Below are 115,343 nucleotides of genomic sequence, written 5' to 3'. Positions count from 1 at the left end.
TCCCATTTCAAAACTGACTCCCGCCCAGGCGGCATACCACTTTATTTCCGGATATACGGCAAAAGTAGCTGGAACAGAAGCTGGGGTGGTTGAACCACAACCTTCATTCTCCGCCTGTTTTGGGGCTCCTTTTATGCCTTTACACCCTGCGGTTTATGCGGAAATGTTGAGCAAGAAAATGCAGGAATCTGGAGTAGACGTTTGGCTTATCAATACTGGATGGACCGGAGGTCCTTACGGGGTGGGCAAACGAATGGAGCTGAAATATACCCGAGCCATGATCAGTGCAGCTCTAAGTGGGGAGTTGGGTCTTTATAGCTATGATAAATACCACATTCATTCTGTTTTTGGTGTTGCACAACCCAGGGAATGCCCTGGCGTGCCTACCAGCGTACTAAGTCCGCGGGCAACCTGGAACGATGATGAGGCTTACTATAAAACAGCATTCAAGCTGACCAATGCTTTTCGGGAAAACTTTAAGAAGTTTGAGGCCTATGCCAGCGAAGAGATAAGACGAGGAGGGCCGCAGCGATATGCCTTCTAAAAGAAAAAGCCCCGATTTATCGGGGCTTTTTTTTATGCTAAGAATGTAGTATTCTTTTATTTGTTCACACTGGTGATATACTTCTGAAGAGCCATGGTCATGGATGGCGTTTCAGGAGTAGGTGCCTGAATGTCTATTCGAAGACCAGCGTCAGTAGCTGCCTTTACTGTGCTATTTCCAAATACAGCAATGCGTGTATCGTTCTGTTCGAAATCCGGGAAGTTTTTCAATAGGGATTCAATACCCGATGGGCTAAAGAATACCAAAACATCATAATAAACATCCCTAAGATCGGAAAGGTCGCTGATAACCGTTTTGTAGAAAATTCCTCTTTTCCAATCCACTCCCAATTCATCAAGGGCTTGTGGAACAATCGCTTTTAAGGTGTCCGATGAAGGTAAAAGGAACTTTTCGTCCTTGTATTTTTTGATAAGTGGAACCAATTCAGGAAAGGTTCGCTTACCAACATAAATTTTCCGCTTGCGATAGACCACATACTTTTGAAGGTAGTAGGCCACAGCTTCGGACTGACAAAAATATTTCATGGTATCCGGCACCTTGAATCGCATTTCCTCAGCTATTCTAAAGAAATGGTCCACAGAATTTCTGCTGGTCAAGATGATGGCGGTAAAATTGTTGAGATCAATTTTCTGCTGCCTCACGGTCTTTGCCTGAACTCCCTCAACATGAATAAAAGGTCTGAAATCTACCTTTACTTTTTCTTTTTCGATGAGTCGTGAATAGGGGGAATTTTCTATTTTGGGTTCTGGTTGGGAAACCAAAATTGTCTTTACTTTCATAAGCTTTCAATCTTTTAGATAGCTTCCAACTATTACTAGGGGCGCAATTTCGAGTGTGCAAAGGTACAAAATAAAATAGAAAAAGTGGGAAATTATGACTTTTTGATGGTTCTTCATCAGCTTGAAGATTCCTATGGCATTAATGGAAATAATTAAGATTAATGCCGCATAAATAGCAATCTGGGAGTCCTTATATATGTATACCAAGGCAATATTGGCAACAAACATGACCAAACTGCTATGGTTGAGGTAGGAAGTTTTGTTGAACAGTAAATCTATGATCATTCCCTGGGTATTAAAAACAATCCCTTTCCCTAGTTGCAGCAACATTTTTAGTAACTGAAACAACAACACAGCGCCAAATATGATGAAGAAACTGTACAGATAATCTTCGGTCGCAATTGGGTAAAAGGTTTTTTGTATCAAAAAAAGGAACAAGGATAAATTGATCAATTGAAAAATCGTCAATAAAATATGGAACCAGTTCAAAAGCCTTCCCTTTTTATTATACAGGACCACGTACTTGTTGTTGAACGGGAGTATCATAAAATTCAGGAACTTATTTTGGAACAGATATTTTCCCAAGGCAAGCACCATCATGCTAAAAAATAGCACCATGGTCATCCAATCCAATGATTCAACCGTTTTGCTAATGGGTTCCATCTTCAATCTTTATGGGAGTTCCATTCAGTCCGGGGATTAGGCTTCCGTACCCCAAACCAATCCTAAAATAGCCCGCATTTTCCAATTTTTCGGACTTTGGGAATTGAAATTTATAGTAAGCCGTATCCTTCGACTTAAGGATTGTTTGTTGTGGGTTTACAGGTTCTACCTTAAGTGGTAGGCTACCCCTGACCTTCTTGTAAGCATCCGTGTAGGCAACAGCATATTTTAAACTGTCCAGTGCAACATCAAAGGGATAGGGATTATAAACCTTTAGATTCCATTCCCCGTTGTCCGTGTTCTTTTCCGAAATGCAGGCCAATTTGCGAAGGGAATAAAAATCGTCCATAAAAACCCCAAAAAATTGCGTTCCCTTAGCGTTGGTGTAGGAGATATCACCACTCTTTCGGTACATGGATATCATGGCAATATTCTTACCTCTCATTCTTTCTTCGGAACCGTCAATGGAATACTGATTTTTTCTGTAGAAGGCATTGTTCAAGGAAAAAGAAGGTTTTCCAGCATAAAACTCATACATGGGAGCCCTGCGATAGGAATTCTCAAACACTACGGTGGCTTCCCCTAATTTGGAATCCAGATTGTTCACCCAAGCCTTGTTTCCATGGGCTTCATAAACCAAGGGTAAAAGGGGTTGATGGATTAGCCAGGCCCTGGCATAGAACATCAAAATGGCACTGGCAATGCCCATTCTAAACATCCATTTCCGACTTTGGGCATTTTCAATCAAATGCTTAAAGGCAATCATGGCCAAGGGGATGGAAATGATGATTACCCATTGGGTCTGTACCCTTCGGTTAAAACTGGATACAAAAAAGAACAGGATAACCCCATATGTAAGAAAGCGAAGCGCCTTTGAAAATTTATCAGATTCTTTGTCCTTGATCAAGGCAAAGTATACCCAATAGAACAAGAGACCAAAAATAGCCACGAGATTAAGGATGTATCCCAAGGTGAATTTTTCAAAAGAATAGGCTTGATTGGGCCTTTCAAAAAGATGGTATTTAATGGAAACAAAGTCATTCTCAAACAACCACATAAAATGCGGAACGTAGCACAATAGAGCCACCACCACGGCCAACCACGCTTTTCCGTTGAACACCAGTTTTATATTCGACAGAAAAACAAAGAGGATGACCAAAACGGCATGGTATTTACTGTACATCAAAGCAGCCATGACCAAGCCTAATGCAATGGTTGTCCAATAGGTGGGGTTTTCCAGAAACTTTTTATACAGCAGCAGAAACAAGGCTGTAAAGAAGAGCAACGGAGTGTCCGGCAGCGTAAAGAAACCGTAGGCGTTCATCAAAGTCATGGAGAACAGCAGCAGGAAGAAGTGCCATACATACTCCTTTTTCTTGGGATGATCAATTGCTGACCATAACACCACATAGGTGCCAACCGACAGGAGGCAACTCATGAAACGAACCCCCAATTCACCATCAAAGAACCAACTGCTAATCTCAATCAGGAAGGCCACCATGGGCGGATGGTCGAAATACCCCCAATCCAAATTTTGGGCATAATACCAATAATAAGCCTCGTCAAAAATGAGTTCCGTGAAGGATGCCTGAATGAGATTGAGAACAAAAAGAGCGGCCAGAAGAAGATAAAACAACCTGGGAAACTTTTGGGTCATCAATTGGAGTTTAGATGGCCCAAAGGTACAAATAAAGGTAAATACCTTAATTGGAACAGTGCTAAAACTGTAGCCTTCCGCTAAGCAGAAAAGCTTATTTTTGCACTCTAATTGTGCGCTAATGGTAGATGGCATTGTGATCATACCCACCTTCAATGAAATTGAGAACATTGAGGCTATCATAAAAACGGTTTTTGATCTTAAAAAGAACTTCCATGTTTTGGTGGTTGACGATAATTCCCCTGATGGCACTGCACAAAACGTACGCACACTGCAAGAGCAATTTCCTGAGCGCCTGTTTCTGGAAGTCCGAAAAGAGAAGTCTGGACTGGGAACAGCCTATATTCATGGTTTTAAATGGGCTTTGCAAAGGGATTACGATTACATTTTTGAAATGGATGCGGATTTCTCCCATCGCCCTGCCGATCTTTCCCGATTGCACAGAGCCTGCTTAAATGGGGCAGACGTTGCGATTGGGTCCAGATACAAAAAAGGCGTCAATGTGGTGAATTGGCCCTTGTTCCGAATATTACTCAGTTATGGGGCCTCCTTCTATGTAAAGATCATCACAGGAATGAAGGTGCATGACCCCACAGCCGGTTTTGTTTGCTATCACAGAAAAGTGTTGGAAACCATTGATTTGGACAAGGTGCGATTTATTGGCTACGCCTTCCAAATTGAAATGAAATACCGAGCATATCTCAAAAAATTCAAGATTGAGGAAGTCTCTATCATATTCACCGATCGTGTCAATGGTAAATCCAAGATGAATTCTTCCATTGTCAGGGAGGCCATTTTTGGTGTGATTGCCATGAAGTTCAGAAGTATATTTTTCAAAAAGAGTTTTTAGCATGTCAAAGACCTTATTAAAGAATGCCAAAGTTGTCAATGAAAACCGGATTTTTGAGACAGACATACTTTTGGATGGAGAATTGATTTCCCGGATCGATCCAGATATCTCTGACGAACATGCCCGGGTCATAGATTTAAAGGGCGACCTTTTGCTTCCAGGAATCATAGATGATCAGGTGCACTTTAGAGAGCCTGGTCTTACCCATAAAGGTTCCATTGCCACAGAAAGTAGGGCAGCCGTTGCGGGCGGGATTACCACCTTCATGGAGCAACCCAATACCAATCCCCAGACCACAACAATTGAGAAACTGGAAGAAAAATTTGCCGTAGCGGCTAAGGATTCCTTTGCCAATTATTCCTTTCTTTTTGGGGGCACCAACGACAATCTGGAGGAATTGAAGCGTCTGGACAAAAATGCTTGCACGGGAGTGAAACTGTTTTTAGGTTCCTCTACAGGTAACATGTTGGTGGATAATGAAGAGGTTTTGGAAAAAATCTTTTCCAACACGGAAATGGTGATTTCCGCTCATTGCGAGGATGAAGGAACCATACGCGCAAACATGGCGCATTACACCCAGCAATATGGGGATGACATCCCTATAAAACTACACCCTGTTATCCGAAGTAGTGAAGCCTGCTATCTTTCATCTTCCAAGGCTATTGCTTTGGCCAAAAAAACAGGGGCAAGACTTCATGTTTTCCATGTTTCAACAGGCGTGGAGACCGATTTGTTTACCAATACCATTCCCTTGGAAGACAAGAGAATCACGGCTGAGGTCTGCATTCACCATTTGTGGTTTTCAGATGAGGATTACGATGAAAAGGGAACCTTGATCAAATGGAATCCTGCGGTCAAGACGGCAGCAGACAGGGAAAAACTCTGGGAAGCACTATTGGATGACCGAATTGATATTGTGGCCACAGACCATGCCCCTCATACCTTGGAGGAAAAAAACAACCCGTACACCAAAGCACCATCAGGAGGGCCACTGGTACAGCATGCACTTTTGGCCATGTTGCAAAAGGAAGAGGAAGGCAAAATAGGTTTGGGAAAAATGGTGGAAAAAATGTGCCACAATCCTGCAAAGCTTTTTGATTTGGACCGAAGAGGTTTTATTCGGGAAGGATACTATGGCGATTTGGTACAAGTGAACCGAAATTCACAAAATCCGGTTAAAAAATCCAATATTCTTTACAAATGTGGCTGGTCTCCGTTTGAAGGTGTTACTTTTGGTTCTGAAATAGTACGGACCTTTGTCAATGGTCATTTGGCATTTGACCAAGGTAATTTTAGCGCCGAACGCAAGGCTAAAAGGTTAACTTTCAATAGATGATAATGAAGCGTATGTTTCTTTGCTGCTTAGGGCTTCTACTGTTGGCATGTGGGGAAGCAGTGATTGAAAAACCGGATAACCTGATTCCCAAGGAAAAAATGGTTGAAATCTTCCATGATTTGGCATTGCTCAAAGCAGGAGGCGACAATTTGGAACCTATATTGGAATACAAGGGAATCACCATTATGGAATACCTGTTCGACAAACACGGAATAGATAGTGTCCAGTTTGTGGAAAGTGATCTATACTACGCTTCCGTACCCTTGGAATACCAGGCCATTTACGAAGAGGTGGATGCCATATTGGAGCGAAGAAAAAATGCTATGGAAGGGGTTACCAAGAAAAAGAACGACAGTGTGCGAAAAGCTCGAAAGCAAAAACGGGATTCCACCAACCTTTCAAAAACCTCCAAAAAGGAGCAAGAAGTGAACTAGGATTTAAATTTCTCGCAACAAAAATCCAAGGTTTCATCTAGATTGTCATACGTAAAATCCAAGGCCCTTTTTATTTTGGTGTTGTTGTAGATTTCCCTCCTGTACATGCCCTTAACCATATTTTTCGTGAGTCGTCGCCTTTTCCCTCTAAGTTTGCTCCGCAATCCGTCCCAACGCCAAAAGAGTTCCAGCATCCAAAAAGGGATGGGCTTATCTGGAGGGGTTACACCCAAACGATTACATATTCTTTTAAAAATTTCGGAGTAGGTCAGGTTCTCGTTTACTAAAATGAATCGTTCATTGTTGAAGTTTGAATCCATCAATAGGGTCATGGCCCTGGTGACATCATTGACCGAGACAAATCCAGTTCCTCCGGGAATAAAATGTCTTTTGCCTTTTTGCGCGTAAGTGAAAAAGGAACCGCTACCTGATTTCCAAAAACCCGGACCCAGAACCACTCCAGGGTTCACGACTACCACTGCCAAACCTTCCTGGCTTCCCCGCCAAACCTCCAATTCGGCATCGTGCTTTGTAAGGCCATAGACGGAAACGTTGGCTTCGTTCCATTCATTTTCTTCGGTGGCCATCTTTCCCTTTACACTCGGGCCAATGGTAGCAATGGAACTCACATAACAGAGTTTTTTCACCCCGTTCGCAATGCAAAGATTTACCATGTTGGCAGTGGCCTCGGAATTGGCTTGTATGAGTTGATCCAATTGCCTGGGGTCAAAAGAGATCAATGCGGCACAGTGGTAGACATGGGTCACATCCTTAAAAGCCTTTTCCAATGAGCCTACATCGGTAATATCAGCTTGAACCCAAGTAATTTTGTCTAAAAGCGATTTTGGTTGGTCTGTGTAGTAATCAAATATCTTGGAGACTTTTTCCAAAGATTTTTGGGTACGATAGGTGGCTTTTACCGACTTTCCGTCTTGCACCAATTGGAATAGCAAATGGGAGCCTATTAAACCCGTACCTCCTGTAACCAAAATCATGGGATAAAAATACCTATTTGCATTGGATTTATTGAAGTAAGTAAGATCTTCATTTTATATTTGCAGCTATGCTAAAGCAATGGTAATGGAAAAGAATTTTGTGCAGGAACTGCAGTGGAGGGGAATGGTTCATGATATAATGCCCGGAGCCGAGGAGCATTTATTGGAAGATATGCAGGTCGCCTATGTAGGGATAGACCCAACCGCGGATTCCTTGCATATTGGCCATTTGGTCAGTGTAATGATGCTGCGCCATTTTCAGTTGGCCGGGCATAAACCTTTTGCTTTGGTTGGGGGAGCTACCGGTATGATCGGTGATCCATCCGGAAAGTCTGCAGAGCGCAATCTTTTGGACGAAGCTACGCTTAGGCACAACCAAGAAGCCATCAAATCCCAATTGGGGAGATTCTTGGATTTTGATAGTGATGCTCCGAATGCTGCTGTCTTGGTAAACAACTATGACTGGATGAAGGATTTCTCATTCCTGAATTTCATCCGGGATGTGGGCAAGCACATCACAGTCAATTATATGATGGCCAAGGATTCTGTAAAAAAGAGACTTTCTTCCGATGCCAAGGAAGGGATGTCCTTTACGGAATTTACCTATCAATTGGTTCAAGGATATGACTTTTTATACTTGTACCAGCACCATAATTGCACCCTGCAGATGGGGGGCAGTGACCAATGGGGGAATATTACCACGGGAACCGAGCTGATCAGAAGGATTGGCGGAGGAAAAGGTTTTGCTTTGACCTGTCCTTTGATCACCAAGGCCGACGGCACCAAATTTGGAAAGACTGAAGGAGGAAATGTCTGGCTGGATGCCGAACGCACTTCTCCTTATAAGTTTTATCAGTATTGGTTGAACACCTCGGATGAAGATGCTGAGAAATACATTAAAATTTTCACCTTTTTGACCCAAAAGGAAATTGAAACACTTGTGGAAAACCATAAGCAAGAACCTCACTTGAGGGCCTTGCAAAAGAAATTGGCAGAGGAGATAACCACCATGGTCCACTCCAAAGAGGACTTGGAAAATGCTATCAAGGCCAGCAACATTCTTTTTGGAAAATCCACTTCGGAGGACCTCAAAACCTTGGATGAAAAAACATTCTTGGATGTGTTTGATGGAGTTCCCCAAGCCACCGTTTCCAAAAGCGAGCTGACATCTGGCTTGGATATGATTGGAGCCTTGGCGGCCAAGACGGGATTTTTGGGATCCAACGGGGAGGCACGCAGGGAATTGAAGCAGAATTCCATCTCCGTGAACAAACAAAAAGTAAAGGAGGATTACCTGATTTCCAATGAAGACCTAATCAACAACAAGTTTGTATTGCTTCAACGAGGGAAGAAGAACTACTTTGTTCTTGTAGCAGAATAAATCGCGCAACGTTCCACAATTTTTTCATCTTTAAAGGGAAAATCGCTTTAATGATGAAGAAAGTCATATTCTTATTTCTAATCCTTATGGTCTCGGGATGTACTTCGGATGATGATATCAATCCAAGTGATGACAAGTGGGTTTTGGACAATGTGGTTTGTTTTTGCTTTTTTGGGGAGGATTTCGATTTTAGTGTGCATTCCATCCGCTTTGATAAAGATTCTGGGATGGTGACTATTGAAAATTCTGGGGATTCCCAATTTATAGCCCCTGCCGGAACCTATCCGTTTACGGATAATGGATCAGTCATAGGCATTGAAGGGAGGGAGTACACTTATGAAGAAGATGGGGATTCCTTGATTTTAACCTATGTGGACAATCCCCAGATTGCTGACGATGAGATTACCTACTATTATTCCAAAGACTAAAGGGCCATTAGGTTGCAGCCCCGAACATCAGAGTGGTCAAAACGGCCCAAAACCTCGAAAGATCCATCAGCATAAGTTTTACCCAAATCCTGGGTCGCGATAAAGGAGCAGGAATTTATATTGGCCAAATCAATCACGTTTATTCCGCCAGTTTTTTGATGGGATTGTAAGCTCAAGGGATCTTCAGTATCCCGAGTCAAAATTTTCATCCATGCTGGGGTTTGGAAAATACCATTGCCTTTGGAATAGGCCTGGGATAGTAATTCGGTCATCCCGTATTCGGAATGGATCGTTTGCACCTTAAAGGCGTCTTTTAATATTCCATGTAGTTCTTGCCGAATTAGTTCCTTTCTTCGTCCTTTCATTCCCCCCGTTTCCATAATGGTGGTGTGTTTTAAATCCATCGGGAATTGTTCGGCCAAATCCCACAGGGCAAAGGATACACCAATAAGCAACGTCTGGGTTCCTGAAGCTTCCAGTGCCAGCAATTTTTCTTTTAGCGTTGAAAGTTCATCAAGATAAAAACCACTATCAGGATGCTCCGATCTTGAAACCAAATCGTTGACCATATATACCAAGGAAGAACCTTCTCGCTCTAAATAAGATGGTAACAAAGCAAGAATACAATAGGATTTTATACCGCCATAGAAAGCCTGAAATGCAGTGCTAAAACTTTGCTGATAAAGACTTAGGTCGCTGATATAATGTTTGCTGGTAGAGCCAGCGGTGGTTCCGCTGCTTTCAAAAATGGCTTCAATGGGATTATTGGAAGATGTGATGCTAAATGACTTAAAGAACTCGATGGGCAGGAAGGGGATGGCCGTGATGGAGTGCACCTTGTTCGGCGATTTGCCCAAATGTTCGCAATACGTTCTGTAGACTTTGTTGTTTTGGTATTGAAATCCAAAAATTTCCAAGGTCAATGCCTCAAATTCCGCATCGGTAGCAATAGAAAAAATACGTTGGGATAGCGAACTGTTCATTGGGCCATAAAAGTACCCAAAAAAAATGCCCTTCTAAAGAAGGGCGGTATAAGTTGCGGCTATTTTATGACCAGTTTTCGTGTCATGGTTTTTTTGTCTTCCGTCACTTGCAGTACATAAACACCTGGAACCAATCGGGATACGTTTAGTGTATTGGTAGAGATTCTGTCCGTTAGTACAACTTCGCCAAACACATCATAAATCTTAATCTGCTTGGTACCGTTGGTTGCAGTGGTAACGTAGACCTCGTCCCCATAAACGGGATTGGGATACATTTTAAATCCCTGAAGCTCCTGTACCTGTTCAGTGTTTACACTGACCAATTCCTGCCCGAAAGAGAAAAGTGGTAAAGCCATAATGAGAATAAAGTAGATTTTCTTCATACATGCTGATTTGGGTATAAGCAGTATAAAAGTAGATAAACACAGCAATAATGGCTATAAAATGTTGTGAAACAAGGAAATGTGTTGGGAAAGTGGGTTATTTTGATGTGTGTCCGATGAAATGCAACCTAAAATAGGGGAAACTACTTGATAATGAGCTTTCTGGTGGCCACTTTATTATGTTCAAACACTCTTAGGATATACACTCCTTTATCCAGATTGGACAGGTTGAGTTCCTTTCCTAAAATTGTGGTTTGAAGTACTTGGGTACCCAAAACGTCAAAAATGAGAATTTTCTTGGGCGCATTTTGTGTGGTCTCAATATAGACCTTGCCATAGGTAACTGGATTGGGGTACAACTTAAACCCGTCAATATCTGAACCTGCTTGGGAACTCTGGGCGAATCCAAGGGAACAAACAAAAAAGAAAAAGACGAGGTAAAGGTGCTTCATAAAGTATTGGTTACAAAGGCTATGCCACAAATATAAATAAATTGGTTTCCGAATGGGAATTGGCTAAGGAAAAAACCCACACTTTTCGATGAAGTGCAAAAAGAAGCCCCCGTAAGGGGGCTTTTTTAGTAAAAACAAACTTTTGTTAAGTCTTAAAAACCTGTGGTCCAGCCATCTGCCCAAGTGGGTTGATCGGCACCGTTTCCAGCTCCTGTATTATCACCTTCCACAATGAAATCTTGATTGGCACCAGTATAATCTGTCTGTTCAAAACCGGTAGCAGGGTTGGCAAACTGCATTGGGTTTATAGATAGGGCATCCGCCTCAATTCTAACGGCCGCTTCTGTGTCAGTATCCTTTACCGTGACTCCAAGATCCACTCCGCTGGTGTAGAAGTTGGTAATTGTAAAGTTTCCGCCTCCTTCTTTGAAGAAGAGGGCACCTTCGGTCACAGGACCTACAACCGTAATGTTGCTCAAAGTGGTTGTGGTCACAGGAGTGGCATCTCCGTTGTCCCCATTGTTGGAGCCTTCAATACCAGCTTTGGCACCGCCGGCAATATACCAGTTGCTACCGTTTCCGGTCCAACCATCTGCAAAATCAACGGAATCATCTCCACTGCCAATGGAAACCAAGTAGTTACCGTTTACGGTACCACCGAAGAACTCAATACCATCATCACCACCGTTATAGGACTGTACATATTCGAATGTCGTTCCGTTACCAACTCCAAACAAGGAAACTCCGTTAAATTCCTTATCGTTGGAGAAAGTAGCACCTGTGTATTCAACACGTAAATAGGTTACGGATCCCGAATCGTCATCAGCAGCATCACCACCATAAGTAAGGTCACCCACCTCCGTAGTGATATCGTTTCCTTTATTGGTAGGAGCATTTCCAGCAATTACCAAACCACCCCAATCCCCAGGAGCAGGAGTGTCACTGGAAGAAGTCATTACCACAGGGTTGTTGGCTTCTCCATTGATAAAGATTTGAGCTCCTCTTTCAACTCCAATAAAGGCAGCAGTACCGCCAGCAGCCTTAATGGTTGTTCCAGCAGGAATGGTCAAAGACCCACCTGATTTAACGATGAATCCGCTGGTCAAGAAGTACTCAACAGCTGCGTCAAGGGTAACGTCCCCTGAAATTTCACCAGCCAAGTTTTCCGTACCAGCTCCACTATTGTCCAATCCTGTTGTCCATCCTGCAGCCCAATTTGGAGAAGCAGCCCCGTTGCCAGCACCAGTAGCGACACCTTCTGTATAGAAGTCGTTGGCGCCAGTATAAGTTGTTGCTTCAAAATCCGCTGGGGTATCAGAAAATTGGATGTTGGTAATGGTAAGATCACCGTTGTCAATTCGGGCAATAGCCTGGGCATCTGTATCATTAACACTTATCCCGATTTTGGCGTTGCTTACATAGAAGTTGTCGATAGTAAAGTTACCACCACCTTCTTTGAAGAACAAGGCACCTTCATCGTTGGTAGGACCAACAACGGTGATATTGCTCAACATAGTTGTGGTAACAGGAGTAGCGTCACCATTATCTCCATTATTGGAACCTTCAATACCAGCTTTGGCACCACCGGAAATGTACCAGTTGCTACCATTTCCAGTCCATCCATCAGCAAAATCAATGGAATCATCACCACTACCGATGGACACCAAGAAATCACCATCAACGGAACCACCAAAGAATTCAATACCATCGTCACCTCCGTTAAAGGACTGTACATATCTGAAAACAGTTCCAGAACCTACTCCAAACAAGGATACTCCGTTAAACTCCTTGTCATTGGAGAAAGTTGCACCGGTATACTCAACTCTCAGGTATTGGATAGATCCTGAATTGTCATCAGCAGAGCTACCACCATAGATCAAGTCACCCACTTCAGTAGTAATGTCGGTTCCTTTGTTGGTTGGAGCATCTCCAGCAATAACCAATCCACCCCAATCACCTGGAGCAGGATTAGCAGCACCGGAAGTCATAACCACTGGATTGGAAGACGTACCGTTAATAAATATTTGGGCTCCTCTTTCTACACCGATAAAGGCAGCTGTACCACCAGCAGCTTTGATCGTTGTACCTGCAGGAATGGTCAAAGAAGACCCGGATTTAACAATGTAGGCATCGGTCAGGTTGTATTCCAAAGATGCATCCAAGGTAGTATCCGTGTTAACATCACCAGAAAGTTCTACGGCATTTACCGGGCATTCGTTGCAAGATGAACCTCCACAGTCCACTCCTGTTTCATCGCCATTTTGGATGTTGTCATTGCAAGTAGCCAAAATAGTGCTACTTCCTCCATCATCACTACTACAAGAGACCACGAAAGTCAGGGTAGAAAGGCCAAAAATGAATTTTAAAAGCGTTTTTTTCATTGTTTTAGTTTTTTAAGAAGTAAGTAATTGAGAATTTATATTTGGTCATTAATAAATTACACTTGGTCTTAGAATCTATAGGTCATGGATAACCTCAAATCGATTCCTTTTTTATACGTAAGGATGTCTACCTCTTCCTCCAACACACCACGTTCTACGAAAATGGGATCTATGTTGCTACTGGCATTGTCTTGGTAACGTTCCACGGATGGATCTAAAAGGTTCTTGGCGTTCAGGCCAAAGGTCAAATGCTTGTTCAACTGAAATTTGGTCACCAAATCCAAAGTGGGAACACCTCTATCAATAAGGTTACCCCTACCTTCTGAACCAAGGGCAAATACTCGCTCCGAAAAGTAATTGAACGCCATGGTGGCCTGGAAATTTCTATCCTCCCGCAATTCGGCAAAGTAGCTTACATCGGCATTTACTATAAAGTCAGATGCTCCACTTAACTTGGTTTCGGTAAAAGTGGGTCTTACCGTAAATGTGGTTTCTTCCGCAATTTTATCGGGATCCAATTTTTGGTTGGTGTTCAAATAGGAGAAATTGGCACCAACTGTAAGGCTTTCCGAAAGGATGTTGTCCGCGGTTTCTTTTTCTATTTCGAAAAGTTGCTTTCGCACTTCAAGTTCAGCTCCGATGGCAGTTGCATTGTCCCCAGTATTGGCCCAACTGATATCATTGGCAGCGGATGCTACCGTGATTTGGTTGATGGGGTCCTGGATGAAACGACCAAAAGCCGTTAAAGAAACCACCTCACTGGCGGATGGGAACAATTCCCATCGAACATCAAAATTGTAGTTGGTGGAACTTTGCAAATCTGGATTACCAAAGGAATCCTGGTTGACCTCTTCTTGAAATAAGAAAGGCGCTCTTTCCTTAAATTGAGGCAACGTGTAGGTCTTACTTGCAGCCAATCTCAAGTTTTGTTTCTCGTTTAGGGCATATTTAAAGGAAACAGAAGGCAGTACCTCAAAGTTGTCCAATTCATTGCTGCCTTCCCCCTGGATTACCGTGCTCCAATTGATGGATTGGTTAATCTGTTCTCCACGAATCCCAGCAAGCATGGTGATTTTATCACTCACCTTATATTCGAAATTGAAATAACCGGCATGGATGTCTTGACTACCATTATAGAACTGGGGTTCCAATGCACCTGCAAAGGAAAGAGGCCCTCTAAATGTTCTTATTTGATACAGCCCATTGACAAGGTTTTCCTGATTGAAGTAGGCATCAATGTTTCTGGGATCCACCAAAGGTTGATCTATAGGGTTGTTATTGGAATCCCGAAGTAAAATCTGGAAGTTGAACTGCTCTGCCTCAAAATCCACATCCTTGAACCTACCACTATAACCCAAAGTTAACTTACCGTCAAAATCATCGTCTTCGTTGGCCTTGAACTTATAGGTAAGGGCCAGATTCCCAGAAATCTCCTCCTCGTCCAAATCTTGGAAAAAACGGTGATTACTGGAGGCTGCGGAAACCAAACGGAAGGATTTTGGTCCATCAGGTTCACTATTATTGTCTGGAAGAACGGTATTTTGTCTTCTGTCCGGCACTTTGTTGGCCAAGAAGTTATAGGCTGCTCCCCAGTTTACATCAAAACGATTTCCCAGTCCATGTTCGCCCAATAATTGGTGGACAAACAACGTATTTCTTTCAAATGTGGCACGCTGAACAAAACCACCTCCTTGGGGTGCGTCATCTTCACGGTCTATGATTCCCTCAAACTCGTCCTGTCTTTGGGTTGAGGTGTTAAGGAACAAATAGTTGTACTTAATGGAGTGGTCTTTGTGTCTTAATCCCACATTACCCATTGCTGTGGTATTGGTGGAATATCGATAACCCACGTAATCGTACTCGGAGTTGGGCAGTGCTGTACCAATGTTTACGCCCCCATTGTTAATCCCTTCCCTGTATTGGAATCTATTGCTGAATGAACCGGTTGCGAAGAAATTGATACGTGTATTTTCACCTAAATTAAAGCTGTTTCCACCTCTTATAGAACCGCCAATATTTGCGGGAGTTCCGCCATCTTCACGATCCCAGCTTGTAGTAAAGTTGTAATTGTTCAATGGAAACTCTGGCGAATTTGTATTGTAGAACCCAGAGTAATTTGGACCTTCGTTTAAGTAGAAATCCTCTCCGGCAGCAACGGTGTTAATTCCAGATTGCAATCCTACTTCCAAGAAACCAGATCCGTTATAGTCTTTAGAAACAATATCTATGTTCGCACCAGCAAAATCTCCATAGTTATTTATACTATAGGTCTTATCAATACCGATGGATTGAACAATGCTTGTACCAAAAATGCCCAAATCAATGTTCTTTCTGGAAGGATCGTTGGAAGGAAGTGGCAGACCATTCAAAGTGGTTACATTATATCGGTCGCCCAAACCTCTAACAAAAACGTTTCCAGAACCTTCTTGTTTGGAAACCCCTGTAACTTTGGAAACGGCTGTGGCCACATCACCAACACCTTTTCTTGCCAATTCTTGGGCCCCGATGGAAGTTTTTATTTCTACCGCTCTTTTCTGATCTAAAAGCAATGCGGCTTCAGAATCCTGACGCGCAACTGTGGTTACCACCACTTCATCCAAGGCAAGGCCAGCGGATGCACTCATAGGGACATCAATATTGGTTACTTTGTCCGCTATAATTTCAACATTGGGGATTTCAACCGTTTCGTACCCCAGATAACTGAATACTACCGTGTAAGTTCCTGGCTCGATTCCAGAAATCTCATAAAGCCCATCAAAATCGGATGTGGTACCTTGAGTTGTACCTTTAATTAGCACATTTGCAAAGGCAAGTGGCTCGTTATTTAATTCTTTGTCTGTTAATTTACCCACGACGCTTCCCGTGGTCTCTTGCGCACTAATTTGTAATCCTACAAACAGTGTGAAAATCAATAAAATATATTTCATTAGGTATTAAATCTAGATGGCGCAAAGAAAGACCTGTGCTGTAAAAGCGATGTTACCCGCGTGTTAAGTGTTTTTTTGAAAATTGTTACAATAATGTTACCACATTAAATGAACGTTAAGCATTTATGCGGTTATAGTATTATCTTTACATTTGGATGAATAACATATTAAATACCATCCCATGAAAACCAAGGACATTAAGATATTACTCGTTGATGATGAGCCAGATATCCTGGAAATTGTGAGCTATAATCTTGCTGCTGAAGGGTACGAAGTCTTTACCGCCAAAAACGGTGTGGAAGGGGTGGCCAAGGCTAAAAAGAAGAACCCACACCTTATCATTTTGGATGTAATGATGCCTGAGATGGATGGTATTGAAGCCTGTGAGATCATCCGTAATACCCCAGGTCTTGAAAATACTATCATCACCTTTTTGACCGCTCGTGGGGAAGACTACTCCCAAGTGGCCGGTTTTGATGCAGGTGCTGACGACTACATTACCAAACCCATCAAGCCAAAAGTCTTGGTAAGTAAGGTGAAAGCACTTCTAAGAAGGTTGAAAGAAGAGAAAGCCGAAACCGAGGACATTGTCAAGGTGGGCAACATCATCATTAATCGGGAGGAATACAAGATCATCAATAAAGGGGAAGAGATCATTCTCCCAAGAAAGGAATTTGAACTACTGTCGCTTTTAACCTCCAAACCAAGTAAGGTGTTCAAAAGGGAAGTGATTTTGGATAAGGTCTGGGGCAATGAAGTGGTTGTTGGCGGTAGAACCATAGATGTACATATAAGAAAGCTACGTGGAAAAATTGGGGATGAGCACTTTAAAACCGTTAAGGGCGTAGGGTATAAGTTTGTCCTATAATGGCCGTACAACTCAGGAAATCATTCACTTTTGCCATAAAATCCTCCTTACTGATTACCCCAGTACTCACATTGCTGTTTGTGGGAATTCTCTATTATTCAAATCAATTTAGCTGGTTACCCACTATTCTCTTTGCGCTATTGTGTTTTGTGGTTTGCTTTTCCATCATACAGATAAGGGTAGAGCGATTTATTTACCGAAGGATCAAGAAAATCTACGATGATGTGTCTTTATTGGAGTCCACATCCTTCTCCTCCAAACCCGTGACCACCAGCATGAAAACCCTTACCCAAGAGATTGAAAAGTTTGCCCAGGACAAGAAAATCGAGATTGACACCTTAAAAATTAGGGAAGAATATCGCAAAGATTTCTTGGGGAATGTCTCCCACGAATTGAAAACACCACTGTTCACGGTACAGGGTTACATCCTTACCCTTTTGGACGGTGCCATGAACGATAAAAAAATCAGGGAAAAATACTTGACCCGTGCCAACAAGGGGGTGGAAAGACTGATTTACATTGTTAAGGATTTGGATCTTATTACCAAGCTGGAGGTGGGAGATTTAAAACTGGAACGGGAGGATTTTGATATTATCGAACTCATTCAAAATGTGTTTGATCTTCTGGAAATGAAGGCGGCCCAAAAAGAGATAGCACTCACTTTTGATATGGAATATACCGAGCCCATTTTTGTGAATGCGGATAAGGAGAAAATCCAGCAAGTGGTGAGCAATTTATTGGTCAATTCCATTAAATATGGCCATCCAAACGGAACCACGGAGGTGAGCGTGGAGAACTTGATCAAAAACAAGGTTATCATCAGAGTCACGGATAACGGTGAAGGAATCCCCAAACAGCATATTCCCAGACTATTTGAACGGTTTTATCGAGTAGACCAGAGTGGAAGTCGGAGCGAGGGTGGTTCAGGACTAGGCCTCTCCATTGTAAAGCACATCATTGAGGCACATGACGAAAAAATTTATGTGGAAAGTGAAGTGGAAGTAGGTTCTGAGTTTTCCTTTACTTTGGAAAAAACGCTAAAGAGTTCGGAATAATTCACTGAAGTCTCAAATCGATTCAACCCTTCAAAATCTTCGATTTGATTGAGCATTTCCAATCTAAACTCATCCTGGGTGCAGCTTGGGGCCAATTGCTGTTTTTGCAATCGTTTGGCTAAATAAACCTGCTCGTATTGCCCGGGAGTGGGGATAAAGAAGGCCTTCTTTTCCAGCTTGGCCAAATCCATCACGGTGGTATAACCTGACCTACATAACACTTTTTCACTTTGGTTGAGCGCGACTTGCAATTCGTTGCTCTGCATAAAATTGAACTGGGTAATCACTCCTTTTTGGGTATGGATTTCCTCCCTGGTCTGGTCAGATTCAATTTTACCCTTGACAAACAATACCCTGCCTTCAAAACCTTGGAGTTCATTCAAGATTTTTTCCTCCAAAAATGAGCGTTGGGGTTCCGGGCCGGAGAGAAGAACCATAAGATCATACTTCATTTCGGTTTCCATTTTCTCAAACCGACTCAAAGGACCCAGATAAGCAATGTTGAACTTCTCCTTTTTTAAATGTCCCAACTTTCCAGTAAGATTCGGTTTGCCCATTACATCGGGAACCCAGCATGCATCAAACTTTTTAATGACTTTCTGATGGGCTTTGGTACTCATCCAGGTAGTATTCCCGGACAGCACGTTAAGCTGATGGGTAATAAAAATACTAGGCACCTTTTTAAAGTAGGCTCCCATTCGATTGTCCGAAATAATTCCATCCAAACCGTGTTCTTTTACCAATTTTTTCACGGCTTTTTTCTCCTTTGCCATAGCCTTGATGACCTTGGGGGAATCCCATATCATTTTAATTTTGAAATTCTTCCCTTTTTCGGCATAGGTAATGTTGTAGGAGGGCAGGGCAAAAACGGGTAAATTTGGGAACTCCTTTTGTAACAAAGCCAGCGCTACACCGTCTGAAGCTATATAAGGTTGATGTCCTTCAGCCAATAACGCATTGATTATGGGAATGCATCTTGTGGCATGACCAAGTCCCCAATTGAGTGGGGCCACCAAAATACGTTTGGAACTTTGCATGAATACAAAAAAATGAAACTTAATTTGCCTTTGGATTTCCTTAGTTTTGCCAAAACATTAAATTTTACCCAAACGTACCGTGGGAAGTAAGAACAAACTGAAACGATTTAGGGAAAACGAGACTTTTTCCAATGTAATCCAACCCACTAGGGATGAGATTTTGGAGGGATTCGGATGGAAGGGAAAATGGACGTCCTTTTTTCAAAATAACAATCCAATTGTGCTGGAATTGGGCTGTGGAAAAGGAGAATACACTGTTGAACTGGCTAGGCGAAATCCCAACAAAAACTTTATTGGGATTGATATAAAAGGGGCGCGTTTTTGGAGGGGAGCCAAAACAGCGATTCAAGAAGAAATACAAAATGTGGCCTTTCTACGCACCCAAATTGAATTGGTGGATCAACTATTTGGAGCCCATGAAGTGGACGAAATTTGGATTACATTTCCAGACCCGCAAATCAAATACAAGCGAACCAAGCACCGCATGACCAACCCGGAATTTTTAAAGAAATATGAACAAATTTTGAGACCTGGAGGACTATTGAACCTAAAGACGGACAGCGAATTTATGCATGGTTATACCTTAGGCCTTTTACAAGGTCTTGGGCATGAAATTGTATATTCCAACCACGATGTTTATAAAAATGCGGGGAGTCCCGCAGAGGTAACTGAAATTCAAACATTCTATGAAAATCAGTATCTTGAAAAAGGAAAGCCAATAACCTACATCCAATTTAGGATCAACTAACCAATGACGCATATACTTATTCTTTTCTTTGCCACTTTTTCGGCGGCATTCATGGCAACGGTACCTCCTGGTTTGCTCAATATGAACGCGGCCAAGACCAGTGTTGAAAAAGGAAAGTTGAACGGAGTTATTTTTAGTCTGGGCGTTTCTTCCATGATTATGGTTCAGGCGTATATAGCCGTATTGATTTCCAAGTTTTTATATCGAAATCCCGAGGTAATAGACATACTTTTAAAGATTGCCATTCTTGTCTTTGCCTTTTTTGCGATTTACTTTTTTGTAGTGGCCAAAAGAAAAAAAGAGCAACAGCTCACGGATGTCAACCTGAGCAAAAAAAACAGCTTTTTTAAAGGGATACTATTGGCTGCACTTAATCTGTTGACCATCCCCTACTATAGTGGCCTTAATGCCATGTGGAACGAGGCAGGCTGGATCAAGTTTGAAGCCGCCGATATTGTGACTTTTGTGTTGGCAGCAGGGACAGGAACCTTTTCCGTACTCTATTTGTATACCTTCTATTTTAATAAATTGGAACGCAAAACCAACCGTTTTTCAAGGAACTCCAACTATATTCTCAGTGCCTTAATGTTGGTTTTGTTAGTGATTACCTTGTTTAGGATTTTTTACAAGTAGCACTATATTTCCCTTAGGCGGGTGCATTGGACCCTCTAAACCATTGTCAAGGTTTGTGAAATTCGTGTCAAACCATTTGAATATTGATCATAATAATGATGGAAGAGAAAAACTTTTTTGACAAAGTATATGAAGTGGCCAGGCTGATTCCTTACGGAAGGGTAACATCCTACGGAGCTATCGCCAAATACTTGGGAGCTGCCCGTAGTGCTCGAATGGTGGGTTGGGCAATGAACAACTCTGGAGCCAAAGATGTTCCTGCGCATAGAGTGGTAAACCGAGCTGGGGTACTTACAGGAAAACAGCATTTTGATGGAACCAATCTTATGCAACAACTTTTGGAAAATGAAGGCGTGGAGGTCAGGGACAACCAAATTGTGGACTTTCAAAAGCATTTTTGGGATCCGGCCAAGGAACTGCTCTGATTCAATTAGCAATTTACAGTTAACAGTAAACATCGAAAACACGGACATTACCCTTCACCATTTTGCCCTTTTTATAAATCAAGTTCAAACACAAAATCCAAATGTTGGTTTTTAACCGCTTAATTTGGATTTCACCCATCACCCATCACGCATTTTCCACTTTCCATTTTCCATTTCCCATTTCCCATTTCCCATTTTCCACTTTCCACTTTCCATTTTCCATTTCCCATTTTCCACTTTCAATTTTCCATTTCCCATCAGCCATTAATCCTACCTATTCCACCATCTTTAATTTCAATGCGCAAACTTCTTAGTCTAAGCACCATGGCGTATCTTTGTAATTTAGAATCAGTTTAAGCGACTGCAATCAAAATAAGAGCAATGAAGTTGAAAAAAGCGGACATACTTAAGGCTTTGGAACTGATATCTGCTCCTGGAGAGGGACAGAATCTGGTGGAGAGCGGTGCCGTTACCAATGTGCAGGTTTTTGGTGATGAGGTAGAGGTAGATGTCACCATAAAGAACCCAAGTCTTCAGGCGAGAAAGAAAACGGAGGTTGAGATATTGAAGATTATTCATAAAGAGGTGTATGAAAAGGCCAAAATAAAAATCAACCTTAAGGTTGATGCTCCAGCTAAACCCAAGGTTAATCAAATTAAGGGGAATCCCATTCCCGGAATCCAAAACATAATTGCGGTGGCCTCTGGTAAAGGAGGTGTTGGAAAATCTACTGTTACCGCTAATTTGGCCGTGACATTGGCCAAAATGGGATTCAAGGTGGGACTGTTGGATACGGATATTTATGGGCCTTCCATGCCTATTATGTTCGATGTGGCCACGGAAAAACCACTTTCCATAAATGTTGATGGCAAGAATAAGATGAAACCCATAGAAAATTATGGGGTCAAGCTTTTGTCAATTGGCTTTTTTACCCAGCCCAACCAAGCGGTGATATGGCGTGGTCCCATGGCGTCCAAGGCGTTGAACCAGATGATTTTTGATGCCCACTGGGGCGAGTTGGATTTTCTGCTCTTGGACCTTCCCCCCGGAACTGGGGATATACATTTAAGTATCATGCAATCGCTTCCAGTCACTGGTGCGGTTGTGGTGAGTACGCCGCAAGAAATTGCACTTGCGGATGCTAGAAAAGGTGTGGCGATGTTCCAACAAGAGGCCATCAATGTGCCAGTGCTAGGGATTGTAGAAAACATGGCCTACTTTACCCCAGCCGAGCTCCCTAATAACAAATATCATATCTTTGGTAAGAATGGTGCCAAGAATTTGGCAGAAGATTTGGATGTCAAGTTTTTAGGGGAGATTCCACTGGTACAAAGTATTAGGGAAGCAGGTGATGTTGGAAGACCCGCGGCAATGCAGACGGCTACCCCAATTGAGGAAGCCTTTGAGGAACTGACAAAAAATGTGGTTCGGGAATTAGTGAGTAGGAACACCGCTCTTCCACCCACAGAAGCAATCAAGATTACAACAATGGCGGGTTGTGCTGCCGTTAAAAAGAAATGAGCATGACATCGGAAGAAATAAAAAATAACGTTGAAAAAGCTTTGGACGAGATAAGACCGTTTCTGCAAAGTGATGGAGGTGATATTTCGTTGATTTCCATAGACAATAATAGTTTGGTGAAGGTGAAGCTTGAAGGAAATTGCATAGGTTGCAGTGTCAACCAAATGACCTTGAAAAGTGGTGTGGAAATGACCATAAAAAAGTACGCCCCACAGATTGAGGAAGTCATTAATGTAGGCTAATCTGATAGAAGTCATGTTTCTTCTCTTCCCTAAACCCTAAGTTGCACGGATATCCAAATACCATTACTGCATGATTAAAACCGATATATTGATTATTGGGGCGGGACCTACGGGTCTTTTTACTGTTTTTGAAGCAGGCTTGTTACAACTTAAATGCCATTTGATTGATGCGCTTCCGCAGCCAGGGGGGCAATGTGCCGAAATTTATCCGAAAAAACCCATTTATGATATTCCAGGCTTTCCAGAGGTGTTGGCCGGAGAATTGGTGGATAACCTTATGGATCAAATCGCGCCATTTCAACCTGGATTTACCCTAGGTGAACGGGCGGACAAAATTGAGAAACTGGATGACGGCACATTTGTGGTCACTACCAATAAAGGAACCCAGCATAATGCCCCTGTGGTAGCCATAGCTGGTGGATTGGGGAGCTTTGAACCCCGAAAACCCCTATTGGAAAATCTTTCAAAATTTGAGGATAAGGGCGTTGCCTATATGATCAAGGAACCGGAGGTTTATCGGGACAAAAAGGTACTGATTGCAGGAGGTGGTGATTCGGCCTTGGATTGGTCCATTTTCTTGGCAGATGTGGCATCCGAAGTTACCTTAGTCCATAGACGTAACGAATTTAGAGGCGCTTTGGATTCCGTGGAAAAAGTACAGCAATTAAAAAATCAGGGAAAAATCAATTTAATAACCCCGGCTGAAGTGATTGAACTACGAGGTGATGATAAGTTGAACGGTTTAGTTGTTAGAAAAACTGATAATTCAGAAGAAATTGAGCTAGAGGTGGATAATTTTATTCCCCTTTTTGGACTTTCCCCTAAATTGGGCCCTATTTCGGAATGGGGATTGGAAATTGAGAAAAATGCCATCAAAGTGGACAATACCTTGGATTACCAGACCAACATTCCTGGAATCTATGCTATCGGGGACATCAATACCTATCCGGGAAAGCTAAAATTGATTTTATGTGGATTTCACGAGGCTACCCTAATGTGTCAGAGTGCTTATCAGAGGATTTATCCAGATAAAAAGTATGTAATGAAATATACCACGGTGGGTGGCGTTACCGGTTTTGATGGAAGTAAAAAAGAAGCGCCAAAAGCGGTTGTCAAAGCTATTGAATAAGAATGTCAGATATTAAGATTAAGGTTACTGATCGAGATGGAGTACTGCACGAGGTAGACGCTCCAACGGATATGAACATGAATCTTATGGAAGTGGTTCGCTCCTACGAACTTGCTCCAGAAGGAACCATTGGTATTTGCGGGGGAATGGCCATGTGTGCCTCATGCCAATGCTATGTAAAATCGAATCACGATTTACCTGAAAAATCAGATGACGAAGATGCCATGTTGGCGGAGGCCTTCTTTGTAGAGGACAACAGCCGATTAGGATGTCAAATCCATATTACCCCTGAACTTGAAGGTTTGGAGGTGGAACTCGCCCCTGAGGAACAATAATCTGCGCATTTTGTCATTCTGAGCACGGCGAAGAATCATCAAATGCCAGGTTCAAAAGCTCCATCAAATCCTTGCTTGATAAGTAAAGAGGTTGTAATACCTTCCTTCAGCGGCAATAAGTTCTTCGTGGGTGCCTTGTTCCATGATATGCCCACTCTCTATCACTAAAATCTGATCCGCTTTTCGAATAGTGCTCAAACGGTGGGCAATCACAAAAGTGGTTCTTCCTTTGGTAAGCTCTGCCAAACTTTTTTGGATTAAGGCTTCGGATTCGGTGTCCAAGCTGGAAGTGGCTTCATCCAAAATCAAGATTTTGGGATCGGCCAACACGGCTCGGGCAATGGCAATTCGTTGCCGCTGCCCTCCGGAAAGTTTTACACCGCGTTCCCCAATGAGGGTATCCAAGCCTTCATCAAAACGATCGGTGAATTCGTCCACATAGGCTGCTTTAATGGCATTTTGCAAATCAGATTCAGCAGCATTGGGTCTTGGAAAAAGGATGTTTTCCCGAATGGTGCCTTCAAACAAAAAATCGTCTTGAAGAACAACCCCTAAGTGTTGCCTAAAACTTTTAAGGTCCACTTTGGATAGATCTTTTCCATCTATGGTGATTGTTCCAGAGTCTGGATTAAGAAAACTTGCTGCCAAACCGGCTATGGTCGACTTACCTGAACCAGAACTCCCCACTAAGGCAATTACCTGTCCGGGCTTAACTTCAAAGCTTATGTTGTGCAAAACTTCCTTCTCCTCTTCATAGGAAAACGACACATTCTTAAAATTCATGTGGCCAACTATTGAATCCAGTTGAATCACCCTTTGTCCAAGCTGGGATTCTTCGTCGGTATTCATGAGCTCTTCGGTACGATCTAATCCTGCCAAGGCCTCGGTCAATTGACTTCCAATATTGCTCATTTGAACAATGGGCGCGATCATCAATCCCAAAAGCACCGTAAATTCTACAAATTGGCCTATTGTAAGGGTGCCTTCAATAATTTTATACCCGCCAAAACCCATTACGCTGGTGGTGGCCACTCCTAACAAAAAGGTTGAGGAACTGGTCATAAAGGCCGTGGTGGTCAAACTCTTTTTCACATTTTGATACAAGCGATCTACCCCGACTTCAAAAACTTCATGCTCTTGATTTTCTGCATTAAATCCCTTAATGACTCTAATACCACCCAAGGTTTCTGTGAGTCGACCTTTTACTTCGGCATTTATTTTTCCTCGGTCCCTAAAAATGGGTCGGATGATTTTAAATGCCTTTAAGGCAATCACCGCAAAAATGATGAGTGGAATAAAAGTGAACAAGGTCATATAGACATCGATATCCAATAAGAGAATCAAAGAAACAACAGCTGTGATCACGCCGCCTACCAATTGTACCAACCCTGTACCAACCAGGTTTCGTACCCCCTCAACGTCGGACATGATACGAGAGACCAATGCCCCTGATTTGGTATTATCAAAAAATCGGATGGGAAGCGCCAAGACCTTTTTTTGCACTTGAGCTCTCAACTCACTGATCAAATATTGCGCCTGCACGCTTAAGATGCGCGTCAAAAGAAATGAGGTTACAGATTGCACAAAAATGGCCAACATTACCCCTGCAACAAGGTACTTGAGCATATCAATGTCTTTATTGACAATGACATCATCTATCAAATACTTGGAAGCAATGGGCGCAACAAAACTAGCCGCTTTGCTGAGTGCAATCAAAAGCAATCCAATGAAAACCAGATTCCGCTTGGGCCAAATTATGGTTTTGAAAGCGGTGAGGATACTTACTTTTTTATCTGACATTTTGAGAATTAAAGTCAATGCAAGTTAACTGAATTTATACCAGCATTTTAAAGCATTAAAAAAGAATTAACGCTGAGGCTCTTAACCGCTGAACATATAGTATATTTAAATAACTCAAGTACGTATATATGGCATTGAAACACGCAATGATAGGGCTATTTTTCTTTGTTTCCCTATGTTGTTCTGCCCAGCAAAATTATCTGGAACTCAATCAGATTGTTACGGATAGTGCAAGAATTTTCACAATCCAAGAAATTGAGGGGCTAAAGACAAAGCTCACCAACTTTGAATCGGAGACAAGTAATCAATTGGTGGTATTAACCATTGAAGAATTGGGATACGGAACCATTGAGGAATACGCCTACGGAACTTTCAATCAGAACAAACTGGGCCAAAAAGATAAGGACAATGGCATTCTGATCGTCTTTGCTAAAAATGACCGCCAGGTTAGAATTGAAGTGGGTTATGGATTGGAGCCTTACATTACGGATGCTGTTGCCTCAAGGATTATTCGAAATACCATGATACCCGAGTTTAAGGTGGAGAACTATTTTACTGGGATAGATCTTGCAACTGATCAAATCATCACCTTTTTAAATGAACCGGATGCTTTGGAGGAATTTAAGCAGGAAATAGCTTCGGAAGGAGATATTAATGGATGGGTAAAGCTCTTCATGGGTCTGTTTTTGTCCATATTTGTTGCTGTAGGAGGTTTTCTTTTTTACAAATCCTATGCTGGGATTGTGGAAATGTTTCGGGGCATGATGATTGGAAAATTGGGCCTGTTACAAGGGATTTTTATGGTACTTTTTGGGATGATTCCCATGTTGTTTGCCTCGGTTTTTGTTGGAATGCCTTTGTTTTTTGCCACTATGATTTTCGATATGGGAATCCATTGGGAGGAACACGAAAATTTGTTGGATGATTTATCTTGGGTGTATTGGATTATCGGAGGCTTTTTTCTTCTTACATTGGCACTGGCGTTGCTCAAGATACTGCTCAAGGGCAAGGAGGAGTTTAAACTTTCCTTGTTAAAGAACGACCCAACCTATATGAGGAAGACATTTTCGTCATCCGGGTCCCATTCCTTTGGATCCAGTTCAGGGTCTTCCTTTGGAAGTTCCAGTAGCTTTTCAGGGGGAGGGGGTAGCTCAGGGGGCGGTGGCGCCAGTGGAAGTTGGTAACAGCAAGTCAATTTTGACACAACAACAAATTATGAGAACACTTCTTTTAGGAACTTTGGTTTTATTGCTGTCCTGTGGGCAGGAACAATCCCCAGAGATTAAAAAATGGAAAACCCAGGCGGAAAACGTCACCATAATTCGGGATGATTTTGGAGTGCCCCACATTTATGGCAAAACGGATGCGGATGCTGTTTTTGGACTGCTGTATGCGCAATGTGAAGATGACTTTAACCGCGTAGAGCAAAATTATATCTGGGCCACGGGAAGACTAGCGGAAGTTGAGGGTGAGATAGGACTGTACAGCGACCTGCGCGCCCGATTATTTATGACCAAGGAAGAAGCAATCCAAAACTATGAACAAAGTCCAGAATGGCTCAAGGAATTGTGCAATGCCTTTGCAGATGGCATCAACTATTATCTGCATACCCACCCAGAAGTAAAACCTCGAGTGATTTCCCATTTTGAACCCTGGATGCCCATGTATTTCAGTGAGGGATCTATTGGGGGCGATATAGAACGGATTTCCATCAAAAAAATAAAAGCCTTTTACGAAAGCGGAATGGAATTGCCAAAGATGGAGCAATTGGAGATTCAGGAGAAAGAAGAAATGGCAGAACCCCAAGGATCTAATGGAATTGCTATTTCTGGAGATCTAACGGAGTCAGGGAATGCCTTACTGTTGATCAACCCCCATACTTCATTTTATTTTAGAGGCGAAGTGCATGTGGTAAGTGAGGAAGGACTCAATGCCTATGGCGCTGTAACTTGGGGGCAATTCTTTGTGTACCAGGGATTCAATGAAAAAACGGGTTGGATGCATACCTCTACCTACACTGATGTGATGGATGAGTTCAAGGAAACGATTGTTCAGAACGATGGGAATTTGTTCTATCAATACGGGGAAGAATTACGACCGGTTGCAAAAACGGATGTCGTTCTAAAATACAAGGAAGGGAATCGGATGAGAGAAAAGACCTTTCCCATGTATCGTACCCACCACGGGCCCATTACACACGCGGTGGATGGTCAATGGACGGCTTCGGCCATGATGTGGGAACCTGTAAAGGCTTTGGAACAGTCCTACATTCGCACCAAGCAAAATGGCTATGATGGATTTAGAAAGATGATGGACATCAGAACCAACTCCAGCAACAATACCGTTTATGCCGATGCTGAGGGGAATATTGCGTATTTCCACGGAAATTTTATCCCAAAAAGGGATACCATTTATGATTTTACCAAACCTGTGGACGGTAGCAACCCCAAGACCGATTGGAAGGGCTTACATACTGTGGATGAAAACATTTTGGTGCTGAATCCGGACAACGGCTGGATTCAAAACTGTAATTCCACGCCGTATACGGCAGCTTTGGAAAACAGTCCCCAAAGAAGTGATTACCCCAAATATATGTCTCGGGACCAGGAAAACTTTAGAGGCGTCCATGCCATTGATTTATTAACGGATAGAAGTGGATTTACCTTGGATAATTTAATTGAACTGGCCCATGATCCGCATTTGCCAGCTTTTGAAGCATTGATTCCTGGCTTGATCAAGGCCTATGATACCAACCCAAATCCGGCATTGAAGGAGCCGATTGAAGTTTTAAGAAATTGGGATTTCAGAACTTCCGAGACTTCTGTGGGGATGACTTTGTCCCATTATTATGGAACCTTGTGTTATCAGAAAGCAAAACGACCGAAAGGACTATATGCCATGCAACTGGTGCAATATTGGGGGTCGGAATCTCCAGATGAGGAAAAGTTGAAGCTGTTTCAAGAAACTGTGGAACGATTGAATAGTGATTTTGGCACTTGGAATACCCCATGGGGCGAGGTAAATAGATATCAGCGCCTGAATGAAGATATCAGACAGGCTTTTGATGATGCCAAAGCCAGTATCCCAATCGGATTTGCCAGTGGGAGATGGGGCGCCCTGGCGGCATACGGTGCTAGATATGATAACAATACCAAGAAAATCTACGGGACACGAGGCAATAGCTTTGTGGCGGTGGTGGAATTTGGGGATAAGGTGAAAGCCAAGACTATGTTGGCAGGTGGACAGAGTGGAGATCCCGACTCACCTCATTTTGATGATCAGGCACAACGCTATGCTGATATGGATTTTAAGGATGCGGCCTATTACAAGGAGGATGTACTGCAAAGAGCCGTAAGCACATATAAGCCAGGAGAAAAACCTTAGGGTTGGTAAGACACGAGATAAAAGAAGCAAGAATCAAGACAAGTATTTGAACTTGAACTTGAATTTTGAGCTTGAGTTTGAATTTTGAACTTAGAGGTTACTCTTCCTCTTTGATCACAATAAGACTGGCAGTAGATCCTGTGGATAGGTTCCAACGATTGTTGTGAATGACCTCCCCTTTTTCATCTGCAACGACTACTTGAGCCGTGTTGGGCCCGGAAGACCCCTGATTGAGGGCCACAAAATCCAACCTATTAAATCCTTCAATTAAATCTATGTTGACCCCCTTGAAGGAACCGGAAAGCAGCATATTGTATTCAACGATTTCACCGTTCAACAGAATTTTGATGCGATCGCCATCTACATACTCATGATCACGGCATACTATGCCCACGAATCTGGCCTTGGTCTTTATATCTCCTAAATATTGGTCGCCAAAATGTTCCTTGGAACCCTTTTTTTCCTTTTCTCCGATGTTGGGACTAAGTTTAAGGTCATGACCTGCCTGCACCAGTTCGCGATCTGGGAGCATTTTAACTCCGGGTTTATCATTTTTGGATGTTAAACTCTCATCCAAAACGGAAGGAATCCTGAGGGAGGTACCTTGATTACTAGGTAAAATATCCAAATTGTTGCGTTCGCCAATTTTGAGAGGTTTGGTCGTGGGAATATCCCCTTGGGCACTGACCATGAGGAACCCAAAGACAAAAAAGGAACAGAAAAAAACCAATTTTTTCATAGCAACTTGGTCGATAACTTTTCTTAAAGTTAACAAATACCCTGCCAAATAGTTGGTAAATCGCTGTTAAATGTGGGGATATTTCGATGTATGTCAACTTCAACCCATAATTATGAAATGAGGTTGACCTCTTAGGTTTATTTTAAAGGTTAAAAATCGTAAATTGATTCATTAGCAAGGTGTTATACATTCCTTTCAACCCTTAAGTGATGAAAAAAAGACAATTTTTAAAGCGTTTGGGTCAGGCGGCCATGGCTGTTCCTTTAGTGCCTATGACTGCTAATGGTCAAAAAATGACCTCTGAATTACCACCATATCCTGGTGGTAGTAGTGAGGACTTTTGGAAACGCATTCGGCAGGATTTTGACTTAAAACCGGACTATATCAATTTGGAAAACGGGTATTACTGCATTACCCCAAAACCCATTATGGAACAGCTGCACCAGTACACACAAATGGTAAACTACGAAGGGTCGTACTATATGCGCACCGTGCAATGGGAAAACAAGGAAAAGGTTACCGCGCGATTGGCAAAGTTCGTGGGATGCAGTCCAGAAACCTTGGTCATTACCAGAAATGCAACCGAATCCTTGGATTTGATCATAGGGGGATTTCCTTGGAAAGAAGGAGACGAGGCCATTTTTGCGGTTCAAGATTATGGATCCATGCGCGATCACTTTTATATGATCCGAGACCGATACGGAGTGGTATGCAAAGAGGTTTCCGTACCCAACCATCCCAAATCGGATGAGGAGCTTGTAACATTGTATGAATCCCAGATCACGCCAAGAACCAGACTGCTCATGGTTTGTCATATGATCAATATTACAGGGCATGTCCTGCCTATAAAAAAGATTTGCGAAATGGCACATCGTCATGGGGTAGAAGTGATGGTGGATGGTGCCCATGCCGTGGGACATATTGAGGTCAACATTTCGGAATTGGGCTGCGATTATTATGGTTCCAGCCTGCACAAATGGTTGAACGCGCCCTTGGGGGTTGGATTATTGCACGTAGCGCCAAAAAGAATCTCCAAAATATGGCCGCTTTTGGCTGAGCATAATACGGAACCCCAAGATATCCTTCGACTAAACCACACGGGAACCAACCCTGTACATATTTACCTGGCGATCAACGCGGCTTTGGACTATATCAATGTTATCGGAGTCCAACGTAAGGAAAACCGACTTCGCTACCTGCAAAAGTATTGGAGTGATGCATTAAGGGACGTTCCCAATATTATTGTCAACACACCTGTGGAGGACAAAAGGTGCTGTGGCATTGGTAATGTTGGAATTGCCCACTTCCCTCCAAAGGAATTGGCAACAATCTTACTGGAGGAGTTTGGGGTTTGGACTGTGGCCATTGATGAATCCAATGTGCATGGTTGCCGAATAACCCCAAATATTTATACCACAACAAGGGAACTGGATACTTTTATAGCTGCTATGAAGACCTTGGCCAATCGAACTTGATGCAGTTATTTGGGTTTTACTGTACTTCTTTTCAACCCAAACAGTGGATGCAAGGGTGGAATTTTTAGGATAATGAAATCATAAATCAGCCAACTTAGTCCAAAAGTTCCCAGCACCAAGACTGAAGTTTTGGCAAAGAACCCCCAGTTTAAATGCATGATGTAATAGCCCAAAGCCACAGTTATGGTCTGATGTAAAATATAGAATGGGTATACAGCTCTGTTGGCATAAGCGAGTTGATTGCTGGGGCGGTTCAAAAATTTGGCAGCGTAGGCAAACAACACCAAAATCCAGGACCAAATGTTGGTCACCTTTAGAAAAGCCTCCACAATATGAACAATCAAACCATCTTCTAAAAACAACCAAATAAAAACCTGTCCGGAGAATGCCAAAATGCCCAGAGTCAATGCTTTTGATTTTGTTTGATCCAACACCTTCCAAAATACCTCTCCAGTTGAAATTAGAAGAAATCCATAAAAAAATAAGATGATACTAAAGGTGAAGTTGAACCAATCATCCACTAAGGCATGAGTGACATCAAAAAAGGGCTCTATCAAAACCTCAACAAAATATAGAGGGATAACAAAGACATAAAAACCCCAAGTCTTCTGAATTGTTTTGGTGACCCAGGCCACAAACTTTGTTCGATGCTTCCTCAGATAAACAAATAAGGGAGAGAGCAAAAGAGAGAAAATAAAAAGATAGGGCAAAAACCAAAGGTGATGCCAACTCAGGTTACCGTCCGGATAGATTCCTTCAAACGCAACTGTGGTAAAATATGTCCAATAGGAACCTTCAAATTGCCCATTGGCCAGCCGTTCAAAATAGACCTGTGGCGGAACAATTAGCAACATACCCACAGCTAACGGGATTCCTAAACGTAGATATCGTTCCAGATTGAATTGCCAGATGTTTCGCTTACCCAGGGCATAGTAGGTTCCCATACCGGAAATAACGAACAGGATGGGTAGTCGCCATTGGTTCAGGAAGAGCATGGGCCATCTGAGCCAATCATATATGACATTGTTTTTGACATGCCATCCCCAGGGAACAAAAAACATCCCCACGTGATAAAAGATCAATAACCCAAATACAGTGACCCGCAACCAATCCAAATCGTACCGACGAACTTTTTCCATCTAATTTTCGTTTGGCACCAAAGGTCGTATGGAGCATCGGGAAAACTTGTGATTTGAACAGGAGAAGTGTCCCAAATTACAATTGTGGAGAAATTGCTATTTGGATTTTTCCTTGATAAAACTGGAAGGTGTGGTACCTACATGCTTTTTAAAAGCATTGTAAAAGGCTGATTTAGAGGTGAATCCAACAGAGTTGCCAATGGCCTCTACGGTTAAATGGCGGTATTCTGGATCAAGGAGATGTTTTTTGGCCACCAATACCCTTTTTTGATTGATGTATTCATTAAAGTTGTATCCAGTATCCGAATTGATCACTTTAGATACTAGATTGGGGCTTTCGCCCAGTTGCTCAGCCAGGTTTTTAAGTGTCAGGTGCTTTTCCAAAAAGAGGCCGTCTGCCTGTAAATGTTCCTCGATGGTATTGAAATGCAAGGAATTTGTTGTCAAGGTTTCGTATTTATCGGCAACCCAGGATTTTTCAAAAAAACGGGATTCCGATAGTATAAAAAAGGAACTTATAAAGGCGATAAGCCCAACAAACATGACTATAAAATGATCACCTCCATCATCGTCGTAAGACAGGTAAACTCCCAGAGTAAGCATCAATAACAAAACGAGTAGGTAAATGGTAATCCTTGTGAACTCATATTTATCAACCTTTATTTTATTGGTGGGCAATTTCTTTAGTTTTCCATGCTTAAGAACGAGAATTGCACATAAAACCAAGTAAACCATAAAACTTGTCAGCATCAACCAACGAAATTCATCTTTGATTACTTGATATCCATAAGTGACTCCATCAGGCACGGTGACCATGGGAATATCATCATGGTAGGCATCCAAATAGGCATTCAGCTTTACGGATATGGGATTTAGAAAATAACCGAGTTGCGTTATCAAATAAAGAAAGGGCAAAAGAAAGTGAACACCATGTTTTTTTAGGGTAATTGGCTTTCGCTCCAATAAGGCGTAGGTAAAGAAGTATATCGTTGGCGCAATCAGTAGCACAAATACTTCGGTGGAATCATTCCAAAGAATCACATATTTCATCAGACCGGTATAACATAGGTAAGTATCTGTACATACAACCGCCTGAAAAAGAAGAGACCATCCAAAAATTCGAATGGCGGAACCCTTGGTCGACCTTAGGAATATGATTGACGCAAGAAAAAAAGCCTGGACGATTCCAATGAGCATAAAATGTGAATAGAGGTTATGCCGAATTGGAATTTGATCCAGAATTTGCTGCACGCTATCCATGACTATTCCTCCATATAATCCACCAATTTCTCAGGACCTTCCAACAAAACCCGAACAATTTGTAGCGTACCATCAGGTTTGGTGGCAATCTGCCATTTAATCAAGGAAATTTTCCCTTCCTCAATTTCAATCCCAGTGATACTCCTTGGATGAACGCAACTCCCGTCATTGAAAAATGGAATTTGGCCAGGTTCTGGGAAACGGGGTCTGTGGGTGTGCCCGGCAATAGTAATCCTGAGGTTGTTTTCCAAAATCCAGCGTTTGATTCTTTTCTCGATACGAATCAGCTCTTTGTAGTTTTTTGCCGGACTGGTTGGGTCGTGAATGCCCACTACTTGCAGCGGCTTCCATAAGATTCGAACCAAAAAGCGTCCAAACCGCCAGCAAACATAGTTCCACCAATCTGCCTGATGACCATGGGTGCAAAAGAGCTCCTGCTGGGTCTGTTTGTGTTTTAGCACCAGGGCTTCGTGATAGGTGATTCCTTCAAAAAGCTCCTTGTCCTTGTCCTCGATAGGTTCAAAATAGCTGGAAAGGTGCTTGTCCACATAATTCTTTTGCTTGTACACCATATCGTGGTTGCCCCAAACCATATGCAGTCGGTTTTCCAAATGGAATTGTCTAAGGAGCTGGTACACATTCTTATGGGCCTCAAAAATGACCTCAAAATGCAAGTTTTCCCAGAGTTCGTCCCCATCTCCCAACTCGCAGTACTGAAACCCTTGTTGGTAGTAATGGTTCAGCGCATGGAAGTAGATGTTCCTATTGTTGGCAAAATCGTCGGCAAAACTGTTGTCCCCCCTATGGCAATCACTAAAAAAGATGAACTTGGAAGTATCATCAAAAGGGATGGTTTTGGCATTTTTGTACGCCCTGTTTAGCCTAGTTCTTGAGGACATGGGTCAAATTTGCTTAAATATCCAAAAAAAGGGAACAATAACATAAAGAATCCCTTAACAGAGGGGCATTTTTACTTTTTGTAACTTTACATTTCAAAACTCGACTAATTAGGCGTATGAAGCAGAAATACAATGAAGAAAGCCCAATGCACCATCTGGTAAGCTTTAACAAGCTTTTGGGGCATTATGACGAGCAGCTAAAAAGCAAGGATAAACACTTGGCGGAAAGGGCCAAATATATTCTTGACGCACAGGCTCCTTTTCCTGAACTTCGTGATGGATTCACCGACCTCTCCTTGTTGGATAAGCACAAGGATATTATTGGCATCATACTTCAAGATACGTTTTCATCGGTACTCACCCAAAATGAGATAAAAACGGCTTCCACCCCTTTTGAAAACAATATTTTCAATTCGTCCGAAAGATTCAAAAAGATATTGAAGGAAGCAGGTAAGGGATTTGAACTTGAAATCCGAAATCTGCCCATGGATGTAAGCTACATCATGAAATGTACGGTGGTACTAGGCTTTCATTATGGATATAAAATGGACTTTAGACGTCCGCTTTTCTATGATATCCCGGATGCCAATGGCGTAATGCGCCACTATAGAATCCTGTACAATGCGGATTTTATGGAAATAATTCCCACAGAAAAGGCTAAGGATTTGACGCAAGAAGATGTGGATGAACTATTGGCCAATTTTGACAATCTGGAGCTTTGGAAGGATAAAATTCCACCAGGAAGTTTCATTTCCAAAGGGTTCGTGATTTCCAATATGTTCGACGTTACCGCGGAACATTCCATCTCTGGAATTAAATCCACGCTGATTGGAAATAACAAGAGAGGCAATGAAGACTTTATGGAAAGTTTTCAGGATACCTTTAGGTCGTTATTCAATCTGAAGCACATCAATGTTGGCTTTACGGGATATGATTCCAAGGCAAACCGTTTCCTCAAAATTTATGGGAAGGGAATAGAAAGCTATATCCTTAAGGGCAAGGACATGGAGTCTTGTGACAATCTGCTATGTGATCACTCCAAGAATACCTTGATAGGTAAGGAAACAGGATATTATGCCATATCCAATGTAGAGAAATACTACAACTTGTCCGAAGGTGGACAACCCTATAAAAACTTGCACGAACAGGGTATAAAAAGTGCCATCTTGGCGCCTATCATTGACGATGGTGTTCTCTTGGGGGTTCTGGAATTGGTATCCAATACGGTGAACGAGCTAAACAGTGTCAATGCCAACAAGTTGGAAGATGTAATGCCCTTTATCGTGTCTGCAGTAGTTCGCTCAATAGAAGAGGAGGAAAATCTTGTGGATGCCATTATCCAGCATGAGTGTACTACAGTGCATTCTTCTGTGTACTGGAAATTCCAAGAGGAGGCCAAACGTTTTATGGCGGATGAATTGGTTGGTAATCAAGCGATTTTTAAGGAAATCGTCTTCAAGGATGTATATCCCCTATATGGTCAGGTAGATATTAAAGAGTCGTCCAAAGAACGAAACTTCTCCATCCAAAAGGACTTGATGATTCAGTTGTCCGAGATCAATGAAGTATTGGAGGTGGCCTTTAAGATTCACAAACTTCCTATTTATGAGGAGTTGATGTTCCGGGTAAATACCTATTTGGAAGAAGTAAAAGAAGCCCTATATACCCATACGGAGCAGGCCATTTTTGACTTCGTCAAGGAAGAGGTAAATCCAGTTTTCAAACATTTGAAGGATACGGATACGGATGTGGCTCCCTACATTCAAAAGTATGAGGACAGTATTGACCAAGAAACGGAATCCTATTACGATCACCGTCGCAATTACGATCAAAGCGTGATGGAGGCCAATATGCAATTGGCTGCTTTACTGGATAAAAAGCAGGTAGAGGCCCAAGAAATGTTCCCTCACTATTTTGAACGCTACAAAACGGATGGCGTGGAACATAATATGTACATTGGAAGCTCCATCGCCAACGATAGAAAATTTAATGAACTCTATCTGAGCAACCTTCGCTTATGGCAGCTGCAAGTGATGTGCGATATGGAGGACAAGTACTATGCCCTAAAGCCCACTTTGCCAGTGAAACTGGATGTGGCTTCCTTGATTTTGGTTTACAGTACTTCATTGGCCATTCGCTTTAGAATGGACGAAAAGCGTTTTGATGTGGACGGGACGTACAATGCCCGCTATGAAATCATCAAAAAACGTATTGATAAATCCTATATCAAGGGAACCAATGAGCGGTTGACCCAGAAGGGCAAATTGGCTATTGTTTACAGTCAGCGCAAGGACGAAAAGGAATATATGCGTTACATTAAATTCCTGAAGGCCAAAGGCTATTTTACCAACAATATTGAAATTGTGGAGTTGGAGGGCCTACAAGGTGTAACAGGGCTTAAAGCTATTCGCGCAGAAATTCTATACTCTGGGGATAAGGATAAGAAATCTGAAAGAACCTATACCTACGAGGATCTTATGGAAGAATTGAAATCCTAAATTCTAACGGATTACAGTCTTTCTGTTCCACCCAAGAAATTAAAGGACAGGGCAAATGCAATAACAGAGACTACAATACCAACTATAAAGATGGTATAGGTCAGTCGTAATATCTTGTACTTTCTATTCAAGACCAGTCCAAGGAAATAAAGGTCCTTGGTCAAGGAGGAATAAATATAATCCTTGTCTTTGACCAGTTCTTGAATGGCCCATTCGTAATCCCCAAGGCTCATTTTGTGGAAGTTGCCAAAAAACAAGAGGTTCACTTTTTTGTCTTCAACATCCTTTTTGGTGAACTGTCCGCTGGTTACATTGGGGCGAGTGGCCAAAACAGCCAATATCATGGAGACCACACTGAAGGTAATAAATATGGCCGTTGGGAATATCAGGTATGTATTGGTAGGATTGTCCAATTTTGGAATAAGATTGGAGAGCGCCACCGAAATGATAATCGCATTGACGGATAGCAGGATATTTGCCTTGGTATCCGCAATATCACTTAAGGTAAGGTGATTTTTAAGGGTAACACGGAACAACGTTTGGATTCCACGATCGGGACTTTCACTTTTGTATTTGGCTTTTAAAGCTTCTTTTTTAGCGATTTCCTTCTCCGTTTTTTTCTCCTTGACCAGTTGTTTTAGATTCTTTTCCTTCCCCTCTTCCCAATTATCCTTGGCATAATCCGTGTAAAACTGGTGTTCATTGCGGAACATTTTGATGTTGATATCGCGCCATTCCTTATTGGAATAATTGGCGATATCCAGTTCCTTGAGTTCCTCTTTCAGGAAATCCGTGGTTTCCCAATAACTTTTCTTTGCAAAATGGGAGGCATCTGCATCCCTGATGATCTCTTCTGTGAGATTGGAAGGTTCATGGAACCTTTTGGTGGCCAAAATGGCGGCACAGATCTGTTCAATGTCTTCTGGGTTGTAATTTTCACGCTTTAAAAAATCCGTTGCAATCTTGCAACTGGCCTCCTCATGGTCTTTGGAGCCCTTGGTATAGCCCGTATCGTGAAACCATGCCGTCAATAGTAACTTTTCCTCATCTGCCGGGCCTAGTTTGTAAAAATTGAGTAATTCTTTAGTACTTTTAACTACACGCTGCGTATGTCGCAAGTTGTGGTATAGAAATTTTGGGTCCAGTTGATTCTCCAGAATTTCGGTGACAAAGGATTCAGCTTTTTCTACTATTTCCGACATAACAATTATTTGAACAACCCAAAATACAAAATTTTGGCATCAACCTCAGTGATATGAAACAACATTACTTTTTTATCCTCTTGCTGATTTTGGCATCTAGTTGTGCTACCTACGAAACAAAATACGCTTCTCCATTTGTTCAAGATACCAAAGGTACAACCAAGGAAGTTGAACATAGCTTTTATTTGATTGGTGATGCTGGAAAATCACCTCGTGGTGACCTTAACCCTGCTCTTAAGTCTTTAAAGTCGCAGTTGGACCAAGCGGATAAAAACAGTACTGTCATTTTTCTGGGGGATAATATTTATCCTGCAGGATTTCCGGACAAGGATGATGATCCCGAAGGTCATGCTTTGGCCAAAAACCATTTGGATGCACAAATAAAGGCTGTTGAAGGCTTCAAAGGAAGAACGGTCTTTATTCCAGGGAATCACGATTGGTACAGCAAGGGATTAAAAGGTTTGGAACGCCAGGAAAAATACATTCAGAAAGCGCTGGATAGTAAGAAGGTTTTTCTGCCAGACAACGGCTGTCCTATAGAAAAAATTGAAGTAAGCGATGATATCCTTGTGATTGCCATAGATACCGAATGGTTCCTAGTGGATTGGGACAAACACCCAACGATAAATGATGATTGTGAAATCAAGAATAGAACACGATTTTTTGAAGAGTTGGAAAGCCTGATCAAAAAAAATGTGGATAAAACCACTATCATCGCCCTGCACCATCCCATGTTTACCTACGGGTCCCACGGGGGATATTTTTCCTTCAAACAACACATTTCCCCAAGTGGGGACATCCCTCTTCCCATTTTGGGAACTGCAATCAACTTACTTAGAAGAACCTCTGGGGCAACTGTAGAAGACCAGTCCAATAAATTATACAATAGGCTAAAAAACAGAATAGTTACGCTCTCGCAGTTCTCTGATAAGGTCATTTTTGTCTCTGGACATGAGCATACGCTTCAATATATTGTGGAAGAAGGAATCCCTCAGATTGTAAGTGGCTCCGGGGCAAAAACCGGGGCAACCAAATTGGCCAATGGAAGTGAGTTTTCAACTGGTAAAATGGGGTATGCCGTGCTAAAGGTGTTTACAGATGGATCTTCCCATGTGGATTTTCATAGTGCCGAACCAGCAGAAGGGGTGCTGTATCAAACTGAGGTACTTCCGCCCAACCGCACGGGGGATAAACCCAATTATTCTGACAATTTTCCAGCGGTTAAAAAAGCCGCCGTGTACACCGATGAAGAGGTGGACAAAAGCGGATTTCATAAATGGTTATGGGGTGAGCGTTACCGAAAGTACTACGCAACCCCGGTTGAGGCGCCAACCGTTTTGCTGGATACCCTCTATGGTGGTTTGTCTGTAGTGCGAAAAGGAGGTGGGAACCAATCCAATTCCCTACGGCTCAAACATAAGGACGGTAGGCAGTTTGTGATGCGAGACCTTAGAAAAAGCGCCGAACGGTATTTACAGGCCATTGCCTTCCAGGAGACCTATATCATTGGCAAGTTCGAGGATTCCTATCCCGAAAGATTGTTGCTGGATCTATATACAGGAGCGCATCCTTATGCGCCGTTTACACTGGGCCCTCTTTCCGATGCGGTGGGATTATACCACACCAATCCCAAATTGTTTTATGTGCCCAAACAGAATGCTTTGGGTGACTTCAACAGAGAGTTTGGTAACGAGTTGGTCATGATTGAGGAGCACGTTTCCGAAGGACATGATATAGAAAGTTTTGGTAAAACAAAGACGATAGAAAGCACCTATGATTTTATCCAGAAACTACGAAAGGATGAAAAATATAGCTTGGACTCAGAAACCTATGTTCGCGCGAGGTTGTTTGATATGCTTATTGGGGATTGGGACAGACATGTGGATCAATGGCGCTGGGCCGAGTTTGATGGTGAAGATGGCAAAAAAATCTATAGACCCATACCTAGGGATAGGGATCAGGCCTATTCCATTTGGGGGGATGGATTTGTTATGGGATTTGGTTCCAAAACGGTTCCCGGCTTACGTATTTTTGAAGGTTTTGGGGAAGAAATCCGTAGTGTAAAAGGGTTCACTTCCTCTCCAAGGACATTTGCACTGGATATGGCTCTTCTTTCCGAAACCACCATGGAACAATGGGTGGAACAGGCTAAATACATCCAACAGCGTGTGACAGAAGCCGTAATCGATGAATCTTTGTCCCATTTTCCACAGGAAGTACAGGATGAAACGGTGAACCTAATCAAGAAAAAACTGCTATCCAGAAAAGCCAGTTTGGAAGATACGGCTAGAGAGTACTTTGGAGTAATCAATAAGTACAGTGTGGTTACCGGAACGGACAAAGATGATTATTTCCAAATTACGTCGGATAATGATGGGAACTTGGAGGTAAGGGCCTATCGCATAAAGAATGGGGAGCGAAAGGATTTGTTTTTTCAAAAAACGTATAGTCCAAAGTATACCAAAGAAGTTTGGGTCTATGCCTTGGATGATGACGATGTTTTTGACATCAACACGGCCACCTCGGAGATTAAACTTAGACTTGTGGGGGGACAAAACAACGATGTCTACAAAGTAGCTGAAGGTTCCAAAAAGGTTCACACCTACGACTTCAAGACCAAAAAGAACACCTATGATGAAACTTTTGGGGGCAATATTCATAGGATCAATGATTATGATACAAATACTTACGACTTCTTAAAGATTAAGGCCAGTAACAATCAGTTTTTACCCACCATTGGGTTTAACCCCGATGATGGTTTTAGAATCGGATTCACAAATACCTACACCCACAATGGTTTTAGGCAAAACCCATTTACACAGCAACATGTTTTTAATGGAGCTTTTTATTTTGCCACCAATGGCTTCGATTTTGGTTATAAAGGCGAATTTGCAAATGTGCTGGAAGGGGTAAACTTGGAGTTGGATGCCCGATTTACCAGCCCCAATTTTTCCATTAACTTTTTTGGTTTTGGGAACGAAACGGAAAATCTGGATGACGACCACCCATTGGGATTGGACTTTAATAGGGTGAAACTGAGTACCATCAAACTGGCGCCATCTTTGGTATGGCGTGGTAGATTGGGATCAAAGGTGAGTCTGGGGGTTACCTATGAAGACTATGAGGTGGAAGAGACCGAAGACAGGTTCATTAACGATTTTTATGTGGCCAATGGAGAGGAAAATGAGCAAAGCTTTTTTGGGGTGGATGCAGGGTATAGCTATTCCAATACCGATAGCGAAGCATTTCCGACACTAGGGATGAGTATTTCGCTCCAAGGCGGATTCAGAACCAACCTCACGGAATCTGGAAGGTCGTTTACGTACTTGATTCCCAGTTTATCCATGGATCATAAATTGTGTTCCAACGGAAGATTGGTCTTGGCAACAAAAGTAAAAGGGCATATCAATTTTGGAGATGAATTTGAGTTTTATCAAGGAGCCAGCATTGGAGCCAACGATGGACTACGAGGTTTCAGGTTCCAGCGATTTACGGGAAAATCTACCTTTTACCAGAATACGGATTTAAGATTGAGCTTTAGAAAACGAAAAGCTGGGGTGCTTCCAGTTACTCCAGGTATATTTGGCGGATTTGACTACGGTCGGGTGTGGTTCCCTGGTGACGATTCCGATAAATGGCACAATTCCTACGGAGGTGGATTTTTTGTGAATGGCGCGGGTATATTGTCAGCTAATTTGGGTGTTTTTGGAAGCTCCGACGGAATGCGCTTTGCCTTCGGGCTTGGATTCGGATTCTAGTCCAAGGAATAGGAGTAGAGGTTTCTCCCCTTGGTCTTGGACTGCTCATCCGCGATTAGGATGGTGTTATTGTCCTTGAAGCAAATAGATTCTTGTTGGGTTCTGTGCAATACATCTATGGTCTGCAACTTTCCTTGGGTAAAATCATCAGAGTCAAATTCTGTGAACAACCAGATAAAACCGGAACCCAATAGAGCCACTTTTTTACCATCAGGGGATATGTCCGCTCCCGTAATGGAGCAGAATAGAGGATCTGTACAGGATTTAAATTCTCCAACCAATGCTGCTGCATGCTCGCCTTTTTCCGCTGGCACCTTATAGATATAGGCCTTTCCCAAATAGGGTCTCGAGCGATCTTTGGTGATGAGGTATAGGAAGTTGTTATGGTAAAAAAAGGCCTCACAATCGAAATGCAACTTGGATTTTTTGGGCGGAAATTTCTTTTGTTCCGGATAGTGGAACTTGATTTTTTCCACCTTGATTTTTCCCTCTGTGGCATCATCTGGATTGGGAACTTTTAAAATCCGAAGATTTTCTCTCTCGTTGTTGTTGTTTCCAAAATCCCCGACATAGATGTTCCCTTCGGGATCTTTGGCCAAATCTTCCCAATCGTGGTTTTTGGCATTATCAATTTTGAACTGTTTGATCAAATTGGCCTCTAAGTTTACCGCGTAAATCTGGTTTTTGTTGCCATTGTCCTCAATGGCCCAAATGGTCTCTCCGTCATTTGTGGTTATACCGGAGATTTCGTTCAGTTTTGATGGAAGTTTGCCCAGATAGGTAAGATCGCCATACCAAGGCTTTTGCGCACAGGAGTGCAGGAAGGCAAGAAGTAATATAAACGGAACCTTATTCATTACGTTCTTTAATGGGCATGTAGATCTCTGCTTTCCATTCCAGCTCGTCACCACCCATATTGGGATTGTTAAAGAATACTTCCACGGGATTGGGTTCAACCTCAATGTTGTTCTTCTTGGCATAGTCCAGCAATGCATACCAAGCCCTGTCCGAGGTAATGTAATTTCCGTGATAGACGGCTTTTAAGGCTCTTTTTTTGAAAATACGCTTGTACTGTATTTCGGTATCCATGGGAAGTTTTTCAGAGCGAATGATTGGATGTCCAAAATTGTATTTAAGGCTATCCGTTTCCATATCCCAATCGGTTACCTGAATCATTGGTGGGCCGTTGAGTTGTGCTTGGTTTTCCAAGATAACCTGACTTACAAATGACAAATTTTGCATCATTCCGCGTGCCTTTTGAATCTGGGTTCCCGCTACGGGTACATAGGCAAAATATTTTTCAGGAATCTCGTCTTCCCCAACAATGATCACCTTAAACTTATTGATATGATCCTCAATGTTTTCCATAAGGTCGAGAACCGTTTTTCTAGACCGTTTTTCAAAATCGGTATCCGAAAAAGGAACTTGCAATTTATTGGCCAAGCTATGTTGCTCATCCCTGACATTTACAATGACCTTGGAGAGCGAATCGTTTATGGGAACTATTTCCCAAGCATAGGTATGAATGGAGTCATTAAATTGCAATTTTTGACGCAGTTCGTAAAGACTTCCGTCCTGCGTTGCAGGGGTTACGGCATCCAAGGTTTTATCCCAGAATTTGATGGTTTGGTTGATGGCTCCAGGAAAAGTTTTTACTTCAAAACGTATGGTATAGTCCGAAGGTTTGAGAAAAAGATACCACACCAATGCTATCACAATGACTGCCGAAAAGAACCAAAGAAACTTCTTCATATCCACATCCTCTTGTACGGGAACAAGAGTTAGTTCATATTAAGATTGTCAACAACGAATTTGCCCAAGTCCCTACCTTGTTTTACGCCAACATCCACAGCAGCTCGGTAGTGGATTCCTCCATACATTCTGCTGATGGCGGCTTCGTTGGCTGCCTCACGGAACGAATTGAACGAACGGACAGGTAACCCATAAGGAACTTCGGTATCGTCATCAAAGGCAAAGTTGTCCCCAAAAATGTCGGTTAAGGCTACTGCTGCTGCTCCTGAGACCACGCTATGTCCACTAGTATATTCTGGAAACGGCGGGGTTTGCAGAACGGGTTCCCAACTATCATCAATGTGTTCATTGATCAGTGTCTCGGGACGGATGAGATTACTTCGGTATTTTTCGTCCCAACAGCTAATGAACGCATCTGCAATGGCAATGGATGTTTGCGTATAGGCATAAACGGTTTTGGCGAAGTCCGAATTGGTCTTACGAGTCGCTATTTTGGTGATTCCGATCCAATGCGCACCAGGAGTGATTTTCTTTGTGGCAAACATCAAATGTCCTCTTGTAACAGATACATAGGGATTGCAATCCCAAAATTGGGCAATGGCCACTTCCTCAGAATCATCTCCTTTGGCCGTAATCTCTTGGCTGATGTCATATACCTCCTTTACCTCTTTGTAAAAATCAGAACCTTCCTCCATGGAAAAAGGGGGAGGGGGCGCAGGCTTAAACTGTCCTGCAGAATCGATTACAAACGGACGGATTTTGTTCCAATGGGGCTCAATACCACTCATATATGCGGGCGGGGTAGGTTGCCAACGCGAAGGATCATCTGAATTAACGGTGAACTTGGGCATGGTCCTAGTCTGCTTATAATTGTCTTTGTCCATCCACGCTTGAATGTGATCGGCTACTTGTAAGCCGTAGGTTTTGGACGCATTGAAAACACGCTCATTTTTGTCGGTCCAAAGAGCATACAAGCTGTCTTGGTAGGTCTCAATTTTTTCCTCCGAGAAAATCAACCTTTTGCTCATGTCCATATGGGCTATCAATGCTGAAAGTTCATAATTGATGTTAGAGGCATCCTGCGGTTGTGGGATGTCTGTAAATTCACGGACTTGACCTGATAGGGACTTATAATCCTCATATTTTTGGGCCAAAATCTCATAGGCTGCAACATTGGGATAGGCAAAAATTCTACTTGCCACCGGGGGGGAGAAAATATCATGGATCATGACTTCGGTTACCTTATCCACTGAATTGTGATAGTCCTCTGGTGATATTGTTATGGCTTCCTCCTTTTTGGCACAAGAGAAAATTACCAAGGTGAGGGATAGTAGTGCTCCAAATCTTCCTTTCATGGTATCAAAGTTAATTATTAAGTCTGTATACTTGCGCTCTATCATCATTGAAGACCGCCAACAGATATTTTATGTTGTTTAAGCTTAGTGTTTTTAGATGTCGAATGGATTTTTTGCTGAAATCCAATCCCAGTTCATTCCCCAAAATTACTTCCTCCTCGTTACTTATCAAAGCCCCTGGAAATGAATCCAATCGACCGTGATAGGGTTTTACACCAAAATAGTTTCCACCGGCCAACACTTCATTGGTGCCATCACCGTCAAAATCGTCCACTGCAAAGTCCATTATAGGGGCCAGCTGAAGCTCCACATCAAAAGGAACGAATTTAAATACTCCGTTTTCATTTTTAAGATAGCCAGAGGCTAAAGTATGAACTTCCAAGACCTGGGCCTTATCCAAAAGCTCTTTGGGAAACAGCCCATCCACGGTGGTGCCCGCAAAGGATTTATAGCTGGTAAATCGTTTTTTCAGAGATACCATTTGGGAAGCCAATCCGTCCAAGGTCTCTAAAGGGTAATATATGCCATTTTTTTCCAAAGCCGTAACGGTTTCGGTTTGTCCGTTCGCATCAAAATCGTGGACAAAAAGCTTCATGGGATATTCTTTGGACGCTTTAAATTTGGTGTTGGCACCCCAATTACCCAACATATAATCCATATCTCCGTCAGCATCAATATCAAAAGCGGCGATGCTTTGCCAAAGTCCATTCAGGTCAAGATTTCCAACTTCCTTGAATGTGCCATTTTCGTTCTTCAGGAATTTTGGAGACATCCATTCCCCAATGACGATAAGGTCTACAGTGCCATCCTTGTCAAAATCGTCCCAAAGAGCGTCGGTTACCATTCCCTTGTATGCCTCTCCATCAAATCCAGGATAAAAATCAAAACCACCATCCTTGTTTTCCAAAATATAGGAGCGGGGCTCTGTCCCAAATTTGGAGGTAATAGTATGTCCCCCAACAAAAACATCCAAATCCCCATCTTGGTCAAAGTCATTTGAAACTACCACAGACGAATTCTGAAAAATTTCTGGAAGTTGTTGACGGGCAAAAGCGGTATCGGTCTGGATATAAAAGGCATCCAACAAAGCGTTTGATTTACCAAAAAAGTCTCCACCTCCTGCAGTCAAAAACAAATCGTTTTTTTGATCATTATTAAAATCACCAATGTGGGCAGAAACGGTTTCAATTAAGGAATCTGCTTCTATGCTTACGAAGCTTTTTTTACTAAAAGCGGTGTCCTTTTGAACAAAAATCTGGGCTGACGCAAATTTGGAACCTCCAAAGTAAATATCTTGATTGCCATCATTGTCCAGATCGCCCACGGCAACAGCAGGCCCCCGATCGGAAACTTGGTAGGGAATCAATTTTTCACGATTGAAATCGGTGTAATTATCTTCAACGTGTGTAAAATCCAAGCCCAAATTGCCCGGCACTTTTGTAAAAAGTGGTTTTGCCTTGGTCTTAATCGTACCGTATTCAAAAGGTCTGTTATTTTTTTGGCTGATGGTCAAGGTTTGGTTGATGCTCGGTTTCTCAATGATCTGGTATGTCCTATCCGGCCAAATTATTTTTAAGGAATCCACTTGCTGCGCCTTGCCGTATCCGAAGTGGATAATGGGCTCGGAAGAAGCCTGGAATCCTCTCGAAGGAAACAGCTCCTTGTACTGAAGTTTTCCATTGTGGTAGGAGTACACCTTGGTTCCGAATCCTTTGGTGTTTTTTCCCTTGTAGTCCAGCTTTATCTTCAAAAAATTAGCACCAGCATTCTGTTTGTTGATGTAGACGGAAACTGGGCCATTGATGTTGTTGGAAATAAGATCTAAATCGCCGTCCCCATCCAAGTCTCCCATTGCGGTAGCCCCTGACATTAGCGTATCTTTGGTAATCCAATCCCCAGCCATATTCTCAAAAGTAATGTCTGGGTTACCTTTAAAAATGTAATTATTTACGTTTCCAGAGGGCATAAGTTCCAGGGCTTCCTGATCCACGAGCTTGGTATTGTCCATTTTTTGTTGGATCTGTTCGCTGGAAACGAACTTGATAAAATCCAGGTCATTCGGCCTCTTTGGAATTCCATTGGAAACAAAGAGATCTTGAAATCCGTCCATATCATAGTCTCCAAAGAGTGCGCTCCAGCTCCAGTCTGTTGCCGCTACCCCGCTAAGGAGGGCAGTCTCAGCATAGTTGCCATCCGGTTGGTTCACATACAGCATGTTTCGTGTAAACTGATAATGGTAACCATACCGTTCTATGCGCAACTTCTGGGTTTGGATATTGTCATCACCTTCAGAGGATTTAAGTGCCACCTCATCTTCTGGCAGCATATCCAAGGAAATCAGGTCTGGCCGTCCATCCCCGTTGATATCTGCCACATCATTACCCATGGAAAATCGGCTGGTATGGCCAAAAAACTGCTTTAGACTTTCGGTAAAGGTGCCGTCCCCATTGTTCAAATAATAGTAATCGTCCTCATGAAAATCGTTGCCCACATAGATATCGGGATAGCCATCCAGATTAAAATCGGAAATGGCCAAACCTAGACCATATCCATTGACGCCACCAAAAATCCCAGCTTCTTCACTGACATCCACAAATAGACCGTCGTCATTTCTCAGCAGTTTGTCCCCAGTTTGGTAATTGCGATCATACCGAAGCTCATGTTTCCCATATGAGTTTTGGGTATGCACGGCATGATTGAGCAGATATAGATCTAAATCCCCGTCCAGGTCGTAATCCAAAAAAGCGGCATTGGAGCTATAAGTGTCAAAGTCAAGCCCATATTTTTCGGCACTTTCGGTAAAAGTATTGTCCCCGTTGTTGATATAAAGCTCGTTGTATCCGTCAAAACCATTGATGCCCACCACGGCACATACGTAGATATCCAAAAGGCCATCCCCATTCACGTCACCCATTACCGTGCCCGTGTTCCAACTGCTGTTTCCTTCAATCCCCGCACGTTCAGAGATATCCTCAAACTCTAGGTTTCCCTTGTTCAAATAGAGTTTATTCTTGACTTGGTTTCCAGAAAAGAAAACGTCAGGCAGGTCATCGTTGTTGATATCCCCAATGGAAACCCCACCCCCGTTATAGAAGTAGAGGTAATCCAGAATACTCAGGTTTTCCGACTCCTGTATGGTATTGGAAAAGGTAATCCCCAAATCTTTGGGGTCAGGATTTTTGAAAAGGCTTCCTTCATTTCCACAACCTGCCAACAACAAAGCCCCAAAAAAGGGTAATAGAATTCTATTCATTGATAGCGAATATCTTGGGTTTCTCGTTATTGATTGCGGCCACCAAGTATCTTCTGCCTTGAGCATCTTTTAGTGGTTTGAGGTATTTGACCTCTTCTTTGATTTTAAAGCCACTTTCGTCGTAGTTAAGCCATTCATACCCTAATTTCCCGTCGCCGAGGAGCAGGTTTCCATAGCTGGCATCCAACCTTGAAAATTGGGGCTTAAACTCAAAATTGTTACCTGCCATGACCAAATCCAAATGTCCATCGTTGTTAACATCCGTACAGGTAATATCGCAAATGCACGATAGTTGGGCTCTTGGCGGCAATTGTTGGATGGTGAACTTGCCATCTCCGTCATTAATGGCAATAACTGAGGCAGAAGTAGTAACCTGTTTTACAATGGACTTGTCCAGAATTTCCTTCGGAAACAGCTCAGTGATGGTTCTGGAAGCATAGTCCGAAGCTTTAAGGTTCTCCTTCTTTAAAGAAACCAGCTGCTCGGTCAACTCCCTTTTTTGATGAATGGGGTAATCGCCACCATTGTAATTTTGGGTAACGATTTGCTCTATAGTTCCATTGTTGTCAAAATCGTTGATCCAGATTTTCATCGGTTGCTCTTCGGATAGGGGTTTGTAATGAACATTAAGGCCTTGATTGCCCAAAATGAGGTCTAAATCCCCGTCCTTGTCCAAATCTGCGGCTTCCACCGTGTTCCACCAACCATAAAGACTATCCAAAGAAGAGCTCATCTGGGTAAGCTTCCTACCCGTGTTCTTATAGACTTTGGGCGCATCCCATTCCGTGGTAACCACCAAATCCTTTTTATTATCCCCATTTATATCGACCCATTTGGCATCGGTGATCATGCCAGCGTTGTTCAAATCATAAGCAAAACGTTCCGTGCTGTCCTCAAAAACTCCATCGCCCTTATTTTCAAGGAATAGGTGGTCTGGAGAGATTCCATAGACCCCAACCACACTTCGGGAACCAACAAATACATCATTGTCCCCGTCCCCATCAAAATCGGAGGGGGCAATGGTGGCAATGTTCTTAAAAGTGGAGGGAAGATCACGTTCAGATTTTGAAAAATTCCCAGTACCATCGTTGATGTAAAGCCTGGGTTTATAGTTTCTCTCAACACCTACCCTGTTACCTCCTGAGCCTACCATTAGATCCAAGTCGCCATCACCATCGGCATCAAAGAAAGCAGCGGCTACATCTTCATATATTTTGTCTTTTTCAAAGACAGGGGAATTTTTTGGAACCGCTTTGCCCTGACCTTGGTGTAGGTAGACAACCCCAGCTTGGTTATGGGCACCACCAATAAAGAAATCCTCATTGCCATCACCATTTACATCGCCAACAGCAAGGGACGGGCCTTCTTGGGACAGCTTCTTATAGATTAGTCCCTCGTAATCAAAATCATTGTAATGGTCTTCTTGGTGGGCCATCAAGTTACTGGTCTCCAATTCACTGATAAAGGTAGGTTTGGCGGCTATTTTTGGAATGACATATTGCGTAGTGGCCTCGGCATGATCCAAGGAAACTACCTGATTGGGCGCGACGTTTTCCAAGAGTTGGGTTTGCTCATCCGGCCATACAATTCTGATGGAATCCAGATTCTCCGATTTCCCAAGGCCCAGAGTCATGGTATAATCCATGGAAGATTGAAAACCTCTGGATGGAATAAGTTCTTGGTTGATGATGTTTCCATCAAAATAGAATTTAGCCAAGGTTCCAACCCCAAACGGATTGCTGGCAGGCCCCTTGAACTTCAGCTGGATATAATTGTGATCCAGTTGTGAGTCTGCGTTGTTACGGTAGATAAATGCCTCCGTGTTCACATTGTTAATGACCATATCCAAATCCCCGTCATTGTCCAAATCCCCATAAGCCGCCCCGTTGGATCTTGTGGGTAGTTCAAACCCCCATTCCTTATTGGCATTTTTAAAGGTGATATCCCCATTGTTTTTATAGGCATAGTTGGGTTGGGGCTTAATTGGCATTTTGTTGATGATAGAATCAATGGATTCCTTTCTTCCGGTCAAGGCCATTTTTTGGATAATCTCATTGGCAAAGAAGTCCACAAAATCCAAATCCGTAAGGTCATGGTTTATCCCATTGGTAACAAAAATATCCTTGAGACCGTCATTGTCCATGTCAAACATAAGCCCTGCCCAGCTCCAATCCGTGGCATCAACCCCGCTATAGTAGGCTACCTCAGAAAAGGTGCCATCCCCGTTGTTGAGTTGCAGGGTGTTTTGAATGTACTGCTGAAAGAAGTCCTTGCTCTGTTTTAACTCAAAAATGTTGTAGCCCTCAAATTCCATTACGGATTTCACCCTTTCTTCAGGCTCTGGAAGCATATCCGTAATAAATATGTCATTGTGACCATCATTATTGATATCGGCAATGTCAATCCCCATGGCGGACAAGCTCAAATGGGAAGTCCAGTCCTTTATTTCTTCGGTAAAGGTTCCATCTTTTTGGTTGATGTACAGGTAATCCCGCTCATAAAAATCGTTGGAGACGTAAATATCGGGATAGAGGTCGTTGTTGAAATCTGTGACCAGTACACCCAGCCCAAATCCTATCAGGCTACCATAGATGCCCGCATCTTCGCTTACATCCACATATTTTCCATTGTCGTTCCGAAGGAGCATGTCGCCTACACCTCTGAAAATATGAGGTACACCTTCCCAATCTTGTGCTCGTGTCTCTCTTTGTTCCGCATAGCCCAAACTGCTAACGGGGATGTTGCTGTTATTGAGAATGTAAGCATCAAGATCTCCGTCCTTATCGTAATCAAAGAAAGAAGCATGGGTGGTAAATCCGGTTTTGGCCAAATTGTATTCATGGGCTTTTTCCGTGAAGGTCAAATCCCCGTTATTGATATACAGGTCATTATCGTGGTTGTTTCCCTCAAGATTTCCCGCATTGCTCACATAGATATCCAGCAAACCATCCTGATTGATATCAACCATGACCACTCCCGTTGACCAGGGTTTATTACCCATAATACCGGCAGTCTCGGAAATATCCTCGAATTTTAGATTGCCCTTGTTCAGGTATAAACGGTTGGGAACCATATTGCCCGTTAGGTAAATATCCGGCAGCCCATCATTGTTGATATCGCCAATGGCAACACCACCACCGTTATAAAAATTCCTGTATTTGAATATGTTGAAGTTCTTTTGGTTCTCAACCTTGTTCACAAAATTCAATCCAGTTTCCGCCGAAGGAAGCAAGGTAAACAGAGGTTCTGTTTCCTTAGAGTCTGTTTCTTCCTTGGAGGTACATGAAATTGTCAATATAGCCATACAAGCCACTTTAAACACATGCGCTTTCATCTTCATCATAATTATTTTTTAGCCAAAAATATGGGTGTGTCATTATTTCTTCCGATGATAAAAATCGAGTCCGTACCCATGGTGATTTTTTTCATCGTTCTAGCAGCTCCAGAAACATTAAAGCCACTTTGTTTTACGTATTCAAAATTTCCATCTTGACCTTGCTGCAAAATTAGTCCATGAAAGGCATCCAATCTTCCCAATTGGGTACTTATTTCATAGTTGTTGCCCAAGATGATCAACTCTTTTCGTCCATTTCCGGTCACATCTTCCAGCCCAATATCGTAAATGGCGGAGGATTGTGCCAAACTTGGAAATTCCTTTTTGGTAAACTGTCCATTTCCGTCATTTATAAAATAACAACTGGCCAGTTCATACACTTGCTTGTTTCCAGCTTCATCGAGTCTGTCTTTCCCGAACAAATCCTCGATGGAAGCATTGGCAAAAGATTCGTAGAGTAAAAATTCCTTGTTCAAAAAAGGCATTTGCTTTACCAATTCATCTTTGGATGCAAATGGGGTTTCGGTGTCCTGATGATAATAGGTCACAATGGGTTCGATGCTGCCATTCTTGTCAAAATCATTGGTGTACAAGGTAATGGGTTTGTCTCGACTGGCCTTAAGCTTGCTGTTAAGTCCCCAGTTGCCACAGACCAAATCCAAATCCCCATCATTGTCCAGATCCTCCGCCTTGACCACATTCCACCAGCCGTGGGTGTTTTCTAAACCGTTGTTTTTTTGCAAAGTGAATGTACTTCCATTGTTTAAGAAAATGGAAACGGGCATCCAGTGACCTATTGCCACAAGATCTAAATATCCATTGGCATCAACATCAGCGGCAAATATGTCCTTGATGTTCCCTAAATGCTCCAGTTCAGGAATGATTTCGGGAGTAACTTCCTTGAAATTTCCTGTTTCGTCACGTTTTAGAAAAAACTGCTTGGGAGTTTTACCGTATTCAGAGGGTACTTGGTCAGAAACGATAACAACTTCTTCCATGCCGTCCCCATCAAAATCCTCGGCGATTACTTTGGACGCATTGGTTTCTATCAAAGGCAAAAGCACATGATCCAAATGAAATCTTCCCTCAGCGTTAAGGTACAGTCTTGGCTGAAGCGGCACCCCGCTTTTATATTCGTTGCCTCCACTTACCACAAGCAGGTCGGGATAAGCATCATCATTGGCATTTAGAAAGGTGTGGGAGGTATCTTCATTATTGGCGTGTGCTGTAAAAAGTTCTGGTTGGTGCGACTTGAAACTTCCGCTTTCATCTTGAATGTATAGCGCAGAGGCCTGTTTTTTGGCACCGCTAATGAAAAAATCTTGCAATCCGTCCAGATTGACATCAGTAACGGCTAGCTCAGGGCCTTCATTAGAGTTTGCGAAAGGAACAAGGGGTTCCTTGTCAAAATCCAACGAAGTTGTTTCCCTATGGACAAAGTCAATCAGGGAATCCAATGGTTTGAATAAAGGTTGCTTAACTTGTGATATGGAGTCATAGTAATTGGCAACTGAATCGTTTTTTGTCACTGTGATTTGGCTGGGAACGGATACATTGTAGAGGGTTTCATAAACCCCACCTGGCCAAATAACGTGAAGGGAATCTATCACGGAATCTTTGCCCAAACCTAGATGCACGCGAGGGGGAACGGAAGACAAATATCCTTTGGAGATGAAATTTTCCTGGGTAACAATCTGGGATTTAGAAAAGGCTATAATCTTGGTTCCCAAACCGAACTTGTTTTTTGGCCCTGCATCCAATTCCAAAGTCAAATGGTTGCTTGGCGGACTGGTGTTTTCAAGAACAAAAGCCTCTTCATCCACATTGTTGACCACTAAATCCAAATCCCCATCATTATCCAAATCCGCATAAATGCTTCCATTGCTGAAGGAAGGCTCAAGCCCAATCCAATTTTTGGTCCTATTTTCAAACTGGGCTTCCCCACGATTTTGAAAAATATAGTTGGGGATTTTCTTCACGGGTATTTCCTCAATCAAGGGCATGTCGGACTGTAACATTCCTTGGTCAATACGCCTTTGGATACTTTCGTTGGACATGAAATTGATGAAATCCATATCGTTGGTAGCCCCTTTTATGCCATTGGAAACAAAAACATCTTTTAGCCCGTCATTGTCAAAATCGGCCAAAAGAGCTCCCCATGACCATTCTGTTGCAGACAGGCCACTTAAATTCCCAATCTCTGCAAAATTTGAGTTCCCCAAATTAAGATGCAGGGTGTTCTGCATGTATTGGGGTGCGTAACCATTTTTAAGATACTGCTGGTAAATAGGGTAGCTGTATTCCAAGCCAGAAGTCTTGTACGTTTTCAAGTTTTCTGGAAGCATGTCCAATGACAAAATATCGGCAAACCCATCATTGTTGATATCCGCTATATCATTGCCCATGGAAAAATGGGTGGTATGGCCCAATTTTTCATTGTCGGATGAGATCAATTCTTCGAAGGTGCCATTTTGCTGGTTGATATAGAGATAATCGTTCTCGAAAAAATCGTTTCCAACATAAATGTCAGGATAACCATCGTTGTTCACGTCACTGATGGACAGACCCAATCCATAACCGCTTTTACCTTGAAAGATTCCCCCTTGGGCACTGACATCCACAAAACGCTCACCTGTATTTTCATACAATCTATCTCCAGAAAGGGAATCCGCTAGCTTGCGTTGAGATCCCCGCCCGTAGGCTCTGTTGGGATACACGGAATGATTTAGTAGGTACATGTCAAGGTCCCCATCCAAATCGTAGTCAAAAAAAGCGGAGTGGGTTGAAAAGCCTGAAAAATCAAGATTGTACTTTTGTGCCTCTTCCTTGAAAACAGGCACTCCATTTGCATCATTTCCTTGGTTGACATAGAGTAGATTACGTCCTTCCAAAATATGATAGTTGCCCACTTTGCAAACATAAATATCCAAAAGACCGTCACCATTAACATCAACACTGGTAACGCCGGTGGTCCAACCCGTAGCGTTGTCAATTCCAGAAACTTGATTGATGTTTTCAAAGCGTAACCCTCCTTTGTTGAGGTATAGTTGGTCTTCAGATTGATTTGCCGTAAAGTACAGGTCAACAAGACCGTCTCCGTTAAAGTCTGCAGCCGCTATGCCCGCGCCATTGTAGTAGTAGAGATAGTTTAGGATATTGAGGTTGGGAGATTCCTTTAAGCTATTCTTAAAGGTAACACCTGTATGTTCGGAACCCCTTTTTAGAAACAGGGTTTCCGACTTGTTTTCCGCGCAACTAAGAATCAATAAAAAAGAACCAACAAAAAGGCCGTAAATCCCCTTCATCCATCAATTATAATAGGTCGGGTAAGATAACCAATCCAATGACAATTAGAGAAGTAACAATAGTTAATATTTTGTGGAATTAAGGCGAAAACGTTTGCGGTTGATAAGAATCTTAATTGGAGGGCTATTGTATTGACAAATAATCCAATATATTTAAGGATTACTAACAAACCAAGATATTGTAATGGTAGGAATTTTATCTTTTTTAGGCTTTACGTTACTCGTAGGAATCATTGCTTATTTGGCAACGCGCTCAACTGATGAAACCTCATCCGATGGCTATTTTTTAGGAGGACGAAGTTTAACAGCAGGCGTCATTGCTGGATCGCTATTATTGACCAATCTTTCCACGGAGCAGATTGTTGGATTGAACGGGAGTGCCTATAAAGATGGATTGTCGGTTATGGCATGGGAAACATTGGCAGCGATTGCCATGGTTGTTGCTGCAATTTTTTTGTTGCCCAGATATCTAAAAGGTGGACTTACTACGGTTCCCCAGTTTTTGGCGGATCGTTTCGATGTGGCCACAAAGACCATTACTTCAGGATTATTTTTGACAGGTTATGTGGTGGTTTTGCTACCGGTAATACTGTATTCAGGGTCGGTGGCGATTAGCGGAATGTTCAATGTTCCAGAAATGTTGAATGTCTCCGATACCACAGCTTTGATTATTTGCATCTGGGGCATTGGGGTCATTGGTTCAATTTATGCGGTATTTGGAGGGCTAAAAGCTGTAGCGGTCTCAGATAGTATCAATGCTATTGGATTAATGATTGGGGGGATTTTGATTCCCATTTTCGGATTGATGGCCATTGGGGACGGAAGCGTTTTTCAAGGTTTGGATGAACTTATGACCGCAAACCCTGAACGCTTTGATTCTACAGGAGAGCACGGGCAGGAAGTTCCATTTTCTACCATTTTTACGGGAATGATGTTGGTGCAGCTATTCTATTGGGGTACCAACCAGCAAATTATACAACGGGCTTTGGGAGCAAAGAATTTGGCCGAGGGACAAAAAGGGTTACTGCTTGCCTCGTTTTTGAAGATTTTGGGTCCACTTATCCTGGTTCTTCCAGGGATGATTGCCTTCCATTATTTTGATGGAAGCTTGGAATCCAGTGATATTGCCTATCCAGCCTTGGTAGGGGCAGTACTGCCCAAATATTTGGTTGGATTTTTTGCTGCAGTGCTTTTTGGCGCCATTTTAAGTTCGTTCAATAGCGTCTTGAACAGTTCGGTAACTTTATTTGGGATTGATATATACAAGCAGCATATCAATAAAGAGGCTTCCGAGTCCACGGTAGTGAAGTACGGGAAAGTTTTTGGGGTTTGTTTGGCCTTGGCTGCCATGTTTATAGCGCCCTTGATTGCCAATGCTGGAAGTTTATTTAATTATTTACAGGAAATCAATGGAATCTACAACATTCCTATTTTGACCATCATTGTGGTGGGTTACTTGACCAAAAGAGTTCCTGCTATTGCGGCTAAAATTGCCATATTCTTGGGGTCTGGTCTTTATATCATCAGTCAGTTCATTGTTGGGCCCAAATTGGTGGACAACGCATTGGAAGCTGCAAAAGCTTCTGGGATTACGGATGAAGCGGCCCTACGGTTGGTGGAAGCCGATGCGTATCCCCATTATTTGCATGTTATGGCCATTCTTTTCTTGTTGAATGCTGGTATAATGCTGTTGATCGGTAAATTCTATCCAAGGAAAGAAGCCTTCGTTCAAGAATATACAAAGCAAGTGGAGATTACACCTTACCGACATGTGAAGCAAGTTGGATTGGCCATTTGTGTGATTGTGGTGGGAATCTATATTTACTTTGCTAAATAAATTATAACAGACCTTTTGCCGATTGTTTTTGGTGAAAGGTCTTCCATGTATTGAACGAGCAAGCTGAGTTTTGTATTAAACTTGGTTGAATCAGCTGATTAAGCTCGCTAGGGATAATGGTGAAATCGTTTTAGATTCCAATAGCATTCATCTTCTACACGCTTTTTTTCACACTTAAATACTACGTACCTCTTGTAAAAAAACCGGGAGGGTTAACCGTTCAAAAATTAATCCAATTAATATTGATGAGGATGCTGGTGCTTTACCAGCGAAAAGGAGAAATAGAAAAAGGCTGCCCGCGGGCAGCCTTTAAACTATAAGATAAACTTAAACTTGGATTGTTAATACCCTGGATTCTGCACCAAATTTGGATTGGAAAGCAAGGCATTGGTTGGTATTGGGAATAAGTTTTTGTTATCATCCCCAACAGATTCTGCATTTTTGAACTCCCAATCTCTGGTAAACTGTCCAAAACGAATCATATCGGTTCTACGGATAGCCTCAACATAAAGCTCTCTACCTCTTTCAGCCAACATATCGGCCTCGGTAACTGAACCTAGTGGAGTAGCTCCCCTTAAGGCACGAAGCTCATTGACCAATGCAGTAGCGTCACCGCCACCAGCACCTCTCATGATCGCTTCCGCTTTCATCAAATGGGCATCAGCATATCTGAAGATGATCTCGTGGTTGGTAAAAGAACCGTTAACCGGATGGTACTTGATGATACGTACACCAGTACGCTCATTGTTACCTACCAATCCAGGCAATTCCTTGGTAAACACCAATGGATTACCAGGACGATCGTTAAGTGCGTTTCCTTCGGCATCGTAAGCTTGTCCAATAAAGAATCCGTATGCGAAACCTAAATTGGTTTCATCAGCATTGGATGCATCTGGCACCCAACCTCTACGTTCTTCTTGGCCATCTCCAACATTATTGGTAGTTGGATTACCTTCAAACATATCGTAGAATTCAGCTAAAGTGCTAAATCCATTCCAACCACCACCTGTGTTATCAGGAGCAACAGTGTTGTAGTGAGCCCCGTTCCAGATTCTGTTACCTACAGATGTTGGCAACCAGAAAATAGTTTCGGAATCCGCATCTTCCTTGAAAATATCAAAATAACCATCTTGCAAGGCATAGCCTTCAGCCGCAATGGCATCAACAAGGGAAACAACTTCGTTAAGCGCAGAAGCATCTGGAGCTCCAGATCCACTGTAAACACCAGAGTTCAATAGCACCCTAGCTTTTAAGAAACGGGCAGCTGCCTTGGTTCCTCTACTTTGATTGGCAACATCATTGGCTGCCACACTTGGAAGACCTGCAATGGCAACATCCAAATCGTTCAAAATAAAATCGTACGCTTCAGTTCTGGATAGGATAACTGGATTAACTTCAGGTCCTTCATCCGGTTGTCTGAAAGGAACTTGTCCGTACATATCCATAATAACCCACATCCCAAAAGCTCTTACAAAGCTTGCTTGGGCAACCTGCTCAGCAGAAGAACTACTTCTTGAATCTATTACCTCAGAAGCAAGGAAAATAGTCTGGTTCCAGTTGTTCCATACGTTAAGGATATATTGGTGACCGGGTGACCAAGTATGGGCATGGAGGGTTCTCCAAATACCATTATCACCCCAGTCCGTACCTCTGGTAGGAACCAGTTGCTCATCCGTAGCTACTTCCTGCAATGCATAGAAGTTAGCTTGATCTCCCAATCTGTTCATACCGTTGAAAAGGTTGTCAACGGATGCAGCTGGGTCTTCAACACCATTAAAGATGCCTCCGGTGGCCGTAGACTCATCAATGATTGAGTCGGTTTCTTCAATTTCGAGATCGGTACACGAAATCGCAAACACCACACAGAATGTGGATAATAGCCATAATTTTAATTGATTTCTTTTCATCATTATTCAATTTTTTTTAATTAAAAGGTGGCATTAACACCAAAAGTAAATGTTCTTGGTCTTGGGAATGCCGTCAAATCTATACCAGCAGTTGGAAGACCGTTCAATAAATCCAGTCCATTGTTTGCTGGTGATACACTTACCTCTGGATCCAAGCCTGAGTAATCTGTAATCAAGAACAAGTTTTGTCCTGTTAAAGACAACCTTAGGCTTTTAATAGCTCCGTTACCACTAAGAGGCACATTGTACCCTAAGGATGCGTTTTGGAAACGTACAAAATCACCTTTTTCCAAAAATCTAGTAGATACCTCGGCGGCAGCATTACCTGCTTCTCCACTTGTCAAAACGTTAGGAGTAACGTTTCTTGCGTTGGCAATGGAACCAGCAGTAAAGAATGCGTTGGCCGTGTTGTTATACACAGAGAATCCAAACTGACCTGTGAAGAAGGCTGAGAAATCCCAGTTCTTATAAGAGGTATTCAAGGAGAAACCGGCAATCACATCTGGAAGTGCGTCCTCACCAACAAAGGTTTGAACATCACCAATAGGCTGACCATTGCTATCAAATCCTCCAAACTCTCTTAGGAAATAGGAAAATAGTGGCTGGTCTCCAGCCAAAATCTGGGCAAATGCCAAAGAAAGTCCCTGACCTCTAATGGTACCTGCTGGAATTTGACCTCCAAAATCCTGCAACTCATTTTCGTTGTAAGAAATATTGAAGGAAGTACTCAAGTTGAAGTCCTCAGATTGCGCAAAATCATAGGCAATTGAGAATTCAACCCCTTGGTTCAATACAGTTGCATCCAAGTTTTGGAAGAAGAAAGGCTGAGGAGATGGCTGCGCAGCTGGAACACTTAACAGAAGATCTGTTGTTTCCTTGCGATACACATCAATAGTTCCTGAAAGCCTATCGTTGTTAAATCCAAAATCAAGACCAACACCATAGGAAAGTGTTTCTTCCCACTTTAGTTGGTTATTTACGAAGGACACTGCTTGGGTACCTGGAATAGCAATTTCACCACCATTCTGAATATCACCGGCAGGGTTGGTTGTATAACGCTCTCTACGAACGAAGTTACCATACCCTAGACCTTCTTGGTTACCAGTGATACCTCCACTAAGTCTAAGCTTAAGTGTTGAGAACGTATCACCCATAAAGTCCTCTTCATGTAACTTCCATGCAAATGCACCGGAAGGGAAGTAACCATACTGATTATCCGGACCAAAACGGGAAGAACCATCAGCCCTTATCGTACCTGTAAACAAATACTTGTCTGCAATGCTGTAGTTTACCCTACCAAAGAAAGACTGTAGCTCATCCGTAAAATCGAAAGTGTCCGTAAAAATGGAACGCACATCGATTAGCACAGAAGAAATGTTGTCAGTTACAGGCGAGGGGAAAAGTCGATTTATAAATATCTCACTTTGTCCAGTCCCAATACCGTACTGCTGATATCTTCCACTAATGTTAGCTTCAATGGTATTGGCAGATCTTTCCAAATCATCTCCCATACGGTCAAGATTGGAAGTATTGAATCCCCAACCTTGGATGTTTCTTCCATCTCTACCAAAATCTTGATATGAGAAACCAACAAGAACATCAAGGAAAGAATTTTCCAATTCCTTCTTATAAGACAATGTTGCTTCCAAAAGGTTGTTGGCCACATTGATATCGTTTACTGCGGCACGACCATTACCACTTGTACCGTTGGACAAACCAACTACATCACGGCTAATTCCGGATTTTCTAGTGGACTCAGAAGTGTCATAACCATAAGTAACCTTACCAGTTAGCTCCGGAGTAAAGTCATATTCCAAGGAAACGTTGGCCAAGAATCTGTTGGTAAAGGCTGTACTTTGAGTTACATGCAACAAGTTGGAAGGGCTTAAAAGACCTCCACCTGGGGCAAAATCAACATCGGTTGGCCAAGTTGGGTTGGCAGAATATGCAGCACCCAATAAATCCCCGTTAAATCCAGCACTACCGGAAATGGGTGGTGATTCATCATTTACACGGGAAACAGTGGCTTGTACATTAAGTCTAAGCTTGTCATCTAAAAAGCGATGTGTCCAGTTGGCTCTTCCTGTAATTCTTTCCAAAGAAGATTCTTCGATTACACCAAACTGATCTTGGTAACCAAAAGTAGCACGGATATTACCCTTGCCATAGTTTTTGGACCAAGAAAGGTTTTGGTTGTGCGAAGTAGCGTTTCTAGTCACAATATCTTGCCAATCTGTGTTAGCACCAAAATCTTGATCCGCTGCAACTCCGCCGAATTGTGCAACACCAGCAAGAAATTGTTCGCGATTCAACAAGTCGTACTCGTTGGCAGGCTTGGAGAAACTAAGGCTTGAAGAAAACTCGAATACACCATCAGATCCAGCCTTACCACTCTTAGTGGTAATAATTACAACCCCATTAGCACCCCTGGAACCGTAGATTGCTGTTGCAGAAGCATCCTTCAAAATACTGATACTCTCAATATCAGACGGGTTCAAGAAGTTCAACGGGTTTTTGGCCGCACTGGACCCCAAACCTAAACTTCCCTGTCCTTGTGCAGAGGTATCATCTCCAGCAAGTGGAACACCATCAACTACAAAAAGTGGATTGTTGTTGGAACGCACAGAGTTTGTACCCCGAATACGGAATTCAACTCCTGCTCCCGGTTCACCACTGGTCTGCGTAATCTGAACACCCGCGGTCTTACCCTGAATCAACTGTTCAGGAGATGAAATTACACCTCCGTTGAAGTCCTCAGCGGTAACTGATGCCACAGCACCCGTTGCATCTTTTACCGTAGTGGTACCATAACCAATGATCACAACTTCATCCAATGCCTGGGCATCTTCTTGAAGCGTAACATTAATGGTAGTCTGTCCATTTACGGTAATTTCTTGTGTCGTGTAGCCAATATAGCTGAACACCAACACTGAAGAATCGTCAATACCACTAAGGGTATAATTACCATCAAAATCGGTCTGCGTACCATTGGTAGTGCCTTTTACAAGAACACTTGCTCCCGGTAATGGACCGTTTACATCCGTAACAGTACCAGATACCGTCTGAGCTTTTGCCAATCCAAAGCATAAAAATGCCCCAGAAAGCAAAATGCTTTTTAGTAGCGTAATCTTCATAAATAATTAATTTTAAGTTTAGTTAATTTCAATTCAATTGTTAAACATATATAAAAATAAAGTTAATCCGTAGTTAGCTAGAGTATGATTCGCAACGAAAACGGTTTCGTGTTAATAACTTTAGGATTTTGCGAGTTTAGTAAAGCTTTTATCTTTTAATTAGTCAATTCGCAATTTTCCCTAGAAGATTTGGAAGTTTATGCAATCCTATAGCTAATATACTATTTTTATTTTTTACCGAAATATGCGCTTTTTTTAGCTAAAATTTAACCTTGGGCCAAGCCATCAATTTTGTTAAAAAAGTTTGACTAAAGTTGAGATCTGATGTATATTGGCTAACTTCAAAAAAATACTGGGAAGAAAAGACGGCGCGCATTGAAATCAAAGATTACATTAAAGGATATTGCAAGGGAATTGGAGGTTTCCATATCCACAGTTTCAAAGGCCTTGAAGAACAGTGAGGAGATCAGTAGGGATACCAAGGAAAAGATTCAAGCCTTCGCCAAACTTTACAACTACCGTCCCAATAATATAGCCATTAGTCTTAAGAACAAAAGAACCAAAAACATTGGCGTTGTCATTCCGGATATTGTCCATCACTTTTTTACCACCGTGATCAGGGGTATTGAAAAGTATGCCAATGCAAGAGGATACAACGTAATTGTATGTTCTTCGGACGAATCCTTCGACAGGGAGGTGATCAACATGGAAATGCTGGCAAATGGCAGTATTGACGGCTTTATCATGTCTTTGGCATCAGAAACCCAGCAAAAGAACGACTATAACCATTTAAAGGAGGTTACAGAACAAGGGATTCCCGTGGTACTCTTTGATCGGATTACCAATGAGGTTGAATGCGATAAGGTGATTATTGACGATCAGCTAGGAGCTTATATGGCCGCCAAGAAAATGATCGATCAAGGCAGAAAAAAAATTGGGCTTATAACCACTGCGGATTATCTAAGTGTTAGTAAGGCTCGTACCCAAGGATACAGAAAGGCCTTAACCGAGCATAATTTGGAAGTTGACGAATCCAGAATCCTTAAGTTGTCCAGTATGGATATGGACGAAGAGCTCATTCAGCAGTTTTTCGAATCCACAGAAATGGATGCGGTTCTTTGTGTCAATGAAATTTTTGCCGTGTATACCATGCGCTTGGCCCAAAGAAATGGACTTAGAATTCCAGAGGATATCTCTTTTATCGGGTTTACAGACGGGTTTCTTTCCGAATACGCCAACCCCAGCTTAACAGTAATTGCCCAGCACGGGCAAAAGATGGGGGAGATTTCTGCCCAGATGCTCATTGAAAAAGTAGAGAGCGAAGCAGAAGAGGAAACTTACCAGACCAAAATTTTGGAACCTACTTTGGTGGTAAGGGATTCTACAATTAACTAAGTTTGCACCTGCTCTAGGGCTGCAGAATTAGAAAACTAACTTTTACTTACCAATTAATCAGCGCAGATTATGAATCAGGATTATATAAAGGCGGACGCGTGGTCTATTGTTGAAGAAGGCTTTGATAAAGAGCGGGTTAAGTCATCCGAAAGCTTGTTTAGCATTGGGAATGGTGCCATGGGCCAAAGGGCCAATTTTGAGGAACATTATTCCGGGGAAACCTTTCAAGGAAGCTATATAGCTGGGGTGTATTACCCCGACAAGACCAGGGTAGGATGGTGGAAAAATGGATACCCTGAGTATTTTGCCAAGGTTCTCAATGCCCCCAATTGGATTGGGATTGATGTTTTTGTGAATGGAGACCCATTGGATTTGAACATCTGCAAAGCCGTTAAGGATTTTAAGAGGGAACTCAATATGCGCGAAGGCTGGTACCGGCGCAGTTTTGTTGCCCAAATGGCAAATGGAATTGAACTACAAGTTAAGGCTACCCGATTTTTAAGCTTGGATTTGGATGAATTGGGAGTTATTCAATATGAGATTACACCATTAAATCAAGATTCTCATATCAAGTTTGTGCCCTATTTGGACAGCGGAATCACCAATGAGGACAGCAATTGGGACGATAAATTTTGGAATACTACCAAGGTAGATGTCCTGGGCAACCAAGCATTTATTGAAGCCCATACTATGAAGACCAATTTTGCCACCTGTACTTTTATGGAGGCCCAAGTAGCTTACAATGGAAATTCAGTTGCCTCAAAAGCAGGAACAACAAATGAAACCTATGCTTCCATTGAATTCGAACAGGAGGTAGCCCAGGGTGAAAAAATAAGCTTGACCAAATTGGGGGGATACACCGTTTCAAGAAATCATGATAAAACCCAGTTGATCAATGTTGCCAAGAAGGTATTAAAGCAGGGTTCCGATTTGGGATTTGAAGCATTGCTTGCAAAACAAAAGGAGGCCTGGGCCAAAATATGGGAAATGAGCGATATCACCATTGAAGGGGATATAAAAGCACAACAAGGTATCCGATTCAATATTTTTCAGCTGAATCAAACCTATCTGGGGAAGGATTCCAGACTTAATATTGGCCCCAAAGGATTTACAGGGGAGAAATATGGAGGAAGTACCTATTGGGACACTGAAGCTTATTGTCTTCCTTTCTACATGGCAACCAAAAATCAAGAGGTGGCCTGGAGTCTTTTGGAGTACCGGTACAACCATCTGGAGAAGGCCATTGAAAATGCTGAAAAGTTAGGTTTTACCAATGGGGCGGCCCTCTATCCCATGGTAACCATGAATGGCGAGGAATGCCATAACGAATGGGAAATTACCTTTGAGGAAATACACAGAAATGGCGCTATTAGCTTCGCTATTTTCAATTACCACCGTTTTACGGGAGACTACAGCTATATTCCAAAAATGGGATTGGAAGTCCTAATTGGGATAGCCCGATTCTGGCACCAACGGGTCAATTTTTCTGAGGATAAACAGCGCTATGTCATGTTGGGTGTTACAGGACCCAATGAGTATGAGAACAACGTAAACAACAACTGGTACACCAACTACTTGGCTAAATGGTGCATGGAATATGCTTTGGAGCAAATTGAAATCGTAGAAAAGGAATATCCTCAGGATTTTGAACGAATTCAGGCTAAGACCAAAATCACTTCCGAAGAAACTTCGGATTGGGCCAGGGTGGCAGATCAAATGTATTTTCCATTCTCTGAAAAACACCAGGTCTTCTTACAGCAAGATGGCTTTTTGGATAAGGATTTGGTGCAAGTGCCCGATTTGGACAAGTCGGAACGCCCCATTAACCAGAAATGGAGTTGGGACCGAATTTTACGCTCACCCTATATCAAACAAGCCGACGTTCTTCAGGGATTCTATTTTTTTGAAGATCATTTCAGCCAGGATGCTCTGGAAAAACACTTCGATTTTTACGAGCCTTTTACGGTGCATGAATCCTCACTGTCCCCTTGTGTGCATAGTATTCAAGCCGCAAAGCTGGGCAGGATGGAACAGGCCTATACGTTCTATTTGAGAACTTCCCGTTTAGATTTGGATGACTATAACAAAGAAGTGGAAGAGGGACTGCATATTACTTCAATGGCAGGAACATGGATGAGCATTGTGGAAGGATTTGGTGGAATGCGCATAACGGATGGCCAGCTGTCCTTTAACCCACAAATTCCCGAACAATGGGATGCCTATGCCTTTAAAATTAACTATCGGAACCAAATTGTTACCGTATCCGTGTCCAAAAAGAGCTCCGTTTTCGAATTAACAGGAGAGACCGATTTAACAATCCAAGTAAACGGCAAGTCCGTGACACTGGTTCCGGGAGAGAAGATAGAAGGATGAAACGCAACTTGGGAATAGTACTGTTATTGCTGATGGGTGCAGTGCTTTCCTGTGAATCCAAACCAGACCAAGCCAATCCAAAACCGAGCATGAAGAAGAAAGCCGTTGTTTACCAAGTTTTTACCCGCCTATTTGGCAATACCAATACCACCAACAAAGCTTGGGGAACCATTGAGGAGAATGGGGTGGGGAAGTTCAATGATTTTTCAGAAAAGGCTCTGGCGGAAATCAGGAAGTTGGGGGTAACACATGTTTGGTATACTGGAGTGCCCCACCATGCCTTGGTCAATGACTATACAGTCTATGGGATTTCCAATGACGACCCAGATGTGGTCAAAGGAAGGGCAGGATCTCCCTATGCGGTAAAGGATTATTACAATGTGAATCCAGATTTAGCTGATGACCCTGCAAAACGCCTAGAGGAGTTCAAAGCACTTATAGATCGTACCCATGCAGCTGGAATGAAGGTAATCATAGATATTGTGCCCAACCATGTGGCCAGAAGCTACCAAGGTTTGGCCAATCCAGAAGGTACCATGGATTTTGGAACCGAAGATGATATTTCCAAGGAGTATGATGTCAATAATAATTTTTATTACATACCCGAAAGCACTTTTAAGGTTCCGGAATGGAAGGATGGATATTTACCACTGGGAGGAGAGGAATCCGCTATGGCAGATGGAAAATTTGAGGAGAACCCCGCAAAATGGACAGGCAACGGTTCACGGTTGGCCCAACCCCATTTCAATGATTGGTATGAAACGGTTAAGGTAAATTATGGCCTGCGACCCGATGGATCCAAGGATTTTGAGGAACTCCCCACGGGAATGGAAAAACAAGGGTATACGGAACATTTTCGGTTTTGGGAAAACAAAACTGTACCCAACTCTTGGGATAAGTTCAAGGACATTGCGCTCTATTGGTTGGATTTTGGCGTAGACGGGTTTCGTTATGATATGGCCGAAATGGTTCCTGTTGAATTTTGGAGCTACCTCAATTCCAATATCAAAACAAAAAATCCAGATGCTTTTTTGTTGGCCGAGGTGTACAACCCAGATTTGTACCGCGATTATATCCATAAAGGTAAAATGGATTATCTCTATGACAAGGTGGAGTTGTACGATAGTATAAAGCATGTGATGAAAGGCTATGGTTGGACAGACCATATCCCGGTGGTTCAAAAGGGAATGGCAGATATTGAACACCACATGCTCCATTTTTTGGAAAACCATGATGAGCAACGAATTGCAAGCCCTGAGTTTGTGGGAAATGCCCAAATGGGAAAACCCGCCATGGTAGTTTCCGCCACTTTGAGCACATCTCCAACCATGATTTATTTTGGACAAGAAGTGGGTGAGCCTGGTGCTGAGAATGCGGGCTTTGGAAAACCCAGTCGCACTTCCATTTTTGACTATGTTGGGGTGCCGCACCATCAGCGTTGGATGAACAATGGGCATTTTGATGGGGGGCAACTTACTGAGGATGAGAAAAACTTAAGGGACTTTTACCAACGCTTGCTCAATTTTACGATCTCAAGCAATGCCCTGATGGGAGACTATCAGGAAATCCATTTTTACAACAAGGACCATACGGAAGGATACGATCATAAAATACTCTCTTTTGTGCGGTGGAAAGATGAAGAAAAATTGATTGTCATATCTAATTTTGACAAGGATAGAACGTATACCCTGGACTTGAAGATACCAGAGGATGTGATAAGCGAGTGGCATCTGAAAAATTCTGCCTACGCTTTAAAGGAAGAGTTGTATGGAATTGAAAAAGCTACGCTAAAAATCCAAGAAGGACGTGGGGATATTAAACTACAGCTCCCGCCGTTGGAATCGTACATTTTTAGTGTTCAATAAAAAGCGGCCCACATTGTGGGCCGCCAAAGTTTAGAGGTCGGTTAATTATCGTTATTCCTTAGCGGCTGTTTTTTGATAAACCAGGGCGATAACCACACCTGTTACCACAAAGTAAACCAAGGCCAAAACAAAGTCCATTAAATGGCCGGTCAAATCAAACATATTGGCTGTGGCATACTGAATCAATGCGGTTCCCAGCCCTGCAAAAATCGCGATCCAGGCTCCAAATTGTGCACCTTCCTTGGCACTGTGGTGACCTCTAGCCCATTTCCCATAAAGATTGCTCAAGGCAAATGCAGCAACAAGATTCCCCAAAATGATAAAAACAAAATCGGGTTCTTCCTTAAAGATGTCTGTTACAACATGACCATCCATAAGACTCTCCGCTGCTATTCCCCATAAAAGGTATCCAAGCAGGAACATAACAATAGTTGCTACAACCGTAGCCAGTAAATTGGATTTTGAAAACATGTGAGTTAATTTGTTGGTTATTAATATGATAAAAATATTAAAATAAATTTAACATATTGACAAAATGGGATATCGATAATTTTTGAATGCATAATCTAGTTGCTTTTTTTGTAGGATTTTATTGAACATGTTTACCGCCAAAATTTCATTTTCAAATCGTATTTTTAGCTATCAAAATGACTTAGAATGAAAAAAACTTTACTATTGCTTTCTTTTACAATTTTTCTAATCAATAGTTGCGGAATGTTTGAATCCAATCCCTTGGTCATCGGTCATAGGGGAGCTATGGGCCACGAAACTGAAAACACCTTGGCTTCTGTGCAAAAAGCACTGGATTTGGGTGTGGATATGATTGAAATTGATGTGTTTAAAATCAAGAGCGGCGAGATAGTGGTTTTCCATGATGAAAGGGTGGAGAGACTTTCCAATGGCGGAGGTAACATAGAAGAATATAATGTTGTGGATATGCAGCAGCTTATCCTGGATGGCAACCATCGCATTCCCATGCTTCAGGATGTGCTCAAATTGATCAATAACCAAGTGGCACTCAATATAGAGTTGAAGGGCGCAGATACAGCTGATCGGGTAAACTTCATTACCGATTATTACATAAGGGAAAGAGGTTGGGCCGCCAATAATATCCTTATTTCCAGTTTTAGATGGGATGAGTTAAGGGAAATTAGAAGATTGAACCCAAATGTGCAGATTGCCATCCTTACAGAGGACGACCCCTTGGAAGCAATTCCCGTAGCCAAAGAACTAAATGCCGTTGCCATCAATCCCAATTTTAAATCCCTTACAGAAGAAAATACATCAGAGATGCAAGATGAGGGATTCAAAGTATATACTTGGACAGTAAATGAACCTTCGGATATTGTGAAAATGAAGAAGTTTGGAGTGGATGGCATTATCACAAACTATCCGGAACGGGTACATTAATGTACGATGTAATCATTGTTGGAGGGGGTGCCGCAGGCTTCTATGCTGCAATTCATATTGCTGAGCTTGACCCTACATTAAAAATTGCCGTTTTTGAAAGAGGAAAAAATGTGCTCTCCAAAGTAAAAGTTTCAGGCGGCGGAAGGTGCAATGTGACCCATGGTGAATTTTCTCCAAGCGAACTGGTTCTCAACTATCCAAGAGGCAAAAAAGAGTTATTGGGTCCTTTCCATGTGCATGGACCTGGTGATGTCATGGAATTTTTTGAACAGAGGGGAGTACCACTCAAAATAGAGGAGGATGGTCGTGTTTTTCCGGTAAGTGATGATTCCCAGACCATTATAGATTGCTTGGTTACCGAAGCCCAAAAGTTGGGTGTGCAAGTATTGAAAAATAGTGCGGTAAAGCAACTTTCAAAACTTCAAGATAACGGAAGATGGCAGGTGACCACCATGAACAAACATTACCAGGGCAAAAACCTATTGGTTACCGCTGGGAGTAGCCTCAAAGCTTGGAGATTTTTGGAAGAATTGGGGCATACCATTGTTCCTCCTGTTCCATCCTTGTTCACCTTTAATATTCGGGATCCAAGATTGGCCGAAATCCAAGGAGTAAGCACTTTTGTATCAGTACAGGTACCTCCCAAAAAGCTGTTTTCCTCCAAGGCAGCCCTAAATCTAAAAAGCGCTCCTAGGGAAGAACCGGTGCTACAAGCAGAAGGCGATGTGCTTGTGACCCACTGGGGGTTAAGTGGTCCGGCCGTATTAAGGTTATCAGCTTGGGGAGCCAACATTCTGAGTGAATACCAATATAATTTTAAAATAAAGATCAATTGGACTCCGGAATATACTTTGGGTTCCATGGAAGGGTTTCTCAGGGAAATCAAGGAAGTGGAGGCGAGAAAAACCGTTATTCGGACAAGAGCCGTCAATCTTCCCAAAAGGCTTTGGGCCAAATTGGTGCACGCCGCAGGAATCGAGACCAATGTGAGATGGGCCGAGGTAACCAAGGAGATGTTACAAAATCTGGCCAAGGAACTTACAGAGGGTACCTATAGGGTTATTGGCAAGAGCACCTTCAAAGAGGAGTTTGTTACCGCTGGCGGTGTTGATCTAAAAGAAATCAACTTTAAGACTTTTGGGAGCAAAATACACCCCAACCTCTACTTTGCGGGAGAAATTATCAATGTTGATGCCATTACAGGGGGCTTCAACTTTCAAAATGCCTGGACGGGGGCTTATATAGCCGCGCAAGCCATTGGCTCCAAAAACAGCTGCTAGGCCAGAATTATGGCTAATCCTGCTGCCACCGCACCTCCTAAAATAGGACCAACAACGGGAATCCACGAATAACCCCAGCCATTGGACCCTTTATTTTTTATGGGAACCAATGCGTGAATAATTCGCGGGCCCAAATCCCTCGCAGGATTTATCGCATAACCCGTAGTACCTCCCAACGAAAGACCAATGCCCCAAACAATCAGGGCAACAGGGAGGGCACCAAGAGATCCAAGACCAATTATGGTGTTATCCGAAGTATTTATAGCATCCGTGAAATATAGTACGGCAAATATTAAAACAAAAGTGCCAACAAGCTCACTAAATAGATTTAGAGCCGTGTTGGGGATAGCAGGTGCGGTACAAAAAACACCGCGTTTTGTAGCACCTTCTTCTGTGGCGTCAAAATGCTTCTTGTTTAATAGCCAGACGGTAAACGCTCCCAGCATGGCCCCAATCATTTGAGCAGACACATAACTAGGAACATCATAAATGGAAAATTCCCCGGCCAAAGCCAGTCCAATGGTAACCGCAGGGTTCAGATGTGCACCGCTGTGAGGGCCTGCTACGACCACGCCTGTGTATACGGCCAATGCCCATCCAGTGGTAATTACGATCCATCCGGAACCGCTACCATATGTTTTTTGAAGGGATACGTTGGCGTTAACGCCACATCCCATTAGAATTAAAAGAAAGGTTCCAACAATTTCAGAAATAAAAGGAGTCATATATAGTGGGTTGGTAATTTGTTAGGATTGAGTTTTAAGCTTCGTTTGCCCAATATTCCAAAGCTTTTATGGCTTTGTACCAGCCTTTAATTTTTTGGTCAATGGTATCTCGTTCCGTCGAAGGTTTAAAATGAACATCGGTCTGCCAAATATCTTGAATTTCTTTGGGACTTTTCCAATAATTCACTGCCAATCCAGCTAAGTAAGCAGCACCCATTACCGTGGTCTCAACCACCTTGGGTCTTACCGTAACGGTATCCAGCACATCTGCTTGGAATTGCATCAAAAGGTTATTGACCGTTGCACCACCATCAACCCTAAGTTCATTTATGGTAATCCCTGAATCAGCTTCCATGGCCCTTAAAATATCCATGGTCTGATAGGCAATGGACTCCAAGGCGGCCCTGGCAACATGGGCGTCGGTACTACCTCGGGTCAAACCGAATACCGTACCTTGGGCATGTTGGTTCCAATAGGGTGCCCCCAAACCTGCAAAAGCGGGAACAAGGTAAACCCCGTCAGAGTCCTTCACGGAACCCGCCAATTGTTCCACCTCGGAAGAGGTCTTAATGATTTTGAGACTATCACGTAGCCATTGCACCACTGCACCGGCAATGAACACACTGCCTTCTAGGGCATAAGTCGTTTTACCATCGATTTTCCAGGCGACTGTGGTCAAAAGATTGTTTTTGGAAACAATGGGTTTGTCTCCAATATTCATCAGCATAAAACAACCTGTTCCATAGGTGTTTTTCACCATGCCTTCCTGAGTACACATTTGCCCAAACAAAGCGGCCTGCTGATCGCCCGCTATCCCCGCTATCGGAATTTTGGACGCAAAAAAGTTGGGACTTGTGTAGCCGTATACCTCGCTGGATTGCTTTACCTGGGGCAGCATTTCTTTCGGAATCCCGAAGAGCTCCAATAGCTCGGTATCCCAATCCATGGTATTGATATTGAACAAAAGGGTGCGTGAAGCGTTTGTTACATCGGTAATGTGCAGGTTGCCCTCGGTCATTTTCCAAATGAGCCAAGTATCGATGGTACCCATTAACAGATTTCCCGATTTGGCTTTCTCCCTGGCGCCGTCCACATGGTCCAGAATCCATTTCACCTTGGTGCCGGAAAAGTAGGAATCAATGACCAATCCAGTCTTGTTTCTAATCATTTCCGATTTCCCCTGGGATTTTAGCGCGTCGCAATATCCGGCCGTTCGTTTATCCTGCCAAACAATGGCATTGTAAATGGGCTCCCCCGTTTGCTTATCCCAAACTACTACAGTTTCACGTTGGTTGGTAATTCCTATGGCCGATATCTGTTCTGCTTTCAATCCCTTCTGGCTAACAGCTTCTGCCGCCATCCCGGCTTGTGTGGCCCAGATTTCCTTGGCGTCGTGCTCCACCCAACCTGGTTTGGGAAAAATCTGTGTAAATTCTTTTTGGGCTACTGCTACAATGGTGCCCTTTTGATCCACCACTACGGCTCTGGAACTTGTTGTTCCCTGATCTAGGGCTAAGATATATTGGTCCATAAGTTTTTTTTGATGCCCCTCAATTTAGTAAAATAAATCTGTGTAGTTTCGAAATGCATATTAAGAAAGATGAAAACTTTTATCGTACTCCTTAGGGGAATCAACGTGGGTGGTCAAAAGAAGATAAAAATGGCAGACTTAAAGCAATGCCTTGCCCAAGCTGGATTTCAAGATGTTGAGACCTACATTCAAAGCGGAAATTTAAGTTGCAGGAAGGACGGTTTTACAGCGAAAGACGTTGAAATTGAAGTACATAAAGCAATCCTAAAACATTTTGGGTTTGATGTACCTACCTTGGCGCTAACCAAGGAGGAATTAAAACTGATCATAGATCAAAATCCCTTTGCGGATGAAGAAGAAAAGAGCCTATATTTTGTATTGCTTAAGTCCGAGCCAGAAAAAGATTTAGTGGATGGTTTTAATCTACTCCATTTTGAAAATGAAGCGTTTCATGTAAAACACAATTGCGTGTATCTCTGTTGTAGGGCAGGTTATGGGAAAGCAAAACTCAGCAACAATCTCGTTGAAAACAAGCTAAAAGTACAGGCCACAGCCCGAAATTTCAGGACGATGATGAAGTTATTGGAAATGGCTCAATCCTAATTCAGTTCCCAAATTTTGTAATTGAGCAGGGTGGCAAAACAAACCCAAAGAAGATAGGGAACCAGTAAGAAAGAAGCCAACTTGCTCACTACCCGGAACCACTTGATCGTTAGTGCGATCAGGGTCAGCAGAACCAAAATCACCAAAAATGCCCAAAACGGATTTTTGAGTCCAAAGAAAACAATGCTCCAAAGGGCATTGAACAAGAGCTGGAATCCAAAATGATATAGGGCGGTCTTAACCCAAATATGATGAAACCCTTTGGACCAAACGATGCCTGCAGCTACTCCCATGAGAACATATAATGTGGTCCAAACAGGGGCAAAAATCCAGTTTGGGGGATTAAAACTTGGCTTGTTGAGCCCAACATACCAATCATTGACAGAACTTTGGGTGGCAAAACTGGAAAGAAAACCTATCAACAAACAAATAAGTACGGATAGGGTTATATAGGTCAGTTTTTTTTTCATGGCAGTGGCATTCCCAACTAAAATAAGAATTTATTTACATCCGAGTCCTTGTAACCTCCTGCACTCCATTATCTTTGCCAAAAGTTTTTTGAATGACCGAAAAAGACTTTCTGCCAAAACATACTGAAGCTCTACCTGAATCGGGAAAAGTTGCCTGGAAAGCACCGAGTAACATTGCACTTGTTAAATACTGGGGCAAGAAGGAAAATCAAATCCCGGCGAACCCTTCCATTAGTTTTACCTTGGATGCCTGTGCTACAAGGACCACACTTTCATTTCAAAAAAAGGAGACAACTTCCAATTTTTCATTTGATTTGTATTTGGACGGCAAGCCCAAGGCCGATTTTAAGCCAAAAATTGAGGTATTTTTTGATCGTATTGCCGAATATGTACCCTTTGTCAAGGAATATCATTTTGTTATAGAAACTTCCAATTCCTTTCCCCATAGTAGTGGAATAGCTTCCTCCGCCAGTGGAATGTCTGCTTTGGCATTGTGCCTAATGGACTTGGAAAGACAGATGCAGCCGAATATGGATTCTTCTTTTTTCATGAGAAAAGCCTCTTTTTTGGCTCGATTGGGCTCAGGAAGTGCATGCAGAAGCTTGGAAGGTAATTTGGTTGTTTGGGGGAAGCACAAATCCATTGAAGGAAGCAGCAATTTGTTTGGTTCAAAATATCCAAATAAAGTTCATGATAATTTTAAACATTATCATGACACCATTTTGCTGGTGGATAAAGACGAAAAACAGGTAAGTAGTACTGTTGGGCATAACCTTATGCATGGGCACCCATTTGCCGAAGAGCGGTTCAAACAGGCTTATCAAAACCTAACTTCCCTACAGGCTATTTTGGAATCAGGGGATTTGGGAGAGTTTGTAAAGGTGGTAGAAAGCGAGGCACTGACCCTGCATGCCATGATGATGAGCAGTAATCCATATTTTATTTTGATGAAACCGAACACTTTGGAAATCATCAATAAGATATGGAGCTTTAGAAAGGAAATCCAAATGCCGGTTTGCTTTACGTTGGACGCAGGGGCCAATGTACATGTGCTTTATCCAGAATCTATCAAGGAGAGCGTTATACAATTCATTCAGGATGAATTGGTTGCCCATTGTGATAACGGACACTATATTTGTGATCGAATTGGGACGGGAGCTAAAAAATTAATCATCCCTAAAAAGTAATCAAGCCAAAATTTTAGCGTTATTTGTCCTGAATTTGGCAAATAGCGCTGGATTTCGACCGAAAAATCATTTTGTTTAACCAATTTTGTGTTGAATTAAACAAAATAGTTTGTACTTTAGATGCAACAATGAAAGGACCTCTTTTTTATTCTAAGATTTTACTATTTGGGGAGTACGGAATCATTAAGGATTCCAAGGGGCTTTCAATTCCCTATAACTTTTTTAAGGGTGCCCTGAAGACCGATCAGAACCCGGCACCATCTGCAAAACAATCCAATGAAGGCCTTAAGGCCTTTGTAGGTTATTTGAGCGAATTGGAAAAAAAGGAAAAGAATTTGGTTTCTTTTGATTTGGAGGCTCTGGAACGCGACGTGAACCAGGGAATGTATTTTGACAGTTCCATCCCACAAGGTTATGGAATAGGAAGTAGCGGGGCCCTTGTTGCCGCTATCTATGATAAATACGCGAACAATAAAATTACAGTTCTTGAAAATCTCACGAGGGAAAAACTGTTGAAGCTGAAAACCATTTTCGGTTTAATGGAATCCTTTTTTCATGGTAAATCCTCGGGTCTGGATCCATTGAACAGCTATTTGAGCTTACCCATCCTCATCAATTCCAAAGACAATATTGAATCCACCAGCATACCCTCCCAAAACACGGAAGGGAAAGGTGCGGTATTCTTGTTGGACAGCGGTATTACTGGGGAAACTGCCCCCATGGTGCAGATTTTCATGGAGAAAATGAAGCAGGAAGGTTTCCGAAACATGATTAAAGATCAGTTCATAAAACACACGGATGCCTGTGTGGAAGATTTCTTGAATGGGAACGTTAAATCCTTGTTTGGAAATCTAAAACAGCTATCACATGTGGTTTTGGATCATTTTAAACCCATGATTCCTTCCAAGTTTCACAAACTTTGGCAACACGGTATTGAAACCAATGATTACTACTTAAAACTCTGCGGTTCTGGAGGTGGAGGTTATATTTTGGGTTTTACCCAAGATTTGGACAAGGCCAAAAAAGCGCTTAAGGGTTACAATTTGGAAGTTGTTTACAACTTCTAACCACAATCGTCATGCTTAGTAGAAGAAATAGACTCATGCTTTTTAAGCTGTTGAGTTTGTTTTCTGTGGTACGGGGGTACAACATTTTGGTCATTACTCTGGCTCAATATTTAGCTTCGATTTTTATTCTTTCCCCTCAAACCAGTTTACGGGAAGTTGTCCTTGACCTAAATCTATTTTTGATTGTGACCGCTTCGGGCTTGGTCATTGCAAGTGGTTATATCATCAATAACTTTTATGATGCCGAAAAAGACTTGATCAACAAACCTCGGAAAAGTATGTTGGATAGGTTGGTAAGTCAACGATTTAAGCTCACAACCTACTTTATCCTAAACTTTCTGGCCGTGCTGGCGGCAAGTTACATTTCGTTTCGGGCGGTTTTATTTTTTTCAAGCTACATTTTTGGCATTTGGTTGTATTCCCATAAGCTTAAAAGGGTTCCCTTTCTTGGGAATCTGGTTTCTGCCTCCTTGGCCATTGCTCCTTTTTTTGTGGTTTTTGTATACTATGGCAATTTTGAAACGGTCATTTTTGTACATGCTCTATTCCTCTTTTTGTTGATTTTGGCCCGTGAAATGATTAAGGATCTCGAAAATATGGCAGGGGACATGGCTCAGAACTATAAGACCATCCCCATCCTTTATGGTCCAAAAGTGTCCAAGGTCATTATTGGTTTTCTTATTGTTTTGACGCTGGTGCCAGCCTTGCTGTTGATCAAAAGTTTTGATGTGGGATACATGCACCTGTATTTCATCGCATGTATTGTTCTGTTGGGACTTTTTATCATTTTGTTATGGAAAGCCCGTGGCAAAAAGCACTATGTTTGGCTGCATAATATTCTAAAGTTCATCATTGTTGCTGGAGTGATCAGTATTTTGTTGATCGATGTGGACTTGGTCATAAATCGAATTTTGTGATGGAAAATCATTTAAAAGTGGCATTGGCTCAAATAGCCCCTGTTTGGCTGGATAAAAAAGCTACCATCCAGAAAATTGAAGCCACAATTCTGGAAGCAGCCAGGGAAAAGTCTGAACTTCTAGTTTTTGGCGAAGCTTTTTTGCCTGGATATCCCTTTTGGTTGGCGTACACCGAGGGAGCCGCATGGGACTTAAAAGTCAACAAAGAACTTCATGCCCATTATGCCCGAAATTCCATTCAAATAGAAGCAGGAGAGTTGGATTCGATATGCACCTTGGCAAGAGAAAACAAGTTAGCCCTGTATTTGGGAATGATGGAACGTGCCAAGGATCGTGGGGGACATAGCTTGTACTGCTCATTGGTTTACATTGACCCGAATGGGGAAATCAAATCAGTGCACCGAAAATTACAGCCTACCTATGATGAACGGCTCACTTGGGCTCCAGGTGACGGCAATGGGTTACAAGTCCATCCGCTGAAACAATTTACCGTTGGAGGGCTTAATTGTTGGGAGAACTGGATGCCCTTGCCCAGAACAGCATTGTATGGTCAGGGTGAAAATCTGCATGTGGCTGTGTGGCCGGGAGGGTTGCACAATACCAAGGATATAACCCGTTTTATTGCCCGCGAATCACGGAGTTATGTTATCTCCGTTTCCTCATTGATGAACACTTCAGATTTTCCGAAAGCCACCCCACACTTGAACAAGATTTTGGAAAAAGCACCCAAGGTTTTGGCCAATGGAGGTAGTTGCATTGCTGGCCCTGATGGCGAATGGATTGTGGAACCCATAGTAGATCAAGAAGGCCTGATTTATCAAATTTTGGACTTCAATAGGGTTTATGAAGAGCGACAAAATTTTGACCCAGTTGGTCATTATTCCCGCCCTGATGTGACCAAGCTTTCCGTCAATAGGGAAAGACAATCCACGGTGGAGTTTGAAAAATAGCTTGGCATAGTGTGGTAGGCAACTTAAAACACTACTTTTGCAAAAAATTTACGACTGATGCCGAAATCAGACAATCCACGAAATAGGAGATCCTCCCAAAATACTGGGCGAAATCAAGGAAAACCGTATGCTAAAAAATACGGTGCAAAGCCTAAAGCGAATACCCCGTCCAAAAAATCCAACCCTAACGAAATCCGATTAAACCGTTACATAGCGAATGCAGGAATTTGTTCCCGAAGGGAAGCAGATACCTATATAGCTGCGGGCAGTGTTTCGGTAAATGGGAAAGTGATTACGGAAATGGGCTATAAAGTGAAACTCACGGATGATGTGCGTTTTGATGGAAGAAAGCTCAATCCCGAAACAAAGGAATATATTCTGCTCAATAAGCCCAAAAACTTTATCACCACTACTAGCGACGAAAAAGGAAGACGTACGGTGATGGAGCTGGTTTCCAGTGCTTCCAAAAATCGATTGTTACCCGTTGGACGCTTGGATAGAAATACCACGGGACTCTTATTGTTCACCAATGATGGGGATCTGACCAAAAAACTGACACATCCTACCCATGGGGTTAGGAAAATTTACCATGTGCATTTGGATAAAAGCTTGAATCTTTCAGACTTGAGAAAGATTGAAGCTGGTTTGGAATTGGAGGATGGAGCTGTTGAGGTAGATGATGTAAGCTATATCCAAGGAGCTCCAAAAAGGGAAGTCGGGATTCAAATCCACAGTGGTCGTAATCGGATTGTGCGAAGGATTTTTGAGCATTTGGGATACCACGTCACCAAACTGGACCGGGTTATTTTTGCAGGGTTGACCAAAAAGGACCTTCCCCGTGGACATTGGCGACATTTGACAGAGCAAGAGGTGGTGAACTTGAAGATGATCAAATAAACGTTCTTTTGAATAACATCAAGGAAAAAGCACATCTTGTATTTTGGACATTGGGAATTCTTCTAATTGCCTTACAAATTTTGTTCACCATAGTATATCCGGATTCAACACTGGATATAAATATCCATGACACCTACCTGGTTATTGCGTATGCCCATTTGTTCAATGTACTGGGAACATGGTTCATTCTATGCGGAGTCGGGTATTGGATTCTAAAGCTCAAAAGGATAGCAATTTTTGGTTGGATGTTCTGGCTTCATTTGATTTTCACCGTACTTTTTCCCTTGAGTTTTGCAACAACCAATATGGATATGAAACCAACCCTGGAAAACTTCAGGATGATACAGTACATTGAATCTCTTTGGTTTTTCGGATTGACCTTATTCGTTTTGGGTCAACTACTTTATTTCCTGAACATTTTTATCTCAACCCTTAAGAAGGTAAAATCAAGATAAAATCCATTAGTTAGAGGAGTGTACTTTTTCCATTTTCTCTTTGATTTCCTCCAAACACAAATTCCCCAAACTACCCTCATGGGTGTGTTGGATATCTCTTTTGGGTTTAAAATTCCCATTCTCAATGGCCTGTCCCATGGTTTTGTAGGCATCCCTAAAAGGCATTCCACTTTTGACCAACTCATTCAGGGTGTCCACACTAAACAGATAATCGTATTTGGGATCATCTAAAATATTTGGGTTCACTTGGATTTCCTTCAAGCTAAAAATGGTCATTTCCAAACATGCTTTGATATCCTGAATGGCAGGAACGATTACCTCCTTTACCAGTTGCAAATCCCTATGATAACCACTGGGGAGATTGTTGGTGATCAAGGTCAGTTGGTTGGGTACTGCCTGAATTTTGTTACACTTGGCCCTGATTAATTCAAAAACATCAGGGTTTTTCTTGTGCGGCATGATACTACTGCCTGTGGTCAACTCATTAGGAAATGAGATAAACTCGAAATTCTGGCTCATGTACAAACAGATATCCATGGCCAATTTGGATAGTGTGGCAGCTACGCTGGAAATGCCAAAGGCGGTTGCTTTTTCAACTTTGCCACGCCCCATTTGGGCTGCAACTACATTGTATTTCTGGGTCTCAAAGCCCATTTCTTTAGTGGTAAAAGTCCGATCTATGGGAAAGGAACTACCATAACCCGCTGCACTTCCCAAGGGATTTTGGTCGGCAATCTTGTAAGCAGCTTGGACAAAATGGAGGTCATCCACCAAACTTTCTGCATAGGCCGAAAACCAAAGTCCAAATGACGAGGGCATGGCAATTTGCAGATGTGTATAACCTGGAAGCAATACGGATTTGTGCTTTTCCGCCAAGTTGAGCAGAAGATCAAAAAGTGATTTCACCTCATTTTTAATTTCACTGAGCTCATTTTTTAAATACAGCTGCATGGCCACCAAAACCTGATCGTTCCTTGACCGTGCGGTATGGATTTTCTTCCCGGTATCTCCCAGTTTTTTGGTGAGCAGGAATTCAATCTTGGAATGCATATCCTCAAAATCATCCTCAATGGTAAAGGTTCCTTTATCAATGGATTTGGCAATGGTACCCAGTTCCTTTACCAAGGCTTCGGATTCTTCTTTGGAAATCAAGCCTACTTGAGCCAACATTTTAGCATGGGCTTGGGAGGCAGTCACATCATATTTGGCCAATAGTAAATCCAATTCCCGATCGTTACCTACGGTAAAATGGTCAATTTTTTTATCGGTACTAAAGCCTTTGTCCCAGAGTTTCATAGTGTCAATTTTCAGTTATCAATTTTCAATGATCAATGATGCTCCCAACATTGAACGTTGTTAATTGTACATTGTTTATTGTAAAAATCCTGAAAGGATTTTGATATATAGATCAATTCCTTCCTCAACTTCATTCACATAAATAAATTCATCCGCCGAATGCGATCGTGTACTGTCTCCAGGACCCAATTTTACTGATTGACAGGTCAATGCGGCCTGATCGGACAGCGTGGGTGATCCATAAGTTTTTCTGCCCAAGGCCATCCCACTTTTTACCAAGTCGTGTTTGGGATCAATGGAAGATGAATTTAGTCGTAAGGAACGAGGGGTCATTTTGCAGGGAGCTTCCCGTTGCAACAAATCAGCAACTTCCTGATTGGAGTATCTATCATTTACTCGCACATCCACTACCAAATCCACCTGGGCCGGAACCACATTGTGCTGCTTCCCTGCATTGATTTGGGTCACTGTCATTTTTACCTCACCCAAAGCATCCGAAACCTTGTCAAAAGTGTAATTTTTGAACCAGTTCAAAACGTCAATGGTATTATAAATGGAATTGTTGTTATTGGGATGGGCTGCATGGGAAGGGGTTCCCTCCACCACGGCATCAAAAACTACAAGTCCTTTTTCCGCAATAGCCAAATCCAATAGGGTAGGTTCACCAACAATGGCCACATCAATGTTTGGAAGAATGGGCAACAATCCTCTCAAGCTTTTTTCCCCCGCATTTTCCTCTTCAGCCGTTGCCGCCATAATGATGTTGTGGCTTAGATTTTCCGCTTCATAAAAGTGTACAAAAGTGGCCAAAAGGGAGACCAAACACCCTCCCGCATCATTACTGCCCAGACCATAAAGCTTTCCATCCTCCACATGGGGATGAAAAGGGTCTTTGGTATAAGCCGAATTTGGTTTTACGGTATCGTGGTGGGAATTGAGTAGCAGGGTTGGTTTAGTTTCATCAAAATGCTTGTTGAAAGCATAAACATTATTGACTTGCCTTTCTGTTTTTACCCCAAAACCTTGGAGCCAAGTTTCAATGGCATCGCCAGTTTTATCCTCCTCCCCTGAAAATGAGGGGATGGAGATCAGCTGCTTTAGCAACTCAATGGCTTTTTGAGTCAACGTTTGTTGGTCAGTTTTCATAGGGTCAAGGTCGTAAAATTTGAGTTTGCTGCATCCAGCATGCTATGGTTTCCAATACAGACTTGTTTCACCTTATTTTGAAGCGCATGAAAGCAATTGTGCATTTTAGGTAACATCCCATCTGCAATGATTCCCTCTTCCAATAAGGTTGCATAGGTTTCAGAGTTGATGTGTTGGATGACCGAATCCTCATCTTCAATACTTCGCAGAACACCTTGTTTCTCAAAACAATAAAACAAGGTAGTCTCAAACAGTCCTGACATTCCTATAGCCAATTCGGCAGCAATGGTATCGGCATTGGTATTGAACAATTGTCCTTTACCATCATGGGTCAGTGCACAAAAAATGGGAGTGAACCCAGCTTGTAGCAGATTAAAAATTCCATTGGAATTCACGCCATCCACATCGCCAACCCATCCAAAATCAATTTCTTTTACAGGTCTTTTATGGGCTTGGATGGCATTTGCATCGGCCCCACTCATGCCAATGGCATTGGTTCCATGGGACTGCAGTTGGGCCACGATTTTTTTGTTGACCAAACCAGCATACACCATAATGGCCACATCCAAACTTTGACTGTCGGTAATCCTCCTACCATTGATCATGTTGGCCTCTATCCCTAGTTTGTTCCCAATTTCGGTGGCCTTTTTTCCTCCCCCATGTACCAAAATTTTATTTCCCTCCATTTTGGAAAAAAGGGAAAGGGTATGGGAAAGTTGGGTTTTGTCCTCAATGACATTGCCCCCGATTTTTATTATGGAAAGTTTTTCACCCATTTTATGCATTTATTATTCCACCATCAATGGTCATTGCCGAGCCTGTAATCCACGAGGAATCTTCCGAGACCAAGAACAGCGCCAATTTGGCAATATCCTCTGGAGTTCCCAATCGCTTGAGCAGGGTGGCATTTTTGGCATTTTCCACCGCTTCTTCCGGTTGGTCAAATGCTTTTGCAGAATCCCAAATCAAAGGGGTGTCCACAGGGCCGGGACAGATGGCATTTACCCTAATTTTTGGGGCATATTCAACGGCCAATTGCTTCATTAATCCCAAGGAAGCTGCCTTGGAAGCACAATAGGCCGGATGGTTGGGAAAGCTCTTAAAAGCGGCAATTGATGCATTGATCAATATATTTCCTCCTTTACCTTCTTGCAAAAAGGGAATGGCAAATTTGGAGCAATAAAAGATGGAACTTAAGTTGGTGTCGATAGTCTCACGCCAAGTTTCAACGGAAAGGTCCACCACATTTCCCAAACCAAGAATCCCTGCATTCAAGGATAAAATATCCAATCTTCCAAATTTGTCTATGGCTGTTGTCACCAATTTTTGGTTGTAATCCACATCATTTACATTGCCAGGAACAAAGACGCTGTTTTCCAGTTGTGCTGCTAATTGGTTCCCTCGCTCCAAATTGCGACCGGATAAAATCAAGGAGGTACCGGCTTCATGATAAGCTTCAGCTATGGCTTTTCCCATACCGCTAGTAGCTCCAGTTACAATACAGACCTTGTTCTTTAGCTTTAATTCCATTTTATAGGGATTCAAGGATTTTCTTTAAAACAATTTGTGCCGAATACGTTCTATTGTTGGCCTGTTCCACCACCAAGGATTGATCACTGTCCAACACGTCATCGGCTACCACTACATTTCTTCTGACAGGCAGACAGTGCAAGAATTTAGCTGTGCCAAGTTTTGCTTGGGTCAACATCCAATCGGGGTCTTGGGAAACTACTTTTCCATAATCCGAATAGCTGCTCCAATTTTTGACATAGACAAAGTCGGCATTTTCCAAGGCTTTATCTTGATCATATTCAATCTGACACCCACTGGTGATTTCAGAGTTTAGTTCATAGCCCTCAGGGTGGGTGATTACAAAATCCGCATTTTGCAATTTCATCATTTCCACAAAGGAATTGGCCACAGCATGAGGTAATGCTCTGGGATGTGGCGCCCAAGAAAGTACAACTTTGGGTCTTTCTATGGAACCAAATTCCTTTAGGGTTATGGCATCAGCAAGGGCTTGCAACGGATGGCCCACCGAACTTTCCATGTTCACCACAGGAACGGTGGCGTATTTTTTAAATCCATTCAACACAACCTCGGCTTCGTCCAAGGCTTTGTTTTCCAAACCTGCAAAAGCACGGATGGCCACAATATCACAATATTGGGACACTACTTGGGCAGCTTCTTTGATATGTTCTGCCTTACCTTGGTCCATGATCGTTCCATCTTCGAATTCCAATTGCCAACCTTCACTACCGAAATTCATGACCATAACCTCCATTCCCAAGTTTATAGCGGCTTTTTGCGTGCTCAAGCGCGTACGTAGGCTGTTATTGAAAAAAAGGAGACAAACAGTTTTGTCTTTCCCAAGGGATTTAAATTTGACCGGATCCTTTTTCAATTCGATGGCCTCTGCAACCCCTGCCTCTAGGTCTTCAATATCGTTGATGCTTAAATAGTGCTTCATGCCTTGATTTTTGTAAAGTGGATTTGGTCTCTAAAGCTGTCGACAATGAAATTATCTTTCAGGCCGTTGACAATCCATGTTTCTATTCCTGCTTTTTGCGCAATACTGGCGGCCTCTATTTTAGATTGCATGCCTCCTGTTCCATGGGAAGATTTGACCGTACTCACCTCTTTTCCCAAATCGGTAATGGAAGCAACTTCTTGAATCGTTTCAGGCAGCTTTCCATCCAAGGATTCTTTGGTGTAAATGCCATCTGTATTGGTGGCAATCAAAAGGAGGTCCACTTTTAGAAAGGCTGCGGTAAGTGCGGCCAACTTATCATTGTCCCCAAATTTGATTTCATCCGTGGCCACAGTATCATTTTCATTGATGATGGGAATAACATCATTGGCCAGCAATACGTTAATGGTGTTCTCTATGTTCACTCTGGCTTTTTCATTTTCCAAATCGGAATAGGAGAACAAACATTGGGAGGTGAACAGTCCCAATTCCCTAAAACTCTCCTGAAAAATATGCATCAAGCGGGGTTGACCGATAGCCGCCAATGCCTGTTTTACATCAATTTCCTGCCCATTATGCTCCAGTTTAACAAATTGTTTGGCGGTGGCGATGGCACCTGAAGAGACCAAAATAAACTCATATTCCTCTTTCAGTAAAGCAATTTGCCTACCTATATCCTCAATTTTGCCTCTGGAAATTTGATTGGTCTCCTTAGTGAGCGTATTTGAGCCAATTTTTATTAGAACCCTTTTCTTCATCTCATTATCTAGTTTGGCCGTTGCCTTTTATGTACCATTTATTGGTGACCAAATGGGTTAATCCAAGAGGACCTCTTTGGTGCAATTTGTCCGTGCTTATGGCCAATTCCCCAGCCAGCCCAAATTGGCCTCCATCTGTAAACCGGGTAGAAGCGTTGTGATAGACCGCTGCGGAATCCACCGATTCCATAAATAGAGAAGCTTCTTCTTGGTCTGAGGTAATAATGGTTGCCGAATGCCCTCCACTATGGGTATTGATTCTTTCAATGCTGTCCTCAAGTCCTGATGTTTCGCCCAACACAATTTTGTAATCCAAAAACTCCTCTTCCCATATATTCTCATCGGTTATGACTTCAGTGTCTCCAAGTTGTGAGATGGCATTATCCGAATAAATGGCTACCTCTTTCTTTTTAAGTGTGTTGATCAATTCGGAAATGAAAGTCTCTTTATTAGGGAGTTCTTGATCAATAAGCACTTTGTCCAAAGCGTTACATGCCGATATTTTGGCAATTTTGGCATTGACAATGATGTCTGTTGCCATTTGGGTGTCTGCGGTCTTAGCCACATATAAAAAGTTGTTGCCCCTACCGCTCACAATTACCGGGCATTTGGCATGTGCTTTTACAAACTGAATCAAACTTTCTCCTCCCCTGGGTACGATTAAGTCGATTTTCTGATCTGGGTTGGCCAAGAAATCTTGGGTTTCCTGTCGGGAGTAGTTCAGGTAAGTGACCCAATCCTTGGAACATTTATTTTCTTCCAATGCCTGATGCCATAACTCCACCAGCACCAAATTACTTCGTAGGGATTCCTTGCCCCCTTTCAGTAAGATTTTATTGCCTGACTTAAATGCGATTCCAGCAGCTTCAATGGTCACATCAGGTCTAGATTCATAGATGATCATAACCGTGCCAAAGGGAGCGGTTCTATTGCTCACCTGCATTTGGTTTTCATGGGTAAATGCATAGCGTTCAACGCCAATGGGGTCGGGTTGCGAAGCCAATTCTTCCAATGACTGGATCATCCCTGTAACCTTCGCCTCGTCCACTTTTAGACGGTCTGCCATGGCCAAATCCCCGCCATCGTATGCATTTAAATCTTCGGTGTTGGCTGTTATCAAGTTTACGGCCTGTTCCTTAATCAATATGGCCATTCGCTGTAAAACAGCATTTCGTTTTTCTATATTCAAAAGTAAACTCATGACAGTTCGGCTTTTAAGGCATCAAAAAATTGATCGATTTGATTTTTGGTGATATTTAGTGCAGGCAAAAAACGCAATACGTGCTTGTCCTTTGCTCCACCTGTAAACACTTTTTGATTATAAATCATATTTTTTCTCAAGGAAGCCACTTCAAAGTCAAACTCCAAACCTAACATAAGACCTCTTCCCTTGACATTTTTCACTGCAGGAATTTCCTTGGCCTTCTCCAGAAAATAAACTCCTAGTTCAGCTGCATTTTGGGTTAAATTCTCCTGCTCCATCACTTCCAGAACAGCCAATACTGCTGCACAAGCCAGATGGTTGCCTCCAAAGGTGGTTCCCAATAGTCCATAAGAAGCTTGGAAGGACTCATGGATCAATACACCCCCAACTGGGAATCCGTTCCCCATGCCTTTGGCAATGGAAATAATATCTGGTTGGATATTGTGATGTTGAAAAGCGAAGAATTTCCCGCTCCTTCCAAAACCACATTGCACTTCATCCGCTATCAAGACTACTCCTTTTTGCTTGCATTTTTCTGCTACAAATTGGAGGAATGGGGGGGTGGGTTCATCCAATCCGCCTACGCCTTGAATAGTTTCCAAAATAACCGCGCAATAATCCCCGTGATCAATGGCCTTTTCAAAGGCCTCAGCATCGTTTAATGGAAGAAAGGTGACTTCTTGTTGCTGATTAATTGGAGCGTTGATATTTGGATTATCCGTAGCCGCTACAGCCGCAGAAGTACGCCCATGAAAGCCATTTTTAAAGGCGATGACTTTGGATTTTCCAGTATGGAACGAAGCCAGTTTTAAGGCATTTTCGTTGGCCTCCGCGCCAGAATTACACATAAACAGCTTGTAATCCGAACATCCAGATAATTGGCCCAATTTATCCGCCAATTTTTGCTGCAGCGGATTTTGCACGGAGTTGCTATAAAATGCCATAGCGTCCAACTGCTCCTTCAATCGCTTTACATAATGCGGATGGGTGTGCCCAATGGAAATCACGGCATGCCCACCATAGAAATCAAGATATGTTTGACCCTTGTCATCAATGACCTCAATCCCTTTGGCAGAAACCGGGGTTACATCATATAGGGGATATACATCAAATAGTTCCATGTTTATTGTTATTTCTTGCAATAGAGTTTAAGTTTTCAACCCTTCCGTCTTCTGACCAATGGTCCGAATCCACCTTCCCTTAAAAATGGAAGGAGCCATTTATCCTTTTTTAATTTGGTTGATTTTCTCAAATGAGGTTACAATTCCTCTGATCAGGGAGGAACTCAAACCTTGGTGTTCCATCTCATTCAGGCCTTCAATGGTACATCCCCTTGGAGTGGTGACTTGATCAATTTCCTCTTCGGGGTGGCTGCCGGAATCAATCAAAAGGCTTGCTGCACCATTACAGGTGTGCATGGCCAACTCTTGGGCTTCCTTGGCATCAAATCCAAGTTGGATGGCGCCTTGAGTGGTGGCTCGTATCAAACGCATCCAAAAAGCAATTCCACTAGCGCAGATGACTGTGGCAGCCTGCATCAAATCCTCTGGGATTTCCAAGGTGTGACCCATACGGTTGAAAATACCCTTGGTCAAATCGATACGCTTCTTGCCCAATTCGTTGCTACAAATACATGTCATGGAATTTCCAACGGAAATGGCAGTGTTAGGCATACTCCTTACAATGTACTTGTCCGCACCCACAATTTCCTCGATTTTGGAAATACTGAAACCAGTAATGGTACTGATTAAAACATGGTTCTCCGTTAGGAGATCTTTTACATCGTCCAAAATCTTGGAAAAATGCCCTGGCTGAACCGCAAAAATCAAAATATCTGATTGCTTCACAGCTTCATGATTGTCCGAAGTCACTACGACATTCCCGTACTTTTCAAAATCCTTGATCGAACTGGTGTTTCTTTTGGTCAGGTACATGGTCGTGGCCCCATTGCTGTGCAAAATGCCCTTGGCTATCGCCAATCCTAAATTCCCTGCTCCTATTATGGCTATTTTCATATTATTCTCTTTTTAAAACACTCCTGCTTTTAGTTGTAATCCCATTGGCTCTTCCAAACCGAACATCAAATTCATGTTTTGTACGGCTTGTCCAGAAGCACCTTTTAATAAATTATCTATGGCCGATGTAACCAACAGCACATCCTCATGTTTGTGCAAATGGATATGGCACTGATTGGTATTCACCACCTGTTTTAGGTGAATTGGGTCATCAGAAACATGGGTATAGACTGCATTGGCATAAAAATCCTTGAATAATTGTTGTGCTTCCTCCAAACTTCCATCAAAAGGCGTATAGGCGGTTGCCAAAATGCCTCTGGTAAAGTTCCCCCTATTGGGAAGGAAATAGAGTTTACCCACCCCATTTCCGAAGGATTCCAAGCTTTCTCCAATTTCACCCAGATGTTGGTGTGTAAAGGGTTTGTACCAAGAAACATTATTATTTCTCCAGCTAAAATGGGATGTAGCTGACAAGCCAACGCCTGCTCCCGTACTTCCAGTTACCGCGTTAATGTGGACATCTTTGTGCAGCAGTCCTGCCTTTGCCAAGGGCAACAATCCCAACTGGATGGCAGTAGCAAAACAACCAGGGTTGGCAATAGCTGTGGCATTTTGTATGCTGAATTTATTCAACTCTGGCAGGCCGTAGACAAAGGTTTTAGCGTTCCAACTGGCATCCGCCTGTAATCTAAAGTCGTTGCTCAGGTCAATAATCTTGGTGTGGTCAGCAAAGGTATTTTCTTCCAAAAACTTGGTGGAGTTACCATGTCCCAAACACAAAAAAACCACATCCACTTCAGGATTGATTTCCCCTGAAAAGTTTAGATCTGTTTGACCAAGCAAATCTTGATGCGCTGAGGACACAGGCTTTCCTGCCCGCGTAGTGCTGAACACAAAGTCTATTTCGGTTTGGGGATGATTCAGTAACAATCTGATCAGTTCCCCTCCGGTATATCCCGAACCTCCTATTATTCCTGCCTTAATCATGGTCTTGGTTAACATGGTTTGCAATTTTTCCAGGATTGGATAGGATTTTGATGAATCCTTTGGCATCATCCGCAGTCCAACCCTTGTTCATTTCCCCATAACTTCCAAAGGAAGCATTCATAAGATCATGGGGAGAGGAAATTCCGTCCAACTCAAATCGATAAGGGTGTAGAGTCACAAACACATCACCCGAAACATTTTTTTGGGTATCCGAAAGGAACGCTTCAATGTTTCGCATAACCTCATCCAAATAGTTGCCTTCATGGAGCAACATGCCATAGAAATTGGCCAATTGCTCTTTTTGATATTGCTGCCACTTGCTTAGGGTGTGTTTTTCCAGCAAATGATGCGCCTTGATGATAATAGTGGGCGCGGCGGCTTCAAATCCAACCCTTCCTTTGATTCCAATAATGGTGTCACCCACATGGATATCCCTTCCTATGGCATATTTGGATGCGATGGCTTCCAGTTTTTCAATATTGTCCACAGGCGAGCCCAATTCCCCATCCACGGCCGTCAATTCCCCTTGAGTAAAGGTGAGTTTAAGCTCTTTGGACAGCTCTTTTTCCAATTGGCTTGGATAGGCGCTTTCCGGCAAGGAAAGGTGGGAAGTTAAGGTTTCATCTCCACCTACAGAGGTACCCCATAAACCTCTATTAATGGAATATTTGGCCTTTTCCCAAGAATAATCTATCCCATTTTTTTGAAGGTATTCTATCTCTGCTTCCCTTGATAATTTATTATCCCTGATAGGGGTGATAATTTTAATATTTGGGGCCATGATTTGAAAAATCATATCAAACCTTACCTGATCGTTGCCCGCTCCCGTACTTCCGTGGGCAATATACTCCGCACCAATCTTTTTGGCATGACTTACAATTTCCACCGCCTGTACAATTCGTTCAGCGCTTACGGATAAAGGATAGGTATTGTTCCTTAGTACGTTACCAAAAATGAGATACTTGACCACTTTTTCATAGAAATTGGACACTGCATCAATGGATGTGTAGGTGGAAGCTCCAAGTGCTAAGGCCTTTTGCTCAATCTCTTGGATTTCTTCTGCAGAAAACCCGCCAGTATTAACACTTACCGCATGCACTTCAAACCCTTCTTCTTGGGAGAGGTATTTGGCGCAATATGAGGTATCCAATCCGCCGCTATAGGCTAGTACTAGTTTTTTCATTTTTTGTTTTATTCAATTTTATGCTATCCATTTAAACAGAAGAGGTCTAATTGTTCTCGACTGCGCTCGAACAGACAATATTATTTTGTTTTCTTTTTTAGGAAAAGATGCTCCTTCATTCGCTTTAATCGCTTAAAGGCTTTTCCATTTATTTTTTTTAATGTGGTTTTTTTAACGTCTGGATCGTACAGCATTCCTGTGCAAAGGCACATATTTCTTTCTGTCCTAGTGAGGATGTCAAAGTTTTTACAGGTTTGGCAGCCTTTCCAGAAATCGGGATCATCAGTCAATTCGGAAAAAGTGACCGGCTTGTAACCCAGCTCATAATTCATTTTCATGACTGCCAGTCCTGTGGTTATCCCAAATATTTTGGCATCTGGAAATTTTTGTCTGGAAAGCTCGAAGATGGCTTTCTTTATTTTTTTGGCCAGTCCTTGTTTTCTATAATTAGGATGAACAATTAGTCCGGAGTTGGCCACAAAATTCTTGTTGCCCCAGACTTCGATATAACAAAAGCCAGCAAATTTCCCTTCGTCCAAGGCGATAACGGCATTTCCGTTCTCCAGTCTTTTCATGATATATTCCGGACTCCGTTGGGCTATCCCCGTGCCCCGTACCTTAGCGGATTCCGTTATGGTATCGCTGATAATCTGGGCATACTTAAAATGTGATTCGTTAGCAATTACAATTTCCATTGCTATGGCATTTAAAACAAGTAAAAATTTGAAATCTGAAGGTTTTCTGCGGAAATGGACTCACCTATTTCCATAACTGATATGCACCCTTACGGGCGACGGCGACGTGGAGCGAATGGACGAACGGGAGCAGTTATGCTCAAAGAAGATAGTATGTGTATTTGTCCTTTCATTATGGGTTAAAAGTACAAATTAATTTCAACCGACCTAAAATGCCCATTATTTTTTGAAGAAATCTAACTTTTTTCCGCTTCTACCCATAATTTCATAAATCAAGTAGCCGATGACCAGCAGATATTCAAAAGCCAACAACCACAGATTCTCATCGAAATCCACATTGGAATAGGCAAAATAGCTCAAGATAACCAGGAAAGACCATAGCATGGCAAACCTGAATTTGGTAAACATGGCAAGTCCCACCAAAAAGACGAGATACCAAGGGTGTACGGTAGTGGATAGGAGATAATACCCAGTTAGCAGAATCAGCATGGAGGTAATCAAAGCTGTCAAGGTTTGGTTTTTTCTGAGCAGTGCCAACAACATTGCTCCTAGCACAACTACACCAGCAACCCATTTGCCGTAAATCTTTACCAATTCCCATGGTTTGGCTTCAAAACAGTCCACGGCTACCATTTTTACGGCGTTATAGAATCCTGCATTGAATTCAAAATTGGAAAACCATAGGCCTACCGTTTCGGAATAGTTATCTATAAATACAGATGAATAAAATGGAAGTAGCAGGAGCACGCTGGAAACCGCAACCAACAAATAGAACCAAACGCTTTTCTTGAATCCGAAGAATCTAAGAAACAAAGGCAGGAACAAGATGGGAACCAGTTTAACCATGATGGCGGCCGCATAGACAGGGGCGGCAATCGCCCATTTTTTATTGGAGATTAAATACAGTGCCCATACAAAGAAAAACAGCATGACGCCTTCGAAGTGGAGATTTCCCGTCAGCTCAATAATTACCAAAGGATTCAAAAAATACCAAAACGCCACGTGATTGGAACGGTTGAGGTTTTGAAGCAACTTCCTGCCAAATACCAAGATTCCTATATCGGCGAGAATAATCGTTAGCCGCATTGTAATGACGGAACCCAAAATGCTTCCTCCTCCCAAAAAGGAGGCCAGGGCAAATATGATTTGGTTTACAGGAGGGTAGTTGCTGTAGTGTCTGGCGCTAAGGCTGCCCATTCCATCAAAAAGCTCTTGAGCATTGGCGATAGGAAGGTCAATTTGGGAAATAAGGTCTTTGGGGAGATGGATGTATGGATTGATTCCGTTCTTGATCAATTCCCCATCCCAGATAAAGCGATAGAAATCTTGGGAAAGGTTGGGTTCTGCCCATAAAAAAGTCAGTCTAAATAAGATACCCACAACCAATAGGAACTTAAAATTCCATTTCTCAAATTGGATGAGTTTGAAATGGAGAAAAAACAGCGCTGCATATAGGGACAGGAGTTTTGGGAAATCCTCTCTGTTTAGATCATGGGCGAAAACTGCATAGAAAAGCAAGCTACCTATGCCTAAAAGGATAGGGGTTTTATGCAGTTTCCAATAAGAAAGCATGGGATTAAGCTTTCGAGGTCAAAGACTTAAAGAAAACAAAGGAAAATCCGAGGAACAACATTAAATGGAATGGGAACAACCCAAAATCATTTAAAGGAACTGCGCTGTACATTCCAAATAGGAAATAGACCATGAGGCCAAATTCCAAAATCATATTTGGAGACAGCTTTTTGGTCAGGTACTTGTTTCCTTTCCAACTATCTGTAAGATTGTTGATGTTGAATTTGGGTGTGCGCACAAACTCACTTCTTTTGCCCAAATGCCCTTCCAAGACAGCTACGGTATTGTGAAGGGAGAACCCAAGGGCTACCGAGAAAAAGGTAAAGAAGAGTTTGATGTAGTCCACAAACTTGTCAAAACTACTGCCTTGAATGCTCTTAAAGGTAAACCAGTAGCAGATAAACAGGATAATGGTACTAATTATGAAAAATCGGTTTACGTCAAAAACCCAGGCCAAATGTCCGTAGGAGTTTTTGATGTACAGCATGGGAATGCTAAAAATGGCAACGATGAACATGCAAAGGAACATGGAGCTGTTCAACAAATGCATTACACCGTGGAATTTGGTCTTGAACGGGATGTTCTTGGCAGTAATCACACTCCAGACCGTTTTTCTAAAGTTTTCGGCCCCACCCTTGTTCCAACGGAACTGCTGTGAGCGCGCAGCACTGATCACAACGGGAAGCTCGGCAGGAGTTTCCACATCCTCCAAGTATTTAAACTTCCAATTTTTTAGTTGGGCGCGGTAGCTCAAATCCAAATCCTCGGTCAAGGTATCGCCTTCCCAATTTCCAGCATCAAGAATGCACTCTTTTCTCCAGATACCCGCGGTACCGTTAAAGTTGATAAAATGTCCTTTGGAATTTCTTCCCACTTGCTCCAATGTAAAATGCGCATCCAGGGCAAAAGCCTGGATTTTGGTCAAGGTGGAGTAGTCTCTGTTGATGTGGCCCCAACGGGTTTGCACCACACCTATTTCCTCATCCTTGAAATAGGGAACGGTCTTTTTTAACCAATCGCTTTCTGGAAGAAAATCAGCGTCAAAAATGGCAATGAATTCGCCCTTGGCTATTTCCAAACCTTCTTTTAGGGCTCCTGCCTTAAATCCTTGGCGGTTTTCCCTTCTTATGTGGTGGATGTCCAGCCCCGCGCTTTTAAGTTCCTGAATTCTTTTTGCGGTATCTATAACGGTGTCATCCGTGGAATCGTCCAACACCTGAATTTCCAATTTGCTTTTTGGGTATTCTATTTTGGATATGTTGTCCAGCAACCGCTCCATTACATATTCTTCGTTGTAAATGGGCAATTGGATGGTCACCAACGGGATTTCTTTTGGGTCGAGAAGATTGAATTTTGGGGCTTCCTCGTTTTGCTTTTTATTGCCCAAATAATTGATCAATAGATTAAGTTGGGCCAAGCTGTAGAAAAAAATCAAAATTAAGGCCGTACTATAAATAGCGATGATAATAAAAGCGATTGTCAGTCCCATATTATTTTATACTGTATTTAAAGATCCACCCCAATATTTTTATGCCCGCAAATATAGTACCTTTTACCGTACCTGACACTTTTGAAACACCAATTCTTCTTTTATAACGCACTGGTACTTCGACATATGACATTTTTTTTCTCAAAACCTTCAGCTGCATCTCCACGGTCCATCCGTAGGTTTTGTCCTCCATTTGCAGTTCTTTGAGCTTTTCGTATTTAATGGCTCTAAAAGGCCCCAAATCCGTAAATTTTGCCCTAAAAAACAGCCGCATTAAAAACGTGGCCAATTGGTTGCCAAAAACCTGCTGCGGGGTCATAGATCCCGGTTCCCTAAGTGCTTTTTTTCGGGCTCCTACCACAAAATCCACATCATCTTGCAAGATAGGTGCCACCACTTTATCCAATTCTTCCGGATAATCGGAATAATCTCCGTCAATAAATACGATAACCTCGGGTTGTTTGGATTGTTTTGCAACATAATCCAGGCCTTTTAGACAGGCATAACCGTATCCGCGTTGGTTTTCGGTGAGTACAGTGGCACCTGCTTTTTTGGCATTTTCCACCGTATTATCTTCAGAACCGTTATTGACTACAATGATTTCGGAAACGGACTTTGGCAATTCCCCAACCACTTTTCCGATGGAATCTCCTTCGTTGACTGCGGGAATGATGACTTTGATTTCTGCCATTATTTTAAATCGGAAAGCTTGTTTTCTTTTCTAAAACTGCCAAAGCTAAACCATTCCTTGATCTTTTTCCCGTTTTTGTATTTTTCTGCCGATTTAAGCTCCTCGTCCGTATACTTAAGGCAGTATCCGTTTTTGATGCCGTTCTTGAGTTGGCATTTGTGGTTTATTTTCCCGTTTTCATCATAAAAAAGCCACCAGTTTACCTTTTCACCTTTTTTAAAATGACCTTCCATCTCCAGCTTACCTAGTTGGTCGTGAAAATACCAATAACCTTCCCGCTCATTGTTTTTATAATGACCTTGCGCCATGAGGTTGCCGTTGGAATGGTAGTGTTTCCAGAAATTTTCCTTGGAATCGCCCAGGATCCACCCCTCGGCCTTTAGCTTACCATCCTGGTAATAATCCCGATGGTACATTTTTCCCGTACCGAACAGGAAAAGAAAGGAAAGTAATAAAGCAAACCGAAGCATCTTATTTCTTGTTCACCAAGGTCATAAGGTCCACATCGTTGCCCAACAACACTTGATTGCTGTCAATACGACCTTCCAAAGGGCCATTCTCCAATTTCAAGACACCTCTTGGGCAAACTGCAGAACAGATCCCGCAACCTACGCAGCTAGATCGGACAATGTTTTCGCCTTTTTGGGCGTATGCACGTACATCGATTCCCATTTCGCAGTAGGTGGAACAATTTCCGCAAGAGATACATTGTCCCCCATTGGTAGTGATTCTGAATCTGGAGAACAGGCGTTGTTGAAAGCCCATCATGGCAGCCATAGGACAACCGAAACGGCACCATACCCTGTTCCCAAAAATGGGATAAAACCCAGTTCCAATGACTCCCGAGAAAATACTTCCGATAAGGAAGCTGTATGACTTGCGAAGGGTTTCAGATTTAAACAAGAATACATTGCCATCTCCACTAAAGAAGTGAAATCCGATAAGGGCCATAATGATTACAAAGTATCCAATGGCGCCATAAATAGCATCTTTTTTGAACTCGTCACGCTTAAATAGCATCACCCAAGCAAAAACAAGTGTCAGTAAGGACGCCACACCAATTAAGAAGGTGCTTTTGGTCAGCCAATATTTACTGGTATCATGTCCGAGGTAAGAAAAGATAACCGCTGTGGTCATCAGCGTAACAAAAACCACTACGCTGTGCACTACCCAGCGCTCTACTCTCCAAGCGCTTACGCTTTTATCGCTTAATTGCCTAAAGGCATCACCAGCTGTTTCGGCCAAGCCTCCACAACCGCATACCCAAGAGCAGTACCATCTTTTCCCATACTTATAGGTCAAGATCGGAGTGATTACAAATACGGATAGGATTCCGAAAATCAATAGGGCAAAACCGATATCCCCAGAGCTTAAAAAGCCTTTGATTCGATATCCCTCAAAATTGTAATAGTTTAAAGGCCATACATTTTTGAGGTCGTAGTAGGGCAGGCTTCCACCATTTAAAATTTTATCGCCATTTAACCGCGCCATCAATTCGGGAATGATAAAGGCAAAGGCAGTTTGAAAGAACATAACGCTCATGGTTCGGATACGCTCGTATCTGTTATGACGATACTTCCACATAAATTTGATGCCAAAAGCCAAAATAGCCACCGTGTACAGGGTTCCATAAACGAACCACTGGCTTGCAGGGTTGCCACTGAGCATTCTGCTCAACGGATCAAAAAGTCCAATAACACCTTTGTTGTTCCCATCTTTGACCAAGCCCAAATATTCTGGATAGAAATACAACACTATGTAAAATCCAGTCAGGGCAATTCCAGCCATCCATCCCCATAAACCTTTACTGGAAATGGATTTAAACCATACCCCATCATTCTTAATCCCAGGTAACTTATGGGTATAGGCATCCCACGAAAACCAAATGGTTCCTGCCGAAATGGCCATTAAAGAGAGGGTGAGCCATAATCCTTTATTGGGGAAACTCACGTTGAATGCTGCCAAAAGTAGAATACCAAGACCTCCCATCCCTATCAGGGTGGCAATCTTTTGGTTTCTGCTCAATATTTTGGGAGGCTGCCCAGTTAGGGCCATGCTTCTATCGTATGTGCTCATATCTTTCAGTTGAAGGGGAAAAGTTGAAAGCGGAAAGTGGTGGCGCCAAATGGTGTACCAGCAACAATCAGTTGTCAACTATTAACCCATTGCAAAAATTCTTTTTAAACTTTTCTTTTTTAGTGTGATGGACTTCCCAAAGTCCGAATTGAACTTGGAAACGATATCCGCTTCATAATGTTTATAAAACTCCGGATCAAAATTAGCATCGGCCAAGTGCTCTATGACATGATCCACACTTTTTTCCTGGGTCAACCATTTGTCAAAAACTTGGTGTCGCATGCGAATACCGAAGGTATTGATGCCCAAAAACTGACCTGATTCTTTATTGAAAGCTACGGTGATGCATATTTTCTCTTGAGGATGTCTCCAATGAAAATGGGCTTCATTTTCCTTCATTCCCCGTTCCGAAAACACCCAGCCGTAGGTTTGGTATTCGATGTCCAAAAATTTAGCGGAATTGAACCAGTGTCCTGGTTTGTATTCCAACTTGTTCCCACAGATGGTCTGCGCCACAGTTTCACCCATCATCCGGCCCGTGTACCAAACGGCTTCTATTGGGCGGCGATTGCCAATGGCTTCATGCTGTTCGGCACAATCTCCAATGGCATATACATCTTGTACATTGGTTTCCAAAAAACGGTTGACTTTGACTCCACGTCCAAGCTCTATTCCTGAATCTTTTAGGAAATCGACATTGGGGGATACACCAGCCGTTAGACCCACCATATCGCAAGGGATTTCTTCCCCCGTTTCGGCAACAATTACCGATTTGACCTTACCATTACCATCGCTAACAATTTCCTTAAGATTGGCACCTAGTCGTAAATCAATATGGTGTTCCAAAATATGCTCGTTGATCATTTGGGATTCCCAGTTGGGTAATACCCCGTTCCAAAAGCTGTCTTCCCTGACCAAAAATGTCACTGGGATATCCCTACTTCGCAACATCTCGGCCAATTCAATTCCAATTAGACCACCACCCACGATTACAGCCCTTTTACAGACTTCCTTGTTGGGTGCGTTTACCTCGAGCAAATCAAGGTCTTGTTTGGAATAGAGTCCCTGTACGCCGTGTAGATCTTGTCCTGGCCATCCAAATTTGTTGGATTTAGACCCTGTGGCAACAATAAGCTTGTCGTAATGCAAGGCTCTAGACCCATCGATAATAAGTTGTTTTGTATCTGGATTTACTTTGGTGACATAACCTCTGACCAGCTCAATGCGGTTCTTTTCCCAAAACCAATCTTCATAGGGCTGGATATGCTCAAATTTCATATGCCCCATGTAAACGTACATAAGCGCGGTTCTGGAAAAGAAATAATCTGTTTCCCCAGAAATTACAATGATTCTTTTATCTGAAAGTTTTCGAATGTGCCTTGCTGCCGAAATACCAGCAATTCCGTTTCCAATAATGACAATATTCTCCATGAAATTGTGTTGGTGTTGCTAATGTGTCGTCCTTAAATATAGGAACTTAATGTCCTAGGTTAATTTAGAAAGAATTTAAATTTTAACATAAAAGGTAAGGTTTGACCCTAAAATTCGAACGGCTAAGTGTTTGATTACTAAAATCTTAAATAATCCTTAAATTCAATAAGAGCTTGTATGGCATCCAAATTGCATACGACAGAAAGCAAAGTTTGAATCAATTAAAACTTAAAATGAAATTTAGAAAAACACTGACCGCGACCGTACTATTTCTTGTTGTACAATTAGGCTTTTCACAGGACATTTCAACTTTTTTTACAAAAGCAGACGCTTTCTTTAAAGCTTATGTGAGCGATGGCAGAGTGAATTACAAGGAAATTAAGTCGAATCCAGCAGGGTTAAATGAACTGATGGATATGGCACAAAACATTACCGTTTCAACTTCTGACGCAAATACCTATCAAGCTTTCTGGATCAACACCTATAACATTTCAGTAATCCAAGGGATTGTAAACAATTACCCCATTAAATCCCCATTGGACAAAGGCGGTTTTTTTGACAAGGTCACCTATAATGTTGGAGGCAAAAACATTACCCTAAATGATATTGAGAACAAGTTGCTTCGAGGAAATTTTCCAAGGGAGGCTCGCTTTCACTTTGTACTTGTATGCGCAGGACTGGGATGCCCTCCCATTATCCCCAATGCGTATTTGCCGGGCACCTTGGATACACAATTGCAGAAGCAAACTGAAATTGCTTTGAACAATCCAAACTTTGTAAGGACAAAAGGGAAGAAGGTACTACTGTCCCAAATTTTTGAATGGTACACTGGTGACTTTACCCAAGGGGGAAAATCCTTGATAGATTTTGTAAACCTATATCGAAAAGAAAAATTTGACCCAAAATCCAAGGTGGGATACTACCCATACGACTGGAATTTAAACGAGACCAATTAATCCATTATAACAACAACTAAGCATGAAAAAGAAGAGAATTTACCTCCTTTTTGGAGGAATGATTATGAGCGTATTTTTAGGGTTTTCCCAAAACGACCCCAACGCTCAAGCCCAAAGTAATATTCAACAGTACACCCCTTCCAAGCTCATTGGAAAAGGACAATGGGACCTCAAGTGGTTCAACAACTTGTACACCCAGACCGAGAGTACATTTTCCGATGGAACAGAGCCCAGACAAACATTTTTCACTTCCACTTTGGAAGCCTATACCGGAGTTGGAAACAACAAACGCTGGAATATTGGGGCCATTTTGGAGTTTCGTTCCAATGTGGTTGCGGACCGTGGGGCATTACAAGTCTTTCAATTTGACGGGGAAACAGGAACAGCACGTTCAGGATTCACATCCATTGCACCTTCCGTAAAGTTTGTCCCCATTGCTTCGGTAAGCAACTTTTCCATCCAAAGTTCATTTTTTATCCCTTTGGTGGACAATGAAACGGAAGAAGGAGTGTTCCTAGATCAAAATGGGTATATCTGGCAAAACCGATTTTTCTATGATCATACGTTTCCCGGCGGTAAATGGCAACTTTTCACCGAATTGAATTCGGAATTGAGTTTTGGGGACAAGGACAAGAGCTTTGCCAACAATAGTCTTAATTTAACCCCTGGTGTATTTCTAAGTTATTTTCCAAGTTCCAAGTTTACCGTGTTGGCTTTGGCACAGCATTCACAACGTCTGGATTTAGGGAATGACTTTACCCAAAACTTCACCGCATTGGGTGGCGGATTAAAATACCAATTGACCAATGCTTTGAATGTTGAGGCATTGTACACCAACTTTGTTCGGGGAGAAAATACAGGTTTGGGTGAAACTTTTAACATAGGTTTGCGCGCAATTTTTTAAACCTATGACCTAAAAGGTTATTTTAGGAGTCTTAACTTTTGGCTATGAAAAGATTAGGACTCCTTTTTCTTTGTTTGATCCAATTGTCCTGTGTTGGACAAAAGAAGGAAAAAATCAACGGGGTGAGTTTTGTGGGATCTCGTGAAAAGGTTGCCCAAACCCATGTTGAGCCGGTAGTTAAGGTTAATGCCAATTATGCAGCCGTGATGCCTTTTGGGTTTGCCCGTAGTCTGAATTCCCCCCAAATAATTTTTGACACAGAACGGCAGTGGTACGGAGAGACTAGACGAGGAGCCAAACAATATATAGACCTATTAAGGAAGAATGGCATCAAGATCATGTTGAAGCCCCAAATTTGGATTTGGCGGGGAGAGTTCACAGGAGATATGGCCATGCAGTCCGAAGAGGATTGGCAAATCCTTGAAGAAACCTATTCCGATTTTGCACTAACCTATGCCCAACTGGCCGAAGAAACCAAGGCCGAGGTCTACTGTATTGGTACAGAACTGGAAGAGTTTGTAAAACAAAGGCCGCTCTTCTGGACGGATTTGATAGCAAAAATTAAAAAAATCTACAGCGGAAAGTTAACATACGCCGCCAACTGGGACGAATATCCCCGGGTACCGTTTTGGGAACAAATGGATTTTATTGGGGTGGATGCCTATTTTCCACTTTCGGAAGATCAAAAACCCAGTTTGGAGGGGTTAAAGGCTGGATGGCAACCCTGGAAGACCAAATTGGCCGATTTGGCTGAATCCATGGACAGACCTATCCTCTTTACCGAATTTGGTTATAGAAGTATGGATTATGCTGCCAAGAAACCTTGGTTGGTGGATCGAAACCAAATGAACGTCAATTTACAAGCCCAAGCTGATGCCACTCAGGCAATTTTTCAGGAATTTTGGGAGGAAGACTGGTTCGCTGGCGGATTTGTTTGGAAATGGTTCATTCACCATAAGGATTCAGGGGGAAGCGAGGATAATCGGTTCACTCCCCAAAACAAACCTGCGGAAAATGTAATCCGTAGTTTTTATGGCGACTATTAGGTAAAGAATACCCCAATAGATGATCAAAAGAAGTCTTGTTTCCAGTCTTTTAGCAGTTTTATTGATGTTGGTTTCCTGTAGTTCCGATAATGAAGAATTACCGCTAGATGGAACCTTGGCTAGCGATTTAGTCGATAAAGAGACGGTTTTGGGAAATGTAATCGCTTGTGCAGCGAGCAATGAGGATCCCTCCGTGGTCAGCGTCTTTTTATACCCAAGAGAGGGTGCTTCCAATATCAATTTTTATGAAACGGAACATTTAAATGTAGATGAAAATAATTTTTTGCTCTACACCAAAGGTGCTGCTGACCTAATAGATGTTTTCAACGGTTATTTGTTGAAGTTTGAAATCGAGCCGAATAAGGAAAAGTGGGTAATCGTCACTTTTGAAGAAGATGGAAAAGTCCATCTTTCAAACCCAATCCGATTAAAACAACTTGCCAAACCCACGGAATATTTACCTCAAAATGTGACGGTTGATAATAGTGGGGTTATGCCCATTTTTTCATGGGAAGATGGCGCTTTTGACGATACGGTAATCTACTTTCAAGTAGTTTCCGATGAGAACAATACCTTGTTATCGGGCACCTATACGATGGATCAAATGTTCCAATACTATGAATTGGACAATGTGGTGCTAAATATTACCGTGACAGAGCCGCCTTCCCTTGTGTTGGGAAGCAATTACAACTTCTCTTTGTTGGCGGTTAGTGAAGATAACTGGGTAAACCTTTTTGCTGAGGTAAATTTTACGCTGGAATAAGATGCCAATTCCCAATACTTTTGATTCTGTGATACTCTTTAGGACGTATTGGCCTATATTTAAGTTCAAAATTTGACGGCTGCTATGGGAAAACTAATGTCCATACTGCTTTTGTTGGTAGCGGTATCTGGATATGCTCAAAACAATGTCGTGGATGTTAAGATTCAAGGCAATGAGCGGACCAAAACCAATTTCATAAAGAAAATTGTACGGCTAAAACCTGGAATGGAACTGGATTCCACCCTTCTGGAAGAGGATGTTTACCGACTAAAGCGACTCCCTTCGGTTTCCCATGCCTATTTTCAAGTTTTTCCTGCCTTGGAGGAAGGGACATACAATGTGTTTTACGGTATTGAGGAGAACTTCACCTTGATTCCGTTTGCGAATGTTTATACCTCCAACAATGATGAATTTGCCTTTCGCTTGGGGTTGCAGGAATTTAATCTGTTGGGGAACAATATCACTTTAGGCGGATTTTATCAACGTGATATCTTTAATTCCTATGGCGCCCACCTACGGGCCCCGTATCTCTTTTCCAGTAAATTGGGATTGGCTATTAGCTATCAAGATTTACGAACACAGGAACCTGTGTTTTTGGATTCAGGTACGGCCGACTATAGATACAACAATAAATCTTTTGAGGTACTGGGTCTTTTTGAGGTTAATTTTAGGAATAGGTTTGAATTTGGAATCAACTTCTTCACCGAGAACTACGATTACCTTTTTGGGGAAACCGATCCCAATGTACCACAAGATTTGGAAGTTGATAAATACTTGTTGAAGTTGATCTACAATTATGATGGTATAGACTATTATTATCAATATTTATCTGGATTCAAGAGCTCTCTGAACTTGCAGTATGTACACAGTACCAGTGGAATGCTTCCCGAATTTGTTATAGGATTTAATGATTTCACCTACTTCGTACGTGTCGGTCAACGCGGGAATTGGGCCAACAGATTAAGATTGGGATTGTCCAGCAATATTGATACTCCATTTGCTCCTTTCGCAGTGGACAATAATCTAAACATTCGCGGAGTGGGCAATATCATTGATCGGGGTACCGGCGCCATTGTCCTCAATACGGAATACAGGCATACCTTGATAGACAAGGATTGGTTTGTGCTGCAGAGCAACGTCTTTATTGACGGGGGAACATGGCGTAATCCTGGGGGCGATTTTAGCGACTTTAGTGATGATCAAAACATAAGGATTTACCCTGGAATAGGGGTGAGGTTTATCCATAAGCGTATTTTCAATGCCATTTTTAGGATAGATTATGGACATGGCATCACCAATATGGGAGCCAAGGGTATCGTTTTTGGTATTGGACAATACTTTTGATTTTTCACAAAGAATTTCCTACAATTTCTTTTCAAATTCGGGCCTTTTTGCAATCTTTGTGTTGCACCCCTGCAACATTTGAATTAATGAGATTACTACTTGCACTATTGTTGTGGGTGGGCATGAATTCCGCACTTCTTGCTCAAGACAACTTTTATACGGTCGTGGCCGAAAAAGGCGATGGCATATTCTCCATGCTTCGAAAGCAAGGTTTGGATCCGGTTAAGCACTACGAAACTTTTATCGACCTGAACAAGGACAACATCAAAGATGGAAGCTTGTTACAGATAGGGAAAGAATATAGAATTCCAATAACTGACGATTCCTACAAGAGCAAAGGAGTAAGGGTTTTGGCCGCTAAGAAGGCAGAAGAACCCATTTTTGATAAGGAGTTGGGTAAGATGTCCCACCAAAATAAGACCCTAAAGGATGCAGTGTACTACGTGATTGCCGAGGATAGCAGCTCTACCCAAAATCAATTTGTACAGGATATTGCCAAAAACTTGGCTGCGGAACTTTTGGAGCAAGGTGCCACGGTATTTGTCATGGGCAATGGGGATGAAAAGGAAATGGCTACCTCCACTCAATTAACCAAAATAGATAGGTTGGGCAACTATGTTGAGGCAATCAACAAGCGGTACTTGCAGAACCATGGAAAATATCAAAGATTATTGATCATACGGGCCAACGGCATTTTACAGGCGGGGAATCTGGATGTATCCGTCTTGCATCATGGCAACAGTGAACAAGGACAGCGTTTAGCAGAGAATCTTCAGCATGTTTTTAAGGCAAATAGCACAGTTAAAAAGGCCAACACCGATAGTAAGATATTTGATGATAAGAGCACGCTTTTTTTAGCTAGGAATACCTTACCTGCCATTAGCTTGATTACGGTAAACAAGCGTTCCCAAGATAGAGCAGTGGATGCCATACCCGTGCGATCGGACAAAAGGAAATTTGCCAACTGGATTACGGATGGCATTTTAAAGGATTATGCGGATTTACAGATAGAGCAATAGCCCCTTTTACTTTTTACTTAAGCAAGAATGTGCTTTTTGTAATACTGATATAGCTCATCAGGATGGGCACCCAAATAATTTTTCAGGTGAATCATTCCAAAGTGAAATTGCACTTTTACCCACCCTTTTTCCCGATACTTTCTAGCAGAGGTGATGACCGCGTCCGGTAGGATTTTAAACGCTGTTTTTTTGTACAAGCGTGTAATGAATTCCGTGTCTTCGTAAATGTAATAAGCCTCGTTGAACCCCTTGGTTTTTTGGAACAGTTCCTTTTTGACAAATAGGGATTGATCTCCGCCCCTACAAAGTCTATGGTTAATACGGGACATATAGGCAAAGAACCGAAGAAATGGATTTCTGGTATCAAATTTCATCCTAAAACAGCCAGAGTCATAACCTTCCGCCACTGCATTCAAGATTTTTTGATCAAAATCTTTTGGGGTAAACGTATCGGCATGCAAAAAATAGAGAATGTCACCTTGGGCTTTTTGGGCTCCCAAGTTCATTTGCTTGGCCCTTCCTCTGTCCGAGCGCACTACTTTTGCCCCGTGGGCTTCGGAAACCGTTGCGGTTTTATCTTGACTTCCGCCATCAACGCAAATAATCTCCTGGATAAGCCCGGAGTTTCCGGTTTTGGCCAAATGATCTAAGATGTTTCCAATGAAACTTTCCTCATTTAGGACAGGAATGATGATACTTATGGTCTTATTTGGCTTCATTCAAACTCCAATCGTAGTCAAGAAATTCAATTTGGGCGTTTTTTGGAGCAGGGTTTTCCAGAAACGTATTGATATACTCCAACAAACTTTCGTTTTCCGTAAAATCGCCTTTATACCACTTAAATATTTTGGAAAGCTGCGCCCGATTTCCCTCAAATCGATTTCTCTTGGGATCATTCACAAAATCAACCGCCGTTTTGGAAAGTAGACGTTCCATGCTTTGGGCCGTAAAGGGAACGTTGAGCAATTTAGGACAGGAATAGGAGGCACAGTTTATGGCAAAATGTATTCTGGGTTCCCCAATTTTTCGCAACACTTGGTGCTCAATATAGCTAAGGGATACTTCTTTGCCCTCCAACGCGATCCATTTCTTTTTCCACCTACTGGGTATATCCCGAATACTCTTAATTGGATAATGATCCACAATCAGTTTTACCGTAGCTGCATTGTACAAATTGATGTAAAATGCCAGTTTCTGATTTTTATTCCATTCAGAATTGGGTGCATTTTGGGATAGTTCCTCTAGGTACGTATCCAATTGGGATACCTCCTTTTGAAATCCTTGGTAGTCCACATTACCTAAATCATCAACATGTTTTTTAAGCAGCTTCCCCCAAGCCTCATGACTTGGGTAGTCTGAAAGACGTGCAGTATGTTTTGCCATTTGGGCCTCAGGATGGGAATTGGGGGCATACGTTTGTATTGCACCAAAAAACCACGCCAAAAGTAGAACCAATGGCCATTGAGGGCTTAAACCCATAAGTAGCAATTTTTTAATTTATAAAGCTGGGGATCGACCCCAATCTGTTTTTAACAGCAACCTCCGCCGTTATAGTGCCAAGTACTTTCGCTGACAAATATTTCATCTGATGCTTCCTGAAGGGCGGCAGCCGTTTTATCACAAACCGCCAACGGCTGATTTTGAAGCAGGACATGTCCTTTATTGTCATCAAAATACTCTTGGTCACCAAAATAAATAGCCGTTTTACCAGTGAACATACATGGCCCGTCCTCTGGCATCGGATCTTTGATGGCGGCAATCTCTATGGACTCAATATAAACCAATTCATCCGTTGGATAATGGTTGGGCGAAAGCACACGGTATGCCCTGCGACCCCTGATTTCTATAGTTCCAAAACCTGCATCCGTAAGCACCTTTACGTAATCCTTGATAGGAATACTACCGCTAAGACAAAGAGCTCTTAATCTATCATCGTTTCGTAGCTCATCGTTCATAGGCTGCTCACAAGTGGGGTCGCTCATCACCAAACGTCCATGAGGCTTTAACACGCGATACATTTCGGATACCGCTTTTTTCAAATCCTCCATTTTAAAGATGTTGAACAGGCAATTTTGGGCCGCAACATCAATGCTCTCATCCGCTACGGGCAGGTTCAGGGCATCCCCCTTCACCAAATCCACATATTCACTTTTGAACCAGTCATTTTCTTCTTCGGCAATTTTGAAATTGTTTCGGGACGCCTCCAACATCTCATCCACGGAATCTACGCCAATAACGCCTCCTTTTTGTCTAGAAAAGTAAGAGAACTGTAGTAGTTCCATGCCACCTCCAACTCCAACATAAAGAACTTTGGGGTCGTTGACCAAATCTTGCGCAGAAACGGTACTTCCACATCCATAGTTCATTTCCTGCATGATCTTTGGGATGGATAGCCCTGGGAACTGCCAAATGGGATTGGTGGTACAACAAAGCCCTACATCTGGGGTCAGGGCCGCCTCCTTATATAAATCGTGGGTCGCTTCTAAATAGCTCATATTTCTTTAATTAGTTCTTTGAACAATTGAATCATTTTTGGTTCGGTATTGCCGGCAATCTCAATAATCTCCTGAATATTAACAGGTTGAAGATTGTCTGGGTCACACTCATCCGTTAAAACAGATACCGCTACAATGGGTAGTCGTAAATGGTTGGCAACAATTACTTCGGGAACCGTACTCATTCCCACGGCATCTGCGCCCAATATTTTAAGCATTCGATACTCCGCCTTGGTTTCCAGTTGTGGTCCTACCACTGAGGCATAAACACCTTTTTGTAGGGTAATCCCATTTTTTGCAGCTATGGCCTCCAATGTTTTTCGCATTTCCACATCGTAAGGTTCAGCCATGTCCACAAACCGATCGCCAAACTCGGCCACATTTTTAAATGCCAAAGGAGAGCCACCTTGCAGATTGATATGATCCTCGATCAACATCATATCTCCCTTTTTAAAGTTGAGGTTGATTGCCCCCGCGGCATTGGAGACAAACAGTTTTTGAATACCTAAAAGGCGCATCACCCTAATGGGATAAGTAATGTCCAAAAAATCATAGCCTTCGTACAAATGAAACCTTCCCTGCATCACCACCACTTTTTTGCCCGCTATGGTGCCATAAATAAGCTTTCCCGAATGGAATTCAACAGTGGCCAGCGGAAAGTAGGGGATATGGTTGTAATGGGCTTCAACGGGATTTTCTATTTCACCTACCAGTTGCCCAAGCCCAGTACCTAGAACAATGCCTATTTCTGGGGATTCAAATCCCTTTTTTTTCAAGTATTCTACAGATTCTTCAAGCTGTTTTTTGGTCATTCTTTCATATGTTTTAAAAAAGGCTGGAATGCCTTGATATCTTTAATGTCTTCGTAATGATCTACGTCATTTTTAACAGATAGCATGCTGACTTTTTCCTGTTCCAAATGCTTTAAGGTGTCTTCAAGCACGGTTTCTGTTCCCCATTGTTTGTCTTGAAACAATTCCTTCTTTAATACTGTCATTCCCAGCAAATAGTACCCCCCATCCTCGGCGGGGCCAACTACATAATCGTGCTGGTTCAATTGGGAAAATGCCGATTCCAAATCCGCTTGGGACAAATCGTACATATCACTTCCAATAATAATGATTTTTTCATAACCGGATTCAAATCCTTTCTGGAATGCGTTTAGCATTCGCTGGCCTAAATCGGTACCATTTTGCAACTTTTTTTGGTAGGTGCCATTGGTCCAGATATCCTCTTCCCAAATGTCATTGGAGTACAACACCCATTTGGTCACATCCAATTCAGAAGTGATATTGACCGTATGGGACAGGAGGAATTTATAGATGTCCAGAGCAGCTTGGTCTCCTACCTTAGCTGCCAATCGGGTTTTGCATTTGCCCAATTCAGGATTCCTGGTAAAGATTAAAAGTAAATGCTTCGGTTTATCCAATGAAAATGATTTAGGGATTTTGGCGAATCAGGATTTAAGAATATATGTTCGATGCTGCCTGCGAAAATTACAATCAAAGATACATTTTACCATGGTGATGGAAGAATATCCTTATCTTAATATACCGTTTAATCCTTTGTCGCATGCAAAAACTGATCATTCCAATACTACTGTGTTGTTTCTTGGTTTCCTGCAAACAAGAAAAGCAACAAAATAAGGTGGTTCCACAGGAAAATAAGAAGTATTACACAGAAGCCTATCGACCTCAATTTCATTTTTCTCCCGAAGAGAAATGGATGAACGATCCCAACGGGCTGGTCTATAATGATGGCATTTACCACCTATTTTATCAATACTACCCAGAAGATATTGTTTGGGGGCCCATGCATTGGGGGCATGCGGTAAGCAAGGATATGGTACATTGGGAACATAAACCCATCGCACTCTACCCGGACGAGCACGGCCTCATTTTTTCGGGAAGTGCGGTGGTGGACAAAAACAATACTTCCGGCTTTGCCAAAAATGGGGAATCTCCTTTGGTGGCTGCGTATACCTATCATTTAATGGAAGGGGAGAAAGCGGGAAGAAATGACTTTCAAACCCAAGGGATAGCCTATAGTTTGGACAATGGGGAAAGCTGGGCAAAGTATGAGGGAAATCCCGTAATTGGCAACGGCGGCATCAAGGATTTTAGGGATCCCAAAGTGTTTTGGCACGAGGCCTCCCAACAGTGGATTATGGCCTTGGTGGCAGGTGACCATGCGAAATTTTATCAGTCCGAGGACTTAAAGGAATGGGAACATATCAGTGATTTTGGCAAAAACCACGGAGCCCATGGCGGGGTGTGGGAATGTCCGGATTTGTTCCAACTCAAGGTAGAGGGAACTGATGAGGAGAAATGGGTGTTGATCATCAGTATAAATCCTGGAGCACCTAACGGGGGCAGTGGCACGCAATATTTTATCGGGGAGTTTGATGGGATGAAATTCACAACCGATCAAACAGAAGCCAAGTGGTTGGACTACGGCACGGATAACTACGCCGGGGTTACATATAATAACACCCCTAATGGCGAACGCATTTTTATTGGATGGATGAGCAATTGGGATTATGCCCGTGACACCCCTACGGAAAAATGGAGAAGTGCCATGACAGTGCCTAGGAATATATCGCTTCAAAAGATTGGGGATGACTATTTCTTGGCCAATTATCCCCTAGCATCGGTTGACGACTTGATGTCCACGATTTTGGTGGAGAACTTGGAGATTGCTTCGGGTGAGACCAAAAGTTTGCAAATTCCAGGGGTGCACCAATCCAAAATTCAGTTCAAGACGGCCTCCAAGGATTTTAAGGTGACCCTAAAAAATGCTGAAGGGGAAAGCTTGGATTTAGCTATGGATTCCAAAAGTAAGTCGCTTTTGCTGGACCGCATGAACTCAGGCAAAGTGGACTTTCAGGCTGAATTTGGCAACAAAAAACACCATGCGCCTCTAACTCCATTGAAAAATGAACTGTATGAGGTTTCCATTTTACTGGATTGGTCATCCATTGAGGTTTTTGTGGATGGGGGATTGGTTACCTTGACAGACCAAATATTCCCAAACCAACCTTTCAATGAACTGATTTTGGAAAATCGGGATAGCACAGAAGCAATTCAAAATGTTTCGGTACGCAAGATGGAATCAGTTTGGCAGTCCGAATGACAAAAGTTTTTAAGCCTGATATATATCAGCAGCAGTTTAGTTTTTAAGTTGAAATTTTGCTAAGTCAAACCTCCCATAATGAACATCGACCCAGAAAAACTACCTTCCATTGCCAAACGGTTGGAAGATATCATTGAAAATTGTACCGCCAATGAAAGGGACAATGAAGCGCTGTTAAAAGAGGTTTGTGAAACCTACCAGGAAAGTGCCAAAAACCTGTTGCATTATAGTACTTTTAGAACCTATGATCTTAGGTCAATCCAAAAAAAACTGAAACGGCTTGGGCTCTCCCGTTTCGCCAATGCCGAAGGCAATATTTTGGGGAGCCTTACCAATGCACATAACCTATTAAGGTTGATGGGGCAACCTTCCAAGGAATATCCATCGCCTGTCTTGGGAATTGGACAGGGCAAAAAGAGACTAAGAAAACATACCAATGCCCTATTTCCAACTCCCAAAAAAAGTAGAAGGGTACGGATCATGGTCACACAGCCAACCGAATCTGCCCATGACTATAATAAGGTCTTGGAAATGGTAAAAAATGGGATGAACTGTGCACGTATCAACTGTGCCCATGACAATCCCGACACCTGGAAAGCCATTGCCGATAATGTGAGGAAGGCAGCTGCCGAATGTGGAACCGATGTAAAGATTGCCATGGATTTGGCAGGCCCTAAAATTAGGACAGGGTCTCTGGGATTGGGGCCGAAGGTGTTGAAATTTAAACCCAAAAGGTCGGTGCTTGGGATAGTGGAAACCCCAGCCCAAATTAGATGGCTCCCCGAGGACAAAAAGGGTATTGACCCCACTGCAGTTCCAGTTGCTTCGGACTGGCTAGCCTTGCTACAGGTTGGGGATAAATTCATCCTGAAGGATACCCGTGGAAAAAAACGGAAACTGGTGGTACATAAACTGGAAGAAGGAGAAGTGCTCTTGCATTGTAAAAGAACGGTTTATCTGGAAACAGGAACTCGATTGCAACCACACAGGGAATCCATTCCAGAGGGTGTTATTGGAGAGCTTCCAGCAACGGAGAAATACATTGAACTGTACACAGGCAACCTCTTGGCGGTAACGGCAAACGAGGAGCAAGGAAAACTTCCCCAGTTTGATGAGGAAGGAAAGCAGATACATGCGGGAAGCATCCCCTGTCTACCATCAAAAGTGGTTTCTAAAGCCAAAAAAGGGGAACCTATCCTCTTTGATGATGGGAAGATAGAAGGCGTCATCACCGAAGTTCACAAAGACCATTTCATGGTCAGGATTGTAAAGGCCAAGGAAAATGGCGCGCGACTCAAGGCAGAAAAAGGAATCAATTTTCCAACATTGGATATGGGCCTTTCTGGCCTAACGGACAAAGACAGGGAAGATTTAAAGTTTGTGGCCAAGTATGCCGATATCGTCAATTTTTCTTTTGTGAACACAGCTGAGGATGTGGATGAACTTCTAGACCAACTGGAACAGCTCGGGGCAAGAGACAAGGTAAGCGTCATTTTAAAGATCGAGACCCGATTTGCATATAGAAACCTGGTGAAAATACTGTTGGCCGCCATGAAGACCCAATATGTTGGGGTGATGATTGCCCGTGGCGACCTGGCTTTGGAGGTGGGTTGGAAAAATATGGGCAAGGTGCAGGAGGAAATCCTTTCCTTTTGTAGTGCCGCCCACATTCCAGTGGTTTGGGCCACCCAAGTATTGGAAGGCTTGGCCAAAAGTGGGCTGCCTTCGCGTTCCGAGATTACGGACATAACCTCCTCCTTGCGTGCGGAGTGTGTAATGCTCAACAAGGGACCATATATCAATGAAGCTATTGTGCTCTTAGATGAAATGCTTCGGGGAATGGAAAAACTGCATAGCAAAAAGGAGGGCATGTGGCCCAAAATTGACTGGCTCTAACGCCAATTTTCTAGTGCGTTATACACTGTAATTTTTGGGGTGATTTTCGGACTAAGGGCATGTAAACAAGTAATAACAAATACAACACTAAAAATGAGAATAGGAATCAACGGGATGGGCCGTATTGGACGGGCCGCCCTTAAGGTGATCAACGAGACTCCCGGCCTGGAGGTCGTGGCCGTAAACGACATTGTTTCCATAGAAAATACCGCATACCTTTTAAAGTATGATACGGTCTATGGAAAATATGAAAAAGAGGTAACCCACGAAGCGGATGCTTTGGTGGTGGACGGACAAAAAATCCACTACTCCTCCATCCGCACCCCGGAGGAATTGCCCTGGGGAGAACACAATGTGGACTTGGTGATCGAGAGTACTGGGGTCTTCACCAAAGGTGAGGATGCAGAACGCCACCTGAAAGCAGGAGCCAAGACCGTGATCATTTCCGCACCTACCAAAAGTGCGGATACTCCAACGGTAGTACATGGTGTAAATTCAGAGGATGGGAATGTAAGCGTATTTTCCTGTGCCAGCTGTACCACCAACAACATTAGTCCAGTGGTTGAGGTCTTGGGCCGACGTATTGGAATTAAAAAGGCCATTATGACCACTGTTCACGCCTATACTGCTTCGCAAGGTACGGTAGACGCTCCATCGGCCAAGAACTTTAGAATGGGAAGGGCAGGGGCACAAAACCTGATTCCGACAACAACAGGAGCGGCCATTGCCACCACCAAGGCACTGCCAGCCTATGCGGGCAAGTTTGATGGAGTGGCCATTAGGGTTCCCGTGCCTGTAGGTTCTATATCAGATATGACCTTTGTTACGGAACGGCCTGTGACAGCAGAAGAGGTGAACCAAATACTTGTGGAGGAAGCCCAAACGGATCGTTATGCCGATGTGCTGGATACCACCGACGAGCCTATTGTTTCTTCGGACATTATCAAAAGCCCGTATGCCTCGACCGTGGATCTGTCAATGACCCGAGTAGTGGATGGGGATTTGTTAAAAGTGATGACCTGGTACGACAATGAATGGGGATTCACCAATCAGATGATTCGTCAGATCTTGGAGATCAAGGGATAGTTGAAAAGAAATGGAAAAGGAAAGGGCCGCGTAAGCGGCCCTCGTTGTTTTATGGTTAGTTGATATAATGGTATAAACTGGTGATCAGCGAACCCACCGAGCAGGCCAGTACGAAATACCAAAATATGTACCCCATTTTTTCTTCTACAGTGTTCATTGTAACGTTTTTGTGTTCTGGTGGTTGCATTTTATCTTCTCTCCGAAATTACTGAGAAAGCCCAATCATAATGTTACATTTTTATTGGTTGCCCCAAAAAGCACATAATTGGTAGCAAATTTTTTGTGGATGGTAAATCGACTTCCCTGCAGTTTGTAGGAATGAAAAATGACCCTCTGGTTTTTTGTAGGAAAGCCGGGTTTTCTGCTTGATAACTAGGGGGTTGCTATGTAATTTTGTGGCAAGACCAAAACCTATGGACTATCACCAAATTGACCAAGCCATTTCCAAACGCATGCGTAAATGGGGTATTCCCGCGGTTCGCATTTCTTTTGCCATTATCTTTTTCTGGTTTGGAATTTTAAAGCCCTTTGGGCTTTCTGCCGCAACGGGACTTTTGAAGGCGACGGTGGCCTGGTTGCCCTTTGGCTCGCCAGAGATGTGGTTGGTGGTCATAGGCTGGTGGGAAGTCGTAATCGGGATTACCTTTTTGTTCCGAAAGACCACCAAGATTGCCATTGCATTATTGCTGCTTCAAATGGTGGGCACTTTTATGCCTTTGGTGTTTCTGCCGGAAATCACCTTTCAAGATGGAAACTACCTATTGCCTACCCTGGAAGGGCAGTATATCATTAAAAACGTGATGATCATATCCGCGGCCTTGATAGTGGGCGGGACACTCTTTAAAAAACAGGGGAATTGATTCCCTTTTCCAAGAAATGGAACGGGATTAAACCAGCGGAGTGCCTTTTAGGCGCTTTTCGATCTTACGCTTCTTTTCGGTAAGCTCCTTCATAACGTCCATAAGGTTTTGGTCTTTGGTCTCCTTATAGATTTCGTTAATGGAAAGTATAAGGGCTTTTGCCTCTCTAGAAGCCGCAACCCTATCACTGGTGGACATATGACTCAAAGTTCTGCCAATAAACTCCTTTGCCTTTGCTAATAAATCTTCGGTCATTTTTATTTAAAATTAATCTAGATTGGCTAAATATAAGGGATACTTTGATATTTTCTGCCTATAGGGGTATTCGTTTTTTATATCAAGCCAAAATATTTACCCCAAGAGCCTGCAAATAAAGGAAAAAAACTCCTTATATATCCCCAATATTTTCTTAAACTCTGCACGCTGCTACACCAAATGGCCCGAGGGAAATTTTTCTACATGATATACATGGGTAAAGGTCTGCGAAACATAGACCCTGAGCTTGGGATTCTTGGCATTGATGCGGTAGCACAAGGTGAGCTGGTCGGCATCCATGTGCAAGTGGCCTTGATCTAAGGGGCTGGGTAGGTGCGACATGGCGCCCAGATAAAACTCCTGCTCAGTAGGCAAGACAAAATCAAAGGAAAAGTTGAAGACGGGATTGTCCGCCACCAGCATTTGAACCAGGCCATTAGGGCTCTTTTTACAAAGCATGATCCGACTGTGTTGTTTGAGTACGGGCAGAAAGGGAAGTTGGTTTTGGCTGTTAAGCACCAGATGATTGGCAAAGGTTATTTCCATACAGTTATAAGGACTGTGGTGGACAAAGTTTTGGATAATTTGCAGAATGGGTGTGGTTGGCATAGGCGTAGGTTATGGGATTGGATGTTTGGATTGTTGGATTTTTAGATGGGGTTAATGTAAAAATACATAAAATGACGTAAACGTCATTAATTTCAATGTGCTAATTATTGACATTGCTGTCGTATGAGCGAACAAGGCGATCATAATGTTGATTTTCTAGGCCAATTGGCCAACAGGATAAAATCACTAAGGGATAATCGAAACCTTACCCAAGAGGACGCTTATAATGACACTGGAATTCATTTTGGGAGGATAGAAACAGGTCGCTGGGATCCCAAATTCAGCACAATTCGAAGGATTTCGGAATACTTTGAATTGACTATAACCGAATTTTTTGCAGAGGGTTTTGAGGAATAAATTAAGCAGCGAAGAAAAGTTGTTTGTAAGAGACTTTGGATTGCACCTGAGAGCTTTGCGGGAAGAGCGAAATTTATCGCAGACCAAATTGGAGGCTATCGCTGGACTTTCAAAAAATCAAGTGTGGCGGATTGAGAATAGCGAAGTAAACACCACTATTTCCAATTTGGTATTACTTGCCAAAGCCCTGGATGTTAAGATTGAGGAGCTTTTTGAGTTTTAGCGGTGATGTTTTGAGCTTTTTA

Annotated in this window: 98 protein-coding genes (1 of these 98 cut by a window edge); 45 read left to right on the top strand and 53 right to left on the bottom strand. The window is 42.5% G+C overall.

The window, feature by feature from the left end:
* Window positions 1-544 carry the 3' portion of a phosphoenolpyruvate carboxykinase (ATP) gene (gene pckA / locus ACOOE0_RS03350; RefSeq protein WP_420401060.1) on the top strand. The gene continues 1,073 nt to the left of window position 1, outside the view, so only the last 544 of its 1,617 coding nucleotides appear in the window; its start codon lies off the left edge, out of view; it ends in the stop codon at window positions 542-544.
* Between the two features lie 56 nt (window positions 545-600).
* Here pckA and ACOOE0_RS03345 read toward each other — a convergent pair whose 3' ends face one another.
* From ACOOE0_RS03345 to ACOOE0_RS03335, 3 genes are read right to left on the bottom strand one after another with little or no spacing between them, the layout of a single operon-like run.
* Window positions 601-1,344, bottom strand: coding sequence for a uroporphyrinogen-III synthase (locus ACOOE0_RS03345; protein ID WP_420401059.1), 744 nt, complete (start codon window positions 1,342-1,344; stop codon window positions 601-603).
* A gap of 6 nt (window positions 1,345-1,350) precedes the next feature.
* Window positions 1,351-2,007: a DUF4271 domain-containing protein gene (locus ACOOE0_RS03340; protein WP_420401058.1), complete on the bottom strand. Its 657-nt coding sequence runs from the start codon at window positions 2,005-2,007 to the stop codon at window positions 1,351-1,353.
* Window positions 1,994-3,664 (bottom strand): ArnT family glycosyltransferase, encoded by a 1,671-nt coding sequence (locus tag ACOOE0_RS03335; RefSeq protein WP_420401057.1) that lies wholly within the window; start codon window positions 3,662-3,664, stop codon window positions 1,994-1,996. Before ACOOE0_RS03335 ends, ACOOE0_RS03340 begins: the two co-directional genes overlap by 14 nt.
* Before the next feature lie 121 nt (window positions 3,665-3,785).
* Here ACOOE0_RS03335 and ACOOE0_RS03330 point away from each other — a divergent pair, with 121 nt between their 5' ends.
* Genes ACOOE0_RS03330 through ACOOE0_RS03320 form a run of 3 tightly spaced genes read left to right on the top strand, consistent with a single transcriptional unit; the run spans window position 3,786 to window position 6,284 of the window.
* Window positions 3,786-4,514, top strand: coding sequence for a polyprenol monophosphomannose synthase (locus ACOOE0_RS03330; protein ID WP_420401056.1), 729 nt, complete (start codon window positions 3,786-3,788; stop codon window positions 4,512-4,514).
* A gap of 1 nt (window position 4,515) precedes the next feature.
* Window positions 4,516-5,850, top strand: coding sequence for a dihydroorotase (locus tag ACOOE0_RS03325; RefSeq protein WP_420401055.1), 1,335 nt, complete (start codon window positions 4,516-4,518; stop codon window positions 5,848-5,850).
* Window positions 5,851-5,852: 2 nt separating this feature from the next.
* Complete coding sequence (locus tag ACOOE0_RS03320) at window positions 5,853-6,284, top strand: DUF4296 domain-containing protein (RefSeq protein WP_420401054.1); 432 nt, start codon at window positions 5,853-5,855, stop codon at window positions 6,282-6,284.
* Here ACOOE0_RS03320 and ACOOE0_RS03315 read toward each other — a convergent pair.
* On the bottom strand, window positions 6,281-7,279 hold the full coding sequence (locus tag ACOOE0_RS03315; RefSeq protein WP_420401053.1) for an NAD-dependent epimerase/dehydratase family protein: 999 nt from the start codon (window positions 7,277-7,279) through the stop codon (window positions 6,281-6,283). The genes ACOOE0_RS03320 and ACOOE0_RS03315 overlap by 4 nt on opposite strands.
* Before the next feature lie 85 nt (window positions 7,280-7,364).
* Between ACOOE0_RS03315 and tyrS the strand changes: the two genes are divergently transcribed.
* Window positions 7,365-8,660 carry a tyrosine--tRNA ligase gene (gene tyrS, locus ACOOE0_RS03310; protein WP_420401052.1) on the top strand — a complete coding sequence of 432 codons (1,296 nt, stop codon included), beginning with the start codon at window positions 7,365-7,367 and terminating at the stop codon, window positions 8,658-8,660.
* 50 nt (window positions 8,661-8,710) lie between these two features.
* Window positions 8,711-9,088 carry a hypothetical protein gene (locus ACOOE0_RS03305; RefSeq protein ID WP_420401051.1) on the top strand — a complete coding sequence of 126 codons (378 nt, stop codon included), beginning with the start codon at window positions 8,711-8,713 and terminating at the stop codon, window positions 9,086-9,088.
* On the opposite strand, the gene ACOOE0_RS03300 is transcribed toward ACOOE0_RS03305, so the two are convergent.
* From ACOOE0_RS03300 to ACOOE0_RS03280, 5 genes are all read right to left on the bottom strand, one after another.
* Window positions 9,085-10,071, bottom strand: coding sequence for an acyl transferase (locus tag ACOOE0_RS03300; protein ID WP_420401050.1), 987 nt, complete (start codon window positions 10,069-10,071; stop codon window positions 9,085-9,087). The genes ACOOE0_RS03305 and ACOOE0_RS03300 overlap by 4 nt on opposite strands.
* Before the next feature lie 59 nt (window positions 10,072-10,130).
* A complete protein-coding gene (locus ACOOE0_RS03295) occupies window positions 10,131-10,454 on the bottom strand; it encodes a T9SS type A sorting domain-containing protein (protein WP_138837602.1) in 324 nt (107 codons plus the stop codon).
* Between the two features lie 143 nt (window positions 10,455-10,597).
* The gene (locus ACOOE0_RS03290) at window positions 10,598-10,906 is read right to left on the bottom strand and encodes a T9SS type A sorting domain-containing protein (protein WP_138837605.1); all 309 of its coding nucleotides are present in this window, start codon (window positions 10,904-10,906) and stop codon (window positions 10,598-10,600) included.
* Window positions 10,907-11,058: 152 nt separating this feature from the next.
* Entirely contained in the window at window positions 11,059-13,287 is a 2,229-nt protein-coding gene (locus tag ACOOE0_RS03285; protein ID WP_420401049.1) for a beta strand repeat-containing protein, read from the bottom strand.
* Between the two features lie 68 nt (window positions 13,288-13,355).
* Entirely contained in the window at window positions 13,356-16,214 is a 2,859-nt protein-coding gene (locus tag ACOOE0_RS03280; protein ID WP_420401048.1) for a TonB-dependent receptor domain-containing protein, read from the bottom strand.
* A 181-nt stretch (window positions 16,215-16,395) separates the two neighbouring features.
* Between ACOOE0_RS03280 and ACOOE0_RS03275 the strand changes: the two genes are divergently transcribed.
* Window positions 16,396-17,082, top strand: coding sequence for a response regulator transcription factor (locus ACOOE0_RS03275; protein WP_420401047.1), 687 nt, complete (start codon window positions 16,396-16,398; stop codon window positions 17,080-17,082).
* Window positions 17,082-18,137, top strand: coding sequence for a sensor histidine kinase (locus ACOOE0_RS03270; RefSeq protein ID WP_420401046.1), 1,056 nt, complete (start codon window positions 17,082-17,084; stop codon window positions 18,135-18,137). The genes ACOOE0_RS03275 and ACOOE0_RS03270 overlap by 1 nt, the downstream gene beginning before the upstream one ends.
* On the opposite strand, the gene ACOOE0_RS03265 is transcribed toward ACOOE0_RS03270, so the two are convergent.
* On the bottom strand, window positions 18,062-19,174 hold the full coding sequence (locus ACOOE0_RS03265; RefSeq protein WP_420401045.1) for a glycosyltransferase family protein: 1,113 nt from the start codon (window positions 19,172-19,174) through the stop codon (window positions 18,062-18,064). The genes ACOOE0_RS03270 and ACOOE0_RS03265 overlap by 76 nt on opposite strands.
* A 79-nt stretch (window positions 19,175-19,253) precedes the next feature.
* Here ACOOE0_RS03265 and trmB point away from each other — a divergent pair, with 79 nt between their 5' ends.
* From trmB to ACOOE0_RS03230, 7 genes are all read left to right on the top strand, one after another.
* Complete coding sequence (trmB, locus tag ACOOE0_RS03260; RefSeq protein ID WP_420401044.1) at window positions 19,254-19,922, top strand: tRNA (guanosine(46)-N7)-methyltransferase TrmB; 669 nt, start codon at window positions 19,254-19,256, stop codon at window positions 19,920-19,922.
* A gap of 3 nt (window positions 19,923-19,925) precedes the next feature.
* A complete protein-coding gene (locus ACOOE0_RS03255; RefSeq protein ID WP_420401043.1) occupies window positions 19,926-20,555 on the top strand; it encodes a LysE family transporter in 630 nt (209 codons plus the stop codon).
* A gap of 98 nt (window positions 20,556-20,653) precedes the next feature.
* Window positions 20,654-20,980 (top strand): MGMT family protein, encoded by a 327-nt coding sequence (locus tag ACOOE0_RS03250; RefSeq protein ID WP_420402194.1) that lies wholly within the window; start codon window positions 20,654-20,656, stop codon window positions 20,978-20,980.
* A gap of 381 nt (window positions 20,981-21,361) precedes the next feature.
* Window positions 21,362-22,501 carry a P-loop NTPase gene (locus ACOOE0_RS03245; protein WP_420401042.1) on the top strand — a complete coding sequence of 380 codons (1,140 nt, stop codon included), beginning with the start codon at window positions 21,362-21,364 and terminating at the stop codon, window positions 22,499-22,501.
* Window positions 22,502-22,503: 2 nt separating this feature from the next.
* The gene (locus ACOOE0_RS03240; RefSeq protein WP_420401041.1) at window positions 22,504-22,743 is read left to right on the top strand and encodes a NifU family protein; all 240 of its coding nucleotides are present in this window, start codon (window positions 22,504-22,506) and stop codon (window positions 22,741-22,743) included.
* Between the two features lie 70 nt (window positions 22,744-22,813).
* Window positions 22,814-23,872, top strand: a complete 1,059-nt coding sequence (locus tag ACOOE0_RS03235; RefSeq protein ID WP_420401040.1) for an NAD(P)/FAD-dependent oxidoreductase — start codon at window positions 22,814-22,816, stop codon at window positions 23,870-23,872.
* A gap of 2 nt (window positions 23,873-23,874) precedes the next feature.
* Entirely contained in the window at window positions 23,875-24,207 is a 333-nt protein-coding gene (locus tag ACOOE0_RS03230; RefSeq protein ID WP_420401039.1) for a ferredoxin, read from the top strand.
* Between the two features lie 63 nt (window positions 24,208-24,270).
* Here the strand turns inward: ACOOE0_RS03230 and ACOOE0_RS03225 are convergent, their stop codons facing one another.
* Window positions 24,271-26,007, bottom strand: coding sequence for an ABC transporter ATP-binding protein (locus ACOOE0_RS03225; RefSeq protein ID WP_420401038.1), 1,737 nt, complete (start codon window positions 26,005-26,007; stop codon window positions 24,271-24,273).
* A gap of 128 nt (window positions 26,008-26,135) precedes the next feature.
* On the opposite strand from ACOOE0_RS03225, the gene ACOOE0_RS03220 reads away from it, so the two are divergent.
* Both ACOOE0_RS03220 and ACOOE0_RS03215 read left to right on the top strand, forming a co-directional pair.
* Window positions 26,136-27,191: a TPM domain-containing protein gene (locus ACOOE0_RS03220; RefSeq protein WP_420401037.1), complete on the top strand. Its 1,056-nt coding sequence runs from the start codon at window positions 26,136-26,138 to the stop codon at window positions 27,189-27,191.
* 31 nt (window positions 27,192-27,222) lie between these two features.
* Entirely contained in the window at window positions 27,223-29,391 is a 2,169-nt protein-coding gene (locus ACOOE0_RS03215; RefSeq protein ID WP_420401036.1) for an acylase, read from the top strand.
* A gap of 97 nt (window positions 29,392-29,488) precedes the next feature.
* Here ACOOE0_RS03215 and ACOOE0_RS03210 read toward each other — a convergent pair whose 3' ends face one another.
* Complete coding sequence (locus ACOOE0_RS03210; RefSeq protein ID WP_420401035.1) at window positions 29,489-30,130, bottom strand: hypothetical protein; 642 nt, start codon at window positions 30,128-30,130, stop codon at window positions 29,489-29,491.
* Window positions 30,131-30,339: 209 nt separating this feature from the next.
* Here ACOOE0_RS03210 and ACOOE0_RS03205 point away from each other — a divergent pair, with 209 nt between their 5' ends.
* The gene (locus ACOOE0_RS03205) at window positions 30,340-31,605 is read left to right on the top strand and encodes an aminotransferase class V-fold PLP-dependent enzyme (RefSeq protein ID WP_420401034.1); all 1,266 of its coding nucleotides are present in this window, start codon (window positions 30,340-30,342) and stop codon (window positions 31,603-31,605) included.
* A gap of 5 nt (window positions 31,606-31,610) precedes the next feature.
* Here the strand turns inward: ACOOE0_RS03205 and ACOOE0_RS03200 are convergent, their stop codons facing one another.
* The 3 genes from ACOOE0_RS03200 to ACOOE0_RS03190 all read right to left on the bottom strand — a co-directional run bounded on the left by ACOOE0_RS03200 (window position 31,611) and on the right by ACOOE0_RS03190 (window position 34,903).
* On the bottom strand, window positions 31,611-32,744 hold the full coding sequence (locus ACOOE0_RS03200) for an acyltransferase family protein (RefSeq protein ID WP_420401033.1): 1,134 nt from the start codon (window positions 32,742-32,744) through the stop codon (window positions 31,611-31,613).
* A 96-nt stretch (window positions 32,745-32,840) separates the two neighbouring features.
* Window positions 32,841-33,794, bottom strand: coding sequence for a helix-turn-helix domain-containing protein (locus tag ACOOE0_RS03195; protein ID WP_420401032.1), 954 nt, complete (start codon window positions 33,792-33,794; stop codon window positions 32,841-32,843).
* Between the two features lie 212 nt (window positions 33,795-34,006).
* On the bottom strand, window positions 34,007-34,903 hold the full coding sequence (locus tag ACOOE0_RS03190; protein WP_420401031.1) for a metallophosphoesterase: 897 nt from the start codon (window positions 34,901-34,903) through the stop codon (window positions 34,007-34,009).
* Between the two features lie 116 nt (window positions 34,904-35,019).
* On the opposite strand from ACOOE0_RS03190, the gene ACOOE0_RS03185 reads away from it, so the two are divergent.
* Window positions 35,020-37,401 (top strand): GAF domain-containing protein, encoded by a 2,382-nt coding sequence (locus ACOOE0_RS03185; protein WP_420401030.1) that lies wholly within the window; start codon window positions 35,020-35,022, stop codon window positions 37,399-37,401.
* Between the two features lie 11 nt (window positions 37,402-37,412).
* Here ACOOE0_RS03185 and ACOOE0_RS03180 read toward each other — a convergent pair whose 3' ends face one another.
* A complete protein-coding gene (locus ACOOE0_RS03180) occupies window positions 37,413-38,603 on the bottom strand; it encodes a Pycsar system effector family protein (RefSeq protein WP_420401029.1) in 1,191 nt (396 codons plus the stop codon).
* Between the two features lie 53 nt (window positions 38,604-38,656).
* Between ACOOE0_RS03180 and ACOOE0_RS03175 the strand changes: the two genes are divergently transcribed.
* On the top strand, window positions 38,657-42,361 hold the full coding sequence (locus tag ACOOE0_RS03175) for a metallophosphoesterase (RefSeq protein WP_420401028.1): 3,705 nt from the start codon (window positions 38,657-38,659) through the stop codon (window positions 42,359-42,361).
* Here the strand turns inward: ACOOE0_RS03175 and ACOOE0_RS03170 are convergent.
* Genes ACOOE0_RS03170 through ACOOE0_RS03145 form a run of 6 tightly spaced genes read right to left on the bottom strand, consistent with a single transcriptional unit; the run spans window position 42,358 to window position 55,360 of the window.
* The gene (locus ACOOE0_RS03170; protein ID WP_420401027.1) at window positions 42,358-43,218 is read right to left on the bottom strand and encodes a hypothetical protein; all 861 of its coding nucleotides are present in this window, start codon (window positions 43,216-43,218) and stop codon (window positions 42,358-42,360) included. The two genes, ACOOE0_RS03175 and ACOOE0_RS03170, sit on opposite strands and share 4 nt — an antisense overlap.
* A complete protein-coding gene (locus tag ACOOE0_RS03165) occupies window positions 43,211-44,113 on the bottom strand; it encodes a GyrI-like domain-containing protein (protein WP_420401026.1) in 903 nt (300 codons plus the stop codon). The genes ACOOE0_RS03170 and ACOOE0_RS03165 overlap by 8 nt, the downstream gene beginning before the upstream one ends.
* A gap of 29 nt (window positions 44,114-44,142) precedes the next feature.
* Complete coding sequence (locus tag ACOOE0_RS03160) at window positions 44,143-45,468, bottom strand: vanadium-dependent haloperoxidase (protein WP_420401025.1); 1,326 nt, start codon at window positions 45,466-45,468, stop codon at window positions 44,143-44,145.
* Between the two features lie 10 nt (window positions 45,469-45,478).
* Window positions 45,479-48,721, bottom strand: a complete 3,243-nt coding sequence (locus tag ACOOE0_RS03155) for a VCBS repeat-containing protein (RefSeq protein WP_420401024.1) — start codon at window positions 48,719-48,721, stop codon at window positions 45,479-45,481.
* Window positions 48,714-52,025, bottom strand: coding sequence for an FG-GAP-like repeat-containing protein (locus ACOOE0_RS03150; RefSeq protein ID WP_420401023.1), 3,312 nt, complete (start codon window positions 52,023-52,025; stop codon window positions 48,714-48,716). Before ACOOE0_RS03150 ends, ACOOE0_RS03155 begins: the two co-directional genes overlap by 8 nt.
* A gap of 41 nt (window positions 52,026-52,066) precedes the next feature.
* On the bottom strand, window positions 52,067-55,360 hold the full coding sequence (locus ACOOE0_RS03145) for a VCBS repeat-containing protein (protein ID WP_420401022.1): 3,294 nt from the start codon (window positions 55,358-55,360) through the stop codon (window positions 52,067-52,069).
* A 184-nt stretch (window positions 55,361-55,544) separates the two neighbouring features.
* Between ACOOE0_RS03145 and ACOOE0_RS03140 the strand changes: the two genes are divergently transcribed.
* Window positions 55,545-57,197, top strand: coding sequence for a solute:sodium symporter family transporter (locus tag ACOOE0_RS03140; protein WP_420401021.1), 1,653 nt, complete (start codon window positions 55,545-55,547; stop codon window positions 57,195-57,197).
* 341 nt (window positions 57,198-57,538) lie between these two features.
* Here the strand turns inward: ACOOE0_RS03140 and ACOOE0_RS03135 are convergent, their stop codons facing one another.
* The gene (locus ACOOE0_RS03135; protein WP_420401020.1) at window positions 57,539-59,107 is read right to left on the bottom strand and encodes a RagB/SusD family nutrient uptake outer membrane protein; all 1,569 of its coding nucleotides are present in this window, start codon (window positions 59,105-59,107) and stop codon (window positions 57,539-57,541) included.
* Between the two features lie 17 nt (window positions 59,108-59,124).
* Window positions 59,125-62,238: a SusC/RagA family TonB-linked outer membrane protein gene (locus ACOOE0_RS03130; RefSeq protein WP_420401019.1), complete on the bottom strand. Its 3,114-nt coding sequence runs from the start codon at window positions 62,236-62,238 to the stop codon at window positions 59,125-59,127.
* Between the two features lie 375 nt (window positions 62,239-62,613).
* On the opposite strand from ACOOE0_RS03130, the gene ACOOE0_RS03125 reads away from it, so the two are divergent.
* From ACOOE0_RS03125 to ACOOE0_RS03115, 3 genes are all read left to right on the top strand, one after another.
* Window positions 62,614-63,633, top strand: coding sequence for a LacI family DNA-binding transcriptional regulator (locus ACOOE0_RS03125; RefSeq protein WP_138837661.1), 1,020 nt, complete (start codon window positions 62,614-62,616; stop codon window positions 63,631-63,633).
* A gap of 69 nt (window positions 63,634-63,702) precedes the next feature.
* Window positions 63,703-66,006 carry a glycoside hydrolase family 65 protein gene (locus ACOOE0_RS03120; protein WP_420401018.1) on the top strand — a complete coding sequence of 768 codons (2,304 nt, stop codon included), beginning with the start codon at window positions 63,703-63,705 and terminating at the stop codon, window positions 66,004-66,006.
* Window positions 66,003-67,871 carry an alpha-amylase family glycosyl hydrolase gene (locus ACOOE0_RS03115; RefSeq protein WP_420401017.1) on the top strand — a complete coding sequence of 623 codons (1,869 nt, stop codon included), beginning with the start codon at window positions 66,003-66,005 and terminating at the stop codon, window positions 67,869-67,871. Before ACOOE0_RS03120 ends, ACOOE0_RS03115 begins: the two co-directional genes overlap by 4 nt.
* Window positions 67,872-67,922: 51 nt before the next feature.
* Here the strand turns inward: ACOOE0_RS03115 and ACOOE0_RS03110 are convergent, their stop codons facing one another.
* Window positions 67,923-68,342 carry a hypothetical protein gene (locus tag ACOOE0_RS03110; RefSeq protein ID WP_420401016.1) on the bottom strand — a complete coding sequence of 140 codons (420 nt, stop codon included), beginning with the start codon at window positions 68,340-68,342 and terminating at the stop codon, window positions 67,923-67,925.
* 186 nt (window positions 68,343-68,528) lie between these two features.
* Here ACOOE0_RS03110 and ACOOE0_RS03105 point away from each other — a divergent pair, with 186 nt between their 5' ends.
* Together ACOOE0_RS03105 and ACOOE0_RS03100 are read left to right on the top strand one after the other, a co-directional pair.
* Window positions 68,529-69,281: a glycerophosphodiester phosphodiesterase gene (locus ACOOE0_RS03105; RefSeq protein ID WP_420401015.1), complete on the top strand. Its 753-nt coding sequence runs from the start codon at window positions 68,529-68,531 to the stop codon at window positions 69,279-69,281.
* A complete protein-coding gene (locus ACOOE0_RS03100) occupies window positions 69,281-70,561 on the top strand; it encodes an NAD(P)/FAD-dependent oxidoreductase (RefSeq protein WP_420401014.1) in 1,281 nt (426 codons plus the stop codon). Before ACOOE0_RS03105 ends, ACOOE0_RS03100 begins: the two co-directional genes overlap by 1 nt.
* Here ACOOE0_RS03100 and ACOOE0_RS03095 read toward each other — a convergent pair.
* Together ACOOE0_RS03095 and glpK are read right to left on the bottom strand one after the other, a co-directional pair.
* Complete coding sequence (locus ACOOE0_RS03095; protein ID WP_420401013.1) at window positions 70,558-71,286, bottom strand: MIP/aquaporin family protein; 729 nt, start codon at window positions 71,284-71,286, stop codon at window positions 70,558-70,560. The two genes, ACOOE0_RS03100 and ACOOE0_RS03095, sit on opposite strands and share 4 nt — an antisense overlap.
* Before the next feature lie 34 nt (window positions 71,287-71,320).
* Entirely contained in the window at window positions 71,321-72,817 is a 1,497-nt protein-coding gene (glpK, locus tag ACOOE0_RS03090; RefSeq protein WP_420401012.1) for a glycerol kinase GlpK, read from the bottom strand.
* A 69-nt stretch (window positions 72,818-72,886) separates the two neighbouring features.
* Here glpK and ACOOE0_RS03085 point away from each other — a divergent pair, with 69 nt between their 5' ends.
* Window positions 72,887-73,420, top strand: a complete 534-nt coding sequence (locus ACOOE0_RS03085) for a DUF1697 domain-containing protein (protein ID WP_420401011.1) — start codon at window positions 72,887-72,889, stop codon at window positions 73,418-73,420.
* On the opposite strand, the gene ACOOE0_RS03080 is transcribed toward ACOOE0_RS03085, so the two are convergent.
* Window positions 73,417-73,890, bottom strand: a complete 474-nt coding sequence (locus tag ACOOE0_RS03080) for a TspO/MBR family protein (RefSeq protein WP_138837677.1) — start codon at window positions 73,888-73,890, stop codon at window positions 73,417-73,419. The genes ACOOE0_RS03085 and ACOOE0_RS03080 overlap by 4 nt on opposite strands.
* Before the next feature lie 92 nt (window positions 73,891-73,982).
* Between ACOOE0_RS03080 and ACOOE0_RS03075 the strand changes: the two genes are divergently transcribed.
* From ACOOE0_RS03075 to ACOOE0_RS03050, 6 genes are all read left to right on the top strand, one after another.
* Window positions 73,983-75,077 carry a diphosphomevalonate/mevalonate 3,5-bisphosphate decarboxylase family protein gene (locus ACOOE0_RS03075; protein WP_420401010.1) on the top strand — a complete coding sequence of 365 codons (1,095 nt, stop codon included), beginning with the start codon at window positions 73,983-73,985 and terminating at the stop codon, window positions 75,075-75,077.
* Window positions 75,078-75,205: 128 nt separating this feature from the next.
* On the top strand, window positions 75,206-76,144 hold the full coding sequence (locus ACOOE0_RS03070; RefSeq protein ID WP_420401009.1) for a mevalonate kinase: 939 nt from the start codon (window positions 75,206-75,208) through the stop codon (window positions 76,142-76,144).
* Window positions 76,145-76,155: 11 nt separating this feature from the next.
* Window positions 76,156-77,061, top strand: a complete 906-nt coding sequence (locus ACOOE0_RS03065; protein WP_420401008.1) for a geranylgeranylglycerol-phosphate geranylgeranyltransferase — start codon at window positions 76,156-76,158, stop codon at window positions 77,059-77,061.
* A complete protein-coding gene (locus tag ACOOE0_RS03060) occupies window positions 77,061-78,011 on the top strand; it encodes a carbon-nitrogen hydrolase family protein (protein ID WP_420401007.1) in 951 nt (316 codons plus the stop codon). Before ACOOE0_RS03065 ends, ACOOE0_RS03060 begins: the two co-directional genes overlap by 1 nt.
* Before the next feature lie 57 nt (window positions 78,012-78,068).
* Window positions 78,069-78,908 (top strand): pseudouridine synthase, encoded by an 840-nt coding sequence (locus tag ACOOE0_RS03055; RefSeq protein WP_420401006.1) that lies wholly within the window; start codon window positions 78,069-78,071, stop codon window positions 78,906-78,908.
* Window positions 78,909-78,916: 8 nt separating this feature from the next.
* Window positions 78,917-79,363, top strand: coding sequence for a hypothetical protein (locus tag ACOOE0_RS03050; protein ID WP_420401005.1), 447 nt, complete (start codon window positions 78,917-78,919; stop codon window positions 79,361-79,363).
* Between the two features lie 6 nt (window positions 79,364-79,369).
* On the opposite strand, the gene argH is transcribed toward ACOOE0_RS03050, so the two are convergent.
* The 18 genes from argH to ACOOE0_RS02960 form a co-directional block, all read right to left on the bottom strand.
* Entirely contained in the window at window positions 79,370-80,659 is a 1,290-nt protein-coding gene (gene argH / locus ACOOE0_RS03045) for an argininosuccinate lyase (protein WP_420401004.1), read from the bottom strand.
* Window positions 80,660-80,734: 75 nt separating this feature from the next.
* Window positions 80,735-81,805, bottom strand: a complete 1,071-nt coding sequence (locus ACOOE0_RS03040) for a M20 family metallo-hydrolase (RefSeq protein ID WP_420401003.1) — start codon at window positions 81,803-81,805, stop codon at window positions 80,735-80,737.
* On the bottom strand, window positions 81,802-82,581 hold the full coding sequence (gene argB, locus ACOOE0_RS03035) for an acetylglutamate kinase (protein WP_420401002.1): 780 nt from the start codon (window positions 82,579-82,581) through the stop codon (window positions 81,802-81,804). Before argB ends, ACOOE0_RS03040 begins: the two co-directional genes overlap by 4 nt.
* Before the next feature lies 1 nt (window position 82,582).
* Window positions 82,583-83,335 (bottom strand): SDR family NAD(P)-dependent oxidoreductase, encoded by a 753-nt coding sequence (locus ACOOE0_RS03030; protein WP_420401001.1) that lies wholly within the window; start codon window positions 83,333-83,335, stop codon window positions 82,583-82,585.
* 1 nt (window position 83,336) lies between these two features.
* Complete coding sequence (locus ACOOE0_RS03025; RefSeq protein WP_420401000.1) at window positions 83,337-84,275, bottom strand: acetylornithine carbamoyltransferase; 939 nt, start codon at window positions 84,273-84,275, stop codon at window positions 83,337-83,339.
* Window positions 84,272-85,033, bottom strand: a complete 762-nt coding sequence (gene proB, locus ACOOE0_RS03020) for a glutamate 5-kinase (RefSeq protein WP_420400999.1) — start codon at window positions 85,031-85,033, stop codon at window positions 84,272-84,274. The genes ACOOE0_RS03025 and proB overlap by 4 nt, the downstream gene beginning before the upstream one ends.
* Before the next feature lie 4 nt (window positions 85,034-85,037).
* Window positions 85,038-86,234, bottom strand: coding sequence for a glutamate-5-semialdehyde dehydrogenase (locus tag ACOOE0_RS03015; RefSeq protein ID WP_420400998.1), 1,197 nt, complete (start codon window positions 86,232-86,234; stop codon window positions 85,038-85,040).
* Window positions 86,231-87,358, bottom strand: a complete 1,128-nt coding sequence (locus ACOOE0_RS03010) for an aspartate aminotransferase family protein (RefSeq protein ID WP_420400997.1) — start codon at window positions 87,356-87,358, stop codon at window positions 86,231-86,233. The genes ACOOE0_RS03015 and ACOOE0_RS03010 overlap by 4 nt, the downstream gene beginning before the upstream one ends.
* Window positions 87,359-87,457: 99 nt before the next feature.
* Window positions 87,458-88,252 (bottom strand): pyrroline-5-carboxylate reductase, encoded by a 795-nt coding sequence (gene proC / locus ACOOE0_RS03005; RefSeq protein WP_420400996.1) that lies wholly within the window; start codon window positions 88,250-88,252, stop codon window positions 87,458-87,460.
* Between the two features lie 12 nt (window positions 88,253-88,264).
* The gene (gene argC / locus ACOOE0_RS03000) at window positions 88,265-89,239 is read right to left on the bottom strand and encodes an N-acetyl-gamma-glutamyl-phosphate reductase (RefSeq protein ID WP_420402193.1); all 975 of its coding nucleotides are present in this window, start codon (window positions 89,237-89,239) and stop codon (window positions 88,265-88,267) included.
* Window positions 89,232-90,422: an argininosuccinate synthase gene (locus tag ACOOE0_RS02995; RefSeq protein WP_420400995.1), complete on the bottom strand. Its 1,191-nt coding sequence runs from the start codon at window positions 90,420-90,422 to the stop codon at window positions 89,232-89,234. The genes argC and ACOOE0_RS02995 overlap by 8 nt, the downstream gene beginning before the upstream one ends.
* Before the next feature lie 80 nt (window positions 90,423-90,502).
* The gene (locus tag ACOOE0_RS02990; RefSeq protein WP_420400994.1) at window positions 90,503-91,117 is read right to left on the bottom strand and encodes a GNAT family N-acetyltransferase; all 615 of its coding nucleotides are present in this window, start codon (window positions 91,115-91,117) and stop codon (window positions 90,503-90,505) included.
* Between the two features lie 219 nt (window positions 91,118-91,336).
* Window positions 91,337-92,689 carry a polyprenol phosphomannose-dependent alpha 1,6 mannosyltransferase MptB gene (gene mptB / locus ACOOE0_RS02985; RefSeq protein ID WP_420400993.1) on the bottom strand — a complete coding sequence of 451 codons (1,353 nt, stop codon included), beginning with the start codon at window positions 92,687-92,689 and terminating at the stop codon, window positions 91,337-91,339.
* A gap of 4 nt (window positions 92,690-92,693) precedes the next feature.
* Window positions 92,694-94,178, bottom strand: coding sequence for a cellulose synthase family protein (locus ACOOE0_RS02980; protein ID WP_420400992.1), 1,485 nt, complete (start codon window positions 94,176-94,178; stop codon window positions 92,694-92,696).
* A 1-nt stretch (window position 94,179) separates the two neighbouring features.
* Window positions 94,180-94,869, bottom strand: coding sequence for a glycosyltransferase family 2 protein (locus tag ACOOE0_RS02975; RefSeq protein ID WP_420400991.1), 690 nt, complete (start codon window positions 94,867-94,869; stop codon window positions 94,180-94,182).
* On the bottom strand, window positions 94,869-95,339 hold the full coding sequence (locus ACOOE0_RS02970) for a toxin-antitoxin system YwqK family antitoxin (RefSeq protein WP_420400990.1): 471 nt from the start codon (window positions 95,337-95,339) through the stop codon (window positions 94,869-94,871). Before ACOOE0_RS02970 ends, ACOOE0_RS02975 begins: the two co-directional genes overlap by 1 nt.
* A 1-nt stretch (window position 95,340) precedes the next feature.
* Entirely contained in the window at window positions 95,341-96,945 is a 1,605-nt protein-coding gene (locus ACOOE0_RS02965; RefSeq protein ID WP_420400989.1) for a 4Fe-4S binding protein, read from the bottom strand.
* A gap of 81 nt (window positions 96,946-97,026) precedes the next feature.
* Complete coding sequence (locus ACOOE0_RS02960; protein WP_420400988.1) at window positions 97,027-98,376, bottom strand: NAD(P)/FAD-dependent oxidoreductase; 1,350 nt, start codon at window positions 98,374-98,376, stop codon at window positions 97,027-97,029.
* Between the two features lie 233 nt (window positions 98,377-98,609).
* Between ACOOE0_RS02960 and ACOOE0_RS02955 the strand changes: the two genes are divergently transcribed.
* The 6 genes from ACOOE0_RS02955 (at window position 98,610) to ACOOE0_RS02930 (ending at window position 104,408) form a co-directional block, all read left to right on the top strand.
* Entirely contained in the window at window positions 98,610-99,332 is a 723-nt protein-coding gene (locus tag ACOOE0_RS02955) for a DUF547 domain-containing protein (protein WP_420400987.1), read from the top strand.
* A gap of 58 nt (window positions 99,333-99,390) precedes the next feature.
* Entirely contained in the window at window positions 99,391-100,236 is an 846-nt protein-coding gene (locus ACOOE0_RS02950) for a hypothetical protein (RefSeq protein WP_420402192.1), read from the top strand.
* 44 nt (window positions 100,237-100,280) lie between these two features.
* Entirely contained in the window at window positions 100,281-101,282 is a 1,002-nt protein-coding gene (locus tag ACOOE0_RS02945) for a glycoside hydrolase family 113 (protein ID WP_420400986.1), read from the top strand.
* Window positions 101,283-101,301: 19 nt separating this feature from the next.
* Window positions 101,302-102,045: a hypothetical protein gene (locus ACOOE0_RS02940; protein ID WP_420400985.1), complete on the top strand. Its 744-nt coding sequence runs from the start codon at window positions 101,302-101,304 to the stop codon at window positions 102,043-102,045.
* A gap of 84 nt (window positions 102,046-102,129) precedes the next feature.
* Window positions 102,130-103,389, top strand: coding sequence for a POTRA domain-containing protein (locus ACOOE0_RS02935; protein ID WP_420400984.1), 1,260 nt, complete (start codon window positions 102,130-102,132; stop codon window positions 103,387-103,389).
* A gap of 86 nt (window positions 103,390-103,475) precedes the next feature.
* On the top strand, window positions 103,476-104,408 hold the full coding sequence (locus ACOOE0_RS02930) for a hypothetical protein (protein ID WP_420400983.1): 933 nt from the start codon (window positions 103,476-103,478) through the stop codon (window positions 104,406-104,408).
* A 17-nt stretch (window positions 104,409-104,425) separates the two neighbouring features.
* Here ACOOE0_RS02930 and ACOOE0_RS02925 read toward each other — a convergent pair whose 3' ends face one another.
* The 5 genes from ACOOE0_RS02925 to ACOOE0_RS02905 form a co-directional block, all read right to left on the bottom strand.
* Window positions 104,426-105,127, bottom strand: a complete 702-nt coding sequence (locus ACOOE0_RS02925) for a TIGR04283 family arsenosugar biosynthesis glycosyltransferase (RefSeq protein ID WP_420400982.1) — start codon at window positions 105,125-105,127, stop codon at window positions 104,426-104,428.
* Complete coding sequence (locus ACOOE0_RS02920; protein WP_420400981.1) at window positions 105,114-105,791, bottom strand: DUF547 domain-containing protein; 678 nt, start codon at window positions 105,789-105,791, stop codon at window positions 105,114-105,116. Before ACOOE0_RS02920 ends, ACOOE0_RS02925 begins: the two co-directional genes overlap by 14 nt.
* 146 nt (window positions 105,792-105,937) lie before the next feature.
* Window positions 105,938-106,903: an arsenosugar biosynthesis arsenite methyltransferase ArsM gene (gene arsM / locus ACOOE0_RS02915; RefSeq protein WP_420400980.1), complete on the bottom strand. Its 966-nt coding sequence runs from the start codon at window positions 106,901-106,903 to the stop codon at window positions 105,938-105,940.
* On the bottom strand, window positions 106,900-107,715 hold the full coding sequence (locus ACOOE0_RS02910; protein ID WP_420400979.1) for a purine-nucleoside phosphorylase: 816 nt from the start codon (window positions 107,713-107,715) through the stop codon (window positions 106,900-106,902). Before ACOOE0_RS02910 ends, arsM begins: the two co-directional genes overlap by 4 nt.
* Window positions 107,712-108,332: a TIGR04282 family arsenosugar biosynthesis glycosyltransferase gene (locus ACOOE0_RS02905; RefSeq protein WP_420400978.1), complete on the bottom strand. Its 621-nt coding sequence runs from the start codon at window positions 108,330-108,332 to the stop codon at window positions 107,712-107,714. The genes ACOOE0_RS02910 and ACOOE0_RS02905 overlap by 4 nt, the downstream gene beginning before the upstream one ends.
* A 143-nt stretch (window positions 108,333-108,475) precedes the next feature.
* Between ACOOE0_RS02905 and ACOOE0_RS02900 the strand changes: the two genes are divergently transcribed.
* The 4 genes from ACOOE0_RS02900 to ACOOE0_RS02885 all read left to right on the top strand — a co-directional run bounded on the left by ACOOE0_RS02900 (window position 108,476) and on the right by ACOOE0_RS02885 (window position 113,877).
* On the top strand, window positions 108,476-110,035 hold the full coding sequence (locus ACOOE0_RS02900; protein WP_420400977.1) for a glycoside hydrolase family 32 protein: 1,560 nt from the start codon (window positions 108,476-108,478) through the stop codon (window positions 110,033-110,035).
* A gap of 78 nt (window positions 110,036-110,113) precedes the next feature.
* Complete coding sequence (locus tag ACOOE0_RS02895; RefSeq protein ID WP_420400976.1) at window positions 110,114-111,931, top strand: pyruvate kinase; 1,818 nt, start codon at window positions 110,114-110,116, stop codon at window positions 111,929-111,931.
* Window positions 111,932-112,024: 93 nt separating this feature from the next.
* Entirely contained in the window at window positions 112,025-113,017 is a 993-nt protein-coding gene (gene gap / locus ACOOE0_RS02890; protein ID WP_420400975.1) for a type I glyceraldehyde-3-phosphate dehydrogenase, read from the top strand.
* 413 nt (window positions 113,018-113,430) lie between these two features.
* Window positions 113,431-113,877: a hypothetical protein gene (locus ACOOE0_RS02885; protein WP_420400974.1), complete on the top strand. Its 447-nt coding sequence runs from the start codon at window positions 113,431-113,433 to the stop codon at window positions 113,875-113,877.
* Between the two features lie 27 nt (window positions 113,878-113,904).
* Here ACOOE0_RS02885 and ACOOE0_RS02880 read toward each other — a convergent pair whose 3' ends face one another.
* Together ACOOE0_RS02880 and ACOOE0_RS02875 are read right to left on the bottom strand one after the other, a co-directional pair.
* The gene (locus ACOOE0_RS02880; RefSeq protein ID WP_138837758.1) at window positions 113,905-114,132 is read right to left on the bottom strand and encodes a hypothetical protein; all 228 of its coding nucleotides are present in this window, start codon (window positions 114,130-114,132) and stop codon (window positions 113,905-113,907) included.
* Window positions 114,133-114,303: 171 nt separating this feature from the next.
* On the bottom strand, window positions 114,304-114,741 hold the full coding sequence (locus ACOOE0_RS02875) for a hypothetical protein (protein WP_420400973.1): 438 nt from the start codon (window positions 114,739-114,741) through the stop codon (window positions 114,304-114,306).
* Between the two features lie 123 nt (window positions 114,742-114,864).
* Between ACOOE0_RS02875 and ACOOE0_RS02870 the strand changes: the two genes are divergently transcribed.
* Window positions 114,865-115,098, top strand: coding sequence for a helix-turn-helix domain-containing protein (locus ACOOE0_RS02870; protein ID WP_420400972.1), 234 nt, complete (start codon window positions 114,865-114,867; stop codon window positions 115,096-115,098).
* A complete protein-coding gene (locus ACOOE0_RS02865) occupies window positions 115,088-115,321 on the top strand; it encodes a helix-turn-helix domain-containing protein (protein ID WP_420400971.1) in 234 nt (77 codons plus the stop codon). The genes ACOOE0_RS02870 and ACOOE0_RS02865 overlap by 11 nt, the downstream gene beginning before the upstream one ends.
* Window positions 115,322-115,343: the final 22 nt, after the last annotated feature.

The organism is Flagellimonas sp. (assembly GCF_965215805.1).
Lineage (GTDB): Bacteria > Bacteroidota > Bacteroidia > Flavobacteriales > Flavobacteriaceae > Flagellimonas.
Note: the sequence above shows the minus strand (reverse complement) of the source record. Positions and strands in the feature narration are given on the sequence as shown.

Excerpts from the sequence above, each read along its gene's own strand:
- ACOOE0_RS03150 (WP_420401023.1), bottom strand. The coding sequence starts at position 52,025 with ATGGCTATATTGACAATTTCATGTACCTCCAAGGAAGAAACAGACTCT.
- argC (WP_420402193.1), bottom strand. The coding sequence starts at position 89,239 with ATGATTAAGGCAGGAATAATAGGAGGTTCGGGATATACCGGAGGGGAA.
- ACOOE0_RS03100 (WP_420401014.1), top strand. The coding sequence starts at position 69,281 with ATGTACGATGTAATCATTGTTGGAGGGGGTGCCGCAGGCTTCTATGCT.
- ACOOE0_RS02970 (WP_420400990.1), bottom strand. The coding sequence starts at position 95,339 with ATGCTTCGGTTTGCTTTATTACTTTCCTTTCTTTTCCTGTTCGGTACG.
- ACOOE0_RS03265 (WP_420401045.1), bottom strand. The coding sequence starts at position 19,174 with ATGCAAAGTTCCAAACGTATTTTGGTGGCCCCACTCAATTGGGGACTT.
- ACOOE0_RS03245 (WP_420401042.1), top strand. The coding sequence starts at position 21,362 with ATGAAGTTGAAAAAAGCGGACATACTTAAGGCTTTGGAACTGATATCT.
- ACOOE0_RS02885 (WP_420400974.1), top strand. The coding sequence starts at position 113,431 with ATGGACTATCACCAAATTGACCAAGCCATTTCCAAACGCATGCGTAAA.
- ACOOE0_RS02965 (WP_420400989.1), bottom strand. The coding sequence starts at position 96,945 with ATGAGCACATACGATAGAAGCATGGCCCTAACTGGGCAGCCTCCCAAA.
- arsM (WP_420400980.1), bottom strand. The coding sequence starts at position 106,903 with ATGAGCTATTTAGAAGCGACCCACGATTTATATAAGGAGGCGGCCCTG.
- proB (WP_420400999.1), bottom strand. The coding sequence starts at position 85,033 with ATGAAGAAAAGGGTTCTAATAAAAATTGGCTCAAATACGCTCACTAAG.
- ACOOE0_RS02910 (WP_420400979.1), bottom strand. The coding sequence starts at position 107,715 with ATGACCAAAAAACAGCTTGAAGAATCTGTAGAATACTTGAAAAAAAAG.
- ACOOE0_RS03290 (WP_138837605.1), bottom strand. The coding sequence starts at position 10,906 with ATGAAGCACCTTTACCTCGTCTTTTTCTTTTTTGTTTGTTCCCTTGGA.
- ACOOE0_RS03065 (WP_420401008.1), top strand. The coding sequence starts at position 76,156 with ATGCTTAGTAGAAGAAATAGACTCATGCTTTTTAAGCTGTTGAGTTTG.
- ACOOE0_RS02995 (WP_420400995.1), bottom strand. The coding sequence starts at position 90,422 with ATGAAAAAACTAGTACTAGCCTATAGCGGCGGATTGGATACCTCATAT.
- ACOOE0_RS03340 (WP_420401058.1), bottom strand. The coding sequence starts at position 2,007 with ATGGAACCCATTAGCAAAACGGTTGAATCATTGGATTGGATGACCATG.
- glpK (WP_420401012.1), bottom strand. The coding sequence starts at position 72,817 with ATGGACCAATATATCTTAGCCCTAGATCAGGGAACAACAAGTTCCAGA.
- proC (WP_420400996.1), bottom strand. The coding sequence starts at position 88,252 with ATGAAAATAGCCATAATAGGAGCAGGGAATTTAGGATTGGCGATAGCC.
- argB (WP_420401002.1), bottom strand. The coding sequence starts at position 82,581 with ATGGGTGAAAAACTTTCCATAATAAAAATCGGGGGCAATGTCATTGAG.
- ACOOE0_RS02880 (WP_138837758.1), bottom strand. The coding sequence starts at position 114,132 with ATGACCGAAGATTTATTAGCAAAGGCAAAGGAGTTTATTGGCAGAACT.
- ACOOE0_RS03085 (WP_420401011.1), top strand. The coding sequence starts at position 72,887 with ATGAAAACTTTTATCGTACTCCTTAGGGGAATCAACGTGGGTGGTCAA.
- ACOOE0_RS03285 (WP_420401049.1), bottom strand. The coding sequence starts at position 13,287 with ATGAAAAAAACGCTTTTAAAATTCATTTTTGGCCTTTCTACCCTGACT.
- ACOOE0_RS03275 (WP_420401047.1), top strand. The coding sequence starts at position 16,396 with ATGAAAACCAAGGACATTAAGATATTACTCGTTGATGATGAGCCAGAT.
- ACOOE0_RS03095 (WP_420401013.1), bottom strand. The coding sequence starts at position 71,286 with ATGACTCCTTTTATTTCTGAAATTGTTGGAACCTTTCTTTTAATTCTA.
- ACOOE0_RS03185 (WP_420401030.1), top strand. The coding sequence starts at position 35,020 with ATGAAGCAGAAATACAATGAAGAAAGCCCAATGCACCATCTGGTAAGC.
- ACOOE0_RS03170 (WP_420401027.1), bottom strand. The coding sequence starts at position 43,218 with ATGAATAAGGTTCCGTTTATATTACTTCTTGCCTTCCTGCACTCCTGT.
- ACOOE0_RS02990 (WP_420400994.1), bottom strand. The coding sequence starts at position 91,117 with ATGGAAATTGTAATTGCTAACGAATCACATTTTAAGTATGCCCAGATT.
- ACOOE0_RS03280 (WP_420401048.1), bottom strand. The coding sequence starts at position 16,214 with ATGAAATATATTTTATTGATTTTCACACTGTTTGTAGGATTACAAATT.
- ACOOE0_RS03250 (WP_420402194.1), top strand. The coding sequence starts at position 20,654 with ATGGAAGAGAAAAACTTTTTTGACAAAGTATATGAAGTGGCCAGGCTG.
- ACOOE0_RS03040 (WP_420401003.1), bottom strand. The coding sequence starts at position 81,805 with ATGAAAACTGACCAACAAACGTTGACTCAAAAAGCCATTGAGTTGCTA.
- ACOOE0_RS03235 (WP_420401040.1), top strand. The coding sequence starts at position 22,814 with ATGATTAAAACCGATATATTGATTATTGGGGCGGGACCTACGGGTCTT.
- ACOOE0_RS03140 (WP_420401021.1), top strand. The coding sequence starts at position 55,545 with ATGGTAGGAATTTTATCTTTTTTAGGCTTTACGTTACTCGTAGGAATC.
- ACOOE0_RS03345 (WP_420401059.1), bottom strand. The coding sequence starts at position 1,344 with ATGAAAGTAAAGACAATTTTGGTTTCCCAACCAGAACCCAAAATAGAA.
- ACOOE0_RS03205 (WP_420401034.1), top strand. The coding sequence starts at position 30,340 with ATGAAAAAAAGACAATTTTTAAAGCGTTTGGGTCAGGCGGCCATGGCT.
- mptB (WP_420400993.1), bottom strand. The coding sequence starts at position 92,689 with ATGCTTTCTTATTGGAAACTGCATAAAACCCCTATCCTTTTAGGCATA.
- ACOOE0_RS03145 (WP_420401022.1), bottom strand. The coding sequence starts at position 55,360 with ATGAAGGGGATTTACGGCCTTTTTGTTGGTTCTTTTTTATTGATTCTT.
- ACOOE0_RS02930 (WP_420400983.1), top strand. The coding sequence starts at position 103,476 with ATGAGATTACTACTTGCACTATTGTTGTGGGTGGGCATGAATTCCGCA.
- ACOOE0_RS02940 (WP_420400985.1), top strand. The coding sequence starts at position 101,302 with ATGATCAAAAGAAGTCTTGTTTCCAGTCTTTTAGCAGTTTTATTGATG.
- ACOOE0_RS02925 (WP_420400982.1), bottom strand. The coding sequence starts at position 105,127 with ATGAAGCCAAATAAGACCATAAGTATCATCATTCCTGTCCTAAATGAG.
- ACOOE0_RS03080 (WP_138837677.1), bottom strand. The coding sequence starts at position 73,890 with ATGAAAAAAAAACTGACCTATATAACCCTATCCGTACTTATTTGTTTG.
- ACOOE0_RS03330 (WP_420401056.1), top strand. The coding sequence starts at position 3,786 with ATGGTAGATGGCATTGTGATCATACCCACCTTCAATGAAATTGAGAAC.
- ACOOE0_RS02980 (WP_420400992.1), bottom strand. The coding sequence starts at position 94,178 with ATGGGACTGACAATCGCTTTTATTATCATCGCTATTTATAGTACGGCC.
- ACOOE0_RS03240 (WP_420401041.1), top strand. The coding sequence starts at position 22,504 with ATGACATCGGAAGAAATAAAAAATAACGTTGAAAAAGCTTTGGACGAG.
- ACOOE0_RS03335 (WP_420401057.1), bottom strand. The coding sequence starts at position 3,664 with ATGACCCAAAAGTTTCCCAGGTTGTTTTATCTTCTTCTGGCCGCTCTT.
- tyrS (WP_420401052.1), top strand. The coding sequence starts at position 7,365 with ATGGAAAAGAATTTTGTGCAGGAACTGCAGTGGAGGGGAATGGTTCAT.
- ACOOE0_RS03060 (WP_420401007.1), top strand. The coding sequence starts at position 77,061 with ATGGAAAATCATTTAAAAGTGGCATTGGCTCAAATAGCCCCTGTTTGG.
- ACOOE0_RS02935 (WP_420400984.1), top strand. The coding sequence starts at position 102,130 with ATGGGAAAACTAATGTCCATACTGCTTTTGTTGGTAGCGGTATCTGGA.
- ACOOE0_RS03210 (WP_420401035.1), bottom strand. The coding sequence starts at position 30,130 with ATGAAAAAATTGGTTTTTTTCTGTTCCTTTTTTGTCTTTGGGTTCCTC.
- ACOOE0_RS03070 (WP_420401009.1), top strand. The coding sequence starts at position 75,206 with ATGAAAGGACCTCTTTTTTATTCTAAGATTTTACTATTTGGGGAGTAC.
- ACOOE0_RS03295 (WP_138837602.1), bottom strand. The coding sequence starts at position 10,454 with ATGAAGAAAATCTACTTTATTCTCATTATGGCTTTACCACTTTTCTCT.
- ACOOE0_RS02975 (WP_420400991.1), bottom strand. The coding sequence starts at position 94,869 with ATGGCAGAAATCAAAGTCATCATTCCCGCAGTCAACGAAGGAGATTCC.
- ACOOE0_RS02875 (WP_420400973.1), bottom strand. The coding sequence starts at position 114,741 with ATGCCAACCACACCCATTCTGCAAATTATCCAAAACTTTGTCCACCAC.
- ACOOE0_RS02895 (WP_420400976.1), top strand. The coding sequence starts at position 110,114 with ATGAACATCGACCCAGAAAAACTACCTTCCATTGCCAAACGGTTGGAA.
- ACOOE0_RS03120 (WP_420401018.1), top strand. The coding sequence starts at position 63,703 with ATGAATCAGGATTATATAAAGGCGGACGCGTGGTCTATTGTTGAAGAA.
- argH (WP_420401004.1), bottom strand. The coding sequence starts at position 80,659 with ATGAAACTCTGGGACAAAGGCTTTAGTACCGATAAAAAAATTGACCAT.
- ACOOE0_RS03255 (WP_420401043.1), top strand. The coding sequence starts at position 19,926 with ATGACGCATATACTTATTCTTTTCTTTGCCACTTTTTCGGCGGCATTC.
- ACOOE0_RS02920 (WP_420400981.1), bottom strand. The coding sequence starts at position 105,791 with ATGGCAAAACATACTGCACGTCTTTCAGACTACCCAAGTCATGAGGCT.
- ACOOE0_RS03055 (WP_420401006.1), top strand. The coding sequence starts at position 78,069 with ATGCCGAAATCAGACAATCCACGAAATAGGAGATCCTCCCAAAATACT.
- ACOOE0_RS03305 (WP_420401051.1), top strand. The coding sequence starts at position 8,711 with ATGATGAAGAAAGTCATATTCTTATTTCTAATCCTTATGGTCTCGGGA.
- ACOOE0_RS03200 (WP_420401033.1), bottom strand. The coding sequence starts at position 32,744 with ATGGAAAAAGTTCGTCGGTACGATTTGGATTGGTTGCGGGTCACTGTA.
- ACOOE0_RS03225 (WP_420401038.1), bottom strand. The coding sequence starts at position 26,007 with ATGTCAGATAAAAAAGTAAGTATCCTCACCGCTTTCAAAACCATAATT.
- gap (WP_420400975.1), top strand. The coding sequence starts at position 112,025 with ATGAGAATAGGAATCAACGGGATGGGCCGTATTGGACGGGCCGCCCTT.
- ACOOE0_RS03135 (WP_420401020.1), bottom strand. The coding sequence starts at position 59,107 with ATGATGAAAAGAAATCAATTAAAATTATGGCTATTATCCACATTCTGT.
- ACOOE0_RS03230 (WP_420401039.1), top strand. The coding sequence starts at position 23,875 with ATGTCAGATATTAAGATTAAGGTTACTGATCGAGATGGAGTACTGCAC.
- ACOOE0_RS03220 (WP_420401037.1), top strand. The coding sequence starts at position 26,136 with ATGGCATTGAAACACGCAATGATAGGGCTATTTTTCTTTGTTTCCCTA.
- ACOOE0_RS03180 (WP_420401029.1), bottom strand. The coding sequence starts at position 38,603 with ATGTCGGAAATAGTAGAAAAAGCTGAATCCTTTGTCACCGAAATTCTG.
- ACOOE0_RS03130 (WP_420401019.1), bottom strand. The coding sequence starts at position 62,238 with ATGAAGATTACGCTACTAAAAAGCATTTTGCTTTCTGGGGCATTTTTA.
- ACOOE0_RS03320 (WP_420401054.1), top strand. The coding sequence starts at position 5,853 with ATGAAGCGTATGTTTCTTTGCTGCTTAGGGCTTCTACTGTTGGCATGT.
- ACOOE0_RS03105 (WP_420401015.1), top strand. The coding sequence starts at position 68,529 with ATGAAAAAAACTTTACTATTGCTTTCTTTTACAATTTTTCTAATCAAT.
- ACOOE0_RS03115 (WP_420401017.1), top strand. The coding sequence starts at position 66,003 with ATGAAACGCAACTTGGGAATAGTACTGTTATTGCTGATGGGTGCAGTG.
- ACOOE0_RS03270 (WP_420401046.1), top strand. The coding sequence starts at position 17,082 with ATGGCCGTACAACTCAGGAAATCATTCACTTTTGCCATAAAATCCTCC.
- ACOOE0_RS03155 (WP_420401024.1), bottom strand. The coding sequence starts at position 48,721 with ATGAATAGAATTCTATTACCCTTTTTTGGGGCTTTGTTGTTGGCAGGT.
- ACOOE0_RS03215 (WP_420401036.1), top strand. The coding sequence starts at position 27,223 with ATGAGAACACTTCTTTTAGGAACTTTGGTTTTATTGCTGTCCTGTGGG.
- ACOOE0_RS03190 (WP_420401031.1), bottom strand. The coding sequence starts at position 34,903 with ATGTCCTCAAGAACTAGGCTAAACAGGGCGTACAAAAATGCCAAAACC.
- ACOOE0_RS02870 (WP_420400972.1), top strand. The coding sequence starts at position 114,865 with ATGAGCGAACAAGGCGATCATAATGTTGATTTTCTAGGCCAATTGGCC.
- ACOOE0_RS03110 (WP_420401016.1), bottom strand. The coding sequence starts at position 68,342 with ATGTTTTCAAAATCCAATTTACTGGCTACGGTTGTAGCAACTATTGTT.
- ACOOE0_RS03075 (WP_420401010.1), top strand. The coding sequence starts at position 73,983 with ATGACCGAAAAAGACTTTCTGCCAAAACATACTGAAGCTCTACCTGAA.
- ACOOE0_RS03160 (WP_420401025.1), bottom strand. The coding sequence starts at position 45,468 with ATGAAAGGAAGATTTGGAGCACTACTATCCCTCACCTTGGTAATTTTC.
- ACOOE0_RS02950 (WP_420402192.1), top strand. The coding sequence starts at position 99,391 with ATGATTATGAGCGTATTTTTAGGGTTTTCCCAAAACGACCCCAACGCT.
- ACOOE0_RS02960 (WP_420400988.1), bottom strand. The coding sequence starts at position 98,376 with ATGGAGAATATTGTCATTATTGGAAACGGAATTGCTGGTATTTCGGCA.
- ACOOE0_RS03175 (WP_420401028.1), top strand. The coding sequence starts at position 38,657 with ATGAAACAACATTACTTTTTTATCCTCTTGCTGATTTTGGCATCTAGT.
- ACOOE0_RS03325 (WP_420401055.1), top strand. The coding sequence starts at position 4,516 with ATGTCAAAGACCTTATTAAAGAATGCCAAAGTTGTCAATGAAAACCGG.
- ACOOE0_RS03030 (WP_420401001.1), bottom strand. The coding sequence starts at position 83,335 with ATGGAATTAAAGCTAAAGAACAAGGTCTGTATTGTAACTGGAGCTACT.
- ACOOE0_RS03015 (WP_420400998.1), bottom strand. The coding sequence starts at position 86,234 with ATGAGTTTACTTTTGAATATAGAAAAACGAAATGCTGTTTTACAGCGA.
- ACOOE0_RS03300 (WP_420401050.1), bottom strand. The coding sequence starts at position 10,071 with ATGAACAGTTCGCTATCCCAACGTATTTTTTCTATTGCTACCGATGCG.
- ACOOE0_RS03025 (WP_420401000.1), bottom strand. The coding sequence starts at position 84,275 with ATGAAGCACTATTTAAGCATCAACGATATTGAAGACCTAGAGGCAGGG.
- ACOOE0_RS03315 (WP_420401053.1), bottom strand. The coding sequence starts at position 7,279 with ATGATTTTGGTTACAGGAGGTACGGGTTTAATAGGCTCCCATTTGCTA.
- ACOOE0_RS02900 (WP_420400977.1), top strand. The coding sequence starts at position 108,476 with ATGCAAAAACTGATCATTCCAATACTACTGTGTTGTTTCTTGGTTTCC.
- ACOOE0_RS03010 (WP_420400997.1), bottom strand. The coding sequence starts at position 87,358 with ATGGAACTATTTGATGTATATCCCCTATATGATGTAACCCCGGTTTCT.
- ACOOE0_RS02945 (WP_420400986.1), top strand. The coding sequence starts at position 100,281 with ATGAAAAGATTAGGACTCCTTTTTCTTTGTTTGATCCAATTGTCCTGT.
- ACOOE0_RS03165 (WP_420401026.1), bottom strand. The coding sequence starts at position 44,113 with ATGAAGAAGTTTCTTTGGTTCTTTTCGGCAGTCATTGTGATAGCATTG.
- ACOOE0_RS02955 (WP_420400987.1), top strand. The coding sequence starts at position 98,610 with ATGAAATTTAGAAAAACACTGACCGCGACCGTACTATTTCTTGTTGTA.
- ACOOE0_RS03195 (WP_420401032.1), bottom strand. The coding sequence starts at position 33,794 with ATGAAATATGTGATTCTTTGGAATGATTCCACCGAAGTATTTGTGCTA.